Source organism: Duganella hordei, from assembly GCF_040369125.1.
Taxonomy (GTDB): domain Bacteria; phylum Pseudomonadota; class Gammaproteobacteria; order Burkholderiales; family Burkholderiaceae_D; genus Rugamonas; species Rugamonas hordei.
In genome coordinates this window covers 112,491-227,833 of the sequence record NZ_BPWI01000010.1, presented here as the reverse complement: position 1 = coordinate 227,833, position 115,343 = coordinate 112,491, and the positions used below count along the sequence as shown (strand labels likewise).

The following is a 115,343-nucleotide window of genomic DNA, read 5'->3' as shown; positions in this document are numbered from 1 at the left end:
TTCTTCGCCGAGCATTACGTGCTGTGCCTGGGTGGCCTGGCGCTGCTGTCCGTGCCGCCGATGCTGGCCTTGCTGTTGGCGGGCAAACCGGCGCTGAACGGTTTCGACGCCCCCACCCGCGAGATCAATCCGCAGGTGGCCGGCCTGCTGGAAGGCGAGCAGCTGGTGCCGCCGCCGGCCTTGCCGCCGCTCGTGTTCAGCACCGCCGAGGTACAACTGGCGCGGCCCATGCTGGTCTCGGCCAGCCGCGACTGGGCCTTGCTCGATAGCGCGTATGCGCAGCGCCTGCTGATGGCGTTCCGCATCATGAAGGAGAAATACGGCTACGACATGGCGCTGCTGGAAGGCTACCGCAGCCCCGAGCGCCAGGACACGCTGGCCGCGATGGGCGGCAGTGTCACCAACGCCGCGGCCTTCCAGAGCTGGCACCAATACGGCCTGGCCGCCGACTGCGCCTTCCTGCGCGACGGCAGGCTGGTGATTTCTGAGCGCGACCCATGGGCCATGCGCGGCTACCAGCTGTACGGCGAAGTGGCCGAGTCGTTGGGCCTGACCTGGGGCGGCCGCTGGAAGATGATGGATTTCGGGCACACGGAACTGCGCCAGCCCGGCGTGATGAAAAAATAGGAGAGCAGCATGGCAGGACCAGTCATCGTATTAGGCGACAAAACATCCCACAACGGCACCGTGGTCGAGGCATCGCAGATGAGCGACAGCGGCGGCAAGGGCATCGCCCGCGTGGGCGACAAGATCACCTGCCCGCGCCACGGCAACGGCACCATCAGCAGCGGCGATCCGAGCATGCTGGTCGACGGCAAGCCGGTCGCGCGCCACGGCGACAAGACCTCCTGCGGCGCGACGCTGATCGCCGCCCAGCAAGCGACACTGGACCAGGTGTAAGCGATGACCGTGTTGCGCAACCTCGCCCTGACCGGCGTCGCCTTCGGCGGCAGCTGGAGCGGCGCGATCTGGTACTGGCGCGAGACCAACCGCATGCCGGCCACCAGCGAACTGGCGCTCTACATGCTGGTCTTGCCGCTGGCGTTGCTGGCCGCGTGGTGGCTGGGCCGCAAGGCCTGGGCCCGCGTCAGCATGCCCGCTGCGGCTGGATCGGCTGCGGCCGCAGGCGCGGCATCGGCTTCGGCCGCGTCGGACACGCCCGCCCCGCCGCCGCTGGCACCCGCGCTATCCATCGCCGCGACCGCGCTGCGCGCACCGCATGGCGATTCGGTCGACGAACTGCGCGCCGCGCTGGCCGGCAACCGCGCCAGGCCCGGGTTGGATCGCGAACTGTATGACGACGACGGCTACCCGATCATGAGCGCGCGTCTGCCAAATGCCGACGACGCCGCGCTGCGCGACGAATTGAACGAATGGCGCAACTTGCACCGGCTGGGCGATCCGCGCTTCGATGCAGGCCAATGGCGCGCGCTGGCCGCCGCCAGCGCAGTGGTAGGCGAACTGGCCGCGCAAGCTTGCGGTCACCAGTTGCTGGCGCCATGGCAGGACCAACAGCAGAAGCGCCAGCAAGGATTGCTGCCGCCCGACGCGGTACCGGCAGCCGCTCCGCCCGTCCTTCAGTTGTTGACAATGTGGCCGCTCGAATGGAAGCCGGAGCAGCGCCACCTCGCGCAGCAATGGCTGCGTTACCTGACGACGCAGGCTGGCTGGCCGCAACAGCTGCTGGCGCCGGAAGCCCAGGACAGCGACGACGCCGGCCAGGTGCTGGCAGCCCTGCTGGCACGCTGCGGCGATGCCCGCCATCCCTGCCTGGCGATCGTCATCGCCGCCGGTTCGCACCTGAGCGAGGACGGCGTCAACCGCCTGTCGAGCCAGAACGCGCTGTTCACGTCGGCCCACCCGCAGGGCCTGATCCCCGGCGAAGGCGCGGCAGGCTTGCTGCTGGCCGACGCGGCGTCCACCCCGATCGACGGCGGCACCGGCGGCAACGTCGGCGGCAGCCTGCTGCAGGCGGTCGGCACCAGCCGCCGCAGCGCTTCCGCCGACGACGTCAAACGCGACACCGACACCAGCCTGGCCGACATCACCGCGCAAGTGCTGCACGACAGCCAGGCCGACGCGGCCACCGTCGCACTGGTCGCCGCCGATACCGGCCACCGCACCAGCCGCGTGACGGAATTGATGCAGGTCGTGACCACGGCCACGCCGCAGCTCGATCCCGGCGCCGACGTCATCGGCATCGGCGCCAATTGCGGCAGCTGCGGCGCCGTCACCTGGCTGACCGCGCTGGCCGTGGCCGACGCCGAGGTGCGCGACCGCGCCGCGCCCGTCCTCTGCATCAGCAACGAAGATCCCTATCGCCGCTACGCCGCGCTGTTGCGCCCAGCGTTGGCGGCGTGACCACTCACAGCAACCGAGTCCTATCATGATGCAAAAATTCTGGCTATTCCTGACCCAACGCCGCACGCTGACCATCATCGGCTGGCTGGCCTTTGCCGCGCTGCTGTTCATCGCCGCCGCGCTGCTGCAATGGCCCACCGCCCTGCCGTGGATCGTGCTGGCCGTGGCGTTGGCCTTCGGCGCCGCAGTCTGGTACTGGCGGCGTCGCAAGAGCGAGCGCGCCGCCGGCAAGCTGGGCGACATGCTGGAGCAGCAGGCGGCCAAACCCACCAAGGCCGATCCGGCGCAACGCCAGGAAACCGAAGCGCTGCGCACCCGTATGCTCGATGCGATCGGCACCATCAAGAACTCCAAGCTGGGCCAGACCTCCGGCAACGCCGCGCTGTACGAGCTGCCCTGGTACATGGTGATCGGCAATCCCGCCGCCGGCAAGAGCACGGCCATCGCCAGCTCCGGCCTGCAGTTCCCCTTCGCCGACAGCAAAATCGTCCAGGGCGTGGGCGGCACCCGCAACTGCGACTGGTTCTTCACCACCGACGGCATCCTGCTCGACACGGCGGGCCGCTACTCGGTGGTCGACGAAGACCGCGGCGAGTGGTTCGGCTTCCTCGACCTGCTGAAAAAATATCGCAAGAAGGCGCCGATCAACGGCATCATCATCGCCGTCAGCGTGGCCGAGCTGACGCGCAACCGTCCGGAATTCGCCATCAATCTGGCCAAGAACCTGCGCCAGCGCGTGCAGGAACTGACCGAGCGGCTGGCGGTGCATGCGCCGGTGTATGTGGTGTTCACCAAGGCCGACCTGATCACAGGCTTCAACGAATTCTTCCAGGACAGCGAGCGCGGTGAACGCGACAAAGTATGGGGCGCCACCCTGTCCTACAGCCGCAACACCAGCAGCGAGCAGGTGTTGGACCAATTCGACGCCCGCTTCGAGGAATTGTACGAAGGCCTGAAAGACCAGAGCGCCGCCAACATGGCCTTGCAGTGGCGCGAACGCATGCCGCCCGGCGTGTTCACCTTCCCGCTGGAGTTCAATTCGATCAAGGCGCCGCTGCGCACCTTCATCGCCACGCTGTTCGAGGAAAACCCGTTCCAGTTCAAGCCCGTGTTCCGCGGCTTCTACTTCACCAGCGCATTGCAGGAAGGCGAGTCGGTGTCCGCCTCGTCGCAGCGCGTGGCGCAGCGCTTCGACCTTCAACTGAAGCCGGCCGACCAGGAAGCGACGCACCAGCAGCAAGGCTACTTCCTGCTCAACCTGTTCCGCCGCGTGATCTTCGCCGACAAGGACCTGGTGGCGCAATACGCCAGCCCGGCCAAGATCCGTGTGCGCTACGCCGCCTTCTTCGGCGCCACCGCGCTGGCCGGCTTGGCGCTGGCCGGCTGGAGCTGGTCGTACATGAACAACCGCCAGCTGGTGGCCAACGTGCAGGCGGACCTGGACCAGGCCATCAAGGTGCAGGAAAAATCCATGGACCTGCAATCGCGCTTCACCGCGCTGGAGATCCTGCAGGACCGCATCGAACAGCTGGACAAGCATGAGGAAAGCCGGCCGCTGTCGCTCAGCCTGGGCCTGTACCAGGGCACGCTGCTCGACCGCAAGCTGCGCGAGGAATACTTCAACGGCGTGCGCGAGGTCATGCTCAAGCCGGTCGGCCAGTCGCTCGAAGCCTTCCTCGCGGAAGTCAACAGCGGCGCGGCCCAGCTGCAGCCGATGAACAAGCCAGTGACGGTGGCCGGCAGCTCCGGCAATTCGGCGCCGCCCAACGCCACCCAGGCCGAGGCGGCCGCCGCCATCAACAGCGGCGCGCAGCAGTTCAAGGACGCCTCCCCGGCCAACGCGGAAGACGCCTACAATGCGCTGAAGACCTACCTGATGCTGGGCGATAAATCGCGCGCCGAAGCCGGCCACCTGAACGACCAGCTGACGCGTTTCTGGCGCGTGTGGCTGGACACCAATCGCGGCAGCATGTCGCGCGAGCAGATGATACGCAGCGCCGAGCGCATGATCTCGTTCTATCTGTCGCAAATCAACGATACGTCGTGGCCGAAGATCGACACCCGCCTGGCGCTGGTCGACCAGACCCGCGACAACCTGCGCCGCGTGGTGCGCGGCATGCCGGCGCGCGAACGCGTCTACGCCGACGTCAAGGCCCGCGCCGCCACCCGCTTCCCGGCGGTGACGGTGGCCTCCATCGTCGGCGAGCAGGACAAGGAACTGGTCCTCGGCAGCTACGCCGTGCCGGGCAGCTTTACCCGCCAGGCCTGGCAGGGCTTCGTGCAGGACGCCTTCCGCGAAGCGGCCAACCGCGAACTGCAAAGCGCCGACTGGGTGCTGAAAACCTCGTCCCGCGACGACCTGACGCTCGAAGGCAGCCCGGAACAAATCCAGAAATCGCTGGTGGAACTGTACAAGAACGACTACGCACGGGAATGGCAGAAATTCGTCCAGGGCGTCACGATCAAGGACCTGAACAACTTCGACCAGGCCGCCGGCGCCATGAATCGCCTGGGCGATCCGCAAACCTCGCCCATGAACAAGCTGATGAACACCGTCTACGAGCAGACCTCGTGGGACAACCCGTCGCTGCTGGACGCAGGCCTGCAACGCGCGCAACGCGGCGTGGCCGGCTGGTTCAAGGAGACCATCCTGCGCCAGAAGCCGTCGCAGCTCAACGTCAACCTCAACAACACCGGCAACGTGCAGAACGCCGCCCTGCCGCTCGGTCCCGTGGGCCGCGAGTTCTCCGGCGTGGCGCGCATGGTGGTGGCCAAGGACAAGGATGCGTCGCTGATGCGCGGCTACATGGAGCAGTTGTCCAAGCTGCGCGGGCGCTTCAACCAGATCAAGAACCAGGGCGACCCCGGACCAGGCGCCAAGCAGCTGATGCAGCAGACGCTGGACGGCAGCGGCTCGGAACTGGCCGACGCCCTCAAATACGTCGACGAGCAGATGCTGACCGGGATGACCGATGCGCAGAAAACCGCGATCCGTCCGCTGCTGGTGCGTCCGCTGATGCAGACCTTTGCCGTCATCGTACAGCCCACCGAGGCCGAGATCAACAAGGTGTGGGCGGCGCAGGTCGTGCAGCCGTTCCGCCAGACGCTGGCGCTCAAGTACCCGTTCGCGACCGAATCGCGCGCCGAAGCGAGCAACGCCGAAATCGCCGTGGTGTTCGGGCCGGACGGCGCCATCGCCAAGTTTTTCAACACCACCATCGGGCCGCTGGTGGTACGGCGCGGCGACACGCTCAGCGCCAAGACCTGGGCCAACATGGGCATCAACCTTGCGCCGCCGGTGGTGGCCAGCTTCCCCGGCTGGATAGCGCCGCTGGCCGCCAACGGCGTCGCCAACGCGGCCGCATCGAGCGGCGGCGAAGCGCAGACCAACTTCGACCTGCAGGCGCTGGGCGGCGTCAGCGCCACCGAGTTCACCATCGAGATCGACGGCCAGGCGCTGCGCTGGCGCGGCCAGCCGCAGCCTTGGGTGCACATGGTCTGGCCGAATCCGCAGGGCGTGCCGGGCGCGCGCGTCACCGCCATCACGCCGGAAGGCCGCAGCGTGGTGCTGTTTAACGAGACCGGACATTTCGGCCTGAAGAAAATGGTCGATGCCGCCAAGCGCAAGCGCAAGGACAACGGCGTATTCGAACTGACCTGGGACAATGCCGGCGTGGCCGTCACCGCCAACCTGAAAATCGTCGGCACAGCGCCGGCGCCGGCGGCACCGGCTGCGGTGCCGCAGTCGGCGGGCTTCAAGCGCCTGCGCCTGCCGGACACGCTGACCGCCGCCGCACCGGTGGCGCCACTGGCTCCGCCGGCTCCATCGGCGCCGTCGCCGGCCACGCCGGTGCCAGCACCCGCATCTGCCCCAGTCCCGGCGCCGGCCACCGCGCCGGCGCCAACGCCGGTCGGCGTGATCCGCACCGCGGGAGCACAGCCATGAGCCGCGGCGCCACCACCGCCAACATCGGCTACTTCGGCAAGGTGCCCGGACGCGGCGACTTCGTCAAAGGCGGCGACAGCCCGGCTTTGATCAAGGTGCTGGACGACTGGCTGGCCCAGGCCATGGACCTGATGAGCGCAGACGCGCGCTGGAAACTCAACTACGACGCCGTCGCGCCGCTGCACTTCGCCTTCGTCGGCCCGCGCCGGCGCCACGCGATCGCCGGCCACATCGTCGCCAGCAGCGACCAGTCGCAGCGCCGCTTCCCCTTCCTGATGACCAGCAGCGTCGAGGTGGCGGATCCCGCCGCTTTCGTCGCGACTTCGCCGCTGGTGTTCAACCGGCTGTGGACGCGGCTGGCGGCGCTGAGCAGCGGCGTGGTCAACGCCGGCGACCCCACCGTGCCGCTGCAGCTGGCGGCCAGCGAGGCGGTCGAGCTGGATCTGCGCGGCGCCGCCTACCAGGCCAGCTTCGACGACTTCCTCGAACTGCAGACCGTGGGCGCACTCGATATGCTGCTGGCGGAAGCGGGCTTTCGCGGTTCGGCGCGCCAGGTGCTGCTGGCCCTGGGCATGCTGCTGCAGCCGGTGCTGGCCAGCGGCTCCAGCCGCCTGGACAAAACCCTGCTGCTGCCGCTGCCGAGGGATCCGATGTACCGCAACCTGGTGGCGGCGTTCTGGATGCATCTGATCACGCCGTTCCTGGCGCGCGCCGATTTCGAACTGGCGCTGTTCCTCACCCGCCTGCGCGAGCAGCAGGTGCTGCTGGTCGGCTTCAGCGGCGCGTCGCCGCAAACGCTGCACGGCATCATGGACCCGCAGGCCGCGCGCGAGCGGCAGATCGCCTTCGAGGAACTGGAATGGGTCGAGGAGCAGGCCGACAGCGACTACGGCGTCAAGAAGCTCTCCACCTATCTGTCGCAACCTTCCCTGTCACTCAAGTCCGCGCTGGAATCCGTCAGCGCGGCGTTTATCGGAACCTGAATCATGCGCACTCTCCTTTTCAGCATGCTGCTGTTGTCCACCGGCGCCGCGTTCGCGCAGGCCGCCGCGCCGCAGCCTGGCCAGGTGCTGGCCAGCGGCACCTTGCCCGATGAAGCCAGCAAGGCGGCGGTGCTGGCCAAACTGCGCGAGGTGTACGGCGCCGACAAGGTGGTCGACCAGATCTCCATCGACAAGGTCTCCACGCCCGCCAACTGGAACAACTACGTGCAAAAGCTGATCACCGCCGACCTGAAACAGATCGGCCGCGGCCAGTTGAAGATCGACGGCAGCACCGTCAGCCTGCGCGGCGAAGTGGGCAACGAGGCCGTCCGCCAGCGCATCGCCAGCAATATCGCCACCAGTCTGAATCCGACCTATACCGTCAACAACGGCCTGCGCGTATCGGCGGCCGACCAGGGCGTGCTCGATAGCGCACTGGCCAACCGCATCGTCGAATTCGAAAGCGGCAAGGCGGAGCTGACGCCAGCCGGCCGCGCCATCCTCGACGAGATGGTGGCCGCGCTGCGCAAGCTCAAGGACCGCAAGGTCGAGATCATCGGCCACACCGACAGCGCCGGCCTGCGCGCCACCAACCAGGGCCTGAGCCAGGCGCGCGCCGAGGCGGTGAAGGCTTACCTGTCGGGCCACGGCATCAATGGCGACCTGCTGACCGCCAGCGGTCAGGGACCGGACCGTCCCGTCGCCAGCAACGACACCACCGAAGGCCGCGCGCGCAACCGCCGCATTGAATTCCGCATGGCGCAATAAACCCAAGAGGACACGATGTATTCCGCACAAGAGCTGCTGCAACCTATCAACGACACCCATCCGGCCGGCGCCGACCTGACGTTTTCCCCGGAACTGGACGCCATCGCGCAGGCGCGAAAATTCGACGATCCGTCGCTGGACCAGGGCGAATGGGTCACCGAACTGAAAGAGGCCGACTGGCCGCTGGTGGTCGACCGCTGCGCCCACTTGCTTAAAAATACCAGCAAGGACCTGCGGCTGGCCGTCTGGCTGACCGAGGCCGGCGCGCGCGTCCACCAGCTGCGCGGACTGGGCGAAGGCTATCTGCTGCTGGCCGGCCTATGCGATCAATACTGGGACCAGGGCTTGTATCCGGAAGCCGAGAATGGCGACAACGACCAGCGCGTCGGCAACCTTGGCTGGATACTAGCCCGCACGCCGGCGCTGGTACGCGAGATCGGCCTGACCGAAAACGGCGACTATTCCACCCTCGATTTCGAGCAGGCCCGCAGGCGCGCGGCCAGCAACGACGAGGCGCTGCAAAACCGCGCGCCCAAGCTGGCAGATATTGAAGCGGCCAGGCGCAACAACTCGGCCCAATTTTCCGCCAGCTTCCGCGCCGACGCGCACTTCTGCGTCGAGGCGCTGGAGCAGCTGGAACGTGTGGCCGATGCAAAACTCGGCAACGACAGCCCGGGGTTTTCCTCCGCCCGCGACGCGGTGAAGGCGATGCTGCATGCGATACCGGCACCGGCCAATGCGGTATCCGGGAATGGCACGCAGCCTGCCGCGCCGGGCGGTCCAGTGGTTTTGCCCGGCATGCCGATGCCGGAATCAGGCAACGAATACGTCCAGGCGCCAACCGCACCCGGCGTCATCGCCAACCGCGCGCAGGCTGTGGCTTTGCTGCGCGCCGTGGCGGAGTTCTTCCGCCGCACCGAGCCGCATAGCCCCTCGTCCTACTACGCCGACAAGGCGGCGGCGGCCGGCGAGCAGGACCTGCACACCTGGCTGCGCACTGTGGTGAAGGACCAGGCGTCGCTGGCCCACATTGAAGAGCTGCTGGGCGTCCAGCCGCCGAACTGAAAAAATCCGGGGCCGCCTTAACGGCCCCGGCACGGTCATTCGCCGACCAGCTGCACCGCATCGACCTTTTTGTAGCCGCGCTGGATATTGTTGGCGATGGTGATCTTGACGCCTTTGACCTTGTAAGCGGTCTTGTCGAAGGTCCGCACGAACCAGGTGCGGTTGCCGCGCCGGTCCTGCTTCACGTCGCTGATGCCGGACCATACGGTGTTCCACTTGCCGTCCGTGTCCTGCAGCTCCACCTTGTTGATCGCCTCCACGCCGTCGCCGCCCGGGACGATGACGCGGACTTCGGTCGCGTTGACCGGCTTGGCGTAGCCCAGCTCCAGCCAGTCGAAGCCCTTGTCCTGGTTGTTGTTGCTCCAATCGTTGTCATCCGATGGACCGGCGGCGTTCTTTGCCATATTGACCGGCGAAGGCTCCCTGCCATTGTCGTCGCCGAAGGTCGAACTGGCCTTTGCCGTCGCGGCCCACTGCCCCTTCGGATCGTTCAGGTACTTGTCCTCCATGGTGCCGTAGTCCAGCAAGGCCTGTTTCCTGGCCAGTTCTTCCTGCTCTGCGGTCGGAGCCGCGGCTGCCGGCGCCGCTGCTGCAGGCGCTGGCGCGGGGGCTGCCGCCGGCGCCGGCGCGGCGGCCGGTGCCTCCTCCTGCTTGTCCTTCTTCTGGCACGCCGTCAGTATCAGCGTGGACATCAATACTGCGATGGTAACTTGGCGTTTCATGGCAATTCTCCTTATTTGACTGTGTATTTGAATTGACCCTGCTTGTTGGCGCTGACCTTGATCTTCGCGATCGCGGCGCCTTCCGCCATACGAGCCAGCACCGATTCCGCGATCTCAGGCAGCAGCGTGCCATTGAGGATGTTGTCCACATTGCGCGCGCCGGAGTCGACCTCCGTGCAGCGCGCCAGCACCGCCTCCACCAGCGCCTCGTCGTAGCTGAACTCCGCCTTGTGGTTGGCGGCGATGCGGCGCTCGATCCTGCCCAGTTTGAGCTTGATGATATCGACCAGCACATCGTCCGCGATCGGATAGTATGGAATCACCTTCAGGCGCCCCAGGAACGCGGGCTTGAACTGCTTCATCAGCTGCGGACGTATCAGCTGCTCCAGCTCCTCGACCGACGGCAGTTCCTCTTGCGGCTTGTTCAGGCAAGCCTGCATCATCGCCGCCGACGCCACGTTCGACGTCAGGATGATGATAGTGTTCTTGAAGTCGATCTCGCGGCCTTCGGCATCGTCCAGCACACCCTTGTCGAACACCTGGAAGAACAGCTCCAGCACATCCGGGTGAGCCTTTTCCACTTCGTCCAGCAACACCACGCTGTAGGGATTGCGGCGCACGGCCTCGGTCAGCACACCGCCCTCGCCGTAACCCACATAGCCGGGCGGCGAACCTTTCAGGCCGGAGACGCTGTGCGCTTCCTGGTATTCGCTCATGTTGATGGTGATGAGCTTGCGCTCGCCGCCGTACAGCACATCGGCCAGCGCCAGCGCGGTTTCCGTCTTGCCGATGCCGGACGGGCCGACAAACAGAAACACGCCCTTCGGCTTGTTCGGATCGTCCAGATTGGCGCGCGAGGTGCGCACCCGCTGCGCCACCGCCTCGATCGCATGCGGCTGGCCCAGCACGCGCTGTTCCAGCATTTCCTTCAGGCGCAGCACGGTCTTGATCTCGTCCTTGACCATTTTTCCGAGCGGGATGCCGGTCCAGCCGGCGACGATTTCCGCCACCACGTGACCGTCGACCTGCACCGGCACCATCGGCGTTTCGCCTTGCAGTTCGCGCAGTTCCGCCACCATCGCCTGGATATCGCGCCCCTGGCCGCCACTATCGCCCGCCTGCGCGGACGCCTCGACGCGCGCGGCGATGATCTTAGCGCTCTGCGCCTTTTCCTTTTCCCAGCGTTCGGACAAGGTCTTGTGCTGCGCATCGGCTGCGGCGCGGGTCTCCCGCAGCTCCTGCAGGCGCGCCTTCTGTGCGGCGCCACCTTCGGCCTGCTCGCGTTCCAGCGAGCTGGCCTCGACGTCGATGCGCTCGATCTGCCGCGCCAGTTGTTCGATGCGGGCCGGTGTCGCGTTCTGGCCCAGCGCCACCTTGGCGCAGGCGGTGTCTAATACGCTGATGGCCTTGTCCGGCAGCTGGCGGCCCATGATGTAGCGATGCGACAGCCGCACCGCCTCGGTGATCGCCTCGTCGTACACGCGCACGCCGAAGTGCTTCTCCATCAGCGGCGCCATGCCGCGCAACATGGCGCAGGCCAGTTCCTCGCTCGGCTCCTCCACCTTGACCACCTGGAAGCGCCGCGCCAGCGCGGCATCTTTCTCGAAATACTTCTTGTACTCGCCCCAGGTGGTGGCGGCGATGGTGCGCAGTTCGCCCCGCGCCAGCGCAGGCTTGAGCAGGTTGGCCGCGTCGTTCTGGCCGGCCTGTCCGCCGGCGCCGATCATCGTATGCGCCTCGTCGATGAACAGGATGATGGCGTGCGGGCTTTTCTTCACTTCGTCGATGACGTTCTTCAGACGGTTCTCGAACTCGCCCTTGACGCTGGCGCCGGCCTGCAGCAGGCCCATGTCCAGCGTGTGGATCTCCACGCCTTTCAGCACGTCCGGCACGTCGTCCTGCGCGATGCGCAGCGCCAGTCCTTCCACCACGGCGGTCTTGCCGACGCCGGCCTCGCCGGTCAGGATGGGATTGTTCTGCCGGCGGCGCATCAGGATGTCGATGGCCTGGCGGATTTCTTGGTCGCGACCGATCACCGGATCGACCTTGCCTTCGCGCGCGCGCTGCGTCAGATTGGTGGTGAACTGGTCCAGCGCCGGCGTCTTGCCTGGTGCGCGCGCGGCCAGTTCGCCGACCGGATCGCCGCCCTCGTGCGGCTGCGATGCGGACGATGCCAGCGGTGTTTCGTCGGAACCGGCGGTGATCTTGTCGAGATTGTGCTTGATCTGTTCCACGTCGAAGCGGCTAAACAGCCTGGAACTGCGCGCCGCCAGCTGCGCCAGTTCCGGCTCGGTCAGCATCGCCTGCAGCAGGTGGCCGCTGCGGATACGCGCCTGCGGGTTGTCCTGCAAATCCAGCGACGCGATCAGCCACGCGTTCTCGAACAGCTTGGGCAGGCGCGGCGAAAACACCGGCGTGCGCGCGTTGCCGGTCTTGAAGCGTCCGACCTCCGCCCGCAAGTCCGCTTCCAGCTGGCCGATGCTGATGTCGCTGTGGCGGGCGATCAGCGCCACGTCGCTGGCCGGCTGCTCCAGCAGCGCCAGGAACAGATGCTCGATATCGACCTCGTAATGGCCCAGCGACATGCACAGGCTGGCCGCGCGCGTGGCGGCGGTGCGGCTGGTATCGTTGAGTTTTCCGATCAGCGTTTTCAGGTTGGTGCTCATGTTGTTATCCTTTTTATGATGTCATTGCGTGTATTTCGTAGCGCACGTCGCTGCGGTCGTGCTGCTGCGCCTCCGTGACCAGGAAGCTGTCCCAGCCCAGGCGTCCACCGCTGCCCTGCTCGTCCAGGCGCGCACCTTCGACGTCTTCGGCGCGCAGCACCAGCTGCACCTCGTATTCCAGCGTCAGGCCGGTGAACATGGTCAGCATGCTCTCCAGCGCAAGCGCCGCCTTGGCGCCGGGCAGGAAGGATTCGTAGCCTTCCCGGTCCAGCGGACCGATCACCAGGCGCAGACGCAGGTCGCGCTGCCACACGCGCTCGCCCGCCATCGCGCCACCGCCCAGCACGGCGTTGGCCATGCCCAGCGTGGTCTGCTGGCTGCCCGGCACGTCGTACCAGCAGCCGATGAATTGTTCGGCGCGCACCGGCTGACGGAAGTACTCCGACAGCACGCGCGCGATCTGCACCGCCGACGCCGGACGCTGGCGCATCGCCGTGGCGAAATAAGCCACCGACTCATCGAGCACGCCGTCGCCGTCGTCCGACAGCCGCTGCCGCAGCGACGGCTGGTGCATGCCGGCCAAGGACAGCAGCAGCGGCAGGAAGCCGTCCTTGCCGTCGATCTGGTACTTCAGTTCCAGCCGGTACTTGCGCCACGCTTCATAGAACAGCGCCAGCGCGCGGCTGGAAAAGGTGTCGAGAAAGGCGCGCGGGCCGTCGTCCTTCTGGTACAGCGCATGCGCGGCGATCCGTTCGGTGTAGTGCGCCGGCAGCGTGCCGCTGGTGCCCAGGAAGCCCATGAAGGCCGGGGTGATGCGGATGTAGCGCAGCTGCGCCGACTGCAGCGCCGCGCCCAGGCTGGACGCATCGATCGGCAGGTCGCGCGGTTCCGGCTGCAGCGACTCCAGCTGGCTGGCCGGAAAGCTGAGCGAGGTCGAATTCTGGAAGCGCAGGAAGTTCGCCACCGCGCCCTCCTGCGGCGCGCCATTCCGCTTGAGCCATAGCTCCAGCAGGCGCACCGCCTGGAAGTATTCGAACCGCTGCGGCTGCGCGAACAGCCGCTCGATTACAGCAGGCTCAAATCGCCGCTTCGTGGCAGGCATCGCAGCAGTTCCTCTCCATTTTTATCCGACTTGATGACCAGCTGCGCGAAACTGTTGGCGTGCACGTACAGGCCGAGGAAGCGCTCGACAATCTGCGCGAACGCGTGGATGCCGCTGCCGACAAAGGCTTCCTCGTCCACCGTCAGCGTGACTTCGATGCCGCGCACCAGGCAGGCGAACGGGTTCCCCGGCAGCCAGGTATTGGCCGCCTTGTGCGAGACGGCGACGATGCCGCCGATCTGCCGCTGCGACGACGGTGAGCGCGGCAGGTCGTACAGCGTCAGCATCTCGCGGAAGGCGTCCAGGCCGCCGCCGGTCAGCGACAGGTGGTTCAGCGACAAATGGGAGATCAGGCGCCAGTGCGCGCCGCGTCCGCGTTCGAAGCGGTACGACGGCGTCGGCTTGCGCAGGAAGCTGATTGCGCGCACGCTCGATCCGCCTTCCAGGAACAGGTCGCCGCCGCGCATGCCATAGCTCAGCGAAGCCGGCAAGTCGCGGTTGGTGCAGCTCAGCTCCAGGCTCAGGGTGTCGGTTTCCACCTCGGCCGGATCGAAGTCGATGTCGACGATGGAGATCTGCGTTTCGTAGCCGGGGCTCTTGCCGGCGATGTCCTCGTCGCGCCGGGCCACCCAGTAGTGGCCGTTCTTTTCCGGCGTCTGCCCGTGGCGCAGCGAATAGAACGGCCGGAACTCCTGCACCGACTCGCCCTGCGGCGTCTGCCGCACCAGCTTGACCGACTCGATGGCCTGCACCTCATAGGCGAAGGCGCGGCGCGCATCGGCCAGCACCGGGTAGCTGGCCGACGCATGCGTCAGCCGTATCGGTTCGCCGCGCTGGCGGAACAGGTTGACCACCGGCGTGCAGCCCAGCAGCACGTTGTTAGTCGACAGCGTCGACAGCATGCGCGCCAGGTTGGAGTCGGTGCGCATGCCCGACAGCGCCAGGTGCAGCGTGACCGACTTGCAGCCGGCCGGCAGCACGCCGGCGATCGCGTGCAGGTCGATGTCGAAGAAGTTGAATTTTTCGGGGAAGCAGAAATACTCGGTCAGCAGCCGGTAGGCGGTATGCGAACGCGCGGAAAAATCGATCAGCGATTCGTCCTCGCTGAAGCCGGCCGGCGACACCGGCACCTTGTGCAGCGGCGTCCAGCGGCCATTGCCGTCCGCTTCGGCGTAGGCCGCCACCGCGCGGGTGAACAGCGCGTCGCGCAGCGCGGCGCAGAACGACGGCTCGCCGTCGATGAACACGCGCAGCCGGCCCAGGCCCAGTTGCGCCAGCGTGACCTGCTCGGCGGTGCTGGACAAGGTCAGGCTGATGCTGGAGGTGGCCTGCTGCGGCGGCCGCAGCGCTTCCGGCGCGGCGATGATGGCGGCGAAGTGGGCGGCCGTCAGCGCCAGCGGCGCCACGGTGACCGGATATGCGGTGCGGAAGGTGCAGGTGGCGCCGCGCACGGGCCGCGTGGTCAGCTGCGTGCCGCGCGGGATCTCGCTGGCGGTGGTCAGCTGCGCGGCGGCGCCGCTGAAGTCCATGCGCGCGATCGAGCACGAGGGAAACGGCCGCAGGTAATGCGGATACAGCACCTCGAACAGTGCTTCGGTAAATTCAGGGTAGTCGTCGTCGAGCCGCTTGGCGATGCGCGAATTGAGCAGCGCGAACGATTCGATCATGCGTTCGATGTGCGGGTCCTCGCACACCTCGCCGGCGATCAGCAGACGGCCGGCGATCTTCGGGTAGCGTTCGGAGAATTCGCGCGAATAGCGGCGCAGGAATCCCAGCTCCCGTTCGTAATACGGTAATAATTGTTCCAATCTCAGGCTCCCAGCGGTGTCGGGCTCACGCGGCGCGCTTTGCTGATGGTGTAATGCAGGCTTGAGGGCTGCAGGACGGCGTCGAAGTTAACAGGTTCGTGCGCGCTGTGGACCACCAGCAGCGCGGTAATGGAGAAATTCAGCCGGTTGACGGCGTCCGCCCGCAACTCCAGCGACGCCTGCACATTGCGCAGGCGCGGCTCGTGGCGGGCGATCGCCCTTTCCAGGCTGCGGCAGATGAAAGCGCGATCGTCCGTGCTCGACAGCGACAGGCCGGCAAAATCGTTCAGGCCGTAGGTCGCGATCGAGCGGCCGCATTCGGGAAAGCGTTTAAGGAGATCCTCCGGGATGACGGCCCGGGTGTTCAGCAGCGCTTCGAGATCGCGCGCCACCGAATCCTTGAGGTCCTCGATCGACTGTCGCGGCACGGTGCCGCTGGCGTTGCCGTTGAGCGGCGCGTCCATCAGGCGATCGAACAAACCCGGAGTAAATCCTTTCATTCCAGCTTAAGCAGTCTTGTTGGCCGACAGGTCCCAACCGCCGGAGGTGTTACCACCGGAGCCGCCGCCGACTTTTTGCTGGGTGTACTTCCACTTGACCTTGGAGTACTTCAGCGCCAGGTCTTCGGTCAGGATATTGCCTGGTGCGACAGCAGGCGATACGCTGGAGATCAGCACATTTTCCAGTTCGATCTCGAAGTACTTGACGCGGTCGCCCTGGCCGTCGGCGCGCAGGAATTCCAGCTTTGCCTTTGCCAGGGTTTTACCCGACGAGCAGTTTTGCAGCAGCAGCGGCGTGGCCAGGTCGGCCAGCTTGCTGATGACGATGTCCTTGTGCTCGGTGCGCTCGGCGGTGTGGCCGCCGCCGGTGGAGGCCGTAGCCGATTTCGGTTGCAGCACTTCCCACTGGACCGATTGGCACTCGATCCAATCCTTGTGGGTGGTGTCGGCCGATTCGCCTTTGATCCCGTCGATTTGCAGGTAAACGTCGATAGCCATAGTAATCCTTTCAATGAGTTGATGTTATTGCGAGATGCAATGACTTAGTTTTTGGTCGATGCCGGGAGCTCCGCGACCAAACGGAGGGAAACAGACAATTCGTCGAGCTGGAAGTGCGGGCGCAGGAACGACACGGCGCGGTACACGCCCGGACGTCCCGGCACTTCCGACACCTGCACCGAGGCTTCGCGCAGCGGGAACTGGGCCTTCTGTTCCTGGCTGGCGTTATCGTCCAGCAGCACGTACTGGGTCAGCCAGCGGTTGAGGAAGTCCTCGACGTTGGATGCGGCGGCAAAGCTGCCGATTTTGTCGCGCATCATGGCCTTCATGTAGTGGGCGATGCGCGATACCGCGAAGATGTATTGCAGCTGCGCCGACAGCACCGCATTGGCGTTGGCGGCGTCGCTGGAGTATTTCTTGGCCTTCTGCGCCGACTGCGCGCCGAAGAAGGCGGCGTAGTCGGTGTTCTTGCAGTGGACCAGCGAGATGAAACCGAGGTCGCTCAATTCCTTCTCGCGGCGGTCGGTGATGGCGATCTCGGTCGGGCACTTGAGCGCCACTTCGCCTTCGTCGGTCTTGAAGGTGTGGGTCGGCAGGTCTTCCACCAGGCCGCCGCCTTCGACGCCGCGGATCGCCGCGCACCAGCCGAAGTCCTCGAAGGCCGCGGTCAGCTTGGTGCCGAAGGCGTAGGCGGCGTTACACCACAGGTATTTCTGGTGGTCGGTGCCGTCGACGTCCTCGACGAAGTTGAAGCCTTCGACGGTGGCGCCGTCGGCCGGATTGAACGGCAGGCGGCCCAGGAAGCGCGGCAGCGTCAGGCCGACGTAGCGCGAGTCCTCGGATTCGCGGAACGACTTCCACTTCGCGTATTCGACGGTGTCGAACACCTTCGACAGGTCGCGCGGCTTGCCCAGCTCACTGTAGCTCTCCAGCCCGAACAACTCGGGCGAGGCGGCGGAAATGAACGGCGCGTGCGCGGCGGCGGCCACGTGCGACATCTGCTCGACGAAGTACATGTCTTCCGGCTGGCGGGTGATCTCGAAATCGCCGATCAGGGCGCCGAACGGCGCGCCGCCGAAGGTGCCGAATTCCTCCTCGTAGACCTTGCGGAACATGGTGCTCTGGTCGAATTCCAGCGCGCTCTGGAAGTCCTTGACCAGCTCCTTCTTGGTCGCGTTGAGCATCTTGATCTTCAGGTTCTGGCCGGTGGCGGTGTGCTTGACCAGGTAGTTCAAGCCGGTCCAGCTGCTTTCCAGCTTCTGGAATTCCGGCGCGTGCATCACGGCCGACAGCTGCGCCGAGATCAGGCGGTCCAGCTCCGCCACGCGGGCGTCGATGGTGGCGGCCAGGTTGTCGGACACCACGACGGTGCCGTCCATCACCTGGCTGACCAGTTCCGAGATCAGGTCCTTGGCGCGCGCGTGCTCGACGCTGGACTTGGCGACCTTGCTCTGCTCGACGATCTGGTCCAGCAGCGCCATTTCCGTGGTGGCGGGCGCGCCGCCCGGGGTCAGTTGTGCGGACATGTCAGTCCTCCTTCTTGTCGGTTTGCTGGCCCAGCAGGGCCAGCTTCTCGGTGCTGTGCAGGACGTCGTTGAGGATGTCTTCCAGCTTGTCGTTGCCGGCCAGCTTGTTGCGCAGGTCCGCCAGCTTGGTGCGCGCCTCCAGCAGCTTGCGCAGCGGGTCCACCTGCTGCACCACCGACTCCGGACGGAAGTCGTCCATCGATTTGAATTTGAGGTCGACGGCGAACTCGCCGCCTTCGCCGCTCAGCTCATTCTTGACGCGGTAGGCCGCGCGCGGCTCCACGCCCTTCAGCACTTCGTCGAAGTTGTCGCGGTCGATGTTGACGAACTTGCGCTCCTTCAGCCGCTTCTGCTCGACTTCCGAATTGCCGCCGAAATCGCCGACCACGCCCATCACGAACGGCAGCTCCTTGTTCTCGATGGCGTCGCCGATTTCAACGTCGTAGGTCATTTGCACCCGTGGCGGGCGGATTTTTTGCAGCTTCTTCTGCACACTTACGCTTTTGGACATGAGATTCCCCTCTTCGATTATTTCAAGGCGCCGAACGGATCGGCGCTGGCCTCGTCTTGCTGCTTGGCGCGGCCTTTCTTGGCGGCCGCCTTGCCGCGCGCCGGCGCGGCGGCCTGTTGCACAGGAGCCGGCGCCGGCGGCACCAGCACGTTCTCGCCCAGGCTCTCGCGCAGCAGCTTGGCCAGGTCCTGCGATTCGGTGCGGATCGAGCCGGACAGGTTGTTCTGGCGGCTCAGGTCGGACAGCGAACGCGTCGACAGGCGCAGCCCGCTGATGGCGATGATGCTATTGGCCAGCGTGTCGTTGGGGTCGCGCACCAGCACTTCCTGGGCGTTGATGATGGCGTCGCCGTACTGGCCGGCCTCGTAGCGGGTCTGCGCGATGCTCAGCCAAGGCGATTTATCGGCCGGATAGGCGACCGCCGCTTGTTTCCATAGGGTAACGGCCTGCTCCTTCTGGCCCGCGCTGGAGGCGGCGCCGGCTTGTGCCAGCATCGATTGAAGCGCCGGCTTGGCCGCCGCCTGCGGCGCCACCGGGGCGGTGGTACAGGCGCTCAGCGCCGCCACGCAGACGACGGCGCCAGCCAGCTGGCCGATGCGGCGGAGGGTATGTTGGGTTGTCATGCTAGCCTCAAATTCGATATCAAAAAACAATATTTAATTAACAATTTCTGCAACTGGCGCCACGTTATCAGAAATTTATTATTGACCGCGTTCAATTGAATTCAACCGTGCGCACGGTACAAACACAGCCGTGCGCCTCTTTAAAAAAAGAAATGTTATTGTTCTGCTACTTTACAAATAACAAATATGTAACAGACCGAAAAAAAGGACGCGCCATAGCATGAGCAGCAAAATTCTCTGGGGCGAGGGACTGTTCCTTCGGCCCCAACACTTCCAGCAGCAGGACCGCTACCACGAGCAGCGGCTGCTGCAGAGCGTGCAAGCGCTGCATCCCTACGCCTGGGGCGTCAACCAGCTGCAGATCGACCGCGACGCGCTGGCCAACAACAGCCTGCGCCTGCTGGAACTGTCGCTGCGCTTCCAGGATGGCGAGTTCTACGACGCGCCCGGCGCCGACGACCTGCCCGACGCGGTCGACCTGGGCCAGCTGCAGCAGTCGCAGCAGACCATCACCTATTACGCCGCCCTGCCCGCCTTCAAGTCCTTTGGCGGCAATTTCGGCGACGGCAGCGAGCGTGCGGCCGGCACCGGCGCCAGCGCGGTGCGCTACCAGCAGCACAACGCCGACACGCCGGACCTGTACACGCACGCCGCGCCGGCCCAGCTGAGCTATCTGAAGAAGACGCTGCGCCTGGTGTCGGAGTTCGAGCCGCGCGACTCGTACACCCACTTCCCGCTGCTGCGCCTGCGCCGCGCGGCCACCGGCGGCTTCGAGCTGGACGCGGCGTTCGTGCCGCCCAGCCTGACCATCCGCAGCGCGCCGCTGCTGTTCCTGCAGCTGCGCCGCCTGCTCGACGCGCTGCAGGCCAAGGTCAGCGCGCTGTACGGCCACCACCGCGAGCCGAGCAAGCACGTGATCGAGTTCCGCTCCGGCGACATGTCCTCGTTCTGGCTGCTGCACACGGCCAGTTCCGCCTTCGCCTCGCTGACCCACTACTTCCAGCACCCGGCGCTGCATCCGGAGCGGCTGTACGAGCAGTTGCTCAGCCTGGCCGGCGCGCTGATGACCTTTTCCAAAAGCTGGACCCTGGCCGACCTGCCGGCCTACCAGCACGCCGACGCCGGCCCCGCCTTCGCCACGCTGCACCAGATCATCCGCGAGCTGCTCGACACCGTGATCTCGTCGCGCTACTTCGCCATCGCGCTGCGCGAGGTCAAGCCTTCGTACCACCACGGCATGCTGGACTCGGGCAAGATCGACGACAAGACCACCTTCTACATCGCCGTCTCGGCCGCCATGCCGGCCAGCGAACTGGTGGACGTGGTGCCGCTGCGCTTCAAGGTCGGCGCGCCGGACGACGTCGACAAGTTCGTGCTGTCGGCCATGCCCGGCGTGCGGCTGCAGCACGCGCCGCAGGTGCCGGCCGCGGTGCCGGTGCGCCCCGACGCCTGCTACTTCGCCATCGAGGCCAAGGGCCAGATGTACGAGCGCATGCTGCAGGCCCAGTCGATTTCCATCTACGTCCCCGGCGGCATGAACGACCTGAAGCTGGACCTGGTCGCCGTCACATCCTGAACCGAGGTTAGTCACCATGAATACCGCCACCGCACCTTCCCTGATGGGCGCCGCGCCGCCGTCCGCCGCCGGCCATACGGCGCCGCAAACCCTGCTCGACCTGATGTATGACGGCTTCTACGCGCTGTTCATGCTCAAGAACGGCAACGGCCCGCAGCAGAACGCCGAGTTCGCGCAGAAGATGACGCAGTTCCTCGACGACTTCGGCCGCGGCGCGCGCAAGCACGGCGCCTCGCCGGACGACGTCGACGCCGCCAAGTACGCGTTCTGCGCGGCGGTCGACGAAATCATCCTGCGCTCGACCTTCTCGATCCGCGACGCCTGGGAACGGCGCCCGTTGCAACTGGCGCTGTTCGGCGAGCAGCTGGCCGGCGAAAACTTCTTCCACCGGCTCGAAGCGCTGCGCGCGCGCGGCAGCGCCCACCTGCAGGCGCTGGAGGTCTACCATATGTGCCTGCTGCTGGGCTTCCAGGGCCGCTACATCCTCGAAGGCTCGGAAAAGCTGAACTACCTGACGGCGCGCCTGGGCGAGGAAATCGCCCACATGAAGGGCAAGCGCGGCGGCTTCGCGCCGCATGCGGAGCGGCCCGACCAGATCGTCCACAAGCTGCGCAGCGACCTGCCGCTGTGGGTACTGTGCTCGGTGTTCGGCCTGATCTGCGTGCTCGGCTACATCGGCCTGCGCACCTCGCTGGACCACGGCACCGAACAGCGCGTGGCCGCCTATAACGACATCGTCAAGCTGGCCCCGCGCCAGGCCAACCTGACCATCACGCTGCCGTAATGGACATCGCCTCGCTGATACCGTCGGCGCTGGGCCTGTTCGGCACCGGCTTGAGCCAGCACGCGCGCCTGCTGACGCTGGCCAGCGCGCAGGACTCGTCGCTGCCGCAGGCGCTGGTGGCCGAGCGCTTCGCCGGACGCGAAGGGATCAATGAGCTGTATGCGTTCGAAGTCGATGCGCTCAGCACCTCCACCGACCTCGATCTGCAGCAGTTCATCGGCGAAGAGCTGACCGTCACGCTGCTGCAGGCCGACGGCAGCCGGCGCGCGTGGCACGGCATCTGCACCGAAGCCGCCTGGCTGGGCGCGGACGGTGGTACGGCGCGCTACCGCCTGCTGCTGGAGCCGGCGCTGGCGCTGCTGCGGCTGCGCCGCGACAGCTATATTTTCCAGGACAAGAACGCGCAGGACATCGTCACCGAACTGCTGGCCGACTATCCGCAACTACGCTTTGAATTCGACGTCACGCAAACGCTGGCGCCGCGCGCGGTGTGCACCCAGTACCGCGAAAGCGACCTGGAATTCTTCCAGCGCCTGCTGGCCTCCGAAGGCCTGAGCTGGCGCTTCGAGCACGACCAGGCCGAGGCGGATGGGCAAAGCGCGGACGGCCAGGCCAGACACCGGCTGGTGATCTTCGACAGCAAGGCCGAGGCACCCGACATGCCTGGGGACGCCGAGATCCGCTTCCACGGCGTGCGCGCCACCGACAGCGCCGACGCCATCGACCGCTTTGCCGCGCGCCGCCAGGTGCGGGCCAACGCGGTCGGTATCAGCAGCTGGGACCCGGCGCAGCTGCTGGCGCCCGGCGCGGAACAGCAGTCGTCATTGGACGCGGGCGAACTGCCGTCGCTGCCCGTGTACGACGGCGGCGGCGAGCGCGTCGCCAGCGCCAGCGGCGAGCCGGATCAGTACAGCCAGCTGATGCTGCAGGCGCTGGAACTCGACAACAAGGTGTTCGAGGGCGAAGGCGCGGTGCGCCAGCTGGCGGCCGGCCACGCCTTCGCGCTGACCCAGCACGAGCGCTACGCCGACGACAACCGCTTCACCGTGCTGTGGGTGCGGCACGAGGCGCGCAATAATTTTCAATCCGAAGTGCGCAAGGCGCCGGGCGCCGACGCCATCGAGGCCGGCACCTACCGCAACAGCTTCGGCTGCGTGCGCGCCAGCGTCGCCGTCGTCCCGCGCGCGATCGCCGCGCCGCAGGCGGCCACCGCGCTGGGGCCGCAGACCGCCATCGTGGTCGGCGCCGCCGACGCGGTGGCCACCACCACGCGCGACCACCAGGTGCGCATCCAGTTCGCCTGGCAGCGCGGCCAGGGCGCCAACGCCGGCGGCATCGGGCACGACACCGACGCCAAGGGTAGCGCGCCCGGCGACGACAGCAGCGGCACCTGGGTGCGCGTGGCCGAAGCGCTGGCCGGCCCGAACTGGGGTTCGCAATTCACGCCGCGCATCGGCACCGAAGTGCTGGTCGACTTCATCGACAACGACATGGACCGGCCGCTGGTGGTGGCGCAGCTGTACACCGGCTCGGACCAGCCGCCGTATGCGGCCGGCGAGGATTCGGGCGCCAACCATGCGGGCACGCTGTCCGGCATCCACAGCCACAATTTCGACGGCGGCGGCTACAACCAGTGGCAGCTGGACGACACGCCGGGCCAGGTGCGCACGCGGCTGGCCACCAGCAGCGCGGCCACGCAGCTGAATCTGGGCTACCTGGTGGCGCAGTCGGCCGGCAGCGCGCAGCGCGGCGCCTATCGCGGCGCCGGCTTCGAGCTGCGCACCGACGCCTGGGCCGTGCTGCGCGGCGGCGAAGGCGTGCTGCTGACCACCAGCGCGCGCGTCGCGCAAGGCAGCGGCGTGGCATCGACGCAGATGGACGCGGCGGAAGCGGTCAAGTCGCTGCAAGCGGCGCAGGAACTGGGCAAGGTGCTGGGCGACGCGGCCAGGCAGCAGGCCGCGCTCACCAGCGCCGATGCGGCCAAGGCGCAGCAGGAGCTGTTGTCGCGCATCGATCCCACGGACAAGGGCAAGCATGACGGCGCCTTCAACGGCCAGCAGGCCAGCAAGGCGCCCGGCGGCGCGCGTGAGCTCGACGCGGCGCAGCCGGTGGAAAAGTTCGCCGACCCGCTGGTGCTGATGGACGCTCCGGCCAGCATCAACTGGGCCACGCCGGCATCGACCGTGCTGTTCGCCGGCGAACAGCTGCACTGGACCACGCAGGGCGATATGCATATGACGGCGGCGTACACACTGTCGTCGGTGGCGGCCAACGCGGCCGGCTACTTCAGCCACGCCGGCGGCATCCAGGCCATCGCCGCCAACGGCCCGGTGTCGCTGCAGGCGCATACCGACCAGCTGGAGATTTTGGCGGACAAGTCGATCAAGGTAATTTCGGTCAACGATGTTATCGAGATCAAGGCCAATCAAAAGATCGTGCTGCAGGCCGGGCAATCGTCGATCACGCTCGAGGGCGGAGATATCACGTTTGCTTGCCCGGGTAATTTCACTGTAAAGGGTGGGCAGCATATTTTTGATGGCGGTAGTAGCTCCTCAACGGAACTCGGCGGTCTGCCGGATACAGTCGGCACTATTGTCCCTATCGGAAAAACATTGCTGACAAATTTCGACGAACAGATAGTCTACAAAGACATACATGGAGTACCTATCTCCAAATTGCCTTTTGTTGTCGCAAACAAGGACAACGAGCAGCAAAAGCTCATCGACACCACCCCTATCGAGGGTCCACTCCAACGACTGAGCACAAAAAAAGCCGAGCCGCTGGAATACGCTTTGCGCTATGCAGTGTTTAAGTTCAAGTAGAAATCTGATTAATCATGACCAACACAGCAGCCGACAACGGAGTTTCTCTGGAAGTTTTGGGACAGTGCACGACCAACACTACGCAGGGATCGCAACATGATGCCAAGGTCGAGTATCGGCACCTATGGTCCTTTGCACAGCAAGCAGCGCTGATCGCAGTGAGCGATAAAAGCCTGAGCGACGGTTGCTACAGGTTGATACAAGACCCGGAACGGCGAGCGAAACGCATAGCGGCAAACTATGCGGATCTCTATTTTAAGAGTGCCGAAAAATCCAAAGGTCAGCTTCAATTTTACTGGCCGGCGTTAGCCGCATTTGTAGTCAAGGATATCGTGGAGGCGTATCGTTTTTCGCGTGAAGAAGTACTGCAGCGTGAATGGAACAGTGCCGCGAGCATTGCACGCAACAATGTGGGAGCGGACATTGGTAGTTTAGCCATGAGCGGCGACTCCCCATACCAGCACGTCTTGCGTACTTACGCAGCGCTAGCGAAAGGAAATCTATGGCTTTTCATGGATATCCATCCTTGGCTATGGTTTTTCCTGGAATACGGCATCAATGCTGACGGCTCGCTGAACAAGAAACGAATTGAAGCGTGCCAAGCCGAAAGGGACTGGGATACCTTCCAGATCGCCTCTAAAGAAGCCGTCGAAGAATTGCCATTCGGGCCGCATTGGCTTGATCGCCTAAAGCAACGCCTATCTGATGATCCTGTATTCAAAGCGGCAGAGAAATACTTCGACTCAGCACCAGTATGGAGTAGTGGCGAAGGCTACGGTCAACAGGTGGCTGCGGAATTTTCCGCCCACCGGTACTGTCGTACTCATGTTAAAGAGTACGACAACGGCTACCGTACGCCACCGTCCAAATACTGGGGGAAATTTCAAGAAGCGTATTACATCATGGAGGCGGAGCACACTGAGCTCAAACGCGTTGCCGAAGATCGTGCAGCACTGGCGGCACTTACCAAATGTCGCCATTTCGCCGGCACCGCTGCGGTGAGCCGCGCGTATGAGCTTATGGTAAAGGGCCACGCGTCCGGCGATAGGGAAGAAAAAAAATCTTTTCAAAAATTGGAACTTGTCGCCATTGCGGAGCAAGAACAGATTAATGTTCTCCAACCTTTGATTTACAACGACGCTTTTTTAACGGCCACAATGGATATGAATCACCGTTTTAGCCGAATGACGGGCGGATGGCTGTCACCGCAGTTCAAGGTGATATACAGCTTTGCACCCGCCAATAAGGATCCCAGCCTCGAAGCGGTTTTCGATGCTCCGACAGGGTTGTGCGACCGGTTCAAGAGCAAAGTGAAAAGCCTGCCGAACCAGAAAGATCGCATGGAATTTGTGGGGCAAATTGCACGTAACTTCAACCGCTTGATGGATGAAAGACGGAGCTACATGGACGGTGAGTTGCGGAAAATCCAAGGGTGGCTCGACGCATGAATAATTTGATCAAGCTCGGCTTAGCTGCAACGGCGTTGGTAGCAACCGCAGTCGTACTGTTTTTTTTATTCAGAGATAAAGACATGACAGCAATTAAATTCGAGCTCAAAACTAACATTGTGGAGACGGCGCGCAAATCCGGCGTCCCTAAGTACAGCACAGCCAACGTGGACGGCTATATTTCTTATAGCGTCAACGACATTCCGGCTGATGTTCCAGCGCGCTATGTCCGCGATGGATATGAAGTCAGCTTTTCGCCGCTGTTTGCATTAACGATGTATGCCGATGAAAAGAATCAAAACAATCTGGGTGTAGAAAACGTCACTTTGCAATTTTCGACCAAGCCCTTTGCTTCCCACGAAGCGGGGAAGCAGTTTGCGGAAGGTGTTATCGCAGAGATGAATAAAAAGAAGTGGGTACGTTACATCGATGAATTTTGCCCCGCAGTGAGCGGACGCTCGTCTTTCATGAATGCAGAAGGCAAGCTTGAGCAAATTGGCACTTGCCCTCTCGATCCGGCTTACACGCTAACCCGCGAGGAATGGATACACATGATGCGCATTGAGCAGTCCTATCAGTGGTTAGGAGACGGAGTGCTGGCTACCTTCAAGATCGCCTACAGCGAAGACAGCCGCGGCATCACCTACAACTTCTTTATGGAGTTTGATGATCTGCCAGTCAAGAAGCGAAAAATCGAACAACGCCTTCAGGCCAGTCTCAAGGAGGAAGACCAAAAGGGGTGGAAAAGCACGGAGAAACATCAAAAATACCTAGCCTCGCGACATGAACTCATTCAGCTATTGGAAGCCAATGCTGTCCGACGCGGAGACCACCTCGTCAACCGATGAATACTTTGCATGAACACAATCGACAGCTACCCCTGCCGCCGAATATGAAAGATGTGATGACGCCAAGGGTCAAATAAGTGGGCCATTCCTCTTAGAATGACACTCTGACCGGAAGCAAAGGACCTAAAGCAGTGGTCGGTACAGTTTCGGAACAATTTGGTGAAAAAATCCCCGGACAATATTTGCCAGGTGGCGCAACGCAAGCGTTCTTCTTTTTGGAAAAGGACTTCAAGGAACTGCTGAACAAAGTCGGCCACGATTTCGCGAACGGCGCCAAAACCAGCAAACTGCTCGACTCTGCGACAGGACTCGAATTTACTTTTCATAGTACCGGAGATAGTTTTTCTCTTGATACGACATGGCGTTTGCTGTGGCGAGATGACCGCTATATCAACGGTACGGTACCCGAAGAAGAAGCCCATTATCGCTTCACCAAACCCGATCAGGTGCAGCCTCCGGCCCCCGCCATCTGGGCGCCGAAAGAAACCGTGTGGGCGGAGAGCGGAAATACAGTTCCATTCACCGGAAAATGGCTGGTCGAATCTGATCTGTACGCAAGCGTCATGCTGCAAAAAGGTGAGAAGCTGCCGCTGTACCAAGGCCGCGAAGTACGCTGGGTGCTTGCTGAAAGCTGAGACGTGCGGCAAGGACAATCCGAGTGCTGGCCTTGATCTGACGTATTTATTCTTGATACACGCGCCATGAGATTAACTGAATTGTCCCCAGTGCGCAGGCAACAGGTGTCGATGCTTTACCACTATGCCTCGTTGGACTACCTCAAAGGTTTGCAGCAACGGCTGCATGCGCTGATGGCGTTCATCGATCCAACCTTGGATTTGACCAAGCTGCAGCAGCGGGCCAACAATGGCTGGTCGTTCCTGGCCGATTTTGAGCTGTCGGCAGCCACCCACATCGCGAAGCGCGCGTTCGAGGTGTATTCGATTACCGGTGCTAACCAATGCGGTCGCGCTTTGGCCGAGATATCGCTGGACTGGATGACGCCTGATGAGCAGAGCGACTTCGAGACACGCTTTGAGCAAATATCGCTGTATGCGATGAACATTGACGACACCATGGACCGTTCCGGTCAAACTACACGCTGGGATGACTTCAGCCTGGCGCTTCGGCGACATGAGGACCCGGAAGCCCTGGCACAAGTGCCGGCATTGCGCTTGCGTCCCGACGTCACTGGCCGGACCGGCATGGTGCCCGTGCGTACAGGGGTATATCTGCCGATCGACGATCCACATGGCACGCCGCAATTCTGCTGGACCGGCAGTCCCGCCGGCGAGCTGCTGGAATGCAGCACCTTCAATGACCTGGGATTGGAAGCAGTGGCGGCAGTTGGCCGCGCTGATCTTTGGGTCAACGACGACAGCATGCACGCGTTCGTGCAAGCGCATCTGAACGATCCGCGTCTGACCTGTGATCCGTTATTCAGTCGCAGCACCGCCAAACCCAAATTGGCACCCAGCCTGGTCGCCCGCAATGCCTTTACCAACCGTCCATGCGATTGGATATATGTCGAGCAAATTCGGTCAAGAGTGATCATTCGAACTAAAGGAGGCTCGTCGTGAAGCTGATACCGCAGGAGATCTTTCTGCTGGAGCGCTACACCTCTGTCGCCTACTTCAGCGAATTACGCGACACCTGGGCCGAGATGATTATTCATCTTGAGAAGTGTATGGAAGATTTCGTACGCAATCTGCCCTCAGGTTTCTTCCGGTGGCGGCCGCCAGACAGGCCCGACATCGTATGGCGCGAACATGTCGTTCCAAACTTCCACGACACACTAAAATCCTTGAACGAAGGATGCTCAGCGCTGCAGTCAGGCGATCTCGCCGGACTGGGACATGCGCACGGCCCGTTGAATGATTTGAAGGGGCAAAGCGATTATTGGTCAGGATGGATGATACGAGATGACGAAAATCTCTACGGTGCGCTATTAAACAAGGCGGTGCTTATGGCGAGGAACATTGTTGCGACAAAAGAAGCCTACTGGAGTCCGCTGAAACTCTCCCTTGACTACGATGAAAGCTCTCGCGGCCCGCTGAATGCGCCAATGCATTGGCCGGATTACAAGCTATCGCCAACGGTGACTGTTTTATCTGGTACATCCGTGCTCGAATCAGGAATCTACATTCCAGATATTGAGGACAGCTGTGCCCAGTTCCTTTGGACTGAACCTATTTACGCCGAGCGCCCGTGCAAATGGATAATGGTTGAAAAAATCATCGCCTAAAAAAATGGCACGCCGCAGCGTGCCATAGGCCATCCGCGAACCGAACTTAAACGGCCGACAAATCCAGCTCCACGCCGGTGGCAGCCTTGATCTGGTCCTTGGTCACGCCGGGCGCCAGTTCAGTGACCTTCAGGCCGGCCGGGGTCACCTCCATCACGCCCAGGTCGGTGATGACCAGGTCCACCACGCCGACGCCGGTCAGCGGCAGGTCGCATTTCTTCAGCAGCTTGTGCGAGGTCGAGCCGTCCTTGGCGGTGGCCACGTGCTCCATCAGCACCACCACTTTCTTGACGCCTGCCACCAGGTCCATCGCGCCGCCCATGCCCTTGACCATTTTGCCCGGGATCATCCAGTTGGCCAGGTCGCCCTGCTCCGACACCTGCATCGCGCCCAGGATCGCCAGGTTGATCTTGCCGCCGCGGATCATGCCGAACGAGTCGGCCGAGCTGAAGTAGGCCGCGCCCGGCAGCGCCGTCACGGTCTGCTTGCCGGCGTTGATCAGGTCGGCGTCGATTTCATCTTCGGTCGGGAACGGGCCGATGCCCAGCAAGCCGTTTTCCGATTGCAGGAACACTTCCATGCCTTCCGGAACGTAGTTCGCCACCAGGGTCGGCAAGCCGATGCCGAGGTTGACGTAGTAACCGTCCTGCAATTCCTTCGCCGCGCGCGCGGCCATTTCGTCACGAGTCCATGCCATAGTAATCTCCGATGTTCTTAGTTGGCGCGCACGGTGCGCTGCTCGATGCGTTTTTCCGGCGTGGCGTTGACCACGATGCGGTGTACGAAGATGCTCGGCAGGTGCACGGCGTCCGGATCGATCTCGCCGATTTCCACCAGCTGTTCGACTTCGACGATGGTGATCTTGCCGGCCATCGCCGCGTTCGGGTTGAAGTTGCGCGCGGTCTTGCGGAACACCAGGTTGCCGGCCTTGTCGGCCTTCCACGCCTTGACCAGCGCCACGTCGGCCACCAGGCTGCGTTCCATCACGTATTGCTCGCCGTCGAATTCGCGGATTTCCTTGCCCTCGGCGACGATGGTGCCGACGCCGGTCTTGGTGAAGAAGGCGGGAATGCCGGCGCCGCCGGCGCGCAGCTTCTCGGCCAGGGTGCCCTGCGGCGTGAATTCAAGTTCCAGTTCGCCGGCCAGGTACTGGCGCGCGAACTCCTTGTTTTCGCCCACGTAGGAAGCGATCATCTTCTTGATCTGGCGGGTCTCCAGCAACTGGCCCAGGCCGAAGCCGTCGACGCCGGCGTTGTTGGAGATCGCGGTCAGGCCGGTCACGCCGGAGTCGCGCAGCGCGGCGATCAAGGCCTCGGGAATGCCGCACAGGCCGAAGCCGCCGACGGCAATGGTTTGCCCATTTTGTACGACACCGGCCAAGGCGGCTGTGGCGTCCGGATAGATTTTATTCATGGTGTCCCTTATCTTATGTTGCAATAGTCGTTGCTAACGTTGTTAAATGCGCTAGCTACGAGGCGTCTCAGCATAGAATACGCACATCAAAAGCACAATACCGTAGAACTACCTGCCGTTGGAACACATGAGCGCACAGCCTGTCATCGATTACCAATCCATTTTCCTGCACGCGCCGGTCGGCATGTGCATCTCGGAAAATCGCGTCATCCAGTCGAGCAACGAGGCCTTGGCCGCGATGTTCGGCTACACCCGCGCCCAGCTGGACGGCTTGTCGTTCCGCGTGCTGTATCCCACCCTGGACGAGTTCCTGCGCACCGGCGACCGCATCATCCCCATCATGAACGCCAAGGGCCGCTATTCGGACGAACGCATCATGCGCCGCGCGAACGGCGAGCTGTTCTGGTGCCACGTCACCGGCCATTCGATGAAGGCCTCGGAACCGCTCGGCCCCGGCATCTGGACCTTCGAGGACGTCAGCGAAAAGCGTCCGGTGACGGCGGAACTGACGCCGCGCGAGCGGGAAATCGCCGCGCTGCTGGTCGAAGGCAAGACCAGCAAGACCATCGCCCGCCAGATCGACCTCAGCCCGCGCACGGTGGAAATGCACCGCGCCAAGCTGATGCGAAAATTCTCGGCCGCCACCTCGTCGGAACTGGTCCACAAGCTGGTCGGCCTGCATCTGTAACTACATGGCGGTCATGCCGTCGTCCGCGGAGATGATGGCGCCGTTGATGAAGTTGGAATCCTCTCCGGCCAGCAGCAGCAGCAGGCCGTCCAGGTCTTCCGGCTTGCCCGGACGCTTGCGCGGCAACATCTCGATCAGCTTCTGGCCCTGCTCGCTGGCGAAATAATCCTCGTTGATCTCGGTGGAGATATAGCCGGGGCAGATGGCGTTGGTGTTGATGCCGTACTTGCCCCATTCCACCGCCATGGCCTTGGTCATCTGCACCACGCCGGCCTTGCTCATGCAATACACGCCGATCTGCGGCAGCACGCGCAAGCCCGCCACCGAGGCGATGTTGATGATGCGGTGCTTCTTGGTCGGGTCGCCCTTGGCGCGCGCGATCATGCGCTTGGCGGTCTCCTGGGCCACGAAAAAGCCGCCGCGCAGGTTGGTGTCCATCACGAAGGAATAATCTTCCGGCGTCACGTCGACCAGCCGCTGCGTGGTCGACACGCCCGAGTTGTTGACCAGGATGTCGATCGGCCCGGCCTCGGTCTCGGCGTGGGCGATGGCGGACTTGATGCTGGCGTAGTCGGTCACGTCCAGGCTGACCACGTGGGCCGCCCCGCCGTCGGCCTCGATTTCCGCGCGCAGTTCCTTCAGCCGCTCGGTGCGGCGCGACGCCAGCACCACCTGGGCGCCAGCCTGGGCCAGCACTTTGGCAAACCGGGCTCCGAGACCGCTGGAGGCGCCGGTGATCAGCGCAATTTTTCCCTCAAAGTTGACTTCTATGCCCACGAGCTACTCCTAGTGTTGATATTAAGTGATGAATTCCCGACAGCGTGGCTGTCGAATCGTTATGATTACACAAATCGCCAGTATTAGATTGCAGTGTCTAATAATGTCCCTCAAAATGGCGCCCACATTGCATTCTGGACGAAAAAGAAGCACACTCGTGCTTAAATTTTCCCATCCTTGTTAAACACTATAAGAACAGACCATGACACAGCCACAAAATCTAGTAGAACAGTACGGCCCACGCGACGCGATGGAGTATGACGTCGTGATCGTCGGCGGCGGGCCTGCGGGCTTGTCGGCAGCGATCAAGATCAAGCAGCTGGCCGCTGAAAAAGGCCAGGAAGTGTCGGTCGTCGTGCTGGAAAAAGGCGGCGAACTGGGCGCGCACATCCTGTCCGGCGCCGTGATGGATCCTAAGGCGCTGACCGAGCTGATCCCCGACTGGAAGGAAAAAGGCGCGCCGCTCAACACCGAGGTGAGCGAAGACCGCGTGCTGTTCCTGACCGAAACCAAGTCCTACAAGACCCCGAACTTCATGCTGCCGGCCTGCTTCGAGAACCATGGCAACTATGTGATCTCGCTGGGCAACGTGGTGCGCTGGCTGGGCCAGCAGGCCGAGGCGCTGGGCGTGGAAATCTTCCCCGGCTTCGCCGCCGCCGAGATCCTGTACAACGACGACGGTTCGGTCAAGGGCGTCGCCACCGGCAACATGGGCGTCAAGCGCGACGGCGAAGCCGGTCCGGACTTCCAGCTGGGCATGGAATTGCACGGCAAATACACGCTGTTCGCCGAAGGCGCGCGCGGCCACCTGGGCAAGCAGCTGATGGCCAAGTACGACCTGAACAAGGGCAAGGACCCGCAATCGTACGGCATCGGCATCAAGGAACTGTGGGAAATCGACCCGGCCAAGCACCAGCCCGGCCTGGTGATCCACACCACCGGCTGGCCGCTGGACAGCAAGACCTACGGCGGCTCCTTCCTGTACCACCTGGAAAACAACCAGGTCATGGTGGGCTACGTGGTCGGCCTGAACTACGAGAATCCTTATCTGTCGCCGTACGAGGAATTCCAGCGCTACAAGACCCATCCGGCCATCAAATCGTTCTTCGAAGGCGGCAAGCGCATCTCCTACGGCGCCCGCGCGATCACCGCAGGGGGCCTGCAATCGTTGCCGAAGCTGGTCTTCCCGGGCGGCGCGCTGATCGGCTGCGACGCCGGCTTCCTCAACATGAGCCGCATCAAGGGCAGCCACGCCGCGATCAAGTCCGGCATGCTGGCCGCCGAGTCGGTGTTCGAGGCGCTGGGCGCGGGCCGCCAGGGCGACGAGCTGGCCACCTACCCTGTCGCCTTCGAGAAATCGTGGCTGCACGAGGAACTGCATGTGGCGCGCAACGTCAAGCCGTGGCTGAACAAGGGCCTGTACCTGGGTTCGCTGATGACCGGCATCGACCAGCTGGTCTTCCGCGGCAAGGCGCCATGGACGCTGCACCACAGCCACGCCGACCACGAATGCCTGAAGCCGGCCTCGCAGTTCGCGCCGATCAGCTATCCCAAGCCGGACGGCAAGCTGACCTTCGACCGCCTGTCGTCGGTGTTCATCTCCAACACCAACCACGCGGAAGACCAGCCGGTCCACCTGACGCTGAAGAACCCGAGCGTGCCGGTCGACGTCAACCTGGCCCAGTACGCCGGTCCGGAGGCGCGCTACTGCCCTGCCGGCGTGTACGAGTTCGTCAAGACCGACGACGGCGCCGACCGCCTGCAGATCAACGCGCAAAACTGCGTGCACTGCAAAACCTGCGATATCAAGGACCCGACCCAGAACATCGTCTGGATCACGCCGGAAGGCGGCGGCGGCCCTAACTATCCGAACATGTAGGTCAAAAAATCAACAAAAAAGCAACAACGTCGAAACAGCACGCCCGTCATGGGCGTGCTGTTTTTTTATGCCAGGAAGGATTTGTTGCACCGGAATGGCAACCGGACCATAATCGATCGGGTGGAAAACGGCTAAAACAGTAGCTTAACCGGCTCTCTGTTACAAAATATTTTATAAATTTCCATAAAGCATTTAATGTCCTTCCAGATACGGTCGTCTTGTACTTGGGAGAGCACAAAAGATTCGTTGCTCCGAACTGAATCCACCTACCAGGAGTTATTTCATGCTGAGCCTTCACACTAATTCTGCGGCCTTATCCGCACAGAACTCGATCTCCCGCACCCAGATGGCGCTGTCGACTTCGCAGACCCGCCTGAGCACCGGCTTCCGTGTCAATTCGGCCATGGACGACGCTGCAGGCCTGCAAATCGCAACCCGTCTGAAATACCAGACCAGCGGCATGACCGTTGCGATGCGTAACACCCAGAACTCGATCTCGATGATGCAGACCGCCGAAGGCGCGCTGGACGAGACCACCAACATCCTGATCCGCATGAAGGATCTGGCGACCCAATCGGCTGACGGTTCCTCGACCGACTCCGACCGTACCGCGATGCAGTCCGAATTCGATGCGCTGGGCAAGGAATTGACCAACATCATCGGCAACACCGCATTCGGCGGCACCTCGCTGCTGGGCACCAAGGCCGACGCCAAGTTCAACGCCGCCGTCAGCTTCCAGATCGGTACCTCGTCGGGCGAAAAAATGAACGTCGACGTGACCGCCAACCTGACCGCGATGCAAACCGCGCTGACCAGCGCCACGGCCAACTTCGCCTCGACCGGCGTCGACCCAGCCGCCACCGGCGCTGAAATCGCCACCGCCGGCGCCGCCAACACCGCGATCGACACGCTGGCCACCGCCATCGATTCCGTCTCGACCGTCCGCTCGGCCCTGGGTGCTGTCTCGAACCGCCTGGACCATGTCTACAACAACCTGGCCAACGTTTCGACCAACACCAAAGCCGCACAAGGCCGTATCATGGATACCGACTTCGCTGCTGAATCGTCGAACATGACCTCCAGCCAGATGCTGCTGCAAGCTGGTACCGCCATGCTGAAGCAGTCGAACAGCACGTCGTCCCTGGTTATGTCCTTGCTGCAGTAATCGTAGCGCTTCCCGGTTCGCTCGCGGACCGGGACAACAAGGAGCCAACCGGATTTTCGGTTGGCTTTTTTTTAAGCCGTATTTTTGAGAGTCAGCCTGATGGCTTTAGACCGCATCGGACCTACTTCACGCCCCGTGGGCATCCCGGACCGGCAGCCGACGCAGCCAGGCCCGGTTGCGCGCGCGCCGGGCGAAGTGCCGGTCGATGCGGATTACCCGGTCGGCCCGGTGGCGCCGAACGGCCCGGGCGCGGTCGGCGTGCTGCTGGACGGCCCCGACGGCCTGCCGATGCCGCAGGCCGGACTGGAAGCGCTGGCCGCCGCGCTGGCCGACGTGCCGAACGCCGCCGACCCGGCCGCGATGCGGCCCAATCAAGTCTTTTTATCGCGCCAGCTGGTCTGGCAGCCGCCCGACACCGCGATGATGGCGGCCTCGTGGCAGGTGATGGTGCGCACCTACGGCGAGCAGCGCGCCGCGTGGCTGGAGCAGGCCAGCGGCCAGCACGTGCCGTCCAGCCTGTTCATGGCCGACCATACGCCGGCGGCGATGCAGGGCCGCCCCGGCCTGCCGCTGGTGACGGAAATGGAACCGTGGCGCTTCGCCGTCTACGCCTGGGGCGCCGAGCGGCTGGTGCTGAAAGTGATCGTCAAGGACGACGACGAGCCGGAGCGCGGCAACCGCCGCAAGCGCTCGCGGGTGGCCTTGCGGCTGGAACTGATGCTGCCGGGCGTGGGCCGGGTGGTGATCCAGATCGAACCGGCCAGCGGCAACGGCGTGGTGCTGGAAGTGGGCGCGGCGCAGACCTCGGCCATGCAGCACATGCGCGAGATGCTGCCGCAACTGGCGTCGACGGTGAGCCGGTCGGGCCTGACGATACTGCGCTGCCGGCTGCGGCGCGAACTGCCGCCGGCCACCGGCGAGCACTCCTACCCCACCCGCATGCACACGGCCGCGCTGACGCAGGCCATCTTCAAGGCGATGGCCGAGCTGGCCGTACTGCTGTCGCAGCCGATGCCGCCCGACGACCTGTTCTCCGAAACCGCCTAATCCGGGGTCAGATCCGACATTCGGACACGAGCTCTGCCGTAGCAGCCGCTACGGCAGAGCTCGTGTCCGAATGTCGGATCTGACCCCGGGTTTAGCCGACGGTGCCGATGATGCTGACTTCGCGGTTCTCCGGAATCTCGTTGTAGGACAGCACGTGCAGGCCGGGCGCGAACAGGCGCGCGTAGCGGGCCAGCAGCGGACGGATCTGCGGCAGCACCAGCAGCAGCGGCGGCGTCGCCTGCTGCTTCATCTGCTCGCGCGCCACCGGCATGTTGACCTGCAGCTGCGCCAGCAGGTGCGGATCGATCGGATAGTTGTCCAGCACCACCTTGCCGCTCTGGCGCGCCTGGTTCAACGAACCCAGCAGCATGTTCTCGAGGTCGCCGCCCAGGTTGAAGGCCTGCATCTCGGTCTTCTGCCCGAACAGGCCGGTGACGATCTGGCGCCGCAGCGCGCAGCGCACCTCGGCCGCCAGCAAGATCGGATCCTTGGTGGTCTCCGAACTGTCGACCAGCGTGGTGGCGATCGGCACAATATCCTTCAGCGACACGTTCTCGGCCAGCAGCACGCGGAACACGCGCAGCATCTGCGTGTGCGTCAGCGCCTTGTCCAGCGAGCCGGCCAGCTTGGGCGACAGCGCCGTCAGCCGGTCCATCAGCGCCGACACGTCCTCGTGGCGGAACAGCTCCGGCAGGTACTCGCGGATCAGCTTGGAGACGTGGGTGGCGATCGCGCTCGGCGCCTCCACCACCTGGTAGCCCAGTCCCAGCGCATTGGCCTTCTCGCTGGTCTCGATCCACGTCACCGGCATGCCGTAGGCCGGCTCGATGCCGGGGATGCCGTCGATCTGGCCGTAGATGTTGGGCGACGGGATCGCCATCAGGCGGTCGGCAAACACCTCCGCCTGCGCCACCACGCTGCCCGACAGCATCACCGAGTACTGCGACGGCTTCAAGCCCAGGTCGTCGCGCACGATGATGGGCGGCAGCAGCAGCCCCATCGCCTCGGACAGGCTCTGGCGCACGCCGCGCACGCGCTTGGTCAGCGGCTCGCCGTGCGCCTTGTCGATCAGGCCGACCAGCTTGTAGCCCAGCGCCACCTGCAGCTGCTGCACCGCCGGCAGGCTGTGCCAGTCCAGCTCGGGCGCCCGCTCCTCGCGCAGCGCCGCCTCGATCGCGTCGAGATTGGTGGTGTCGGGCGCCTTGACCCGCTGCAGCAGCCGGTAGCCGACATAGGCCAGCACCAGCGCGAACGGACCGAACATCTGCCATGGCATGCCCGGCACCAGCGCCAGGATCATCATCATGCCGGCCGCGCTCAGCATCACCTGCGGCGAGGCCAGCACCTGGCCGCCGACCTGCTGCTCGAAGTCGCCGGAGTCGGAAATACGGGTCACCAGGATCGCGGCGGCGGCCGACAGCAGCAGCGCCGGGATCTGCGCCACCAGGCCGTCGCCGATGGTCAGCAGCGCGTACTGGCGGAAGGCGTCGCCGAAGGACATGTCCTGCATCAGCGCGCCGATCGCCACGCCGCCGACCATGTTGATGATCAGGATCAGGATCGAGGCGACCGCGTCGCCGCGCACGAACTTGGAGGCGCCGTCCATGGCGCCGTAGAAGTCGGCCTCCGCCGCCACGTCCTGGCGGCGCGCCTGCGCCTTTTCTTGATTGATCAGGCCGGCATTGAGGTCGGCGTCGATCGCCATCTGCTTGCCCGGCAAGGCGTCCAGCGTGAAGCGGGCCGACACTTCGGATATCCGCTCGGCGCCCTTGGTCACCACCATGAAGTTGATGATCATCAGGATCACGAACACGACGATACCGACCACGTAGTTGCCGCCGATGACGACCTTGCCGAAGGCCTCGATCACCTGGCCGGCCGCGGCCGTGCCTTCATGGCCGTGCAGCAGCACCACCCGGGTCGACGCCACGTTCAGCGTCAGCCGCATCATCGTGGTGGCCAGGATCACGGTCGGGAACACCGAGAAGTCCAGCGGCCGGCGCGCCGACACCGAGACCAGGATCACGATCAGCGCCAGCACGATGTTGAACGTGAACATCACGTCCAGCAGCACCGGCGGCAAAGGCAGGATGATCATCGCCAGGATCACCAGCAGGAATGCCGGCGTGGCGAACTTGTGGCGGCGCGCTTCCGCTACCAGCCTGTTCAGAAAATTCATGACTCCTTGACCTCGCTCATGGATGTGGGTACGACAACTTCTTTCGGATACGCCGGCTCGGCGCTACGCCGTCCGGTACGGAATGCCTTCAATTGCAGCACATAGTTCAACACCTGCGACACGGCCTGGTACAGCTGCACCGGGATCTGCTGGTTGACCTGGCTGGTGTTGTAGATGGCGCGCGCCAGCGGCGCCAGCGGCATCACCTCGACCTTGAACTCCACCGCCAGCTGGCGGATGTACAGCGCCATCTCGTCCACGCCCTTGGCGATCACATACGGCGCTTCGGCACGATCCTGGTCATACTTGAGGGCCACCGCGTAATGTTCCGGGTTGACGATGACCACGTCGGCCGTCGGCACCGTCTTGCGCGCGCTGCGCCGCGCCATCGCCCGCTGCAGCTGGCGGATGCGGTTCTTCACTTCCGGCCGGCCCTCGGTCGACTTGTGCTCTTCCTTCTGGTCCTGCTTGGACATGCGCTGGTTCTTGGCGAAGAAATACGCCTGCGCCGGCACGTCGATCAAGGCGAATATGATAAACACCGCGATCAGCGACATCAAGCCGTCAAGCATCAGGTTGGAGCCCGACATCATCGCCTGCCCCATCGGCATGTGCTGCAGCTGGGTGTAATCCTTTACGGTCGAGCGCGCCACGTGGACCAGCACGGCGATCAGCACGCCGGCCTTGCCGACCGACACCAGGAACTCGAACGCGTGCTTGGCGCCGAACAGCCGCCCCAGGTTGGCTGCCGGGCTGAGCCGCTCCATCTTGAGCTCCCAGTGCTTGGTGCTGATGACCCAGCCGCCCGGCACCATCGCGCCCAGCACGATGAACAGCGGCACCACGAACAGCGGCAGCACCATCTTGATCAGCAGCCACATCGAGCTGCTGAACACGGTAGACATCGCGTTGTCGATGGCGCCGGTGGCGCCCAGCGGCGCGAAGCTCTGGTGGAAGATCTCGTGGAACTCGGCCATGTAGTCCGGCAGCAGGTAGACGAACAGCTTGAGGCTGACCAGGATGCCGATCGCCGTCGACAGGTCGCGCGAACGCACCACCTGCCCTTCCTGGCGCGACTTCTTCAGCTTCTGCTGTGAAGCCTTTTCTGTCTTGTCGCCGGTCTCGCTGTCAGCCATGGGCGGCCGCCTGCATCTGCTGGCGTATCAGCTCCAGCACCATATTGGTCATGCGCACATAATGCTCGGGGATGAAGCGCACCACCTGCGCCAGCATCATCAGGCCGAAGATGGTGATCACCGAAAAGCCCAGCGCGAACAGGTTCAGGCTGGGCGCGACGCGGTTGAGGAAGCCAAAGCCCAGCTGCACCACCAGGGTCGAGAACACGATGGGGATGGCCAGCAGCATCGCGGCCGAGAAGATCCAGGCCACGTTGTAGGCGATCGCCTGCAGCAGCAGCGGGCTGTAGCCGTGGCCCAGCGGCCAGGCCTTGAAGCTCTGGCCGATGACGTTGGCGATCACCAGGTGGCCGTCGATGGCGAAGAACACGATGATCGACAGCACCGACAGCAGCGCCGACACCACGTCCGACGACTGGCCGTTCATCGGGTCGTTCATCACCGCCATCGAAAAGCCCATCTGCGACGACACCAGGAAGCCGAGCACGCCGATCACCGACATGGCGAAGTGGAACGCCAGCCCCAGCACGAAGCCGATCAGCGCCTGCTCGATCGAGGCCACCACGCCGTGCATGGAAAACGGATTGATCGGCGCGCCGGTGGTGGTCAGCGGCAGCATCAGCACCGCCAGCACCAGCGCGATCAGGATGCGCACCGTCACCGGCGTGACCGCCTCGCCCAGCACCGGGGCGCCGATGAACATCGCCAGGATGCGGCAGAACGGCCACCAGATCGCGGTGAGCAGCGGCAGCAACTGGGCCAGGATCGGTTCCATGAAAAGCCAGCTAGCCGACCAGCGTGGCCGCGCGGTTGAAAATGGAGACGCAGAAATCCATCAGGTAGGTCGCCATCCAGCGCCCCATCAGGATAATCGCCAGCAGGGTCACCAGCAGCCTCGGTAGAAAGCTCAGCGTCTGCTCGTTGATCTGCGTGGCGGCCTGCACCAGCGCCACCACCAGGCCGGTGATCAGGCCGGGCACGACCAGGATCACCACCAGCAGCATGACGATGTGCAGCGATTCGACCACCAGGTCGACGGCCACTTCGGGTGTCAGCATGCGCTACTCCTTTCAGTACGCCTGCACGCTGGTGACCAGCGTGTTGACGGTCAGGGTCCAGCCGTCCACCAGCACGAACAGCAGCAGCTTGAACGGCAGCGAGATGACCAGCGGCGACAGCATCATCATGCCCATCGCCATCAGCACCGACGAGACCACCAGGTCGATCACCAGGAAGGGAATGAACAGCATGCAGCCGATCTGGAACGCGGTCTTCAGCTCGGACAGCACGAACGCCGCCAGCTTGACGGTGAACGCGTGCTGCGACGGTTCGGTGATCTTGTCCTCGCCGGCCAGGTGGGCGATCTGCTGCAGCGCGGCCTTGCTGGTTTGCGCCAGCATGAAGCGCGACACCGGCTTCTCGGCGATCTGCAGCGCCACCTCGAGGCCGATCTTGTCCTGGTCGTAGGGCACGAAGGCTTCGGACCAGATCTGGTCGCCGATCGGGCGCATCACCAGCAAGGTCAGGATCAGCGCGACCCCGGTGATGATGCGGTTGGGCAGGCCCTGCTGCAGACCCAGCGCCTGGCGCAGCAGCGACAGCACGATGACGAAGCGGGTAAAGCTGGTCATCATCATGACCATCACCGGGAGCAAGCCCAGCAAGGTCATGATGATCAGGATCTGGGTCTTGACCGTCAGTTCGGTTTTGGCGCCGGGCACCACGTTGGCCAGCAGGTCGACCGCGTGGGCCGGCATACAGGCGCAGGCCAGCATCATCAGCACTGCAGCGGCGCAGGCGCCCGGCAGCAGGCGCCGGCCCGGCGGCGCGTTCACACTCCAGGTCATGGAGTCATCATGTCGAGATTCAGGCCGTCCAGGTCGATCACTTTGAGGCCATAATTTTCGCCCGCCACCACCACCTCGGCGCGGCCGATGGCGGTGCCGTTGACCTTGATGACCAGCGGTTCGCCGGCCAGCACGTCGAGCTCGACCACGCTGTCCGGGCCGATCGCCATCAGGTCCTGCAGCGAGATGCGCGCCGAGCCCACTTCCAAGGTCAGCGTCACCGGGATCTTGCGCATCATGGCCGGCAGGTCGCGCCGCGGCGGCGTGGCCGGCAGGTCGGTCAGCTCGGTGCTGACCTGGTCGATGATCATCTCTTCGGACAGGTCTTCCAGCAGGGCGTCGCTTGGGTTGGCTACGTTCATGTTCATCATGTTATTCGGCGTCTTCAAAAGAGGTTAAACACAGTTTGCCTTTGTGCTCGGTGACCGCGGCCGTAAACAGGCGGGAATCTTCGAGCAGGACGTCCGCGCGGTTCAAGCTGATCGGGATGACGTCGCCGACCTGCAAGTCGTACAGGCTGCCGAGCAGCACTTCCTTGCTGGCCAGGCGGCCCACCAGGCCGACCTGCAGCCGCTGCGCCAGCGGACTGGCGACCTTGGCTTTCTTGCCGCCGTCGCGGTCGCGCAACAGGCCGCGCAGCACGCTGGACATCAGCGTCTTGTCGAGCGCGAACCAGAACTGGCCGGTGGCGTGGCTGGCGACGTCGGCCACCGTGACGGCGATCACCCAGCTGCCCTTGGGCGGCTGGGCGCCGGGCGCCGGCTTGAATTCGCTGTCGGCGGCGTCGGCCTGGGCCTCGTCGCCCTGGGCGGCCGGCTTGTCGATGGCGGGAAGGTTGAGTTCGATCCGGCCGGCCAGCGTGGCGGCCAACTGTTGCCCCAGCACCACAGCGAGGCGCTCCTCGGTGGCCGTCACGCGCACGGTGCTCTCGTCGGTGGCGGCGCTGTCGGCCTTGCCGCTGCCATAACGGAAGTTGAGTACGCTGAGCAACACCTTGCGCTCGAGCGAAAAGGCGATCTGCCCCGCCGGCGCGGCAAAGCTGAGCCAGCGGCTGCGCACTTCGTCGCCCTCGAGCCGGGTGAAGGCGACGTCGTCGACCTCGAAGCCGCCCCAGTAGCGGCGGTTCATATTCAGCCGCATGGCCTGGGCCAGGTCGTCGCGCAGTTGCGCCGCAAAGATATGCAGCAGATGTACGGGCCGCCCCAGCAGGCATGGATCCAGAACTTGATGTTGCGCTGTCTGTTTTGTGGTTGTCATGTTTGGGCCATGTCGAATTTCTTTGCTACGCCTCCATCATCGCACTATCCAGCTAAAAACTGGTTACTTCCAGTGCATTATTCGGGAATATTTCCAATCGTAACGTAAGCGCGACGTTGGCGGTAGCGCAGGATACACACAGGATACATCAAAATTCACATTATTTCCATTTAACAATATTTGATCAAGTAGTGCCCGAGGGCAAATAAACCTTTACAAGAAAATTGCTAGCCGGTAAGCTATTCGCAGTGTCTGAGGTCTGACGCTGCTCCGCAACATACATGAATAATTGGCGCTTAGTGAATGTTTTATAACGATATTTGCCTTAGAAAAACAGTGCCGCAGGGCAAGCGCCCAGTGTTCATTTTCCAGCAACCTGCCGTCGCCTCCCCTGTTTTCAGCACCCCGCCGCCCGGCCGCCGCATTACATCGCCGCGTCCGGTTTTGACCGACAGCCATACACTATCTTTCTTACAAGACTGTGACATGCAAACCGCATGTGTAGCACGATAACCATAAGCCGCCATCGGATATGCATCAGAGAGCTTGCTGCTTTCCGGCAATCTCGATATGGTAGACATGTGGGACTAACGTTGCAAAAACGGGAGAAATCAAGATGAGTAACGGAATCTCGAATCTGATCCAGGCCGACCTGGCCGCGCTGACCAATGCCGCGAGCAACCTCGCCAGCAATACCGTCGCGCCGGCCGCCCAGTTCGCCGGCCACGGCGACACCCAGCCGGCCTTCTCCTTCGCCCAATCGATGAAGGACGCCGTCAGCAAGGTCAACGAGGCCGACGCCTCGGCGGCGCAAAAAATGTCCGACGTCGATTCCGGCGCCAGCGACGACCTGGTCGGCGCCATGCTGTCCAGCCAGGAAGCGGGCCTGTCCTTCTCGATGTTGATGCAAGTGCGCAACAAAGTGATGGGCGCCATGGACGAGCTCATCAAACTGCCGCTGTAACGGCGCACCCAGTTCAACGCGAAAGCCAACAACGTGATCAATCCCTTCAAGTCCGCCCTCGAGCGCTGGCGCGCGAGCCCCGCCGCCGTATCGCTGCCGCCCAACCTGCTGAAGAACCTGTATCCGGTGATGCTGCTGGCGATCGGCGTGACGGCGATGGTGCTGATGTACCTGTGGAGCGACCAGTCCGGCTACAAGCCGGTGTTCGGCGCGCGCGAGAAAGTCTCCGCCTCGGACATGATGACCGTGCTCGATTCCGACCACATCCCCTACCGCCTGCATCCGGAAAGCGGCCAGGTGCTGGTGCCGTCGTCGATGCTGGGCAAGGTGCGCATGCTGCTGGCCGCCAAGGGCGTGACCGCGCAACTGCCGGCCGGCCTGGAACTGATGGACAAGAACGACCCGCTGGGCGTGTCGCAGTTCGTGCAGGACGTGCGCTTCCGCCGCGGCCTCGAAGGCGAGCTGGCGCAATCGATCATGACCCTGGACGCGATCGCCCACGCGCGCGTGCACCTGTCGATCGCCAAGTCGACCTCCTTCGTGTCGTCCGACGGCGAGAAGTCGTCGGCCTCGGTGGTGGTGGCGCTCAAGCCCGGCCACACCATGTCGCCGGAGGCGATCGCCGCCGTCGTCAACATGGTGGCCGGCAGCGTCGCCAGCCTGAGCCCGCAGCGCGTCAGCCTGGTCGACCAGACCGGCAACCTGCTGTCCTCGCACGTCGACCTGACCGACGGCTTCGACGCCGGCAGCGCCAGCAACGAGAACGGCAAGCGCATCCAGGACGAGGTCAAGGCCAATGTGCGCAACCTGCTGGGCCCGGTCATCGGCGAAGACAACTTCCGCATGAGCGTGATGGCCGCCGTCGACAACGACCGGATCGAGGAGACGGTGGAGAAATACGGCGCCGATCCGAAAGTCACCAGCGAGGCGATGCGCGAGGAACAGGACCGCAACCGCGTGGCCATGGGCGTGCCGGGCACCCTGTCGAACCGGCCGCCGCCGGCCGACGCCAACCCGGCCAACGCCGCCAAGCCAGCCGCCGCCAACGACCCGAACAACCCGGCCGACGGCACCGCCCGCAAGAACGCCACCACCCGCCAGTACGCCTACGACCGCAGCATCACCCAGACCAAGCGCAGCCGCGGCCGGCTGGAAAAGCTCAGCGTGGCCGTGGTGCTGGCGCAGGCCGCCTCGCCCACGCCGAAGACCGGCTGGAGCGCCAACGAAATCGCCAACATCGACAAGATCCTGCGCAACGGCCTGGGCATCAACGCCGAGCGCGGCGACCAGCTGGTGGTGTCGGCGATGAACTTCCCGCCCAAGGCCGCCGTGGCGCCATGGTGGCAGGAACGCGACAACGTGGTCGACATCAGCTCCTACGTGATGTACGCGGTCGGCATCATCCTCGGTTATTTGTTGCTGCTGCGTCCGCTGATGCGCCTGGTCACCGTGCGCTTCGCGCCGGATCCGCGCGAGCTGCAGCGCATCGCCGGCGAGCGCCGCGCCGCCGAGCAGGCCGCCGTGGCCGCCGCCAGGGAAGCGAAGGAAGCGGCCGCCAAGGAAGCCGCAGCAGCCGCGCCGGCCATCGGCGCGCCGGGCACGCCGGGCGCCCCCGCGCTGCCGGGCGCCGCCGGCCAGCCGGGCATGCCGGTGGTGCCGCTGCTGGAAAACTACGATCTGCCTCCGCCGGGCTCGGCGGTCGACGTCATGGTCGACCACCTGAAAGTGCTGGCCGAAAAAGAACCGGAACGTGTCGCCGAAGTCGTCAAACAATGGATGCAGAAAAATGGCCGAACTCAACAATAACCCGCAGGACGCCGACGAAGACTACGCCGGCGCCGTCCGCAACGCCCAGCTGTCGCCGGTGGAGCAGGCGGCCATCGTTCTGCTGAGCATAGGCGAGGAGCCGGCCGCGGCCGTGCTGCGCTGCCTGACGCGCGAAGAGCTGCTGGAGGTGACGCAGGTGATGTCGCGCATGAGCGGCATCAAGGTCGAGTCGGTCAAGACGGCGATGCAGACCTTCTTCGACGACTACCGCCAGCAGTCCGGCGTGCACGGCGCCTCGCGCAGCTACCTGAAGCGCTCGCTGGACCTGGCGCTGGGCGGCGACCTGGCCAACACCGTGTTGAACAACATCTACGGCGACGAGCTGCGGCCCAAGATGGCGCGCCTGCAGTGGGCCTCGCCGAAGTGGCTGGCCGAATACATCTCCAACGAGCACGTGCAGATGCAGGCGGTGTTCCTGGCCTTCCTGCCGCCGGCGCTGGCCGGCCAGATCATCGACGCGCTGCCGCAGGAGGGCCGCGACCTGGTGCTGCTGAATCTGGCGCGCCTGGACGAGATCGACCGCGACCTGCTGCAGGAGCTCGACGAGCTGGTGGTGCGCTGCCTGTCCTCCTTCGATTCGCAGAGCACCAGCGTCGAGGGCATACGCCAGGCGGCCGAGATCCTCAACCGCCTGCCGGGCAACCGCGCGCAGATGGTCGAGCTGCTGCGCGCCCACGACCCGGAAGTGGTGGCGCAGATCGAGCTGTCGATGTACGACTTCTTCATCCTCGGCAACCAGTCCGAGGTGGCGATCACCCGCATCATCGAGGAAGTGCCGCTGGAGCAATGGGCGATCGCGCTCAAGGGCGCCGAAGTGTCGATCCGCGACGCCATCCTCAAGACCATGCCGAAACGCCAGGCCCAGGCCTTCGAGGACATGATGCGGCGCGCCGGCCCGATGCCGATGTCGCGCATCGAGCAGACCCGCCAGGAAATCATGGCCACCGTCAAGGCGCTGGCCGACGTCGGCGAAATCGAGATCCAGCTGTTCGCCGAACAGGTGGTCGAATGAAGCAATTCCGCGCCTACCGCTTCCCGCCGCTGGCCCAGTTCACCAACCTCGCGCACCAGCGCGCGGTGGCGCAGAGCCACAGCCAGAACGGCGACGGCGGCGCCCAGTGGGCGGCCTCGGTCAGCGAAGGCTTCGAACAGGGCCAGCGCGACGGCTACGAGATCGGTCTGGCCCGCGGCCAGGAAGACGGCTTCGAGGCCGGCCGCGCCTCCGGCCAGGAACAGGGCCGCGAGGAAGGCCGCCACGAAACGCTGGTGGCCTACGACCAGATGGCGCGCCCGGTGGACGCCATGCTCAAGAGCCTGAAGAAGCTGCGCTCGGACTACCGCGCCGCCCAGCGCAAGGAAGTGGTCGACCTGGTGGCCAAGGTGGCGCGCCAGGTGATCCGCGCCGAACTGGCGCTGCAGCCGGTGCAGCTGATGGCCCTGGTCGAGGAAACGCTGGCGTCGATGCCGCCTACCCGCGAGGAAATCGACGTGTTCCTGAACCCGGAAGAACTCAAACGCATCGCCGAGCTGGACCCGAAACGTTCCAAGCGCTGGAACCTGATCCCGGACGCCCGCCTGGACGCCGGCGAATGCCGCATCAAGGCTGGCGACAATGAAGTCGATGCCGGATGTCATCAACGTCTTGCGGCTGTCATGGAACAGGTCGATAATCAACTTCAAGCTGCCGACGGCGGCGACGAACCGGAGAGCGAAGAGTGATCGCTGACGCCTTACGCAATCTCGAGCTGGGTTCAGTTCCCATGGCGACCCCGACGGGCCGCCTGGTGGGCGCGTCCGGTTTGCTGCTTGAGGCGGTCGGTTGCCCGTTGCACACGGGCCAGCGTTGCCAGATAGAGACAGTCGGCGGCGAATGGCTGGACGCCCAGGTGGTCGGTTTCCGCGACAAGCTGTCGTTTTTGATGCCGTTCAAGAAGGCCATCGGCCTGACCACCGGCGCCCGCGTGCTGCCCTCCCCTGAAAAAGTCAGCCTGCAGATCGGTTCCGGCTGGCTCGGCCGCATGGTCAACGGCCTGGGCGAGCCGATCGACGGCCTCGGCAAGCTGTCCGGCGACTTCCCGCTCGAACCGCTGCCGCCGCGCATCCATCCGCTGAAGAAAAAGCCGGTCACCGAGGCGCTCGACGTCGGCGTGCGCGCCATCAACGCCATGCTGACCCTGGGCAAGGGCCAGCGCGTCGGCCTGATGGCCGGCTCCGGCGTCGGCAAATCCGTGCTGCTGGGCCTGATGACCCGCCAGACCGTGGCCGACGTGGTCGTGGTCGGCCTGATCGGCGAGCGCTCGCGCGAGGTGCGCGAATTCGTCGACATGTCGCTGGGCAAGGAAGGCTTGTCCAAGGCCGTGCTGGTGATCGCGCCGGCCGACGAAAGCCCGCTGATGCGCATCATGGCCACCGAACTGTGCCACTCGATCGCCGCCCACTACCGCGACCAGGGCAAGAACGTGCTGCTGCTGGTCGACTCGCTGACCCGCTACGCGATGGCGCTGCGCGAGGTGGCGCTGGCGCTGGGCGAGCCGCCGGCCACCAAGGGCTACCCGCCGTCGGTGTTCACGGCGCTGCCGCAGCTGGTCGAATCGGCCGGCAACGGCGAAAACCAGACCGGCAGCATGAGCGCGATCTACACCGTGCTGGCCGAGGGCGACGACCAGCAGGATCCGGTGGTCGACACCGCCCGCGCCGTGCTCGACGGCCACATCGTCATGACGCGCGAGCTGGCCGAGCGGGGCCACTACCCGGCGATCGACATCGCCGCCTCGATCAGCCGCTGCATGAGCCAGGTCATCACGCACGAACACCTGATGGCGGCGCGCGCCCTGAAGGCCAGCATGGCCCGCCACGACCGCGTGCGCGACCTGATACCGCTGGGCGCCTATGTGCCCGGCGCCGACCCGGTTACCGACAAGGCGGTGCTGCTGCACCCGAAAGTCGAGGACTTCCTGTGCCAGGGCACCAAAGAAGAGGCGCCCTTCGCACCGTGCATCAACCAACTTGAAAAGCTGATGACATGAGCCACCACAACATCCGTAACCTGACCACCCTGGTGGCCCTGCGCAACACCGAAGTGGAGCGCCTGCAGACGGAACTGGCGGAAAAGGAAAGCCTGCGTGAACGGTATCAAAAGAACCTCGAGCGCCTGACCGGGCTCTACACCAACAGCGGCCCCAGCGGCAATCTGCATCCCGCGCTGGCCGGCAACTGCGGCGACTTCAAGCAGGCCGTGATGCAGATGGCCGACAACCACCGCCTCGACCTGCACATGCACGAGGCCGACATGGCGGTGTCGCAGCAGGCGCTCAACACCGCCTGGGCCAAGCGCGAAGTGCTGGGCAAGGTGCTCAGCAAGCAGCAAAAAGTCGTGTTGCAGCAACAAAACACGCAGGAACGCAAGCAACATGATGAGTTGGCAACACAGCTATGGATGCGCGGCCAGAAGTGATAATCGCCGCCGCGAAAAAATAGTCAGGAATATTTTCATAGGGAAACGATTAAGGTCGCCTTATATCAGGGTACACTCAATCATCCTTCCAGGAGCACGATCATGGCAGTCATCAGCAGTCCTACCTACGACCCGACCACCACCGCCACCAACCTGGCCAACGCCTACGTCGCGCCATCGAAGGCGATCCTGGACCTGCAGTCGAACAAGGCCAAGGCCACCGACAGCGGGCTGACCACGCTCAACTCGGCGCTGACCGCCTTCCAGTCGGCCATGCGCGGCCTGGCCACCGGCACCAGCACCGTCAGCGCCAACTCGGCCACCTTCAGCAACACCGCGGTCGCCAACGCCACCGCCAATTCGAACGCCGTGGCCGGCACCTACTCGTTCTACGTCGAGCAGCTGGCCACCGCCGGCCAGGTGTCGTACAACGTGGCCGACAGCGCCGCCACCAACGCCGGCGCCATGAACGTGGTGCTGGCCGACGGCTCGACCTTCCAGGTCGACCTGGCCAACGCCGACAGCAATATGGACGGCCAGCTGTCCGCCAAGGAAATCGCCGCCGCCGTCAACATCGCCGCCAACAACAATTCGCGCGTGACCGCCTCGGTGATGACCGTCAACGGCACCTCCAAGCTGGTGCTGTCGTCGACCCAGACCGGCGCCGCCAACGCGGTGGCCTCGATCGACGTGTCCGGCCTCAACGATCCCGGCCTGCAGGCCAGCCTGTCGGCGCAGTCGACCCTGACCGCCGCCAACGACGCCATCGTGTGGGTCGGCGGCCAGGCCGGCACCAAGGTGCAGCAGGCCTCGAACACCTACAGCGTGGTCGACGACGTCAAGTTCACCGTCACCTCGGCGCAGGCCGTCGGCGCGGCGCCGGTCACGCTGACCGTGGCGCCGGACACCACCGGCACCGTGGCCAATGTGCAGAAATTCGTCGACGCCTACAACGCGCTGCTGACCTCGATCAAGACGCTGACCGCGGCGGGCGACCACACGGTGGTGCAGTCGAGCGACGCCAACGCCACGCCATCGCCGACCGCGGCCGACGCCGCCTTCTACAACGACGCCGGCGTGACCAACCTGCGCGACCGCCTGAGCAGCGCGCTGCGCGCGGTCACCGGCGGCAAGTCGCTGATCAGCTTTGGCATCTCGGCCGGCCGCGACGGCACGCTGACGGTCGATGCGGGCCGCCTGAACAAGGCCGTGGCCGCCAATCCCGGCTCGCTGGACACGCTGTTCGGCCGCGCCGGCACCGGCGTGCAGAGCGGCGTGATGGGCGCGATGGACAAGATCGTCAGCGGCTGGACCAGCGCCGGCACCGGCCTGATCGCGACCCGCCAGCTGACCAACAGCAAGCAGCAGAGCGACATCACGCTGCGCCAGGCCAACGTGCAGAGCCAGTTCGACAACGCCTACAAACGCTACCTGGCGCAATTCACCGCGCTGCAGCAGCTGCAGTCGTCGATGACCAGCACCTCGAACATGTTTACGGCGATGTTCTCGTCGTCCAGCAGCAGTTAACACAGTCAGTCAATCCATTACGGTGAACACCATGTTGAATCACGAAGCCTATAGCAGTTACCACTCGACCAACCTGGATGCCCAGGTGGCGCGCGCCTCGCCGATCGAACTGGTGCTGGTCCTGACCGACGGCCTGCTGGAAGAACTGGCGCGCGCGCGCGGCCACATCGTCGGCAAGCGCTACGAGCTCAAGGCCAACAGCCTTAACAAGTGCACCGACATCATCAATGGCCTGGCCAGCTCGCTGGACTTCGACAACGGCGGCGAAGTGGTGGAAAACCTGGGCCGCCTGTACGACTACTGCGCCGGCCGGCTGTACACGGCCGGGGTCAGCCTCGACCCGACCATCATCGACGAAGTGACGACCTTGTTGACCACGATTAAAAAAGGCTGGCTTGGGGTTCAGGCCAAAAATGGATAGACAGCGCACCCTGTTGCAGATGGCAAAAAAAATGAACGCCGCCATCGCTTCCGAGGATTGGAAGACGCTGGCGGCGCTTAACACGTTAATGGCCGCCACGCTGCCGCAAATGGCGGCGCAGGGTAAATGGAGTCCCGCCGAGATCGCCGCGCTGGCGGCCTTGCGCCAGCGGCACGAGGAAGCAACGCGCGTTTGCAACGAAGCCACCGAGGACCTGGGGCGCCGATTGCAAGAAATGCAAACCAACAAAGAGGGCTGGCTGGCCTATGCCCTCGACAGCGAACAAGCAGAAACCGGAATCCAAGCATGATGACACTCCCTAGCGCCTCGGCCTCGGCAAACGCCGCGAAAGCCGCCTCCTCCGCTCCGGTGGCCGCCAACAACGGTCCAGCCGACAGCGCGCCGGCGCCCGCCGCCAACGCCCGTGCCAACGACAAGCCGTCAACCGCGCAGAACAGCGACAGCAGGACCGCCGCCAAGCCGCAACAACCGCAACAACAGCCGCGCGCGCAAGCGGGCCAGCCGCCGCGTACGCAGGCCGGCCAGGGCGCGCAGGCCAGCCAGGACAGCCGCGACAGCAACACCGCCGCCGACGAAGCGCCGGCCACTGTGACGGTACCGCTGTTTGCCCAACTGCTGGACCTGGCCGACCTGGCCGGCGCCAGCACCGCCGCGCCCGCGCCCGCAGCCACCGACAGCGACAGCACCGACACCAAGGCCGACAGCGGCGCCGGCACCGCCACCGCCGACGTGCTGCCCGCCATGTTTGGCGCCCTGCTGGCCACCGCCGCACCGATCGCCACCGCGCTGGTCAATGCCGGCGCCAGCGCCGACACCGACGCGCCGCGTACCGAGGCCATCAGCGCCACGTCGACGCTGAGCAATGCCGCCACCCGCTTGAACCTGTCGGCCGCCAGCGTGGCCGTCAACGCCGCGCCGCAGCCTCAGGCCGCCGCGCTCCAGAACGCCGACGCCGCCGCCGCGGCCGCCACCGCCGCATCGGCCGCCGCACAGACCGCCGCGCAAACACCGGCGCCGGCGACCGCCGCTCCGGCCAGCACGCCGCAAAGCATCTACACCATGGCCAACAACGCCGCCCTGGGCGCCTTGGCGCAGCAGAGCCAGGCCGATGCGCCGGCCGCCGCCAGCAGTGGCAGCAACAACAGCAACACCCTCGCCGCCGACGGCGCCGCCCCTGCCCCCGCGCCGGTCCAGACCGCGCCGGCTCCCGTGCTGACGGCCGCCTCCGGCGCCGCCTGCGCGCCGGCCGCGCCGCGCGTCGCGCAGCGCAGCGCCGATGCAGCCCCCGCCAGCGACACCGCCACCACCACGGCAGCGGGCGTTGCCGCCGTCAAGGACGACAGCGGCGCCAGCCGCGCCGCCGCGCCGGCGCCTGCCGCCACCGGCAACAACGTCGGCTTCAGCCAGAACGCGCCGGCCGCCACGCCGGCCGCCGCCATCGTCAAGCTGGCCGGCTCGCCAGAACAGTGGCAGCAGCCGCTGCGCGAAGCGCTGGGCGACCGCCTGCAAGTGCAGCTGCAGCGCAACAACGATCACGCCGTCATCCGCCTGGAACCGCCCAATATGGGCAGCATCGAGATCTCGATCCGCCAGTCCGGCGGTACGCTGCAGGTGAATTTGTCGGCCAATCACAGCGAGGTGGTGCGTCAGCTCAACACCATCGGCGACAGCGTGCGCCAGGACCTGTCGACCACCCGCCAGTTTGGCGACGTCGCGGTGACGGTCAGCTCGTCGCGCGCCCAGGCGCAGGCCGACGGCGGTGGCCGCAACCAGCAGCAGCGCGACCAGGACGAAGGCCGCACGCCGGGCCGCGCCCTGTCCGATGACGGCGCCACGTCCACCTTTGCCATGACATCCGAGCGGGAGTAATCAGTAGATGAAGAACATGAAAATGATCATAGCGCTGGTGCTGGTCGCCGTGGTTGGCGCGGCGGTGGCCGGCGGCGCAGTCTGGTACATGGCGAAGGGCAATGACGACACGGCGGCGGCGCCAAGCAAGGATGTCAAGAAGACGGCCAAGAAGGAAGAGAAAAAGGAAAGAAAATCGGACGGCGAGCCGCCCAAGTACCTGACGGTGGACAAGGTGGTCATCATGCTCAAGCGCCAGCCCGGCGACACGGTGACGCATTACATGTCGGCCGACCTGGTGGTGACCACCGACGCCAAGCGCGAGAAGGAAACCAAGGAAAACCTGCCGCTGCTGCGCAGCGTGGCGGTGCGGACGCTGTCCAACCTGCCGATGGCCACCGCGCAGCTGATGACGATCGACCAGTTCGCCGCCCAGCTGAACAAGGCGTTCGACGACGCCTACGAGCATGAGGGCCGGGAAAAACCGTTTTCGGAAGTCATGATCGGCAAGCTGATCGTTGAGTAGATTGCAGCACATATGAGCACGACGGAAGCGACCAGTGGAGCGGCAATGGCATATATAGAGCAATACGCGGACGCTTATGCCGAAAGCTACGGCGAGAACGGCCACGCGCCGGTCGCGCACAGCGTGGCCGACGAGCAAAAGCACCTGCTCGCCTATGCGCCGCTGGTCAAGCGCATCGTGCGCCAGCTCAATTCGCAGATCGCCGGCGCCATCGACCGCGACGACATGGAGCAGATCGGCCTGATGGGTTTGCTTGAAGCGCTGCGCCGCTACGGCGAGCCGGACGGCGCCTTCGGCAGCTACGCCAGCCTGCGCGTGCGCGGCGCCATCCTCGACGAACTGCGGCGCCAGGACTGGCGCCCGCGCGCGGTGCGCCAGCAAAGCCACAAGCTGCGCGACGCCGTGCGCGCGCTGACCCGCAACCTGGGCCACGAGCCCAGCGAGCAGGAAATCATGAGCGGCCTGAACCTGACGGCGGAAGCCTACCAGGCTTACCAGATGGACGAGAACGCCGAACTGATCGCCAGCTTCGACGAAGTGCTGCAGGAAAGCGTCAGCAACGAGAGCGCGCCCAGCCCGGAAGACCAGCTGGTGGTGCGGCGCAGCCTGGAACAGGCGCTGCGCGGGCTCGACGAGCGCGAGCAGCGGGTGGTGCAAATGTATTACGAGTTCGAGCTCAGCTACAAGGAAATCGCCGCCGTGCTGGACCTGACCGACGCCCGCGTCTGTCAGCTCAACAAGGCGGCGCTGGGCAAGATGAGAGCAGTACTGCAGAGCGCCTGATCCAGAACGGGCGGCAGGGCAAGATTAGAAAAATGACGCGGAAAGGCGAATCATCATGCAGCAAATAGTCGGCATTATCATAGTTTTAGGCAGCGTCTTCGGCGGCTTCTTCATGATGGGCGGCGCCTTCCATCAAATCTGGCAGCCGATCGAGCTGATCGTGATCGCCGGCTCCGGCCTCGGCGCGCTGGTGATCGGCAACCCGCCGCACGTGCTGAAGGAAATGTTCACGCAGATCAAGAAGATCGTGTTCCGCAAGAAATACGACTCGGAATTCCAGCGCCAGTTGCTGCTGCTGATGTACGAACTGCTGCAGCTGGCCGCCGGCGGCCTGAAGGCGCTCGACGCCCACGTCGAGGCGCCCAAGGACAGCCAGCTGTTCCAGCGCTATCCGCGCGTGCTGGAAGAGCCGAAACTGCTGGCCTTCATCGTCGACAACTTCCGCCTGATGGCGATGGGCAAGATCAACGCGCACGAGCTCGAAGGCGTGCTGGAGCAGGAACTGGAAGCCATCCACGAGGAACTGACGCAGCCGGCCAAGTCGCTCAACAAGATCGGCGAGGCGATGCCGGGCTTCGGTATTCTGGCCGCGGTGCTGGGCATCGTCATCACCATGGGCACGGTCAACGAAGGCGCCACCTCGGGCGAGATCGCCGAACACGTCGGCGCGGCCATGGTCGGTACCTTCATCGGCATCTTCTTCTGCTACGGCGTGCTCGATCCGATTTCCAACATGATGAAGCAGCTGGTCAACCAGGAAGCGTCGAACAAGGAATGCGTCAAGGTGGTGCTGGTGACCCATGTGGCCGGCAAGCCGCCGCTGCTGGCGATCGACGCCGGCCGCCGCCTGGTGCCGCTCAACATCAAGCCTAGCTTCGCCCAGCTGGAACGCTGGATCAACGACCTCGAGGGCCGCGACAGCGCACCGAGCGAAGACAGCTCACGCAGAGGAGGCCGCGGTGCTAAAGTCGCATGACAAGGGCCATGAGCAGACCATCGTCAAGCGCGGCGGCGGCAAGCACGCCCATGACGAGCACGGCGGCGCGTGGAAAGTCGCGTTCGCCGACTTTTGCCTGGCGCTGAGCTGCCTGTTCCTGGTGCTGTGGCTGATGGCGGCACGTAATACCGAGTCGCTGGAGCAGATCCTGACCGAGTCCGACGGCGCCAAGACCGACCAGGGCAAGGGCGTCATGCCCGAGCAGGTCGGCGGCCCGCGCGGCAGCCTGATCGACCGCTTCCCGATGCCGCACACCGGCAGCACCGAGGATCCGGGCGACGCCAAGGCCCGGGGCGAGGCCAACACCCGCCAGACCGGCGAGGATGCCGCCGTGATCGAGCCGGCCAAGGTCAAGTACGACAGTCCGAGCGACCTGGCCGCGCTGTCCAAGGCGCTGACCAGGATGAGCACAGAGGCCGGCCTGACCAGCAACCTCGAATCCATCATCACGCCCTACGGCTTGCGCGTGATGCTGCACGACACCGACCGCCAGGGCATGTTCGTGCGCGGCTCCGCCGTGCCGACCGACAAGTTCCGCATGCTGCTGCGCAAGATGGGCCCGCTGTTCCGGCAGATGGAAAACCAGATGCTGATCGTCGGCCACACCGATTCGCTGCAGTACGCCGACCGCAGCTACGCCGCCTTCTCGAACTGGACGCTGTCGGCCAACCGCGCGATGTCGGCCCGCTCGCAGCTGCTGGCCGGCACCATGAACCCGGAATCGGTGCTGCAGGTGGTGGGCATGGCCGACCGCGCGCCGCTCGACACCAAGCGCGCCGACGCCGGCGTCAACCGCCGCATCGAACTGCTGATCCTGACCACCGCGCAAGCGAAGTCGATCGCCACCATGTTCGGCATGCCGGAGAACTCCAACGCGCTGACCCAGGATGTCGACACGGCGCTGCCGGACGCCACGCTGCTGCAGAAGCTGCGCAGCAAGCTCGGCGGCGACAGCCCGTTGCGCGATCCGCGCCACAAAAAATAAAGTACGACGTATGGAAACCAAGCCAACCAGAGGCACACGTATGAGAATTTCGACAGGAAGTCCGGACGGCGTGGCCGTCCAGCGCGTGGCCGAATCCGCCGCGCCGGATGCGGCCGAGGCCGTCGCGCCGCCGGCGGTGCAGGCGCCGCTGCAATCGGCGGTGATGCAGCCGGCGCTGCAGGCGATGCGCGAGATGCCGGAAATCGACCAGGAAAAGGTCGACATGCTGCGCGACGCGCTGGCCAAGGGCGAGCTGCCGTTCGACCCGGCCAAGCTGGCCGGCCTGATCCAGCGCTTCCACGGGAGCGAGAAGTGACGCAAGAAGCAACACCGGGCGGCAAGGCAGCCAGCGCCGCCGTCAGCACTCCGGGCGCCGCCCCGGCCACCCGGCAGGAAGCGATGAAGCAGCTGCTGGGCGGAATCGCGGAGGATTTGACCGGTTACCAGCAGCTGAGCGCCCTGCTCGAGCAGCAATTCGACGCCGCGCTGCGCCACCAGGGCCCGCGCCTGACCGAGGTGGCCGAGGCCATTTCGGCGCTGGTGGACGCGATGCAACAGCGCCGCCAGCAGAGAGTGGCGCTGGTACAACGTTTATTAGGGCCAACAGCGACCATGATGCAGGCTTTTGCCTTGCTGAAAAATGCGGCACGCGAGAGAATGGAAGCTGACTGGAAAACACTGGAACAGATGGTTATCGAATGCAAGCGTCTGGGCAAGCGCAATAGCGACTTGCTGGTGGAACAGTACAGCATCATGCAGCGCGTGCTGCATGGCGAGGAGCAGATTTATGCGCCAGCTTGACCGGATGCAGCCTACCGCACCGACCGCCGCAACCGTATCGAACGTCAGCCCCAGCCGCCCCGCCGCGGCAGCCGGCGGCTTTGCCGCGTCCGGCGCCTTCGCCTCCACCTTCAAGCAGGTCCAGCATGACGTGGCCGCCTTCATCAGCAACGGCGGCGGCGGTTTTTCCAGCAGCGCCGCCGACGCAGGTGCTGCAAGTCCGGCCATGGCCCTGCAGACGATGGCGCTGCGCCACCAGGGCGCCGGCGCCATCGATGCCGGCTCCAGTGCCGGCGCCGACGCCGAGCTGCAACAGCAATTCCTGGCCTCGATCAAGCCGTGGGCGGAGGAAACCGCCGGCAAGCTGGGCGTATCGCCCGACATCGTCGCCGCCCACGCGGCGCTGGAATCGGGCTGGGGCCGCAACCCGCTGCGCAAGGCCGGCATGGACACCAACAACCTGTTCGGCCTGAAGGCCGGCGGCAGCTGGCAGGGCGACGTGGCCGCCGTCACCACCTCCGAATACGAACAGGGCGCGATGCTGAAGAAGACCGAGCGCTTCCGCAGCTATCCGGACGCCGCCAGCGCCTTCCGCGACTACGCCGACATGTTGACCAGCAATCCGCGCTACCAGGCCGCGCTCAACACCGGCAGCGACGCGCGCGCCTTCGCCAGCGGCCTGGCCCAGGGCGGCTACGCCACCGACCCGGCCTACGCGGACAAACTGAGCAAGCTGGCCGCGCAGCTGCAGCGCGGCGTCCACCGCGTCACTCCGTCGGGGGATTAGTGGAAACGGGCATATCGACAGGCTCCACTGTTGCCGCGCCCGTCACCCGGGCACGGATCACGGCGCCGTTGGCATTCTTCACCCGCACCATGCTGCCCTTGGCCCCGCCGTCCAGCGCCTCCCCGGCCATGCTGACCTCGATCTGCTCGCGGCGCGCGACGATGCGCACCGCGTCGCCGCGCTTGACCAGCGTCGGCGACGACAGCAGCGCCATGCGCAGCACCTCGCCGGCGCGCAGCGTGCGCCGCCCGCTCATGCCCACCACCTGCTCCGGATCGGCCACGCTGTCGGCGATGCCGGAGATGTCGTGGCGCTCCAGCAACACGTCCTCGTCGGTCAAAACTTTCCCAGCAGGCACATCGCTTGCAACTACGGCAATGCGCGCCGAGATCTGCGCGCGCACCACGAATTCATATCGCCAGCCGTCCTGGCCGGCGCAGACGGCGGCAAAACGCATGCGGCTGGGCAGCCGCGTATCGACCGCCTCGACTGACGCCGCCTGCCGGCAAGCGGCCAGCGGCCTGCTTCCGCGCACCACGCTGAGTTCAAATTTCGGTTCCACCAGGCCGCTGCTGTCGGCCCAGCGGGCGATGTGCTCGCGCGCCGCGGTCTCCACCAGCGCCGGCACCTGTTCGGCGGCGGTCGGTCCGGGCGCGCAAACGGCGTCAGAAAATATGCCACAAAACAGCATGATCGCGCCAAGACCGGTTACAATACTTTTGTTGAACATGAGCAATACCTCTACTATGATGTGCGTGCTTACACGGCCGCCATTCTACATGGGAGTCAGCGGTTTTTTCACTCATGCAATACGGTTTGTCACCTCAGGGGAAGAACATGGGCATTAACTTCAAAGATGCGGTAGGCATGCATGCCGACGCGCTGCATTTGCGCGCCGAGCGCACGCGCATCCTGGCCGCCAACATCGCCAACGAAAACACCCCGGGCTTCCAGGCGCGCGACATGGACTTCGCGGCCACGCTGGCCAACACCCAATCCGAGGCCAACGGCGATATCGGCGGCGACGAGGACAGCGCGATGATGTACCGCGTGCCCTTCCACCCCACCCGCGACGGCAACACCGTCGAGATCGGCGTCGAACAGGCGGCGTTCTCGCAGAACGCTTCCGATTTCCAGACCAGCCTGACCTTCATCAATATGAGCCTCAAGGGCCTGGCCAAAGCCATCAATGGACAATAACGGTCAATAAGGAGCGCTGACATGTCGTTCAAGAATATTTCCGAGATCGCCGGATCGGCCATGGCGGCGCAGTCCGTGCGTCTCAACACCATCGCCAGCAACCTGGCCAACGCCGATTCCGTGGCCGGCAACGAGGCCGACACCTACCGCGCGCGCAAGCCGGTGTTCTCCGCCGTGATGGCCGACAGCATCGACGGCATGGGCGCCGCCGGCGGCAAGGTGCAGGTGCTGGACGTGGTCGAATCGAGCGAGCCGCTGCGCAAGGTGTACGAGCCGGGCCACCCGATGGCCAACGCCGACGGCATGGTGTTCTATCCCAACGTCAACCAGGTGGCCGAGATGACCGACATGATGTCGGCCTCGCGCGCGTTTGAAACCAATGTCGAAGTCCTCGGCCGCATCCGCACGATGCAGCAGTCCCTCTTAAAACTCGGTGAAGGTTAAGCCATGACAGTCAGCCTCCTCAACAACAACAGCGGCAACAACACGGGCACGACCGGCAGCAACATCACCGGCAACACCGCCAGCCAGACCTCGGACATGTTCACCAAGCTGCTGGTGGCGCAGATCAAGAACCAGGATCCGCTGTCGCCGACCGATCCGTCCCAGTTCGTGCAGCAGCTGACCCAGCTGTCGCAGACCGAGTCGCTGCAGAACATGTCGACGCTGACCAGCGCGAACAACAGCGTGCTGCAGAGCATGCAGGTGCTGGCGCTGGGCGCGCAGGTCGGCTCCGACGTCATGGCCGAATCGGGTTCGGTCACGCTGGACGGCCACACCAAGGTCAGCGGCCAGATGACCTTGGCCGCCACCAGCACCACCACCACGCTGGTGCTGACCGGCACCGACGGCACCAAGCACAACGTCAGCCTCGGCGTGCAGGCGGCCGGCACCGTGCCGTTCGCCATCGACCCGACCGCGCTGGGCCTGCCGGCCGGCACCTACACGATGACGGTACAAACCAGCACCAAGGAAGTGCCGCCGGTCGACGTGATGGGCCGCCTGAACAGCGTGCGCCTGTCGTCCGCCGGCAGCGTCGTGCTCAACGTCGGCAACGTCGGCGAAGTCGCGCCGACCGCCATCACTGCTTTCAACGGTAAATCCACCGCTTCTGCCACCCAATCTAGTCTCTAAGGAAGGTATCCATCATGAGTTTCGATATCGCATTGTCTGGCATCCAGGCCATCAACGAAGCGCTGGACGTCACCAGCAACAACATAGCCAACGCCGGCACCTACGGCTACAAATCGTCGCGCGCGAACTTCTCGTCGCTGGTGGCGGGCGACCAGCCGACCGGCGTCAACATCGGTTCGCACACGCAGAACATCGGCCTGTCGGGCGGCCTGCTGAACACCGGCCGCTCGCTGGACGCGGCCATCAACGGCGCCGGCTTCTTCATGGTCAAGGACGGCAGCAACAACATCAACTATACCCGCGTGGGTATTTTCGACACCTCCAAGGACGGCTTCCTGGTCGACGCCTCGGGCCGCCGCGTGCAAGGTGCGGTCATCACGCCGCCTAGCACCCAGCCGGGCGCCCAGGGCGACATCGCCATTCCGACCGGCCAGATCCCGGCCGTGGTCAGCGACAAGGTCAACTACATCGGCAATCTGTCGGCCGACTGGCCGGTCACCGCCTTCCCCGCCCTCGCCTCGATCACCCCGACCACCCCGCCCGACCCATCGACATTCAGCATGTCCAAGGCCACAGTGGTCTACGATACGCTGGGCGGCCAGCACACACTGACTCAGTACTTCGGCGCCACCGCGTCCGGTAGCGTGTCGGTCAACTACGTCCTCGACGGCAATGGCGTGGCCACCGGCGCTCCGCTGACATTCAGCACCAGCGGTACCAGCAGCGGCCAGTTGCTCACGCCCGACCCCAACGATCCAACCATCAATGGCACGGTGCAGCTCGACCTTACCAGTCTCGACACCACCACCGATCCGACGCTGTGGCCGGGGTTCAAGAGTGGCGCCAAGATGGCCGACACCATCAACATCAACTACACCGGCACCACCTACTTCGCCGGCGAGGCGACCACCTCGACTAACAACGCCAATGGCTATGCCTCGGGCACCTTCGCCGGCGTCGATCTGGCGACCGACGGCTCGGTGATCGCCAAGTACAGCAACGGCCAGAAGCAGGCGGTCGGCAAGCTGATGCTCGCCACCTTCCCCGACGAAGGCGCGCTGACGTCGATCGACAACACCAGCTGGGCGCAGTCGCTGGGCTCGGGCACGCCGCTGGTCAACTTCGCCGGCGTCGGCATGACCGGCACGCTGAACACCAGCTCGCTGGAGCAGTCGAACGTCGACATCACGTCCGAACTGGTCGGCCTGATGACGTCGCAGCGCAACTACCAGGCCAACTCCAAGGTCATCCAGACCGAGAGCACCATGATGCAATCGCTGATGCAAGCCATCTAAGGACGCACTGACCCATGGATGCGCTGATCTACACCGCCATGAGCGGGGCCGAACGGGCCCTGCGTGGCCAGCAGGTACACGCCAACAACCTGGCGAACATGGACACCGGCGGCTTCCGCGCCAATATGGAGCTGTCGGCGGCGCAAACCGTCAACGGCTACGGTTACGACGACCGCCATATGTCGCAGCTGCAGGCCAACTCGGTATCGACCCGCCAGGGCACGGTCAAGGCCACCGGGCGCGACCTCGACGTCGCCATTTCCGGCGACGGCTTCCTGGCCGTGCAGGGACCGACCGGCGAGGCCTACACCCGCGCCGGCGCGATGACCTTGGACCAGACCGGCACGCTGCGCATCGGCAGCAACGTGGTGCTGGGCGAAGGCGGCCCGATCACCCTGCCCGAGTACACCAAGATCGCCATCGGCACCGACGGCACGGTGTCGATCCAGAGCCCCGGCACGACCACCATGCAGACCATCGACAAGCTCAAGCTGGTCAAGGCCGAGGCGTCGGAGCTGACCAAGAACGAGGCGGGCCTGCTGGTGGCGCGCAGCGGCCAGCCGCTGGCCACCGACGCCACCGTGCTGGTCAAGCCCGGCCACCTGGAAGGCAGCAACGTGTCGGCGGTGGAGGAAATGGTCGCCACCATGAGTTTGAACCGCACGTTTGAAATCCAGATGAAATTGTTCAAGGCCAGCGATTCGATGGCCGAAACCGGAAATCGCCTGATCGGCGGCTAAGCCGGTCCACGTTACACCTCAAGGAGAGATACTATGAATCCAGCAATGTGGATCAGCAAGACCGGCGTGCAGGCGCAGGACGAAAAACTGCAAGCCATCGCCAACAACCTGGCCAACGCCAACACCGTCGGCTTCAAGCGCGACCGCGTGGTGTTCGAAGACCTGTTCTACTCGGTGGAACAGCAGCCGGGCACGCAGCGCGCCGACAACAACACGCTGGCGCCGTCCGGCGTGCAGCTGGGTAACGGCGTGCACATGGTCGGCACGCAAAAGGTGTTCACCACTGGCAGCCTGCAAACGACCGGCAACTCGCTCGACGTCGCCATCATGGGTAACGGCTTCCTGTCGGTGCGCCAGCCCAACGGCGAAACCGCCTACACCCGCGCCGGCCAGCTGCAGGTCGATGCCAACGGCATCCTGGTCAACGCCCACGGCCTGCCGCTGATCCCGCAGATCACCGTGCCGACCAACGCCACCTCGCTGACCATCGGCGAAGACGGCACCGTCTCGGCCACCTTGGCCGGCAACACCACCGCCAGCCAGCTGGGCCAGCTGACCCTGACCAGCTTCATCAACCCGACCGGCCTGCTGGCCCTGGGCGAGAACCTGTTCGCCGAAACGCCGTCGAGCGGCACGCCGACCGAAGGCAAGCCGGGCGACGCCCAGTGGGGCAAGCTCAAGCAAGGCGCGCTGGAAGGCTCCAACGTCCAGGTGGTCGAGGAAATGGTCGACATGATCGCCGCCCAGCGCACCTACGAAATGAACACCAAGGTGCTGTCGGCCGCCGACAATATGCTGCAATACCTGTCGCAGGCCGCCCGCTGATGAAACCCGCACTGCCCGCCTCGGCCGTCCTGGCCTTGCTGCTGGCCGGCTGTGCCAGCCTGGCGCCGCCGCCGGTGCGGCCCGGTCCGTCGGCCGAGCCGCCGGCCGTGTCGCGCAGCATCGGCGCCAAGGGTACTTCCGGCGGCGTCTTCAGCACCGATCTGGGCCTGTCGCTGACCTCGGACAGCCGCGCCTTCCGCGTCGGCGACGTGGTCACCGTGACCTTGCAGGAAACCACGCAGGCCAGCAAGAAGGCCGGCACCAGCTATTCCAAGAATTCGGCCGACACCATCAACGCCCCCAATATCCTGGGCAAGACCTTCCCCAAGGGCGGCCTCGGCCTGGGCGCGTCCAATTCCTTCGCCGGCGACGCCACCAGCACCCAGCAGAACACATTAACCGGCGCCATCACCGTCATCGTGCAGGAAGTGCTGCCGAACGGGCTGCTGCGCGTGTCCGGCGAAAAAACGCTGACCCTGAACCAGGGCGAGGAATTCGTCCGCCTGCGCGGCTTCCTGCGCCCGGCCGACATCGACGCCGACAACCAGGTGTCGTCGCTGCGCATCGCCAACGCCAGCATCGCCTACTCGGCGCAGGGCACCCTGGCCGACACGCAGTCGGCGGGCTGGCTGTCGCGCTTTTTCAATGGCCCGTGGAATCCGTTTTAAGCAGTCTTTGATTGGGTGAACTCATGAATTTCCGCAAGCTGTCCCGCGCCCTTGCCCTGCCACTCGCCCTCTGCCTCGGCTTCGCGGCCGTGCCGGCCCGGGCCGCGCAGGTGCTGCGCAACCTGGTCGCCGTCGAAGGCATGCGCGACAACCCGCTGGTCGGCTACGGCCTGGTGGTCGGCCTCAACGGCAGCGGCGACTCGACCCAGGTCAAGTTCGCCAGCCAGTCGGTGATCAATATGCTCAAGCAGTTCGGCGTCAAGGTGCCGGACGGCACCGACGCCAAATCCAAGAACGTCGCCACCGTCATGGTGTCGGCGGTGTTCCCGCCCGGCTACCGCAAGGGCCAGAACATCGACGTCGTGGTGTCGTCGATGGGCGACGCCAAGAGCCTGCGCGGCGGCGCCCTGCTGCTGACCCCGCTGCGCGCGGCCGACAATGAAGTCTACGCGCTGGCCCAGGGCAATGTCGTCGTCGGCGGCTTCAGCGCTTCGGGCAAGAGCGGCTCCTCGGTCACCGTCAACACCCCGACCTCCGGCCGCATTCCGAGCGGCGCCGCGATCGAGCGCGAAATCGGCACCGATTTCTCGACCAAGCCGACGGTGCGCCTGTCGCTGCGCCATCCGCATTTCCAGACCGCCATCAACATCGTCGACACCATCAACAAGCGCTTCGGCGACATCGCCAGCACCAGCGACGCCACCAGCATCGACGTGGTGGCCCCGGCCAACCCGACCCAGCGCGTGGCCTTCATGGCCAAGCTGGAGGCGTTGTCGATCGAGGTCGGCGACGATTCGCCGAAGGTGGTGTTCAATTCGCGCACCGGCACCGTGGTCATCGCCGACGGCCTGCGCGTGCGCGCCGCCGCCGTCACCCATGGCTCGCTGAAGGTGGTGATCTCGGAATCGACCAAGGTCAGCCAGCCGAACGCCTTCGCCCAGGGCAACACCGTGGCCACGCCGCAATCGCAGGTCAGCGTCGACCAGGGCTCGGGCCAGATGTTCAAGTGGCCGGCCGGCGCCAAGCTGCAATCGATTATCGACGTCATCAACAGCCTCGGCGCCTCGCCGGACGACATCATGGCGATCCTGCAGGCGCTCGACCAGGCCGGCGCCATCGAAGGCGAACTGGTCGTCATTTAAGGAATCCCTATGAGCCTGGTACCCTCCCAATTCGATGCCAGCACCATGCGCGTAGGCGTGGCCGACCAGCTGAATGAAACCCACGTCGCGCCGGTGGCCGCCGCCGGCAGCGACGACAGCGTCGACCCGGCCTACCGCGCCAAGGCCACCCAGGCGGCGATCAAGTTCGAGAGCTTCTTCATCGGCCACATGCTGCACCAGATGCGCTCCGGCACCCGCGAGCTGGCCGCCGAGGACAGCGTGTTCAAGGACAAGATCAACGAGGATATGCTGGACATGGCCGACAACCTGGTGGCCGACCAGCTGGCCGGCCAGCGCGCCTTCGGCGTGGCCGACGCCATCCTGCGCCAGCTGTTGCCGCCGGCCAGCACGCCGCAGCCGCTGAACACCGCGCTGCCGGGCCGCGACAGCGCGGCGAATGTTGCTGAATCGCAAAAAATTGGCGCCACGCTTAATCCTGCGCGGTAAGCGGTCGCCCTTTACGAGTAATGGAGCAGTGGAGGCGGTGGAAGTCACTTGATCACTGCAAGCTACTGCTCCTGCGGCCTTCACCAGGAAAGACCCTTGCAATATGAGCATCTCTTACAACGCACTGTCCGGCGCCCTGGCCGCCCAGGCTGCCCTGAACACGGTCAGCCAGAACATCGCCAACTCGCAGACCAAAGGCTACACCCGTCAGGGCGTGCTGCTGCAGACCAACGCCGGCGATGGCTCCGCCATGAGCCCCGGCAATGGCGTGGCGGTCGGCTCGCTGCTGCGTTTCAGCGATTCTTACAAGACCCAGCAACTGTGGCGCGCCAATTCCGACCTGGGATCGCGCACTCAGGTGCAGCCCTACCTGACCCAGATGGAAAAAGTCATGAGCGATGACAAATCCAGCCTGAGTTATGGTATCGACAATTTCTTCAAGGCGCTCAACGCCGCCGGCGTCGACCCGACCTCGACCCCGCTGCGCCAGCAGGTGATCACCGCCGCCGACTCGATGTCGCAGCAGTTCAACAGCATTTACAACGTCACCGCCAACCAGCTGATTTCGGTCCAGCAGCAGCGCTCGGCCATCCTGCCCGGCCTGAACGAATCGATCGCCGGCATCGCCGCGCTCAACCAGCAGATCATCGCCACCGGCGCCAACGGCACCAACACCTCGGCGCTGATCGACAAGCGCGAGCAACTGATCGACAGCGTCGCTTCGCAGGTGGCGGTGGAAGTGATCAACAATCCGGACGGCACCGCCAGCGTCTCGATGAAGAGCGGCCAGCCGCTGGTGGTCAGCAACCTGTCGGCGACGATGGGGTTCGACACCACCTCCGGCATTCAGCAGCTGACGCTGAAGTTCGCCAACACCACCTTCCGCCTGGACGACACCAAGGTCGGCGGCCAACTGGGCGGCCTGGCCGACTACCAGGAAAACACGCTGAAACCGCTGCAGAAGTCGATCTCCGAGATCGCCGAGCAGATGTCGAACAAGGTCAACACCCAGCTGGCGGCCGGCTTCAACAATGCCGGCACCGCCGGCGGTCCGCTGCTGACGTTCAATCCGACCAGCGCCACCGGCCTGCTGCAGGTGACCGCCGGCTACACCACCGCCGATCTGGCGTTCTCCAGCGACGGCACGCCCGGCGACAGTGGCAACCTGCAAAAACTGGTCGACATCAAGGGCCAGCCGATCACGCTGACCACGCTGGGCAGCGTGCTGCTGGGCGACGCCGACACCCAGATCGTCGGCAAGCTGGGCATCGACAGCCAGCAGAACCAGGCGCTGTTGAACACCGCCACCACCATCCGCCAGCAATCGGAAGACGACTGGAAATCGACCAGCGCCGTCAACACCGACGAGGAGGCGATCAACCTGGTGGAATTCCAGAATATGTACCAGGCCAACATGAAGGTGATCGCCGTCGCCAACACCTTGTTTGACGCCACCTTGCAAATGTTCGGTTAAGGAGAGCCTGTATGCGCATCGCCACCAGTCAGTTCCAGGCCACCATGAACCGCGGCCTGCAGGATAACCAGAGCCATCTGGCCCAGATCACCGCACAAATGGCGTCCGGCAACAAGATCCAGCTGCCGTCGGACGACCCGGTCACCAACGTGCGCCTGTCGCGCCTGACGCGCGAGGAAGCCATCGTCGGCCAGTACCGCGACAATATCGCGGCGGTCAAGATCCGCCTGGACAAGAACGAGACCTTCCTCTCCAGTATCACCAACGACATCACCGAAAGCCACGACCAGCTGGTCTGGGCCTCGGACGGCGGCAACTCCGACGCCGACCTCGGCTCCATGGTCAACACCATGTCCTCGCTGCGCGACAGTATTTTCTACAGCGCCAATGAAAAGGACCAGGAAGGCCGCTATGTGTTCTCCGGCACGCTGACCAACACGCCCTCCATCACCTACGATGCGACGCAGCCGGTCGGTTCGCGCTACACTTTCACCGGCAACACCAACCAGCAAAAAGTGGTGGTCGGCAACGGCATCTCGCAGACGGCCAACGTCAACCTGTCCGGCCTGGAAGCGCTGCTGAACCAGATGGACACCACCGTCGCCGAACTGAGCGCGCCCGGCGTGTCGCCCAGCACGCCGTCGCTGCAAGCCGCGTTGAAGGCCAATATGGACGGCGCCGAGGCGGCGCTGGACCAGGTGTCGGGCAAGATCGCCGACTTGGGCGGCGCGCAAAACATCATGAGCACGCTCGACGGCAACCACGCCAACGTCAGCCTGTCGAACCAGAACGCGTTGCTGGACCTGGGGCAACTCGACTACGGCGACGCCGCGACCCAGCTGAACGGTTACAATCTGGCCCTGCAATCGTCGTACAAGGCGTATTCCAAGATCAGCAACCTGTCGCTGTTCAATATTCTGTAAATAAAGACTGAACTGTCATGCAAATCTCGCCCAATTCCACTCCCACTGTCATTGTTCCTGGCAGCGCCAGCAATGCCAGCGCGGTGGACGGCACCGCGCTGGGGCTGAATGGCGAGAACGCGGCCACGGCCTTGCCGGTCACGCCAACGCCGACCTCGGCGGCGCCGCTGCGGCGCGGGCTGAACAATTGGGACCAGCCGCTGCAGGGCGACATTTCCGGCGCCCAGCAGGCGCTGGACTTCCTTGAACAAAGCGCGGCCCAGCTGCGCAACCTGAAGGCCGACCTCAGCGCCCGCCTGGCCAACCGCCAGCGCAGCGACGGCACGCTGGACGCGCGCGTGCGCCAGTTCAGCAATACCTGGCGCAACCGCAGCCAGGCGTCCGGCGGCACGCTCGATGCCCGCCTCAAATTCAGCAACAAGAGCACGACCACCCGCTTTACCGTGCGCGGCATGTCGCTGGCCAACCTGCGCAACGGCGGCCGCGAAGTGCTGGCGATCTCCATCGGCGGCGGCCAAAACCTGCGTTCGGTGGTGCTGGAGCCGGGCCTGAGCGACCAAGAAATCGCCCAGCGCTTCGACGACGCGCTGGCGCCGACCGGCGTGCGCGCAGACCTCAACGACGACGGCCAGCTGGAATTCAGCACGCCGGAATCGTCCTGGGGCAATGTGCGCGACACCATCGCCGTGCAGGGCGGCGGCACCCGCTTCCCCACCGGCCAGATGAACCGCGTCAAGGCCGAGGCCGAAGCGCCGGCGGTCGATCCGGACAGCTGGCAGACCTCGGACGTCGATTCCATCCGCACCACGCTGCAGCAGGTGGTGCAGGCGCTGGCCCAGGTGGAGCAGGCGATCGCCTCGGTGCACACGGCGCTCAACCAGGTCAGCGAACGGGTGCAGAGCGCGGCGCCGAACGACAGCACCGCCGGCATGGACCAGGTGGCGCAGAATTTCGTCTCGACCGCCAAACAGCCCGGCTACCAGTCGCTGCTGTCGATCACGTCGGCGCTGGCGGGCATCAGCCGCGAGCGCGTGATTTCACTGCTGAGCTTGCGCTAAGCCGGCATCACCTCAAGACATCACCTCAGGCCGGGCTTGGGCGGATTGGCCAGCGCCTGCCGCGCCAGCTCGCCGAACTGCGCCGCCGGCAACGCTCCCGAATACAGATAGCCCTGCGCATAATCGCAGCCGGCCAGCGCCAGCAAGGCGCTCTGCGCCGACGTCTCGACGCCCTCCGCCACCACCTTCAGCCCCAGCTTGTGCGCCATCACGATCAGCGCCTCGCACATCGCCAGGTCGCCGCTGTCGCTGGCCACGTGCGCGATGAAGCTCTGGTCCAGCTTGAGCAGGTCGATGCCGACCCGCTTCAGGTGCGACAGCGAGGCGTAGCCGGTGCCGAAATTATCCAGCGCCACCTGCAAGCCCATCTCGCGCAGCGCCGCCAGGCGTTCCGCCACTTGCGGCGTGCTGTCCATCAGCACGCCTTCGGCGATCTCGATGACGATGCTGCGCGGCGCCAGTCCCAGCCCGGTCGCGTAGGCCAGCCAGGCCGCATACAGCGCGGCGTCGCCGCGGAACTGCGCCGGCGACTGGTTGATGCTGATCTGGAAGCCGGCGCCCAGCTCGTCCTGCCAGCGGCGCGCCTGTTGCGCGGCCTGGCGGAATACCCAGTCGCCGATCTCCATCATCATGCCGCTCGATTCGGCGGCCGGCAGGAACTCGGCCGGCGCCAGCAGGCCGCGCTGCGGATGGCGCCAGCGCAGCAGCGCCTCGGCGCGCTCGACGCGGCCGTCCAGCAGGTTGAGGATGGGCTGGTAATGCAGCTCGAACTGCTGCGAGGACAGCGCCGAGCGCAAGTCCAGCGCCAGTTGCTGGCGCGCGTGGGCCGCCAGCTGCAAATCCTCGGTGAAGTAGCTGTAGCGGTTGCGGCCGGCCTGCTTGGCCGCGTACATGGCCTGGTCGGCCTGGCGCAGCAACTCTTCCGGTGCATCCGCGTCGTCCGGGAACAGCGCGATGCCTATGCTGGCCGAGATCGACGGACTGGCCGCGCCCAGCTTGAACGGCCGGTTCAGCAGCGCCAGCATGGCCTCGGCGATGCGGTCGATGCCGGCCATGCGGTCGAGGCCGGGCAGGATCACCGTGAACTCGTCGCCGCCCAGCCGCGCCACCGTGTCCGAGGTGCGCACGCTGGCGCCGATGCGCCGCGCCGCCTCCACCAGCAGCACGTCGCCCTGGTCGTGGCCCAGCGTGTCGTTGACCTGCTTGAAGCCATCCAGGTCGACAAACAGCAGCGCCAGCTGCAGCCCGTCGCGGCGCGCCTTCTTGACCTCCTGCGCCAGCCGGTCGAGAAACATGTGGCGGTTGGGCAGCGTCGTCAGCGTATCGAAATTGGCCCGTTGCCAGACCAGCTCGCTCGAGGCGCGATCCGCCGTGATATCGGTCACCAGCGCCAGCGCGCCCAGGTAGGTGCCGTCGGCGTCGAAGATGGGATTGGTGGCCAGCGTGGCCCACAGCTCGCTGCCGTCCTTGCGCAGGAACTTGAATTCGTGGCGTTCGGAAACGCCGAGCTGGCGCCGCGCGATGTTGCGCTCGAGCAGGGCCCGGCCCTCGTCGTCCATGAAGGCCACCAGCGGCTGCTCCAGCATATCTTCGATGGCGTAGCCCAGCATCTGCGCCATCTTCGGGTTGACAAAGCTGGTGCGGGCGGCGCCGTCGATTTCCCAGATGCCCTCCTCGGCGCTGTGGACGATGCGGCGGAAGCGCTCCTCGCTGCGCTCCAGCGCGGCCAGCTTGCCTTCGGCCAGCTCCAGCACCACGCGGATCGCCTGGCCGCTGCTGTCGGCGCTGGCGCGCAGCGTGACCGGAAAGCCCTGCTGGTTGCGCGCGCGCACCATTTGCAGGTCGCAATGTTCGGGCAGTTTGCTGTTGAGCGCGCGCCGCAGGAACTCGTCGAAATCCTGGTGGAAACGCGTGGCGATGAACTCGCGGAACGGCACGCGGTCAGGATTGCTGCGCGGCAGGCCCAGCACATCGGCGCCGACCACGTTCATCTGCAGGATGGTGGTGTCGAAGCCGAGCACGAAATAGCCGACCGGCGCCAGCAGGTAGATATCGTTGAAGCACTCTTGCTCGACGGCGGGATCGGCCGCAGCCGACTCCGCATAGGCGGCCACCGCGGCGGCTTCGCCCATGATAGCCATGTCGTTGAGCATGCCGAGCCGGGCCTCGGAAACCGGCTGCCGCCGACCGTGCGATTCGCTCGTGGATAGTGGTGTCAGCTTCTCCATGGCGCCCCTTTGCGTAGGGGTCCAGACTAGCATCTAAGCGCTACGCTGTCGAGCAAAGCAGCGCCAGGATCGGCTGCGTCAGCGGTGCGCGCGGTTCAGGCGTTGTTCCGCGCGCCGTTGCAGCGCTTCAAACAGCAGGCTGAGCACCCAGTAGATCAGCGCGGCGGCCACGTACAGCGGCAACGGCCGGAACGTGGTGGCGATCACTTCCTTGGTCGACAGCATCAGTTCCGTCATCGTGATGACCGACACCAGCGAGGTGTCCTTGATCAGGCTGATCAGCGTGTTGCTCATGGCCGGCACCGCGATGCGCAGCGCCTGCGGCAGCACGACGAAGTACAGCGTCGACCAGTAGCCCAGGCCCAGGCTGTAGCTGGCGGCCCACTGCCCCTTGCTGACCGCGCCGATGGCGCCGCGCAGGCTTTCCGACAAGAACGCGCCGGCATTCAGGCTCAGCGCCAGGATGCCCGCCGTCACCGGCGTGAATTCGACGCCGACGCTGGGCAGGCCGTAATAGATGACGAACATCTGCACCAGCAGCGGCGTGCCGCGCATCAGGCTGACATACACGCTGGCCGGCCAGCGCAGCAAGCGGTACGGCAGGATGCGCATCACCGCCACCGGGAAGCCGATCAGCAGCCCGCCCAGCATCGAGGCCAGCGCGAAGATCACCGTATAGCCGGCGCCGCGCAGCATGACCGGCGCCGCTTCGCGCAGCAACTCCATCAAATCCCGCACATCCATGCTTACGGCGCCTTGCTGACGTCGATGCCGAACCACTTCAGCGAGACCGCCTTCAGGCTGCCGTCGGCGGAAATGTCGGCCAGCGCCTTGTTCAGCGCCTCCTTGAATTGCGGATTGCCCTTCTGGAACGGAATGCCCATGCGCTCGACCGCGCCCACCTGCGCGCCGGCCCTGATCGGCAGCCTGGAGATCTTCAGTAAATATGCCGACATCAGGCTGTCGTTGAGCGCCGCGTCCAGGCGGCCGCTGGCCAGGTCGGACATGGTGTCCGGCGCCGCCGCGTAGCTGCGCACATCGATGCCCGGCACCGCCTTGGCTTGCTGTTCATACACGCTGCCCTGCCCCACGCCCAGCTTCTTGCCCTTCAGGTCGGCCAGCGTCTTGTAGGCGGCCTTCTCGTCCTTGCGCACGATCAGCTGCGGCATCGAGTAGATATACGGCACCGAGAAGTCGAACGCTTGCTCGCGCTTGGGATTGATGCCGACCTGCGAAATGATCACGTCGTATTTATTGGCCGACAGCCCGGCCAGGATGCTGGCCCACTCGCTGCTGACGAACTCCACTTTCAGGCCCAGCTTCGCACCCAGCAGGCGCGCCACGTCGACGTCGTAGCCGGCCAGTTCGCCGGTTTTCTGGTCCTTGTAATTGAACGGCGGATAAGTGCCCTCCATCGCCACCTTGAGCGTGCCGCGCGCCTTGACGGTGGCCAGCAGGTCGGCGGCGGAAGCAGGCAGCGCCGCAAGGGACAAGGCCAAGGTCAGCAGGGCACCCTGCGCCAGCTTGAAAGTGAAATCGCGTTTTTGCATGGAATTCCTTTATTGTCAGGCGCTACCAGGCGCCCATGCGTCGACGCAGGCCGAAATTATGGCCCGCGACCAGGATGGAACTGGCGATCAGGCCGCTCAGTCCTATCATCAACTGTATCAGTTTATCGTCCGGCAGTACCCACAGCCTGCCGGCCGGCGCCTCGTCCACGCGCGCGGCCGCCATGATCAGGGGCGCCACCCATTCCGCCTCCGGCGTAACATCCAATATCAGGGCGCCGTCCTGCGTGGTCTGCATGTAGATCTCGCCGCCTTCGGCCAAGGTGAAGCAGACCCCGTAGCCGGTCTCGTTCTTGCCGATGTGCTCCTGCAGGCTGAGGTTGTGCTCGGCTATCCACAGCTCCACGTCGGCCGGCGTTTCCAGCCCGCTCCACGGCACCGGCCGGAAACGGGGGGGATCGCGCAGTTGCTCACGCAGTTGCTCATTGTCGTCTTGCATACCATTCCTGTTCGCTTGCCAAGCCGCCAGTTTACTCGATGGGAGGAAAGTCATGAAATATAAGTACCCGTACGGCCCCGGACGCCGCGAATACGTCTCGGAATTCACCCGCTTCATGGACGGCTATCTGCACCAGCATCCCGAAGTCCAGCAAGACCAGACCCTGGGCTGGCGCATCTGGTGGGAACGGCCGGTCGATCCGAAAAGCATAGACCGCGAGGCCCAGGCCAACTTGAAGCCGACCGTCTATCACTCATATTTCTACGAGTAGGGTTCAGCCCTTCCAAGTGCGCTTGAGGCCGGTATCCGCATGGATCCAGCCGCCGCGCGGGCCGGCGCGGTAGTAGAAGCCGACCCCGCCCTGGCGGAAACTCTTGACCAGGCCGCCCAGCACCTCGGCGTTCAGGTTGGCCAGGCGGATGTCGGCCGCGCGCCCTTCGATATGCAGCGACTGGCGCGCCGCCGGCACGCCCGCTTCGCGCAGCTTCTGGTTGGAGGCCGCCGTGCGGTAGCCCGACAGGATCTCCAAAGGCGTGTCGATGCCGTAGCGCGCCACAAAAGCCTGCGTGCCCCACAACGTTTCAAACAGCTTGGGATCGATGCGCGCGGTTTCCTTGCCGTTGACGTCGCGCAGCAAGTGGCACAAGTCCTGGTAGGCCGATTCGATGATCTCGCCGTCCCGCCAGTACAGCAGCTTGGCGCGCTCGCCGCTGGCCGGGCGGATCACGTCGATGGTGCGCGGCTTGAGCCAGAACTCCAGGTCCAGCGCCTGGGCGTCGAAAATATCCGGCGGCGGTTCCATCTCGCCGCTGCCGCTGGGCGCCGACTGCGCCGACGCGCGGCCCATGCCGGCGGCCGGCCTGGCCTGCGCCACAGCGGGCGGCGGCGCCGCTACCGGTGCATGTCCGGCCGGCTTGGCGGCTGCGCTGGTCGCCGCATGCCGCACGCTGCTGCCGGACGCGCATCCTATCAGCGGCACCGCCAGGAAACTTGCCGCCGTCACACCCAAACCCTGCTGTAAAAACTCTCTGCGCGATGCCATAGACTACCCGTGAAAAACGATATGGATACTATAGCGTATGCAGAGGGAAAAAGAAAAACGGCAAAGCCCCGGTTTCGATCAGCGCAGGGCGAAAACCAGCAGTTTTTCCGGCACCACCTCGCCGCTGGCCAGCGTTCGCGGCGGCACCACCATGGTGACCCAGCCCGATGCCTCGTCCCCCTCGCGCACCAGCTCCACTTTCAGCTGCCGGTCCAGCGCGACGTAGGTATTGCTTCCGGTGGCGACGATCTTGTGCGGCTGGTCGTCGTCCACGTAGGCGTACATGCCGGTGCCGCGGCTGACGATCGACAGCGTCATGCCGTTGGAGAGCGTGTAGCCGCCCTTGATATCCTGGTAATTGTCGGGCCACATCTTGCGGTAGTTCACAGGCAGTTCGATCCGCCCTTCGCTGGCCTTGATCGGCACCACCGTTTCCTGTTCGGTTTGCTGCGCCTGCGTCGGCGGCGACCAGGCCAGCACGCCCAGCACGACGGCTAAGTTCACAATTTTCATGATGCACCTCCCTTGGACTGGAGCTTCCATTTAAGCAGCCCCGCCACGAAGTACAAATGCAATCTGTCTATCGGCTGGCCCGCCGCATCCAAAATAAAAATGATGCAAATTTTGATGCGATGCAAAATAACCGTATCGGATTTGAAAACGTTTGCAAGTTATACGTTTAAACCATGACCATCATTCCAACAATAAATTTTCAATATATGCTGCGACGCAGTATATTTAATACGTACCAGCAATATTTTTGAACTTAACTTACTGGAGTCCACCATGTTTGCCAAAATCCGCACCGCCGCCATTGCTTCCACCCTGTTGCTGTCGGCCTTTGCCGCCAACGCCGCCGAATCGACCGCCCGCCTGGAATCGGCCGACTGCTCCACCCCATCCTATCGCGCCGCATGGCAAGACGACGACCTGCAAGGCGTCGTCCGCCTGGCCGTGCTGGTCGGCGCCGATGGATCGGTACAAGAAGCCAAGGTCGTCGAGTCGAGCGGCTACCGCGCGCTGGACAAGGCATCGCTGCGCGCCGGCACCACCTGCAAGTTCGAGCCAGCGTCCAAAGATAGCGCTAACGCCGCCGTCTGGGCTGTCGTGCAATACAAATGGGTCCTGAACTGATGTGGAATTACGCGGCTGCCTGGCGCTCCGGTGCCAGCAGCTGCGCATGCGGTTCGTCCAGCAGATAGCCCTGCGCCAGCAGCGGCACGCCGGCCGATTCGCCCAATTGACGCAGCACCGTCAGCGCCTGCGGCGTTTCCAGCCGTTTGAACACCACCTTGACGCCAGCCTCCGCGCTGCGTTTCAACAAGTCCAGCACATCGCGCCCATCCTGCAGGTCGCGCACATCGAGCTTGAACACGTCCGGACGCAAGCGCTCCAGCAGATGCAGGGCTTCGCGCGCCCCTTGCACGTTGACGGCGAAACGGAAGCCGTTGCGGCGGTAGTTATCGGACACATAATTCAGCAGCCAGCCTTGCTGCGGCGAAGCCGCCGGCAGTTGCAGCACTACCCGTTCCAACGGCAGTTCCAGCGCGTCGAGGATGCGGCGGAACGCATGGCCGTGATTGCTGCTGACCGCGCTCAGCAGGCGGTCGTGCACGTTCAGGAACAAATCCTCGCTCCCCTCGCCCGCCTGGCGGAAGAAATTAATCGCATGCAGCATGCGGCACAGCCGGTCGAGCTCGATCGATTCGTCGTCGCTGGCAGCGTGGTCCAGCAGCTTCCACAGCGACAGGCCCTGGTCCTGCGCCGACACGCTGCGCGCCAGGCCTTCGTACGCCTGCACCGCACCGTTGTCCAGTTGCCGGATAGGCTGGAACGCGCTGCTCATGGTGCAATTGAAAAAACGTCCCTGCGCCTTGCCCTCGTGATCGAGCCAGATGCTGGAAGCGGCGCCGGTCGCGCCGCGCGCTTCGGATAAGCGCTCCAGGTATTTTTGCAGGATGGGGAAAGTCATGAAGCTCCTCGGTTGTTGCAAGCAATACCGACAGCGTAGGCCCGCGCGCGCAAAAGCTGAACGAATGCTTTCAGCTATGGATATGCCAAAACATTCGTTCCGTCCGCCTGGCGCGGCCGTTATCGTGGGACATCGACACTACCGCGACACTAAGCGCTTCCATACCATGTGCCAATTACTCGCCATGAGCAGCAGCAAACCCGCCGCCGTGGATTTCTCCTTCGCCGGCTTCGCGCTGCGCGGCAACGAGCACCGCGACGGCTGGGGCATCGCGCTGCACACCGCCGGCGGCTGCCGCCTGTACACCGATTCGCTGGCCTCGATCGATTCGCCGCTGGCCGAGCAGATCAGGAACAATCCGATCAAGGCCAGGAACGTCGTCGCCCATATCCGCAAGGCCACGCAGGGCCGCATCTCGCTGGAGAACAGCCACCCGTTCACGCGCGAGCTGTGGGGCCAGACCTGGTCCTTCGCCCACAACGGCGACCTGAAACTGTTCGATCCGAATCCCAGCCTGTACTCGCCATGGGGCGACACCGACAGCGAGCGCGCCTTCTGCCATCTGCTGTCCGGCCTGGCGCTGCGCTTTGACGCGCAGCCGCCGCGCCATGTCCTGTATGCCGCGCTGGAGACGCTAGCCGGTGAAATCGCCGCGCACGGCACCTTCAATTTCATCCTGTCGAACGGCGAGCTGCTGTTCGCCCATTGCAGCACCGACCTGCATTACGTGGTGAGGGAGTATCCGTTTTCAGTGGCGCAGCTGGTCGATTGCGACCTGAACATCGACTTCAGCAAGCACAATCATCTGGACGACCGCATCGCCGTCATCGCCACGCAGCCGCTGACCTCCAACGAAGCGTGGACCAGGCTCGCACCGGGCGAGCTGAAGCTGTTTGTCGGCGGCGAAGAAGTCGGCGCCGCACCGGCGCGGCGGGCTGACTGGCAACTGGAGGTTTGCTACTAGACAGTGCTCAGTCGTGCGGGTCGGAAGGTTCCGAGAAGGTGATGACTTTACCGTTCAACGTAAACTGGTAGCGTACTGCATCCCCATTCGGCATCTCCTTCGAGGTCAGGCGGGCTTTCTGGCCATTGATCTGGAAGGCTAGCGGCAATGTTTCTTTCTTGTCGAACGTGGCCGCAATCACCGGCACGGAGTACGGTGCCGGGACGTTCTTGTCCTCGGCCGTCTCCATCACCGTTTTCATCATACTGGTCCATCGCTTGCCATCCACGGGTTCGGCCTCGTAGACATACGGCAGACCTTTGATGTTTTTCATATATTGAACAAACCTCGTATCGCTGGCGTATTTTTGCAGCACGACTTTCATATCAACCGCAGTCGGCTTGCTCACCTTGATGCAGCAAACCACGATCAGCTCGGCGCTGTCGTTCTGCAGCCCGGTAAATACCGTCGCCTCCGTCAGAGGGCGGTTCGTGAACACATAATTGGGACGTGCCAACACCTTCATTTGCGCAGTGACAACGGGCTGATTCTCCCACAGGCCCACGACCGCGGTACTGTCGGCCTCGCTGCAGCCCAAGAGGCAGGAAAGACAAAGAAAGGGGAACGTTTTATTCAAAATATAGCGCTCGGACATAGCTCTGCTTACGGTCAATGACCGAAAAATTCACCAAGCAAAGCGTCGACGGCGTTGTGATAGCTGCCCTTGGTGCTCATCGCGCCTTCGTTGTCGAACTTTGGCACGTCCCAGTCGCGGTTGAATTTGAAGACCTTGATGTCGACGCGGGCCTTGGCCATATTGGTGTCCACGCCGCCGCTGGCGCGCGCCGCCTGCACCGCGTACAGCTGGCCGCCCTGCTGGTAGAACGCGATCGACTGGATGTTAGCGTCCGCCGTTTCATAGCTGCGCAGGTTGTAGCCCAGGCCTTTTTGCCCGGGCACGGTGGCCTGCAGCCACGGTTCGCCGGCCTTGCGCGGTAACACATACACGGTAAAGGTATCGAACGCACTCGCGTCAGGGCTGCCGACATGCGCCTTGATGATGCGCAGGGTCATGTCGCCCGTCTTCAAATCGGTGGCGCCCTCGGCCAGTTTGAGCTGGGCGCCAGCCGGCACCGGAATGAGTGCGGCGGCGGATGCAGTGCCGGTCATTGCAATGACGACCGCAAAACTCCTTAAGATGCTCCTCATTTTTTCTCGGACAGGTATTTTTTCACCGACTTAATATCTGCGGCACTACCGGCCTGCGTGATGGCGGCGGCCAGTTCGGTTTCAGCCTTGATCTCGAAGTGTCCCTTCGGAATCGAAAACAAGGCAAGCTTACGCCCAGCTGCCATGCTATCAAAAATGCCGATATAGTAAATCACGTCGTTTTTCTGCTGTCGGCCTGAGGCCAAAAAGGCTTTGCAACCAGCGTTGGCAGCAAATTGATTACTGTCATAAGTCTTTATGCCTTGGCCGGCATCCAGCGCAAAAGTACAGACAGGCGCGTTCTTTACCTTGAATACCGCAAATGCACTTGTCTCATCAGCGATCAAATCCCGCTCCAGCAACTCGGCGGCAGGCACGCCTGCTTTGAAGTACGCCGCTTTGGCGAGTTTGATTCCCTCCGCAGCCTTGCGTACCGGCGCGGCCTTCCTGTGCGATGCCTCGGCCGGAGCCGTTGCATCATTCAGCTTCTCGTCAGCCACGTACGCTCCGCTGCTGTTCTGGTAAGCAAAGAAAAACTTCTGATAGCTATCTTCACGCGTTTCCCGGTCTGTGTAGGTTAGCACCAGATATTTTTTTCCGCCGAGCTCAAACGCTGCCGCATCATTGACGCCGGTACATTGCGGATACTGATCACCTTCCTCTGCGCTAAGTATTTCGATAAATTTCGGCTCTTGGGCCTGTAAGAGGCCGCAGCTCGGTGCATTTGCCCCCTTGGCAAAATACGTGACGACGGCGACGTCATCCAGCGGCATGATCGCCTTGTTCCTGCTATCGTAGGCATCCCAGCTCCTCTGTTTCATGAACGCTGCCACATCGGGAGCGGCGTACGCCGCCTGCATCAGACCCAGCGCTGCACCGGCGATTATCACACTCAGTTTTTTCATTTGCTTCGTTCCGTTGCTAATTTAATCATGTCTTCTTTTTTCTTAAATCCAAATCGCGGCTTTTTAATCGGCGTGGTTTCATTCAATTCCAGGAACCTTTTGTAGCCGGCCTTAGCATGATCAGCATTCTTGGTCAGTCCCTCCTTCGAGGATTTATCATCCGACCACAATCCCCAAGCGAAGGCCACATCCCGCTTATCGTAAATCGCACTCTTGTCGAATGCCAGATAATCTGTGGAACGGTTTGCCTCAACCTTGCACGACGGGGCCAGCAACGCCTTATGCGCCCGCTTGAAAACCGCCAGTCTGTCATCGAAGCCATTGAACGCGCCGTTGATCGCCGATGAGATGTACAGCAGGTCGTTTTTGTCCGCATACGGATTCAGGTCACTCGCCGTGCCATTATTCCAGTACCAGCCAGCCGAATCGGTTGCGGGATCAACTTCTTCCAGTTTTGACTTGTTCTCATCCAGATAATTCTTGCCGACGTAGTCACCGTATTTTTGATAGTTCTTCTTGTAAGTCAACTGTATCAGTCCCCGCCCCTTGTAGCCATCGTAGACGTCGGCTTCCTTGACGCCTTTGGCCAATACCTCCGCCGTATAACGCAAGCTTCCCGACTCATGACCTATCTGCGCGAGAGCATGACTCTTGCGCAGGCAGGAATCAATGGCATACGCCTTGAACATGGTATTCAATGGCGAAAGGAATTTCTCCAGAGCGTCTTTTTTACGACTAGAGAAAACCGCCACCAACTGATCTATCGTCAGATCCTTGCCGCAGGCGCAATCTCCCGGCAACAGAATATGTTCGGGCTGGGCCGCGTCGTTCTTACTCTTGGAATGATCGACACCTTGATCGTTCTTTTTGCCTGAAGCCGGCGGTGGCGCTTTCTTCTCCGGCGGCTTAGCGCCAGGCGGAGGCGATTTTGGATGAAGATCCGTCCCGCTGGGCAGCTTGGCGCTGTTCAACCGTAGCAGCATAAGCGGTCTCTTGCTGTCCACCACAATATGCCCAGCCGCCTGCAACACGTTGTCACCTATGCGCTGCGCAAGCAATTCCAACTTGGCGCCTACACGCACAGGAAAACTGACCTCGTTATCGCGTTCAGTGACTTTGCCTGCGGCTAATATTTTTTTATCGTGCTGGATCTGATACTTCACCCCTACAGGAGGACGATCGACCATGTTAACCAGTCGCAGCGTAAAGTCCATCGTATCGCCCGGCACCTTGATGCGATCGCCGACCGCCAGTGTATCCGGGCTTTTGATTTGCGGATTCAGCGCCAGTATTTCCTTGACGGTTGTATGATGACTGCGGGCGATACGCCATAAACTGTCGTGCGGCTGCACCTCCACTTCATTCACCGAAGTCATAACCATCTCCTTTGGGCGTCGGCAAGGATGAGTCCTCCGGTGCGACTACCTGCCAGCTGGCGTCACCAACTATGACATGCAGATCTTCCGCCTGCTGCGTGAACCAGCGCGTCGACATGCCCTGCGGATCCAGCTGACCAGAGGCGATCTGCACCGAATTATTCTTCTGCCAAACTTGATAAGGTAATCCCGCCAGGCCGGGCCAGCGACCAAGCAGCGCGCTGGCATTAATCTGCTGGCTGTAGACCGGCACCGCGGTTTGATCAATTAACGTCTGACTCTTCGGCAGCGCAGGCAAGGCCATACTGCTTTGCATAGGCCCAGTCAACTCCTTCATGCTGGCCTTGAACGCCATCGTGCCTGGGCCGTGGATCATGATGTTGCCGCCTTCGAGCTTCAGATAAGCGCCCTGCGCGGTCAGCATCACGTGCTCCTTGGCCGCCACGCTGACGCTCTTGCTCACGCTGGCCACGGTGATGGCCTTGTCGGCGGTCAGCGTTGTAGGGCCCGCCTGGCTTTGCGCGCTGACCTTGCCGCTGGCCGCGTGCAGCCTGATGCCGGTTTCCTGGTTCGGCTTGGCCGCGCCCGTCGCCTTGCCGTAGCTGAACAGGCTGATGCCGTTGCGCACCGTGTGCAGACTGTTGCCCTGGCTGGCGAAATTGATGTCCTGCCCGCCGGTCAGGCTGGTGCTGGCGCCGGCCGCGACGACGGCGCTGGCCGGCGTGACCGCGGCGATGCCGGACGGCGTAGACAATTGCAGATGAGCGGCGCTGTACGCGCTGGCCTGGCCGGCTCCTCCGGTGGAGGCGCCCGAGCCGGCAACCTGCTGCGTGGCGCCGACGACCTCGGCGCTGAGCGCCATGTCCGCCAGCGCAGGCAGCTTGTCAGGCGCCGGTTCGGCCGCGCCGCTGCCGTCCTTCAGGCCGGCGTTCTGCTTTTGCGCCAGGTCCGCCAGAGTGGTTTGCAACTGGCTGGCCTGCCCGATCTGCGCCTCGGCTTCGCGCGAGTCCAGATGGCCGCCGGCGCCGCCATTGCGCGCATCGGCCGACAGCAGCATGCCGCGGCCGGCACGCAGCGCGGCCGCATGTTCAGTCTTCAGCTCGGCGCCAAAGCCGGCGGTAGCCAAGCGCTGGTTGTCGGTCTGGTGCCGCAGATGGCCGAGGTTCAGTTCGTCCGTGCCCGTATGCGGGCCGGCGTGCCGCTGCAGCGCCATGCGCGCTTCGCCGGGACTGTCGTCGAACACCATCTGGCTGTAGCCGCCGCTGCCGCTCTGGCTGGCCGCCATCACTTGCGACTTGATCCCCGACAGCACCGCCGCATGCGCATGCGCGCCGGCCTCGCCCGGGAACCAGGCCGGCGCGTTGCCGGTCGCCGCGCCGGCGCCTTGCGACAGCTGGTTGTGCTGGGCGTCGCCCTGCCCCTTGCCGTTGTAGACGCTGGCGACAACCACCGGCCGGTCGATATTGCCGTCGATGAAGTCGATCAGCACTTCGGTGCCCACGCGCGGCACCGCCACCGAGCCCCAGTTGGCGCCCGCCACCGGCGCCAGCGGCGTCGCGATGCGGACCCAGGTGCCGGCGCCGTCGTCGCCGGGCGCGCCGGTGTGGCTGCCGGATTCCGGATGATTCAGGCGGCTGTGGCTCTGCTCGCCACGCTGCCAGTGGAACTGCACCTTGATACGATGGTCGCGGTCGGTATGCACCACCGCTCCCGCCGGCCCGACGACGATGGCGGTCTGCTGGCCGCTGACGGTCGGCTTAGGATGCAGCAATACGCCGTGGCCGTCGACCTCGCTGCGGCGGTAAGGCACGCTGCTGCGGATCGCCTCGACGCGGTTGCGGTACAGCGGACGTTCGGCGATCGCGTCGCCCACCGCGTGCAGGCTGGCGCCCTGGTCCTCCGCGATGGCTTGTTCGAGCGCGCTCGTGCCCAGCGCGGAGACGACCTGCTGTTTGACGCCGGAGCTCAGGTTGTTGTGGGCCAGGTGCACCACCCGCAGCGCGGCGAAGGTGCGCGCGCCGTCGTCGCCGGCCTGGTCCAGCACCGCCTGTCCCTGCAAGGTGAAGGTGGTGCCGGGCGCCAGCGTGCGCACGGTGCCGGCGCCGACATGCACTTCGCGGCCCACCTCCATCGCCTGCAATTGCTGGTCGACGATGCGCTGTCCCTGTTCGCGCGACGCATAGGCGTAGGCGCCGGGCGCGTCGCGGCTGCCCAGGCCGGAATTGCCGCCGGTACTGGCCGCGCTGACCGCGCGGGTGCCGTTGCTGCGGTAGTCCCAGCTGGCGATCTCCAGCGCGTCGGGTATCCAGCGCAGTTCGGTGCGCCAGCGGTCCATGCTGTCCTCCTGCATGACCGCGCCCGGCTGCGTAAAGCGTATCGCCGGCTGCGCATTGGGCTGGAAGCTGCCGTTGTGATCGGCGATGACCATCGTATGGCTGCCCAGCGATGGGCTGCCTGCGTCGCCCTGATGTTCGAAGTAATAGAACAGGCCTTCTTCCAGCATCAGCCGCTCGGCAAACGCCTGGTTCGATTCCTGGTACTGGCAGGTCAGCGAGCGGCGCGGATAAACGGCCGGATCCAGCACATCGAAGCGCCACGCCGGCGCCAGCTTGCCCAGCCCCTGCCAGCCGCCGAACAGCGCGTCGAGTATCTCCAGCACGGTCTTGTCCTGGAACACGCGGCTGTCGCGGCCGATGGCGGTGAAGGCATACCAGGGGCCGATGGTCAGGCTGTAGCGCGCCAGCCCGCCGTCCGCCCCCAGGCATTCGGCGGCGGTGACGTGGCCGTGAAACGGGCGCCAGCTGTCCAGGCCAGCCGTCAGCAATTCCACAAGCACCGGCTGGCCGATCAGCGACTTCAGCGGGATCGCGGCATCGGCCGACACGGCGGTCAGCTGCAGCACATAGCACTCGCCGACGGCCTCCTCGGCGCGCAGGCACTCGGCCGCCAGCCGGTCCGGGCCAAGCGGCGTGCTGAGCCGAAGCAAACGGCTGTCTTGGGTAAAGCTGTCGAACAGGGCTGACATGAAGGTAACTCGCGTGGCGATGTCGAAACACTAAAATTAGTATTTTGCAACGCGAATTAGACCCGATAATTATTTTTAGAGCAAGAGTGATTCAATTGAATCGGGCTCGGCCGCCAGGACGGCGGCCTCGGGAAAACAGAGGGAGATCAGACTGAATTACAGTTGCAGAAGCGCTTGCGCTTGGTGCCGTCCGGCGCCTCGGCGCTGGCGTCGAGCTGCTTCCAGTAGAACACGGTTTCCACGCCATACGGCGAACGGACCTTGCCCGCGTCGACATAGCCGCGCCGGGCGAAGAAGTCCTGCCCCGTCGCCGTGCTGTGCAGCTGCAGCGCCTTCACGCCCCAGCTGCAGGCCTGCTCCTCCACACGCGCCAGCAGCGCCTTGCCGACGCCCTGGCCGCGCGCCTCCGGCAGCAGGTAGCACAGGGCCAGCTTGCCGGCCCCCGTCAGCAGCGCGACGCCGACAACCGCGCCTTCGCTGACCGCGACCAGCGAAAAATTGGTTGGCGAACCGAACCAGTTGGCCACCATCTGCGGTGTCTTGTTGCCCAGCCACGCGTCCAGGATGGCGGGATCGTTCTTATGATCCTGCACACAACATTCCGAGATCGACCGACGCAAAACAGTGCATGCCGCGTCCGCATCGGCCGCAACGGCGGTACGAATTTCCAGACTCCGAATTTCAAGACCCATGTACGCTCACAAATATTCCCGATAGCAAAAATGAAGCGCTTATCTACGCCTTCTTCAGTGCCTGAAACCGACTATACACCAAGCTGCGAAAGTCGTTGCGGGCGCGCCCGCTTGACCGTCACAGCCTGAGCTAAGCCTAGAGGCCGGCCCTGCTTTTGCCCACGAATGTTTTCAAAAATCGTTATGCGGTTTCCACTGAAACCCGGTGTGAACCATACCTTCTAAGCATATTACGAAAAATTCGTATCTTTTCCGGCCGAAATTTTACACCATGGGTGACTGTTATTACGAAAGCTCATTATGCCCAACAAAAATCCTGCCCGCCGCCTGATCGTGTCGTCCTTCCTGGCCGCCTCCGCCGTCATGCTGGGTCTGCCGTTGCAGGCCAACGCCGCGGAAACGGTGCTGCTGAACGCCTCCTACGACGTCGCGCGCGAACTGTTCAAGGATATCAACCCGGTCTTCGTGGCGGACTGGAAGAAGAACACCGGCGAGACCATCAACGTCAACCAGTCGCACGGCGGCTCGTCCAAGCAGGCCCGCTCGGTGGCCGACGGCATGGAGGCGGCGGTCGTCACGATGAACCAGGCCAACGACATCGACATGCTGGCCGACAAGGGCCTGGTCGCGCAGGATTGGACCAAGAAATTCCCGCACAACGCCGCGCCGTTCTACTCGACCATGGTGTTCCTGGTCCGCAAGGGCAACCCGCAGCAGGTCAAGGATTGGGCCGACCTGGCCAAGCCCGGCGTGAAAGTCATCATCCCGAATCCTAAAACGGCAGGCAACGGCCGCTACACCTATCTGGCGGCCTGGGGCTCGGTGCTGAAAAAAGGCGGCACCGAAGCGCAGGCGCGCGACCTGGTGAGCAAGATCTTCAAGAACGTGCCGGTGCTGGACGCCGGCGGCCGCGGCGCCACCACCACCTTCACCCAGCGTGAGATCGGCGACGTGCTGGTGACCTTCGAGAACGAGGTGAACCTGGTGCGTGCCGAGTTCGGCAACAACTTCGAGGTGGTCTACCCGTCGATTTCCATCCTGGCTGAATCGCCGGTGGCGGTGGTCGACAAGGTGGTCGACCGCAAGAACATCCGCAAGCAGGCCACCGGCTACCTGAACTTCCTGTACACCGAGCAGGCGCAGGACATCATCGCCAAGCATTACTTCCGTCCGCGCTCGGAAGCCGCGTTCAAGAAGTACAACGCCAACTTCCGCCAGATCAGCCTGTTCACCGTGGATGACGTCTTCGGCGGCTGGAAAGCGGCGCAGAAGAAGCACTTCGACGACGGCGGCGAATTCGACAAGATTTACCAAAACAAATAAGGATAGTCGTATCGATTCGTTTGCAAGCGGCCGGAATGCCCTTAATCTGGAAGCGCAGGATCAACCAGCGCAGTATCAACAGACAAGGAAGCACGATGGCCATCTCTGAAATTAATGTACGTAACCAGTTCCGGGGCAAAATCAAGGAAATCATCTTTGGACCGGTCGTCTCGGAAGTCGATGTGGAAACCCAGCACGGCATCGTCACCTCGGTGATCACCTCGCGCTCGATCCACGATCTGGACTTAAAGGTGGGCAGCGAAGTGATCGCCCTGGTGAAGTCCACAGAAGTTTCCATAGCGAAAATAAGCAGCTAAAACTGCCGCCGCAGTCGCCAAAAAGCCCTGAACGCTCCCGTTTCGGGGCTTTTTGCATTCCTGGGTACAAAAATAGTGGAATCCGTAGGTTACATACAATAGACGAGAAACCACTTTAATGTTATCTTCTATCCTTAGGAAATATTGCCGCATAGCTAGACTAGTTTTGCGCAGCGTCAATTCTTGACGCCCGATAACTCCTCTTTCCCAAGAATACCCAAAATGCTCAAGAAAATTGTCGCCGTATTGCTGAGTTCGTTTACCGTGGCGGCGCTCGCGGTACCACTCGGTTCGCAGTCGGTGCTGGTGGTCGAAGACGACACCGGCAAAGTGCTGCTCGAAAAAAATTCCAACGTCCAGGTGCCGATCGCCTCGCTGACCAAGCTGATGACCGCGATGGTGGTGCTGGACTCCAAGCCGGACATGGACGCGCCCATCAGCATCGACAAGACCGACGTCGACATGCTCAAGCACAGCACCTCGCGCGTGCCGGTCGGCGCAGAGATCGCCCGCCGCGACGTGCTGCAACTGGCGCTGATGTCGTCGGATAATCGCGCCGCCGCCTCGCTGGCCCGTACCTATCCGGGCGGCCCGGCCGCGTTCAAGCTGGCGGTCAACGCCAAGATCAAGGCGCTGGGCCTGACCCAGACCGTGATCGAGGAGCCGACCGGCCTGTCGCCGAACAACCGTTCGACCGCGACCGACCTGGTCAAGATGGCCACCGCCGCTTCCGCCTATCCGGACATCCGCCGCATCACCACCGACACCAAGGACATCATCAACATCAAGGGTCGCAAGGTGGAGTATCACAACACCAACCGCCTGGTTGGCGCCAAGGGTTGGGATGTCGGCCTGTCCAAGACCGGCTACACCGAGGAAGCCGGCCGTTGCCTGATCATGCGCTTCAAATCGGCCGGCAAGAACGCCACGCTGGTGCTGTTGAACGCCAAGGCCAACTCGGCCCGTCTGATGGACGCGTTCAATATCCGCCGCTTTGTCGCGGGTCCGGAGGGCGAACCGAAAGTCATGACGGTCTCGGCCACGCGCCACAAGAAGCACGCCAAAGCCGCCCGGCATACCCGCCGCGCGGCCTGAACGCACGGACCACGCTCAGAACCCGGTCAGGCCTCCGGTACACATCAGCGTCTCGCCGCTGATGTAGTCGGATTCGGGAATGCACAACAGGTACACGGCGCCGGCCGCCTCGTCCGGCGTACCGCCGCGTCCCAGCGGAATGCTGCGCTCCAGTACATCCAGCATGTCCGCGTTGATGCCGACCTTGATGTCGCGGCCGTCGATATTGGCGGTGGCGGCGTCGGCGGTGCTTGACGTCAGGCGCGTCTTGATGAAGCCGAAGGCCACGCAGTTGACCGTCACGTTCATCCGTCCCCATTCCTTGGCCAGCGTCTGCGTCATGCCGACGATGCCGGCCTTGGCCGCCGCATAGTTGGCCTGGCCCGGATTGCCGAACAGGCCGGCCACCGACGAGATATTCACCACCTTGCGCACCACGCGCCGGCCGGCCTCGGCCTCGGCCTTGCTGTAGGCGCGGATCACCGGCTGCGCCGCGCGTAGCAGGCGGAACGGCGCCGTCAGGTGCACGTCCAGCATCGCCTGCCACTGCTCGTCGCTCATCTTCTGGATCACGTTGTCCCAGGTGTAGCCGGCGTTGTTGATGATGATGTCGAGTCCGTTGAACTGGCTGACGGCGGTGCCGATGAAGCGCTCGGCAAAGTCGGCCGCCATCACGCTGCCGACGCAGGCGACCGCCTGGCCGCCCGCCGCGCGGATCGCCTCGACGGTCTCCTGCGCCGGCGCCTCGTCCAGATCGTTGACGACGATGCGCGCACCTTCGCCTGCCAGTTTGAGGGCGATCGCGCGGCCGATGCCGCGCCCCGATCCGGTGACCAGGGCTACCTTGCCGTCGAGTTTCAATGTCATGCTGTGTTCTCCTGTAGTGTAGTTATGTTTAATTCCCCAGCAGCCCGCGCAAGCCGCTGGCGCGCTGGGTGCGTTGTGCGATGGCGTCGAGCAGCACCTGGCCGTTCGGCGTGAGCAATGTGAAGTAGTCGCGCGCGCGCGTGATGCCGGTGTAAATCAGCTCCCGCGCCAGCATGCCGCCACTGTCTTTCGGCAGCACCAGCACAGTGTGCTGGAACTCCGAGCCCTGCGATTTGTGTACCGTCATGGCGAATGCGGTCTCGACGTTCCTGAGCCGCGTGGCCAGCACGCTGCGCACGTTTTCCCCTTCCGAGAAATAGACGCGCAACGCGCCGGGGCGTGCCGGATCCGGCAAGGTCAGGCCGATGTCGCCGTTGAAGACGCCGGTGCCGTAGTCGTTGCGGGTGACCATGACCGGCCGTCCGACATACCATTCGCCGCTGCGGCGCAGCAGGCCGGCCGATTGCAGCCTGTGCTCGATCACGTCGTTCAAGCCGGCCACGCCCCACTCGCCTTCGCGCACGGCGCACAGGATGCGGAAGGTTTCAAAACTCGTCAGCACCGACTTGACCCAGGCCAGATGGGCGACGTCGTCGCCTTCCGGGCCGCCGGCCTTGATCATTTTCAAATAAGCCTGGTAGCCGCCGGCGGCGCCGGCACGGCCCGCCAGCGCCAGTTGCAGCAGGTCGGACGGCAGCGCCGGATCGATCCAGGCCACCTTGCCGTCCTCGCTGTTGCGCAGCACGTCGACCGATGCGGCGGCGTCGCCGGCGTTGACGGCCAGCGCCAACTGGCCGATCGGTCCACCGAAGCGGCGGCTCTCGCGCAGCATCACGGTCTGCTGGGCGATCGCGCCGCCGTTGCCGGCGTAGCTGTCCGGTATCTGCTGGCCGGTGCACGACTGCACATAGGCCAGGGTTTCCGCGTCGTAGGCGCCGGCTTCGGCGTTGTGGCACAGATCGCCCAGCACGGCGCCCGCTTCCACCGACGCCAGCTGGTCCTTGTCGCCGAGCAGGATCAGCGTGGCCGACGTGGGCAAGGCCGCCAGCAGCGCGGACATCATCTCCAGGTGGATCATCGACGCCTCGTCGACAATCAGCACGTCGACGTCGAGCTGGTTGCCGGCGTGGTGCTGGAAGGCGCGTGTGTCCGGCCGCGCGCCGAGCAGGCTGTGCAAGGTGCGGGCGGCGCCCATGCGGCTGGCCAGTTCGCGCAGCGGCAGCGTCGAGCCGACTTTTTCAGCCAGGTCGTCCAGCGCGGAATCGATCGATTGCTTCAGGCGCGCGGCGGCCTTGCCGGTCGGCGCGGCCAGCGCCACGCGCAGGCCTGACTGGCGTTCGCCGGCCGTGGCGAACAGCAATGCCAGCAAGCGGGCGACGGTATAGGTCTTGCCGGTGCCGGGGCCGCCGGTGATGATGCCCAGCTTGCCGCGCATGGCGACCGCGCAGGCGATCTTCTGCCAGTCGGTGGCGCCGCCGCGCGGAGCGTGCGGGAACAGGATGTCCAGCCAGCGGCGCATGTCGGCCACGTCGGGCAATGTACTGGACGCGGCCGTGCGGCCGAGTACCGCGCCGGCGACCAGCGTTTCGTCGCGCCAGTAGCGGCGCAGGTACAACCGTTCACCGTCGAGCACCAGAGGCTGCTGAAAATCCAGGTCGCCCACCGGCCACACCTGATCGCAGCCGGCCAGCAGCGCGCGCCAGGCGGCGGCATTCTTGGGCCAGGCGCCGGCGGTGTCGCGCAAGGCGCGCCACTCGTCGCTGGTCCAGCCCAGCTGGGCGGAGGGATCGGCGGCCAGTTCGTCCAGCATCAGGCAGCTGTGGCCGCGCCCTTCGAGTTCCGACAGCAGCACGCAGGCCGCCATCAACTGCGGCGGAGAACTGGTGCCGACGCTGGCGATGAAGCGCGCAAACGCTCCGCTCAAGCGGCGCAGCTGGCCGTTCTCGGTATAGGTGTCGACTTGCGCAAGCAACGCTGCGGAGGTATCAATGCTCATGTGCCGCCTCGTGCTTCGCACCGGTATCGTCCAGCAAACGGTCCAGTCCATCCAATAATTCGGGATCGGGTTCGATCAGGTAGCAGCCTCGCGTCTGCGTGTTCGCAATGCCGCGCAAGAACAGGAAGATCGCCCCGCCCAAGTGCTCGGTGGGATCGTAGCTGTCGCCCAGACGGCTTTGCAGCAGCCGGTGCAGCGCCAGCATGTAGATCGCGCCCTGAATGTCGTAGCGGTGCTCGGCCATGGCCGCCACCAGTGCCGGCTGGTGATAGGCCGCGTCGCCGGCACCCAGCGCGTTGGATTTGTAGTCCAGCACCCAGAACCGGCCCTCGTGCTCGAACACCAGGTCGGCAAAGCCTTTCAGCATGCCGTGCAGCTGGCGCTCGGGCAGCGCGGGCCGAGCCACGCCGCCCAGCAGATGCGTCGCGCACAGTCCGTCCAGCGCGCCGGTGCTCAGGCGCTCGCTGGGGAACCAGAATTCCATCTCCGGCAGTGGCGATTCGATGGCGCTCAGCGGCGCATCCAGGTACGGCAAGGTGGTGCCGGCGATCTCGCGCAGCCAGGTCAGCGTGTCGTCGAGGCGATTGCCCCAGCCGGCGCGCTCGACCCGCCGCGTCAGGCGCGATTCGAACGTTTCGTGGTTGACGATGGCGAAGCCCTCCTGCCCCATCCACTCCAATTGCTCGTGCAGGAAGTTACCCGGCACCGAACCGCGCGGGAAGCGATGCCACGGTGCGTCTTCCACGCGGCCCGCCAGCGTCATGGCCGGCAGGTCGGCGCCCTCCAGCAGGTTTTCCTGCAGGCCGTCGCGCGGCACCGGCGCCTGCGGCGCATCCACGGCGGTGCCGATGGTGCCGGTCGGTCCGGTGCGGCGCGCCAGCGAGCTGAAACTGCCCACCGACCAATCGCGCTCGAAGCGTCCGGTGTACTGCTGCGGGTCCAGCAACGGCGGGCGTTCCTCGATGCGGCTCAGGCGCGTGAACTGCGACATCGCCATGTCCAGCGTTTCGATGCTGATGCCGTCGCAGCCTTTGCAGGCATGGCCCCAGCGCTCCATCATCAGGTCTGACGGCAGCGCCTCGCCGCCGGTCAGCAGGTAGCCCAGCGCCGATTCGTGCAGCGTGTTGTCACCCGCCTTGCGCGCGGCCAGCGCGGTCACGCCCAGCCAGAGGAAATGGCGGGCGCGGGTCAGCGCCACGTACAGCAGCCGCAAATCCTCCTGCAGGCGCGCGCGTTCGACCAGCTCCATCGCCGTATCGGTCAACGCCATGTCGATCTGCCGCACCCCGTCTTCGTCGCTGAATTCGAAGAAGCTGCGGTTGCGGCGCTCGACCTTGCGCGCAGTAACCGCAAACGGCAGGTACACCAGCGGATATTCCAGGCCCTTCGACTTGTGTACGGTGACGACCTTGACCAGCTCCGCGTCGCTTTCCAGGCGCAGCACGCGCTCGTCGCCGCCGCCCTCGCCACCTTCGATCTGCTCGGCCAGCCAGCGTATCAGCGCCTGTTCGCCATCGAGCTGGCGGCTGGCCGACTGCAGCAGCTCGGCCAGGTGCAGCAGGTTGGTCAGGCGGCGCTCGCCGCCCGGTTGCTGCAGCAAGGCGGCCGGCAATTTCAGCTCGTGGATGAAGCGGCGCAGCATCGCCAGCACGCCCTGCCGCTGCCAGACGATATGCAGCGCCTTCAACTGCTCGACGCGCGCTTCCCACGCCAGTTCATCCGACGACAGCAACGCCAGCTCCGCCAGCGGCAGGCCGGTGGTGCGGGTCGCGAAGGCGGCACGCGCCAGAGCGCCGTCCAGCGGGCTGGCGACGGCGGACAGCCAGCGCAGCACATCGGCAGCTTCCTCGCTGTCGGTCACCGAATCCTTGTCCGACAGATAGACGCTGGGAACGCCGCGCCGCTGCAGCGCGCGACGGATGGCCGACGCCTCCTTGCGGTCGCGTACCAGCACGGCGATATCGGCCGGCTGCAGGCGCACAAATCCTTTGGGGCCATCGAAACCGGCGCGTTCGTCGTTGAGCTGCGCGACGATCTGCTCGGCGCAGTGCCACGCGAAGAATTCGCGATAGCCGTCCGCCTTCAAATCCTGCGTCGCGCTGCAAGCAATGACCAGCGCCGGCACGTCGCCGTCGGCGTTGACCATTCGTTCATCGCGGCCCTTGGCGCCGACCGCTTCGAACGGCAGCGGATTGTCGCGCGTGCCGGGATCGCGGAAGCGGAACGCGCCGCGTCCAAAGCCGCCTTCCGCCGGCTGGCCTTCGGCATGCATGAACAGATGATTGACCGCCTCCACCACCGGCTTGGTGGAACGGTAGTTGGTGCCCAGCTGGTAATGGCGGCCGGCCGTGGCGCGGCGGGCGGACAGGTAGCTGTGGATGTCGGCGCCACGGAAGCCGTAGATCGATTGCTTCGGATCGCCGATCAGGAACAGGCCTGTTTCGGCGTCGTCGTCGGCCACGCGGTACAGCAGGTTGAAGATCTGGTACTGGTTCGGCGCCGTATCCTGGAATTCGTCGACCATCGCCACGGGATACTGGTCGGTGATGCGCTTGCGCAGGGCGGCGGCGTTCTCGCCTTGCAGCGCGGCGTTCAGGCGGTCCAGCATGTCGGCGAAACCGAACTGGCGGCCGCGTTTCTTCAGCTCGTCCATCCGCCTGGCGACGGCGGCGGCGGCGTGGCGGTACAGCGCGTGCGACAGCGGTTCGATGTCGTCCAGCGCTCTTTTCAGCGGCTCGATCGCGTCGAAGTCGTCGGGAATGACGGCGGTGTAGCCTTTCAAAAAGGCGTCTTCAAGGCCGTACGGCGTCAGGCGTTTCCAGGCGGTGTCCGAAATGTCGGGCATGACCATGGCGGCATCCCCGGCCCACGCGCGCAAGCCGTTGAACCAGCTGGCCAGCGACTCGGCGCGCATCTTGTTCCCATTGAAGCATTTGGGCGAGAGCACGCGTTCCGTGGCGATCCATTGTTCCATGCGGTTGGCGCGCTCCACCCAGCCGGCCTTCAGGCCAGCCAACTGCGCCTGCTGCTCGCGCTGCACGGCCGCGATCAGCCCGGCCAGGGTGTCGGTGCTGGCCTCGCCGATGATGTCGGCGCGTTTGACCAACTCGCGTATCGATTTCTTCAACGCGCCGACGTCGCCCCAGCATGACAGCAGCGCATCCAGCGCGACGGCGTCGAGCGGATAGACCTGCTGGCGCCAGTAGTCGTGCGCGGCGTCTTCGAACAGGGCCTGCTCGTCGCTGACCAGTTCTTCGTCGAACAGGCTGCCGCTGTCGAAGGCGTGCTCGCGCAACATGCGCTGGCACCATGCGTCGATGGTGAAGATGGCCGCTTCGTCCATCGTTTCCGCCGCCAGCATCAGGCGGTGCGCGGCCTGCTGCTGCTCGGCGTGGCTTGGGTAAGATTCGAGGATGGCGTCCAGATAGCTGTCATGCCCGCCGCCGAGGCCCATCGCCGCGTAGCCGCGGAAGTAGGCCGCAGCTTCCACCAGCCGCTCGCGGACGCGGTTCGACAGCTCGCGCGTGGCGGCGCGGGTGAAGGTCATCACCAGGATATCGGCCGGCAGCAAGGGCCGGCGGAAGCCGTTCTCTCCGCCGTGACCCAGCACCAGCCGCACGTACAGCGCGGCGATGGTCCAGGTCTTGCCGGTGCCGGCGCTGGCCTCGATCAGGCGCGAGCCGTGCAGCGGGAAGGTCAGCGGATCGAGCTGGTTGGCGGTGATACTGATGCTGCTCATGCTGCGTCCTCGCCGGCTATCGCGGCTATCGTAATCTGTTGTTCCAGCCAGTCGGCCAGCGGGCCATACAGCGCTTGCGAGACATCGGCGAAATCCGGTTCGGCGCTGAGCGCGGCGAAATCCGGCCACAGGCGCGCCAGGCACAGGTCATCGTTTTCGCCGGAGATCTCGAAGCCGCCGTCATACACCGCGCGCGGATCGCCGCCCTGCGCCAGCGACAGCGCGGTCTTGCAGGCGGTCGGCAACGGCCGGTTCATGCCGTCGCGCCACAGGCACACCAGCTCGCGCAGGGCTTCCTGCGCCTCTGCCTGCGGCAGCGGCTTCATGGTGACGATGGCGTCGCGCGCCACCAGGTAGCCGCTGACCGGCAGGCCGGCCGCCGCCACGGCCAGCTGGCGCAGCCACATCGCGATCAGCTTGTCGCCGCGCGGCTTGCCCTGCTTGTCGGTGACCTTGGACGACATCTGCGTCAGCCACACCGTCTCGCTGCCGTTGCTGCGCAACTGGTCGATCCAGTCGTCCAGCGGCACGCCGGCCAGCATCAGGTTCAGCGCCACCTTGGGCGCCGGCAGCGGATAGTGCTGGCGCAGGATCAGCCACGCGCTGCGCACCGGCGCCAGCGCTTCCACCAGTTGATGCCGGTATTGCTGGCCGATCAGGCCTATCGGCAGCACGCCCTTGCGCACCAGTTCTTCCGCGCGTTCGGTCAGCTTGTCGTAGACCTGCCCGATGTCCTCATCCTCCGCGTCGCCGCCCAGCATCTCGTCTTCCAGCTGATAGCGTTCCAGCCCGGTGAGGGAAAACGGCTCTTCGTCCTCGCCCACCATCGCCGCGTCGCCGAACATCACGCCCAGGCGCTGGCGGAAGAAGAAGCGCGCCGGCTGGCGCATGAAATTGGTCAGCGTCGACAGCTTGAGGCGGTACTTGTCATCGATTTCGTAGGGCGGCAGCTCGGCGTTCGCGCCGTCGGCAATCTCGTCGCCATGGGCCTCGCGCCATTCGCGCGCATAGGTCAGCAGGCCGCCGGCCTCGAAATAACGCCGGCTGAACGGCTGCAAAGCGTGTTCCGTGGTGCGTGCGTGCGGGTCCAGCTGCCATCCGTTGACCAGGTAATCGCGCAGTTGCGACACCAGCACCGACGGCGGCTGTTCGCTGTTGTCGCGGACATTGCGGCCGACCCAGCTGATATACAGCTTGTCGCGCGCGGCCAGCAGCGCCTCCAGCATCAGGTAGCGGTCGTCGTCGCGGCGCGAGCGGTCGCCGGGGCGGGCCATGCCCGGCTGCGACAGCAGGTCGAAGTCGGCCTTCGGCGCACGGCGCGGGAAGTCGCCGTCGTTCATGCCCAGCAGGCAGACCACGCGGAACGGCACCGCGCGCATCGGCATCAGCGTGCAGAAGGTGACGCCGCCGGAAACGAACTGGTGGTTCAGCGTCGGTTCGTCCAGCAGGCCAAGCCACGCCTCGCGCAGCACGGCCAGCGGCACCGCTTCGTCGTAGGCCGCGCCTTCGCAGGTTTCCAGCCAGTTGTTGAGCGCATCGTCCAGCTGCGCCAGCGTCAGGCGGTCGCCCTCCTCGCCGGCCTTGAAGAAAGCCGCCAGCAGCGCGCGGGCCTGCACGCCCCACTCGGCCGGCGAGCGCGATTGCGCCAGCACCTCGCGCCAGTGCAGCAGCGCTTCGACCAGTTGCGCCAGCGATCCCGCCAGCGCGGCATCCAGCCCGCCCACTTCGGAAAACGGTTCGATGCCGGCGAAGGCCTCGCCGTCGCCGCTGGCGTAGCCGAGCAACATGCGGCGCACGCCGAACAGCCACGAATTCTGCACGCCGGCCGCGCCCAGGCCCAAACCGGCGCGGTGCTCGGGATCGAGCCCCCAGCGCACGCCGGCGCCTTCGATCCACAAACCCAGCGTCGGCAGATCGTCCTGGCTCAGGCCGAAACGCGCGGCCAGCGCCGGCACGTCCAGCAGGTCGCGCACTTCGCTCTGGCGGCAGCGCTGCTGCGGCAACCGCAGCAGCCATTCCAGCGCCACCAGCAGCGGATTGACGCTGCGGTCGTTGACGTCGCCGATCTCAAACGGAATGTAGCGCGGATCGCTGCGGCGATACTGCGCGAACACCGCGTGGATCGCGGCCGAGAAGGTGTCGATATCCGGCACCATCACCACCACGTCGCGCGGACGCAGCTTGCCGTCGTCGGCGAACATCTTCAACAGCCGGTCATGCAGCACTTCGACTTCACGCTGCACGCTGTGGGTGATGTGGAATTCGATCGAACGGTCGTCGTCCGGCGGAGGGACCTGCGGGTGTTCGGACAGCGGCAGCAGGTCGCGTATGGCCGCCTGCACCTGCGACAGCAGCGTATCGCCCTCGCCTTCGCTGAACAGGTCGATGCGCAGGGGCGCGACGTCATCGCTTTCGGCGGCTGCTACGGCCGAGGCTTCGTCGAACTCGTCCAGCATGCGGATGAAGTCGCGGCCCTGCCGCCCCCAGCTGGCCAGCAGCGGATGGCTGTGCGCATGCAGTTCCTCCAGCGGAATCGCGCCCAGGTCCTGGCCGTTGCGCAGCTGCTGGCGGCGATGCGCGGAACGCAGCAGGTCGCGGCCTTCGATGATGTCGCCCCAGTAGAACTGGCAAGGGTTCGGCACCGCCAGCACCACCTGCGTGTAGCGCGCCAGCGAGGCCAGCGCCTGCAAGCTCTGGTACGGCAACGCCGACACGCCAAAGATGACGATGCGGCGCGGCAGCCGGCCGAGCGGCGCTTCGCCGGCCGCGCTGGCGCGCACGAATTCGGTGTGGACGGTGGCCCGGCCCAGATCCCGCTCGTGCGGCTCGACGTCGGCGATGACGGAGCGCCACAACTGGCCTTGCCAGCGCTGGTCTTCCGGCAGCGGCACGGCTTCGCCGCGTGCGTTGCGCATCTGATCGCGACCATGCGCCCAATCGTCGAGCCAGTCGGCGCGGTAGACCTGGTATTGGTCGAACAAGTCGGCCAGGCGCTCGGCCAGCTGCAGCCGGCGCTCCGCCTCGCCGTCGGCCAGGAAATGGCGCAGCGGCGTGAACACGGGATCGGCCAGCAAGGTGGGCAACAGGCGCATCAGGCGCCACGTCAGCGGGCCTTTGTCGAAGGCGGAACGGACCGGCACGCGGTCGCGTCCCAGCATGCCGCGATAGGTTTCCCACAGAAAGCGTGCAGGCAGCGCCACACGGGTGGCCGCGCAGACCCGCATTTCCTCGGCCAGCGCGATCTTCAGCCATTCGGCCACGCCGTTCGACTGCACCAGGAAGATGTCCGATTCCAGCGCCCCGAGCGGATGGTTGCGCAGCCACTGGAACACGGCGGCGCGCAACTGCTCCATTTGATTACCGTGCAAAATCAGCAGGCCGGGGGTGATGCTCGAATGCATAGGGCTCTTCGTGAGGATAGTGCCCGTATTATCGCTCTAGCCGGGGTCGTATGCCAGCAGTTCCTGAGCGATATGATCGTTCAGCACAGCAAGCATGGCGTGCATCTGCCGTACCAGCTCGCCGGCGTTGGTGCTATCAGGGTCCTTGCGCACCTGTTCCAGCGCCAGGCACAGGTTCCCGAAGCGCATGGCCCCCACGGCGCGGGCGGCCGATTTGGTGCGGTGGCCCAGTTCCGACAACTGCGCCAGGTCGCCCTGCGCCAGCGCCGCGTCGATCTCCACCAGGGCATCCCTGGCCGATTCCAGGAACAGCAGCGCGTACTTGCGCATCTTGTCGGTCTTGCCGCCAAAGGTCTGGGCCAGCATCGCGACGTCGAACAGTTCGGCGTCGTCGGGCGCCGTCGCGGGCACCGTCGCAGGCGCTGCGATGGGCACCGGCGCGGGCGCCGTGCCGCTCGTCATCGTTTGCAGCGGCGGCTGCATGTTCGCGAACATCGCGGTCGCGGCGGCGGTCGGAGCGCCATCGGCCATCGTGAAATAGGACGGCGGCGGTGGCGCCAGCGGCCGCACCGGGGCGGCGGCGCGCGCCCGCTGGCTCATCCACTTCGACAGCATGTTGAACAGCTGCTTGGGCGCGATCGGCTTGGTGACAAATTCGTCCATGCCCGCCTCCAGGCAGCGCTCCTGGTCGTCGCGGCCGGCGTTGGCGGTCATCGCGATGATCAGCGTGGCCGACAGCTTGGGATGCGAGCGGATCAGGCGCGTGGTCTCGTAGCCGTCCATCACCGGCATCTGCACGTCCATCAGCACGCAATCGAAACGCTCCTTGAGCAGAAGATCGATCGCCTCCTTGCCGTTGTTGGCCACGCAGACGGTGGCGCCGGCGTCCTCCAGCAGCTCCTGGCCGACCTGCTGGCTGAAGATATTGTCCTCCACCAGCAGGATGGACGCGCCGCGTATGGTGTCCAGCACATCGGGCTGCACCGAATCGTCGCTGGCGCGCAGCAAGCTGACGCCCTTGGCCAGGCGCGCGGTGAACCAGAAGGTGCTGCCGGAGCCCGGCTCGCTGTCGACGCCGACGCCGCCGCCCATCAGCTCCACCAGCTGCTTGCTGATGACCAGTCCCAGTCCCGTGCCGCCGTAGCGGCGCGTGGTCGAGGTGTCCGCCTGGTGGAAGGACTGGAACAGCTGCTGCACCTGTTCCGGCGTCATGCCGATGCCGCGGTCCTCCACTTCGAAGCGCACCAGCGTGTGGCTGTCGCGGTCTTCCAGCGGCCGCGCGCGGATGTACACCTTGCCCTGCTCCGAAAACTTGATGGCGTTGCTGGTAAAGTTCAGCAGCACCTGCTCCAGCCGCAACGGATCGCCGCGCAGCGGCTGCGACAAGCCGGCTCCCACCTCGAACACCAGTTCCAGCCCCTTGGCCGACGCGCTCTCGCCCAGCTGGCTGGAGATGTTGGCCAGCAGCGCATCGAGCGTAAAGTCCAGCACCTCCAGCTCCATCTTGCCCGCCTCGATCTTGGAGAAGTCCAGGATGTCGTTGATGATGCCCAGCAGGTGCTGGCCCGAGTGATAAATCTTCTGCAGGTAGTCGCGCTGCTTGGGATGGGTGACCGATTTCAGCGCCAGGTGCGCCATGCCGATGATGCTGTTCATCGGCGTGCGGATTTCATGGCTCATGTTGGACAGGAAATCGCTCTTGGCCTGGTTCGCCGTATCCGCCTCTTCCTTCAGCCGGTGCAGCTCGGTGACGTCGGTCGACAGCCCGATCACCGCCGTCACGGTGCGGCCGATTTCCACCGGCACCTTGACGGTCCATTGATGCTGCACCACGCCGTCGCGGCCGACGTGCTGCGCCTCGCCGGAGCGCTTGACGTTGTCGGCGAACGCCGGCTGTTCCAGCGCCCACTCGGCGTCGGCAGCGGCGGTCGGCATCAGCTCGCGATCGAGCCGGCCCACGATGTCGTGCACCGGCTTGCCCATCGCATCGGCCAGCTTGGCGTTGACGTAGATGTAGCGCCGGTTGTGGTCCTTCATGTAGACGTGGGCGTCGACGTTGTTCAACACCGTGTCAAGCAGCACGCCCTGCTTCAGCGCGCGCCGGCGCGACGCGTACAGCACGAAGAAGTAGCTGTACAACAGCAGCGTGCCGGCAAAGCCGGTGCCGCCGGCGATCCACGGAAAGTAGAAATCGAAACCGCTCAGCAGCTCGTTCTTGCGCACCTGGAAATGCGCCTTCCACAGGCTGCCGTTGAAATCGATGGGCAGCACGGATTCAAAATAATCGCCGCGCTGCGCTTGCGGCGCGCGCGGCGCCGTCATCGAGCCGTCGTCGTTGAACAGCAGACGGTCGGTCTTCTCGATCACCAGGCGGCGCTGTTCGACATCGGTGCTGCCGTCCGCGTACAGGACCAGGTGCACCTGGCGCACCGTCATCTCGTCGATCGCCCCCTGCACCAGCTTGGACACGCTGAAGCCGATGCCGACCGATCCCAGGTACGCGGCGCGGCGCGCGGCGACATCGTCGAGCGACATGTTGCGGCGGTAGACCGGCAGCCGTATCGCCAGGCCGATGTGCGGCGTCGGGCCGTTGACCACGATGGGCAGCCCCGACGCGCCAACCTGGCCGCTGTCGCGCGATGCCGCCAGGGCCTTGTCCTGCGCCGGATTGAACGCCAGGTCGGCGCCCATTTTTTCCCGCTGCATCGAGGCCGGCTCCAGATAGGTCAGCACCGCGTAATGGGGGCGGCGTCCGGCCGGCTTGATGTCGAAGCCGGGAAAGCCGTCGGCGCGCACGCCGGCGACAAAGGCGTCGCGCTGGGCGTCGGTGACCAGCGGCGCCCAGGTCACCGCCTCGATCGCCGGAAAATACCGTGGGATATCAAGGTTGGCCACATACTGATGAAATTGCTGGCGACTCAGGCTGTCGGTGGTCTGAAACAGCGACACCAGCCCGCGCGTCAGGTCCGAATAGGACTTGATGCGGGCCGAGATGCCGTACTGCGCGCTGCGCGCCAGGTTCTCGAAACGCTGGGCGGCGGCGGCATCCACGATGCGCGACGCGGCGCCGGCCAGCACCGCGCCGACCGCCAGGGCCAGCGCGATGCCGGCCGTCCAGAACAGCAGGCGCGAACCGGCGACCTTCTTGGGCTTGTTACCCGTTTTCAGCATGCGCCGCCACCGGTGGGATTTTGGGATAATTTTGCATCACAGCAGCATACTATTAATGCCGCGCGGGAACCAGTGCAAGAATTGGTTAGAATTCAGAGCGATAAATCGTCACTATTGAAGGGAACCTTATGCGCTAAGGCGCGCTCTAAATGATGAGTCTGTTGTTCAGGAGTTCATCATGCGCGCTATTCCCATAATAATTTTCCTGGGAACTCTCAGTGCCCTGCCGCATGCTAGCCATGCCGGCATTGCCGACCATCAGGAGTTCGAGGCCGTGCTGGTGGCGCCATTCCGGGCGGACGCCGCCGGCGGTCGCACGCTGCGGCTGCACTTTTCCGCACCGGGAGCGCAGCAGACGCGCACGCTGCGCTGGCGACTGGAACTGCTGGCGCCGGACGGCCGCCGCATACGCTTGTGGCACAAGCAACAATCGTTGACCGATACACCAGTCGACGTGGCGATACCGTGGCGCCCCCAGCCCGGCCTGCGCAGCGGCATCTACCGGTTGCGGCTGCGGGCGCGCGTCGACAACGAGCCCGACATCGAGCAAAGCTGGGAGGCCGCGGTGGGCCGGGCCGCGGTCAGACCTGCCACTTCCCTGGCGCCATCGCTGGCCGCGGCCGCGCCGGACGCCCTGCCCTACGCCGTCCACCTCGGCAACCTGCACAGCCAGACCAACCACAGCGACGGCGGCGGCGCGCTGGACCATTGCGACGGTGCGCAGCCGCCGCAAAGCGCCGCGCTCGGCCCGTCGGACGCCTACGACTACGCGCAGCGGCATGGCCTGCGGTTCCTGATGACGTCCGAGCACAATCATATGTACGACGGCTCGGACGGCACCAACGCCGGCGCCGACCGGGCCGCCGCGCTGGCCCTGTACCGCAGCGGCCTGCAGAAGGCGGCGGACTGGAACCGGGAGCACCCGGATTTCCTCGCCATCTACGGCCAGGAATGGGGCGTCATCAACCATGGCGGCCACCTCAACATACTGAACAGCAACGAACTGCTGGGCTGGGAGCGCAATGCCCAGGGCGAGTTGCTGGCAGACGCCGAAACGCCGAAAGGCGACTACGCCGGCCTGTACAGCCTGATGCGCGCGCGCGGCTGGGCGGGCCAGTTCAACCATCCGCAAAACGACCAGTTCGCCGTCGACGGCAAGCCGCTGGCGTGGACGGCGGACGGCGACGAGGTCATGCTGCTGTGCGAAGTGATGAACAGCAGCGCCTTTTCCACCCGTGAAGACGAGGGCGAGCCCCATTTGAGCAACTACGAAGCCGCCTGCAACAAGCTGCTCGAGGCCGGCTATCACCTGGCCTTCAGCAGCAACCAGGACAACCATTGCGCCAACTGGGGCGCGGCGTACGGCAACCGGACGGGCGTGCTGCTGGAGCGCGGCGTGGCGCTGGACAACGACAGCCTGCTGGCCGCGCTGCGCGCGCGTCGCGTATTCGCCACGATGGACAAGCATGCCCAACTGCTGTTGACCGGCAACGGCCATCCGATGGGCGAGCGCTTCCGCAATCGCGGCAAACTGACGCTGCAAGTCCGCTACACCAGCGGCAACGGCCACAATCCCGCCGCGATCGCGCTGTTCCAGGGCGTGCCCGGACGCAACGGCACGGTGACCAAACTGGGCGCAAAAACCAGGACCGTCGTCACGCCGGCGGCCGGCGAACATTTTTACTACGCACGGGTGACACAGGATGATGGCAAAATACTGTGGAGTGCGCCAATATGGGTCAGCCAAGCCGGTCGCTGAGCCCAGCAATCGTGCGCTACGGAAAATTTAATTGCAGTAGTCTTCCTTTGACGAAAAAAATCTGACGCGCCGATTGTCAAATTGATAAAATGGGATAATTACTACCAGCAACTTTGTAACTACCCTCCACTACCTCAACCGTCCAGCCCGCCGTGCCGATCCCTAAAGTCCTCCTCGTCAATGACGATCCGGCCAGCCTGTATGCGCTGGAGAGCCTGCTGGCCGACGCCGTCGACCAGCATCAGTATCAATTGATCACCGCAGCTTCCGGCAAGGAAGCGCTGCGCCAGGTGCTGCTGCACGAATTCGCCGTGATTTTGCTCGACGTCAGCATGCCCGGCATGGACGGTTTCGAGACCGCCGAGGCGATCCACTCCCATCCGCGTTCGGCGGGCGTGCCCATCATCTTCATCACCGCGCACTACGCCGACGAAATCAACCGCCTGAAGGCTTACCAGAAAGGCGCGGCCGACTACCTGTTCACGCCGGTGATCCCGCAAATCCTGCAGGCCAAGGTGGCGGTGTTCGTCGAGATGACGAAGAAGAATATCCAGCTGCGCAAAAACCGCGACCAGTTGGCCAAGCTGAACCAGGATCTGCGGGTGCAGCGCCTGCAGGACCTGGAGCGCATCAACGCCGAGCTGGAACAGGAAATCAAGGAACGCAAACTGGCCGAGCAGCGTGCCCACGAGCTGTCGATCCGCGACGCGCTGACCAACCTGGTCAACCGCCGCGCGCTGATCCAGCAGCTCGAGCACGCCGTGGCGACGTCCGACCGCAGCGGCGATGGGTTCGCGCTGCTGTTCCTCGATCTCGACAAATTCAAGCAGATCAACGACACCTTCGGCCATGAAGCGGGCGACGAGCTGCTGCGCCAGGTCGCGGCGCGGCTGACGGCGGCGGTGCGCGTGGCCGACGTGGTGGCGCGGCTGGGCGGCGACGAGTTCGTGGTGCTGATCGAAGGCCGCGCGGCGACGGGCAATGCGGCGCGCGTGGCGCAGAAAATCGCGATGGCCTGCGCGCTGCCGTTCGACATCGGCAGCCAGCGCCTGAAGACGGCGGCCAGCATCGGCATCGCGATCTATCCGCAAGACGGTGCCGACGCCCAGACGCTGATGAAGAACGCCGATACGGCCATGTACCACGCCAAGCGGCATGGCGCCGGGCCGGTGCAATTCTTCCACGAGGCGCTCAACGAACGTGAGCGCGAACGCGAACGATGGACGCTGGAGCTGCGCAAGGCGCTGGCGGCCGACCAGCTGGAACTGCGCTACCAGCCGCAGATCGACATCAAGGCCGGCCGCACGACCGGCGCCGAGGCGCTGCTCTACTGGCACCATCCCGACCGCGGCTTGCTGGAAGCCAGCCAGTTCCTGCCGCAGGTGCAGGAACGGGGACTGCTGGAGCGTATCGATACCTGGGTCGTGACGCAGGCCGGCGCGCAGGCGGCGCTGTGGCAGGCCTCGGCCGGCGCCCTGCCCGGCGGCGAGCCGCTGTGCATCTGGATTCCGCTGGCCGCGCCGCAGCTGAACGCCGAACTGCTGCAAGTGCTGTTGCCGGCGCTGCGCAAGCACCAACTTGCGCCGGGCAGCATCGGCCTGGAACTGAACGAAAAACTGCTGCTCGGCGCGGCCGAACCGCTGGCGGAACTGCTGCAACAGCTGCACACGGCCGGCGTGCGCACCGCGCTCGACGACTTCGGCAGCGCGCGCTCCTCGCTGGCCGCCTGCAAGCGCTGGCAACTCGACACGCTGAAGATAGACCGCGCGTTTGTCCACGCCATCGGCAACAACGATGGCGGCACCGACATCGTCGCCGCCGTCATCCACCTGGCCCGCGCGCTGTCGATGCGGGTGGTGGCGCTGGGCGTGGACGACAGCCGTCAACTGGAAGTACTACAATCACTCGGCTGCGACAGCTGCCAGGGCGATTTATTCAGCCCGCCGCTTGCGGCTGCGGGTTTGCTGGAACATGCCGACGCCGCACAGCCGGATGGCACACCGATCACCACCACCACCGTTCCCTCCTAATTAACGAGGACTAGCCGATGAATAATATGACCGACATGGGCGAGCAGCTGGACGCCAAGCTCTTACTGTCCACCCTGATGGCGTTGAAAAAAGGCGACTTCACCGCCCGCATGCCGTCCGACTGGACCGGCATGGCCGGCAAGATCGCCGACACGCTGAACGAAATCATCGAAACCAAGGAAAAAATGGTGCGGGTGGTGACGGACGTGAGCCGCGTGGTGGGCCGCGAAGGCCGCCTGACGCAGCGCGCGCAGGTGCCCAATATGTCCGGCGGCTGGGCCGCTATCGTCAGCGCCGTCAACGCGCTGATCGACGACCTGGTGCGGCCGACCACCGAAATGGCGCGCGTCATCGGCGCCGTGGCGAAAGGCGACCTGTCGCAGACCATGGCGCTGGAGGTTGACGGCGTGCCGCTGAAGGGCCAGTACCTGCGCGCGGCCACCACCGCCAACACCATGGTGGAGCAGTTGTCCTCCTTCTCGTCGGAGGTGACGCGGGTGGCGCGCGAGGTGGGTACCGAGGGCAAGCTGGGCGGCCAGGCGCAGGTGAAGGGCGTGGCCGGCACGTGGAAGGACTTGACCGACTCGGTCAACTCGATGGCGGGTAACCTGACGTCGCAGGTGCGTAACATCGCCGAGGTGACCACCGCCGTGGCCAACGGCGACTTGTCGAAAAAGATCACGGTGGACGTGCGCGGCGAGATCCTGCAGCTGAAGGACACCATCAACGTGATGGTGGACCAGCTGCGCTCCTTCGCGTCGGAGGTGACGCGGGTGGCGCGGGAGGTGGGCACCGAGGGCAAGCTGGGCGGACAGGCCTACGTGCCGGGCGTCGGCGGCACATGGAAGGACTTGACCGACAACGTCAACTTCATGGCCTCCAACCTGACGGGCCAGGTGCGTAACATCGCGGCGGTGACCACCGCCGTGGCGAATGGCGACTTGTCCAAGAAAATCACGGTGGACGTCAAGGGCGAGATTCTCGAACTGAAAAACACCATCAACGTGATGGTGGACCAGCTGTCCTCCTTCGCATCCGAGGTGACGCGGGTGGCGCGGGAGGTCGGCACCGAGGGCAAGCTGGGCGGCCAGGCGCAGGTGAAAGGCGTGGCCGGCACGTGGAAGGACTTGACCGACTCGGTGAACTCGATGGCGGGTAACTTGACGGGTCAGGTGCGTAACATCGCGGACGTGACCACCGCCGTGGCCAACGGCGACTTGTCGAAGAAGATCACGGTGGACGTCAAGGGCGAGATTCTCGAACTGAAAAACACCATCAACGTGATGGTCGACCAATTGAACTCCTTCGCTTCGGAAGTGACGCGCGTGGCGCGCGAGGTGGGCACCGAGGGCAAGCTGGGCGGCCAGGCCAACGTGCCCGGCGTGGCCGGCACATGGAAGGACTTGACCGACGGCGTAAACTCGATGGCGGGTAACCTGACCGGTCAGGTGCGCAACATCGCCGACGTGACCACCGCCGTGGCCAACGGCGACCTGTCGAAAAAGATCACGGTGGACGTCAAGGGCGAGATTCTCGAACTGAAAAACACGATTAACGTGATGGTGGACCAATTGTCCTCCTTCGCGTCGGAAGTGACGCGGGTGGCGCGCGAGGTGGGCACCGAGGGCAAGCTGGGTGGACAGGCCTACGTGCCGGGCGTCGGCGGCACATGGAAGGACTTGACCGACAACGTCAACTTCATGGCCTCCAACCTGACGGGCCAGGTGCGTAACATCGCGGCGGTGACCACCGCCGTGGCGCGCGGCGACTTGTCGAAGAAAATCACGGTGGACGTCAAGGGCGAGATCCTGGAGCTGAAAGACACCATCAACGTGATGGTGGACCAATTGTCCTCCTTCGCGTCCGAGGTGACGCGGGTGGCGCGCGAAGTGGGTACCGAGGGCAAGCTGGGCGGCCAGGCCAACGTGTCCGGCGTGGCCGGCACGTGGAAGGACTTGACCGAGAACGTCAACCAGCTGGCGGCAAACCTGACCAACCAGGTGCGCGCGATCGCCGAGGTGGCGACCGCCGTGACGCGCGGCGACTTGTCCCGTTCCATCCAGGTGGAGGCGCGCGGCGAGGTGTCCTACCTGAAGGACAACATCAACGAGATGATCCGCAACCTGAAGGACACCACGTTGAAGAACGCGCAGCAGGACTGGCTGAAGACCAACCTGGCGCGCTTCACCCGGCTGCTGCAGGGCCAGCGCGACTTGCAGGCCGTGACCAAGCTGATTCTGTCCGAGCTGGCGCCGCTGGTGTCGGCGCACCACGGCGTGTTCTACATGATGGACTCGCAGGAGTCCGACGCCCGCCTGCGCATGATCGCCAGCTACGGCTACCGTTCCAGCCGCAAGCTGCCGACCTCCTTCCTGCCGGGCGAAGGCCTGGTCGGACAGTGCGCGGTGGAGAAGGTGCGCATCTGGCTGACCGACGTGCCGCGCGATTACATCGTCGTCTCGTCGGGACTGGGCGCGGCGCCGCCGACCAACATCGTCGTGCTGCCTATCCTGTTCGAGCAGCAGGTCAAGGCGGTGATCGAGATCGCCTCGCTGGACCGCTTCACCGAGACCCACCTGTCCTTCCTCGACCAGCTGATGGAATCGATCGGCGTGGTGCTCAACACCATCGAGGCCAACAGCCGCACCGAGTCGCTGCTGACGCAGTCGCAGTCGCTGGCGCAGGAACTGCAGCAGACCAACCAGGAGCTGGCGGAAAAAGCCCGCCTGCTGTCCGAGCAGAACATCGAGGTGGAACGCAAGAACCGCGAGGTGGAGCAGGCCAAGCTGGCGCTGGAGGAAAAAGCCACCCAGCTGGCGCTGTCGTCGAAATACAAATCCGAGTTCCTGGCCAATATGTCGCACGAGCTGCGCACGCCTTTGAATTCGCTGCTGATCCTGGCGCAGCAGCTGGGCGACAACCCGGACGGCAACCTGTCGGGCAAGCAGGTGGAGTTCGCGAAAACCATCCACGGCTCCGGCTCAGACTTGCTGACGCTGATTAACGACATCCTGGACCTGTCGAAGATCGAATCCGGTACCGTGACGCTGGACGTCTCCGAGTACCGCTTCCAGAATCTGCGCAACTACGTCGACCGCACCTTCCGCCACATGGCCGAGGCCAAGCACCTGGGCTTCTCCGTCGAGCTGAAGGAAAACCTGCCGACGGCGATGATGACCGACACCACGCGCCTGCAGCAGGTGCTGAAAAACCTGCTGTCGAACGCGTTCAAGTTCACCACCCACGGCCAGGTCTCGCTGGTGATCGGCATGGTCAGCAGCGGCTTCTCCAGCGACCACCCGAACCTGCTGCATGCGGACGCGGTGCTGGCCTTCGCCGTGTGCGACACCGGGGTCGGCATCGCCGCCGACAAGCTGCAGCTGATCTTCGAAGCGTTCCAGCAGGCCGACGGCTCCACCGCCCGCAAGTACGGCGGCACCGGCCTGGGCCTGTCGATCTCGCGCGAACTGGCACGCCTGCTGGGCGGCGAAATCCGCGTCGAATCGGTGGTCGGCAACGGCTCGACGTTCACGCTGTTCCTGCCGTACAACCGCGCCGGCTTCATCAACTACGACATGGGCCGCCAGCCGCAGGTGCGCCTGCCGATGCCGGCGCCGCAGGTGGTGTACTCGCCGCCGCACTACGAACTGGCGGCGGCCGGGCATGACGGCGGCAACATCAACGCCCTGTCGGAGCTCGACGCCGACATGGAGGAATACGGCGGCAGCGACGACCGCGGCCTGGTGGCGCCGGGCGATCCGTCGGTGCTGATCATCGAGGACGACGAGCGCTTCTCCAAGATCGTGCTGGACTACGCGCGCGAGAAGAACTTCAAGGGCATCGTCACCATGCAGGGCGATTCGGCCCTGAGCCTGGCGCGCGACTACCTGCCGTCGGCCATCCTGCTCGACCTGGACCTGCCGGACATCGACGGCTTCACCGTCCTCGATCGGCTCAAGCGCGATCCGAGCACCCGCCACATTCCGGTGCACGTGATGTCCAGCCTGCGCGAGCGCGAGCGCGCGCTGCGCCTGGGCGCGATCTCCTACCTGAACAAGCCGATCAGCAAGGCGGTGCTGCTGGAGGAATTCACCCGCATCCAGAAGTTCCTGCTGGGCGGCAAACGCAGCCTGCTGGTGGTGGACGACGAACCGATGCAACGCGACTCCATCGTCGCCCTGATCGGCGACGCCGACCTGCACATCGTCGCCGTCGACACCGGCCAGGCGGCGCTGGACGCGTTGCGCGAGGCGCGCTTCGACTGCATGGTGCTGGACCTGACGCTGCCCGACATCAGCGGCTTCGACCTGCTCGACATCATCGGCAAGGATGAATCGCTGCGCGACCTGCCCATCGTGATCAACACGGCCAAGGAGCTCAATCGCAAGGAAGTGGCAAAGCTCAAGCGCTACGCCAAGACCATCGTCATCAAGGATGCGCGTTCGCCCGAGCGCCTGCTGGACGAGACGGCGCTGTTCCTGCACCGCTCGCAGGCCAGCCTGCCGGAGGCGCAGCGCAAGATGCTGGAGGAAATCCACGCGGCCGACGGCGGCCTGGCGGGACGCAAGGTGCTGATCGTCGACGATGACCTGCGCAACATCTTCGCGCTGTCCTCGCTGCTGGAGCGCCAGCAGATGCAGGTGTCGTTCGCCGAGAACGGCCGCGACGGCATCGAGGTACTGGAACGGGATCCGACCATCGAGATCGTCCTGATGGACATCATGATGCCGGAGATGGACGGCTACGACACCATGCGAGCGATCCGGCGCATACCGAAATTCAAGTCGCTGCCGATCATCACGCTGACGGCGAAGGCGATGAAGGGCGACCGCGATAAATGTATCGCGGCCGGCGCCTCCGACTACATCACCAAGCCGGTGGACGTGGCGCAGCTGCTGTCGCTGATGCGGGTCTGGCTGCACTGATGGCGGGTATGACTTCGCTGTTGGCCTCGTTGAAGGCGGTGCTGCGGCCGCCGCCCGAGGCGCGCCGCCACTCGCCGTCGTCGGTGGAGGAACTGGAACTTGAGCTGCTGCTCGAAGCCATGTTCCAGTGCCACGGCTACGACTATCGCGGCTACCAGCGCGACGTCGTGCGCCGCCAGGTGCAAGCGACCATGAAGCAGCTTGAAACGCCGACCATCTCGGCGCTGCAGGATCGCGTGCTGCACGATCCGCAAGCCTGCGGCGCCCTGCTGCGCCAGCTGTACGTGGAACCGGCGCTGATGTTCGACGACGCCGCCGAAGTGGCGCTGCTGCGCATGTCGCTCGGTGCGAGCCTGCACGGCACCCCGCTGCCCAGAGTGTGGCTGGCCGATTGCGCCGGCGCCCAGCAGGCCTGGACCCTGGCCATCCTGCTGGAGCAGGAACAGCTGGGCGAGCGCACCGAAATCTACGCCACCGTCTCCAGCGACGTGTTGCTGGCGGAGGCGCTCGACGCCAGCCTGCCGATGAACCGCCTGGGCGAGCTGCAGGAAAATTACGCGCGCAGCGGCGGCGTGGGCTCGCTGCTGGATTACCTGGAGGTCAGCGACGACCACGCGCGCGCGGTGCTGCTGCCGCGGCTGCGCAGCCGCATCACCTGGGCCCAGTACAACCTGGTGACGGACGCCTCGTTCAATGAATTCCAGATGATCATGGCCCGCCGCGCCCTGCCCGACTTCGGCCCGGCACTGCGCCAGCGCGCGCTGCGGCTGTTCGACGACAGCCTGGCGCAATCCGGCCTGCTGGTACTGGACCGGCCGCTGGAGGTGGGCAATCCGCTGACAGGCCGCTACAAGCCGGTGTTCCCGAGCCAGCCCTGGTACAAGCGCGTGGCTTGATACCCGGCTTGATACTTAATATGGCGTGGTGGCGCTGGGGCGCTCGGCGACGCGGTCGCGCCAGGCCTGCAAATGCTCCATGCCTTCGGCGCCGGGACGGAATTTCATCAGGCCGCGCGCAAACTCCAGCGCGCAGAACGCCGTGATATCGGCGATCGTGAAGCGCTGCCCGGCGACGAAGGGCTGCGTTGCCAGCGTGCGGTCCAGCCAGCGCGCGGTCTCGCGCATCTTCTCGCCTTGCGACGCGCCGAAGTCGGCAAACTGCGGTTGTTCCAGCATCGCCAGGCCCGGATGCGTGTGGCGCACGCAGTTGGCGATACCGAGGAACAGGTGCAGCTCGACGCGGCGATCGGTCATCTCGATGAAGGCGCGCTCGTCGAATCCGTCGCCCATCAGGTTGGGCTCGGGAGCATAGCCTTCCAGCCAGGTGCAGATGGCGCGCGTTTCGCACAGGATGCGGCCATCGTCCAGCTCCAGCGCCGGCACGCGGCCGAAGGGATTCTTTTCAAGGTACTCGGCGCTGCGGTTCTGCCCCGCGGCGAGATCGACCGTCACGTGCTCGATACCGGTCAGGCCTTTCTCGGCCATGAACATGACCACCCGGCGCGGGTTGGGTGTGCGTGGCGAAGTATAGAATTTCATTTCAGTCTCCTGTCTCTTGTTAGCCGCATCATAGCCGCATCATAGCTGATACGCGGTACATCGCTGTTACAGAGTGATACAAGATTGACATCGCGTGCCGTTACCTTTAGATTGCTACGCTGGCTCACGAGGCCACTAACATAAAAAGGACTAGACATGCAACGCAGCTTGATTTCGCTCGCCGTGATGGCGCTCATCGGCGTTTCCGCCGGCCTGACTTCCCCGATGGTTGCAGCCGCCCCCGCCACCAAGGCGGCCCAGGTGACTACCCAGTTACCTACCAATGCGGTGCCGACGCACTACGCCGTATCGCTGGTGCCGGACGCCGCCAACAGCACCTTCAGCGCCAGCGTGACGATCGCGCTCGAAATCAAGCAAGCCACCAATACCCTGACGCTGAACGCGGCCGACCTCAGGTTCAGCGCCGCCGCCATCAGCGCCGGCCCCGGCAAGCCGGCAGTGGCCGCCAGCGACATCGGCGTCGACAACGACAAGCAGACCGCCACCTTCAAGTTCGCCCAGCCGCTGGCCAAGGGCAGCTACCAGCTCAAGCTGGACTACACCGGCGTGATCGGCACCCAGGCCGCCGGCCTGTTCTCGCTGGACTACCAGAACGGCGGCGCAAAGAAGCGCGCGCTGTACACGCAGTTTGAAAACTCCGAGGCGCGCCGCGTGATCCCGTCGTGGGACGAGCCGAACTACAAGGCCACCTTCGCGCTGGAGGCCACCGTGCCGGCCGGCCAGATGGCCGTCTCGAACATGCCGGTCGCCTCGACCAGCAAGCTGGCCGACGGGCGCGAACTGGTGCGCTTCGCCACTTCGCCGAAGATGTCGACCTACCTGCTGTTCTTCGGCTTGGGCGAATTCGAACGCGCCAGCGCGGTCGAAAGCGGTGTCGAACTGGGCGTCGTGACGCAGAAAGGCTCGCTGGGCCAGGCCCAGTTCGCGCTCGATTCGTCGGTCGCCGTGCTGAAGGAATACAACGACTACTTCGGCGTCAAGTATCCGCTGCCGAAGCTGGACAACATCGCCGCGCCCGGCCGCAGCCAGTTCTTCGGCGCGATGGAAAACTGGGGCGCGATCTTCACCTTCGAATACGCGATGCTGCTCGATCCGCGCGTGGCCACGCAGTCGGACAAGGAAACCTCGTTCCTGGTGGCCGCGCACGAAATGGCGCACCAGTGGTTCGGCGACCTGGTGACGATGAACTGGTGGGACGACCTGTGGCTGAACGAAGGCTTCGCCTCGTGGATGGAGTCGCGCACCACCACCCGCCTGCATCCTGAATGGAAGTGGGAGCTGAAGGCCGTCGGCACGCGCGAACAGGCGATGGAGCGCGACGCGCTGGCCACCACCCATCCCGTGGTGCAGCACATCGCCACCGTCGAACAGGCCAGCCAGGCCTTCGACAGCATCACCTATCAAAAAGGCGAGTCGGTGATCCGCATGCTGGAAAACTACGTCGGCGACGAAGCCTGGCGTGCCGGCGTGCGCAGCTACATCGCCAAGCACGCCTATGGCAACACCAGGTCCGACGACCTGTGGGTTGAAGTCGAAAAGGCCGCGCGCAAGCCGGTCACCGCCATCGCCCACGACTTCACGCTGCAGCCGGGCGTGCCGCTGATCCGCGTATCGGAGGCGGTCTGCAAGAACGGCAAGACCACCATCGCGCTGACGCAGGGCGAATTCAGCAAGGACCAGGAAAACAAGAAGCCGCTGAGCTGGCGCGTGCCGGTGATCGCCCAGACCATAGGCGGCACCACGGTACGCACCGTCGTCAACGGCGGCAAGGCCAGCATGACGCTGCCGGGTTGCGGCGCGGTGCTGGTCAACGCCGGCCAGAGCGGCTACTACCGCACGCTGTACGCGCCTAAGGCCTTCGCGGCGCTGGCCGGCAGCTTTGCCGGCATGAGCACCATCGACCAACTGGGCCTGCTGTCCGACACCTGGTCGCTGGGCATGGCGGGCCTGATGCCGGCTTCCGGCTTCATGGACCTGGCCAACACCGCGCCGGTCGACGCGGCGCCGCAGGTCTGGCAGAAGATCGCCGGCGTGTTGGCCAGCCTGCACGCCAGCTACGAAGGCAAGCCCGAACAGCGCGCCGCGCTGGACAAGTTCGCCCGCGCGCGCCTGGCGCCGGTGCTGGCCCGCATCGGCTGGACCGCAGCCAAGGATGAAGCGGCGCCGGTCGCCAACTTGCGCGAGACGCTGGTGTCGGCACTGGGCATGGTCGGCGACGAAGGCGTCGTGGCCGAAGCGCGCCGCCGCTACGCCGCCTCGGCCACCGACGCAGCCGCCATGCCGGCCGCGCTGCGCCGCCCTATCCTGGCGGTGATCGCGGCCAACGCCGACGCCGCGGCCTGGGACCAGTTGCACGCCGCCGCCCAGGAAGAGAAATCGACGATGATCAAAAGCGAGCTGTATGACCTGCTGGGCACCGCCAAGGACAAGGCGCTGGCGCAGCGCGCGCTGGAACTGGCGCTGACCGACGAAGGCGGCGCCACCACCGGCGCGTCGATCATCGGCCGCGTCTCCGGCCAGCATCCGGACCTGGCCTTCGATTTCGCGCTGGCCCACCGCGAGCAGGTCGAGAAGAAAATCGACGCCACCTCGCGCAGCCGCTACTTCCCCGGCCTGGGTGGCCGCTCGGCCGATCCGGCGATGATCGACAAGCTGCGCGCCTACGCCAAGGAGCATCTGCCTGCCGACGCCCAGGGCGACACCAAAACCGCGATCGCCTCGATCCAGTACCGCGTGAAAGTGCGCACCACACGCCTGCCGGAAATCGACGCCTGGCTGGCCAAGCACGGCTGATCGTTAAAAGAAGAGCAAAAAAAACCAGCGTCATCGTGAGATGATGCTGGTTCGAAAACGCTCGAAAGCGTGGGGATGTTCTGCGGTCCGGCGGCGATGGTGCCGCCTGGACGAATTCTGTGCCGGGCTTGAACGAGTCCGGCAACCGGGCGCGAGGCTGAACCACGCGCTACAGGTGTTACTGTGCCAGCTATCGTCGGCCACAGGCTTAGGACTTCATTAAGGTTGGAATTCTGGAAGGATGGTGCCGGTGTTTCAGGCCACCGGCGAGCCTGCTGAGTCATGCTTTGTGAAATCCCGTGCCTGCTTGGGCACGGCGACCAGCTGGAGCACGCTGGGACCAGCGACACGCATCATAATCGGGCTATATGACGGCCAAATGACCACGGGTACAGGACGCATGAACATAAAAATCTCCCTGCAAGTAATGTTGCTGTGCAGCTTGCTGGCCGCGTGCAGCCAGCTGCCGGCGCCGCCCCCGTCCGCCCCCGCGCCAGTCCCCAGTCAGCCCGCCGCAACGGCACCGGCGCCGGCCGCCGTTGCCAAGCCGGCCGGGGCCAGCGTCAAGCCCCCTACGGCAGCTGCGACCGCGACCGCTCCCCTGCTGCATATCGACCCGGCGCAATCGCTGATCGCCGTCACCGTGCGGCGCGGCGGCATGCTGGCGCGGCTGGGCCACGATCACCTGGTGGCCGCCCGCACCGTCAGCGGCACGGTCGCGCCGGCGCAAAACCGCGCCGACTTCCAGTTCCGCCTGGACCAGCTGACGGTGGACGAAGCCCCGCTGCGCACCGCCGCCGGCCTGGAAAAACAGCCGTCGGCCGACGCCATCGAAGGCACCCGCACCAATATGCTGACCAAGGTGCTGGACGCGGGACGCTATCCGCTGGTCGCGGTGCACGCCGAGCGCGGCGCGCCCGGCCAGCCGCTGCAGACCACGATCACGCTGCACGGCGTCAGCCGCACGCTGGCGATCCCGGTCGACATCCGCGTCAATGCCGGGGTCATGACCGTCACCGGCGCCGTCAACCTGAAGCAAAGCGACTTCGGCATCGTGCCGTTCTCGCTGATGGGCGGCGCGCTGGCCGTGCAAGACCAGCTGGAACTCAAGTTCACGCTGGTCGCGCGATAAACAAAAAAAAAAGCCCGCAGCACAAAAAGGCGCGGGCCAAAGGTTTTTCAAATCGGGAGAGACTTGAAAGAGCAAAGCCAGTTTCGCAGTGCAGCATTACGCCCTGATGACATACGCGCCCATGTACGAACTTTTTTTGCTTTTTTTCAGCGACTGACGATCAGCTTCAGTCCCAGCCCGACAAATATGGTGCCCGCCACGCGGTCCATCCACGCGCCCGCGCCGGGATGGCGGTTGATCCAGGCGCCGACGGCGCCCGAGAAATAACCCAGCAAACCGAACAGCACCACGCCCTGGGCCGTGAACAACAGGCCCAGTTGCGCGGTCTGCCAGCTGGCGTCGCCCCGCTCGGCCACCACGAACTGCGGCAGGAACGACAAGAAGAACAGCACCACCTTGGGATTGACGGCGTTGGCGAACAAGCCCTTGCCAAACAACCTGCCCAGGCTCTCGTCCGGCAGGCCGGCACCCTCGACGCGCGCGCCGCCGCGGCTGCGCAAGGCGCCTATGCCCAGCCAGATCAGGTAGGCGCCGCCGACCAGCTTGAGCGCGCCGAACGCCAGCGGCGAGGCCTTGATCAACGCACTCACGCCCAGCGTCGCCAGCAGCGTATGGCTCAGGCAACCGAGCGCGCAGCCCAGGCCGAAAGCCATGCCCTGGCGGCGGCCGCGCGACATGCCGACGCTGAGCACCATCAGGTTGTCCGGCCCCGGCGACAGCGTGATCAGCAGCGCGGCGCTGAGGAAACCAATAAATTGTTCTGGGGAAATGAGCATGGTCGCTATCCTGTGGCGCAAAGCCGCCATCTTACCTGACGCGCGACAGCGCTTGAAGCAGGCCCGACAGTCAATTTTTGTCTAAAACAATAAGTTCTCGTTTAAAATACAAAAAACAACTTTTTCCAGACCCGCGGCCCTCGGAAACCAATGACTAAAGCGAGCGAGATGTCCTGCGGCCTGCCACGCGGCTTACTATTCTTGCTGCTGGCCGTGCTGATGTGGTGGCAGGCGCCGGCTCAGGCCCAGCCGCAAGCCGCTCCCATCCCCCTGAACAGCGCCAGCGTCGACCTGGCCGTGCAAGGCAAGCTGTTCCACGACGACGACGGCCAGGCCTTCCCCGTCACGGCCGGCGGTCTGCCGGCCATGCTGGCGCAGCTGAAGCCGGCCGCCAAGGTCGACCTGCTCGGCGGCAGCTACTGGCTGTATGCCGAGCTGCGCAACGACAGCCGCCAGGCGGCCTGGGTCATCGATCCCAACGACACGCTGATCGACATGGTCGATATCCAGGTCTACGGCGCCGACGGCAGCACCCGCCAGATGCTGACCGGCTATCGCCAGCCGCATCCCTACCTGCTGCATTACGGCAGGGACGTCGAGCTGCAGCCGGGCCAGCGCTACCAGGTGCTGATACGCTTTTCCAGCCCCTACTATGCCCGCACGCCGGTCATGTCGGTGCTGCCGCGCGGCGCCTACCAGCAACTGGTGGCGCGCGAAAACGTGCTGATCATCGGCTCCATCGGCGCGCTGCTGGCGCTGACCGTGTTCAACTTCTTCATCTACTCGATCACCCGCGACCGCTCGTCGCTGTACTACTCGCTGTACGTGCTGTGCTACGCCGTCGCCTGGGGCATGACCTTCCACATGTCGGCCGACCTGTTCGGCTGGCACAACCTGCACTGGCACTACGTGCCGTTCTTCCTGCTGCCGGTGCTCAGCACGCTGTTCTACACCACCTTCCTGCGCCTGAAGGAGCACGCGCCGCGGCTGTACGCGTTCAGCCGCGTCAACATCGTGCTGCCGCTGCTGACGCTGCCGAGCTGCTTCT

General features: G+C 64.7%; 101 protein-coding genes (2 of these 101 cut by a window edge). 61 read left to right on the top strand and 40 right to left on the bottom strand.

What is annotated here, in order from left to right; genetic code table 11:
* The 7 genes in view from ABWW33_RS22485 to tssA are tightly spaced (at most 28 nt apart) and all read left to right on the top strand, a layout consistent with a single transcriptional unit that may run on beyond the window.
* On the top strand, positions 1-627 hold the 3' portion of the coding sequence (locus ABWW33_RS22485) for a M15 family metallopeptidase (RefSeq protein ID WP_353403820.1). The gene continues 213 nt to the left of window position 1, outside the view; the window shows 627 of its 840 coding nt (coding positions 214-840); its start codon lies beyond the left edge, outside the window; the stop codon is at positions 625-627.
* A 9-nt stretch (positions 628-636) separates the two neighbouring features.
* Positions 637-900, top strand: coding sequence for a PAAR domain-containing protein (locus ABWW33_RS22480; RefSeq protein WP_176651174.1), 264 nt, complete (start codon positions 637-639; stop codon positions 898-900).
* Between the two features lie 3 nt (positions 901-903).
* Positions 904-2,361, top strand: a complete 1,458-nt coding sequence (locus ABWW33_RS22475) for a hypothetical protein (protein ID WP_353403819.1) — start codon at positions 904-906, stop codon at positions 2,359-2,361.
* A 28-nt stretch (positions 2,362-2,389) separates the two neighbouring features.
* Positions 2,390-6,307, top strand: coding sequence for a type VI secretion system membrane subunit TssM (tssM, locus tag ABWW33_RS22470; protein ID WP_353403825.1), 3,918 nt, complete (start codon positions 2,390-2,392; stop codon positions 6,305-6,307).
* Complete coding sequence (tagF, locus tag ABWW33_RS22465) at positions 6,304-7,290, top strand: type VI secretion system-associated protein TagF (protein ID WP_353403818.1); 987 nt, start codon at positions 6,304-6,306, stop codon at positions 7,288-7,290. Before tssM ends, tagF begins: the two co-directional genes overlap by 4 nt.
* Positions 7,291-7,293: 3 nt before the next feature.
* Positions 7,294-8,058, top strand: coding sequence for an OmpA family protein (locus ABWW33_RS22460; protein WP_176651177.1), 765 nt, complete (start codon positions 7,294-7,296; stop codon positions 8,056-8,058).
* A gap of 15 nt (positions 8,059-8,073) precedes the next feature.
* On the top strand, positions 8,074-9,123 hold the full coding sequence (gene tssA, locus ABWW33_RS22455; protein ID WP_353403817.1) for a type VI secretion system protein TssA: 1,050 nt from the start codon (positions 8,074-8,076) through the stop codon (positions 9,121-9,123).
* 35 nt (positions 9,124-9,158) lie between these two features.
* On the opposite strand, the gene ABWW33_RS22450 is transcribed toward tssA, so the two are convergent.
* Genes ABWW33_RS22450 through ABWW33_RS22410 form a run of 9 tightly spaced genes read right to left on the bottom strand, consistent with a single transcriptional unit; the run spans position 9,159 to position 19,079 of the window.
* A complete protein-coding gene (locus tag ABWW33_RS22450) occupies positions 9,159-9,845 on the bottom strand; it encodes a hypothetical protein (RefSeq protein ID WP_353403816.1) in 687 nt (228 codons plus the stop codon).
* An 11-nt stretch (positions 9,846-9,856) separates the two neighbouring features.
* Positions 9,857-12,511, bottom strand: coding sequence for a type VI secretion system ATPase TssH (tssH, locus tag ABWW33_RS22445; protein WP_353403815.1), 2,655 nt, complete (start codon positions 12,509-12,511; stop codon positions 9,857-9,859).
* 13 nt (positions 12,512-12,524) lie between these two features.
* Positions 12,525-13,613 (bottom strand): type VI secretion system baseplate subunit TssG, encoded by a 1,089-nt coding sequence (gene tssG, locus ABWW33_RS22440; protein ID WP_353403814.1) that lies wholly within the window; start codon positions 13,611-13,613, stop codon positions 12,525-12,527.
* Positions 13,577-15,421, bottom strand: a complete 1,845-nt coding sequence (tssF, locus tag ABWW33_RS22435; protein ID WP_353403813.1) for a type VI secretion system baseplate subunit TssF — start codon at positions 15,419-15,421, stop codon at positions 13,577-13,579. Before tssF ends, tssG begins: the two co-directional genes overlap by 37 nt.
* 2 nt (positions 15,422-15,423) lie before the next feature.
* Entirely contained in the window at positions 15,424-15,921 is a 498-nt protein-coding gene (gene tssE / locus ABWW33_RS22430; RefSeq protein WP_176651183.1) for a type VI secretion system baseplate subunit TssE, read from the bottom strand.
* A gap of 6 nt (positions 15,922-15,927) precedes the next feature.
* On the bottom strand, positions 15,928-16,419 hold the full coding sequence (locus tag ABWW33_RS22425) for an Hcp family type VI secretion system effector (protein ID WP_176651184.1): 492 nt from the start codon (positions 16,417-16,419) through the stop codon (positions 15,928-15,930).
* A gap of 44 nt (positions 16,420-16,463) precedes the next feature.
* A complete protein-coding gene (tssC, locus tag ABWW33_RS22420) occupies positions 16,464-17,945 on the bottom strand; it encodes a type VI secretion system contractile sheath large subunit (protein ID WP_176651185.1) in 1,482 nt (493 codons plus the stop codon).
* Position 17,946: 1 nt separating this feature from the next.
* Positions 17,947-18,456, bottom strand: coding sequence for a type VI secretion system contractile sheath small subunit (gene tssB / locus ABWW33_RS22415; RefSeq protein ID WP_176651186.1), 510 nt, complete (start codon positions 18,454-18,456; stop codon positions 17,947-17,949).
* Positions 18,457-18,473: 17 nt separating this feature from the next.
* Positions 18,474-19,079: a tetratricopeptide repeat protein gene (locus tag ABWW33_RS22410; protein WP_353403812.1), complete on the bottom strand. Its 606-nt coding sequence runs from the start codon at positions 19,077-19,079 to the stop codon at positions 18,474-18,476.
* A 220-nt stretch (positions 19,080-19,299) separates the two neighbouring features.
* Between ABWW33_RS22410 and tssK the strand changes: the two genes are divergently transcribed.
* From tssK to ABWW33_RS22370, 8 genes are all read left to right on the top strand, one after another.
* Positions 19,300-20,655: a type VI secretion system baseplate subunit TssK gene (gene tssK, locus ABWW33_RS22405; protein ID WP_353403811.1), complete on the top strand. Its 1,356-nt coding sequence runs from the start codon at positions 19,300-19,302 to the stop codon at positions 20,653-20,655.
* A gap of 16 nt (positions 20,656-20,671) precedes the next feature.
* Complete coding sequence (gene icmH, locus ABWW33_RS22400; protein WP_176651188.1) at positions 20,672-21,439, top strand: type IVB secretion system protein IcmH/DotU; 768 nt, start codon at positions 20,672-20,674, stop codon at positions 21,437-21,439.
* Positions 21,439-24,261, top strand: a complete 2,823-nt coding sequence (locus ABWW33_RS22395; RefSeq protein WP_353403810.1) for a type VI secretion system Vgr family protein — start codon at positions 21,439-21,441, stop codon at positions 24,259-24,261. Before icmH ends, ABWW33_RS22395 begins: the two co-directional genes overlap by 1 nt.
* A 14-nt stretch (positions 24,262-24,275) precedes the next feature.
* Complete coding sequence (locus ABWW33_RS22390; protein WP_353403809.1) at positions 24,276-25,709, top strand: DUF2515 family protein; 1,434 nt, start codon at positions 24,276-24,278, stop codon at positions 25,707-25,709.
* On the top strand, positions 25,706-26,557 hold the full coding sequence (locus ABWW33_RS22385) for a hypothetical protein (protein WP_353403808.1): 852 nt from the start codon (positions 25,706-25,708) through the stop codon (positions 26,555-26,557). The genes ABWW33_RS22390 and ABWW33_RS22385 overlap by 4 nt, the downstream gene beginning before the upstream one ends.
* A gap of 131 nt (positions 26,558-26,688) precedes the next feature.
* Entirely contained in the window at positions 26,689-27,192 is a 504-nt protein-coding gene (locus tag ABWW33_RS22380) for an Imm72 family immunity protein (protein ID WP_353403807.1), read from the top strand.
* Between the two features lie 66 nt (positions 27,193-27,258).
* Entirely contained in the window at positions 27,259-28,134 is an 876-nt protein-coding gene (locus ABWW33_RS22375) for a hypothetical protein (protein ID WP_353403806.1), read from the top strand.
* Entirely contained in the window at positions 28,131-28,799 is a 669-nt protein-coding gene (locus ABWW33_RS22370) for a hypothetical protein (RefSeq protein ID WP_353403805.1), read from the top strand. The genes ABWW33_RS22375 and ABWW33_RS22370 overlap by 4 nt, the downstream gene beginning before the upstream one ends.
* Positions 28,800-28,845: 46 nt before the next feature.
* Here the strand turns inward: ABWW33_RS22370 and ABWW33_RS22365 are convergent, their stop codons facing one another.
* Both ABWW33_RS22365 and ABWW33_RS22360 read right to left on the bottom strand, forming a co-directional pair.
* Positions 28,846-29,496: a CoA transferase subunit B gene (locus tag ABWW33_RS22365; RefSeq protein ID WP_176651194.1), complete on the bottom strand. Its 651-nt coding sequence runs from the start codon at positions 29,494-29,496 to the stop codon at positions 28,846-28,848.
* Positions 29,497-29,513: 17 nt separating this feature from the next.
* The gene (locus ABWW33_RS22360; RefSeq protein WP_176651195.1) at positions 29,514-30,212 is read right to left on the bottom strand and encodes a CoA transferase subunit A; all 699 of its coding nucleotides are present in this window, start codon (positions 30,210-30,212) and stop codon (positions 29,514-29,516) included.
* A 127-nt stretch (positions 30,213-30,339) separates the two neighbouring features.
* Here ABWW33_RS22360 and ABWW33_RS22355 point away from each other — a divergent pair, with 127 nt between their 5' ends.
* Positions 30,340-30,900, top strand: coding sequence for a LuxR C-terminal-related transcriptional regulator (locus ABWW33_RS22355; RefSeq protein WP_353403804.1), 561 nt, complete (start codon positions 30,340-30,342; stop codon positions 30,898-30,900).
* Here ABWW33_RS22355 and ABWW33_RS22350 read toward each other — a convergent pair whose 3' ends face one another.
* Positions 30,901-31,677, bottom strand: coding sequence for an SDR family oxidoreductase (locus ABWW33_RS22350; RefSeq protein WP_176651197.1), 777 nt, complete (start codon positions 31,675-31,677; stop codon positions 30,901-30,903).
* Positions 31,678-31,879: 202 nt separating this feature from the next.
* Here ABWW33_RS22350 and ABWW33_RS22345 point away from each other — a divergent pair, with 202 nt between their 5' ends.
* From ABWW33_RS22345 to ABWW33_RS22335, 3 genes are all read left to right on the top strand, one after another.
* Entirely contained in the window at positions 31,880-33,556 is a 1,677-nt protein-coding gene (locus ABWW33_RS22345) for an electron transfer flavoprotein-ubiquinone oxidoreductase (protein WP_353403803.1), read from the top strand.
* A gap of 283 nt (positions 33,557-33,839) precedes the next feature.
* Positions 33,840-34,721, top strand: a complete 882-nt coding sequence (locus ABWW33_RS22340) for a flagellin N-terminal helical domain-containing protein (protein WP_353403802.1) — start codon at positions 33,840-33,842, stop codon at positions 34,719-34,721.
* A 99-nt stretch (positions 34,722-34,820) separates the two neighbouring features.
* Complete coding sequence (locus ABWW33_RS22335) at positions 34,821-35,768, top strand: hypothetical protein (RefSeq protein WP_176651200.1); 948 nt, start codon at positions 34,821-34,823, stop codon at positions 35,766-35,768.
* Positions 35,769-35,859: 91 nt separating this feature from the next.
* Here ABWW33_RS22335 and ABWW33_RS22330 read toward each other — a convergent pair whose 3' ends face one another.
* Genes ABWW33_RS22330 through ABWW33_RS22300 form a run of 7 tightly spaced genes read right to left on the bottom strand, consistent with a single transcriptional unit; the run spans position 35,860 to position 42,187 of the window.
* Positions 35,860-37,947, bottom strand: a complete 2,088-nt coding sequence (locus ABWW33_RS22330; protein WP_353403801.1) for a flagellar biosynthesis protein FlhA — start codon at positions 37,945-37,947, stop codon at positions 35,860-35,862.
* On the bottom strand, positions 37,944-39,083 hold the full coding sequence (locus ABWW33_RS22325) for an EscU/YscU/HrcU family type III secretion system export apparatus switch protein (RefSeq protein WP_353403800.1): 1,140 nt from the start codon (positions 39,081-39,083) through the stop codon (positions 37,944-37,946). The genes ABWW33_RS22330 and ABWW33_RS22325 overlap by 4 nt, the downstream gene beginning before the upstream one ends.
* Positions 39,076-39,858: a flagellar biosynthetic protein FliR gene (locus ABWW33_RS22320; protein ID WP_176651303.1), complete on the bottom strand. Its 783-nt coding sequence runs from the start codon at positions 39,856-39,858 to the stop codon at positions 39,076-39,078. Before ABWW33_RS22320 ends, ABWW33_RS22325 begins: the two co-directional genes overlap by 8 nt.
* A gap of 10 nt (positions 39,859-39,868) precedes the next feature.
* A complete protein-coding gene (fliQ, locus tag ABWW33_RS22315; protein WP_176651304.1) occupies positions 39,869-40,141 on the bottom strand; it encodes a flagellar biosynthesis protein FliQ in 273 nt (90 codons plus the stop codon).
* A 12-nt stretch (positions 40,142-40,153) separates the two neighbouring features.
* Positions 40,154-40,930, bottom strand: a complete 777-nt coding sequence (fliP, locus tag ABWW33_RS22310) for a flagellar type III secretion system pore protein FliP (RefSeq protein WP_176651305.1) — start codon at positions 40,928-40,930, stop codon at positions 40,154-40,156.
* Positions 40,927-41,298, bottom strand: a complete 372-nt coding sequence (locus ABWW33_RS22305; RefSeq protein WP_218087782.1) for a FliM/FliN family flagellar motor switch protein — start codon at positions 41,296-41,298, stop codon at positions 40,927-40,929. Before ABWW33_RS22305 ends, fliP begins: the two co-directional genes overlap by 4 nt.
* Before the next feature lie 4 nt (positions 41,299-41,302).
* Positions 41,303-42,187, bottom strand: coding sequence for a FliM/FliN family flagellar motor switch protein (locus ABWW33_RS22300; RefSeq protein WP_176651307.1), 885 nt, complete (start codon positions 42,185-42,187; stop codon positions 41,303-41,305).
* A 616-nt stretch (positions 42,188-42,803) separates the two neighbouring features.
* On the opposite strand from ABWW33_RS22300, the gene fliE reads away from it, so the two are divergent.
* The 17 genes from fliE (at position 42,804) to ABWW33_RS22215 (ending at position 57,107) form a co-directional block, all read left to right on the top strand.
* Positions 42,804-43,151 (top strand): flagellar hook-basal body complex protein FliE, encoded by a 348-nt coding sequence (fliE, locus tag ABWW33_RS22295; protein WP_176651308.1) that lies wholly within the window; start codon positions 42,804-42,806, stop codon positions 43,149-43,151.
* Positions 43,152-43,184: 33 nt separating this feature from the next.
* Positions 43,185-44,957 carry a flagellar basal-body MS-ring/collar protein FliF gene (gene fliF, locus ABWW33_RS22290; protein ID WP_176651309.1) on the top strand — a complete coding sequence of 591 codons (1,773 nt, stop codon included), beginning with the start codon at positions 43,185-43,187 and terminating at the stop codon, positions 44,955-44,957.
* On the top strand, positions 44,938-45,990 hold the full coding sequence (locus ABWW33_RS22285) for a flagellar motor switch protein FliG (RefSeq protein ID WP_176651310.1): 1,053 nt from the start codon (positions 44,938-44,940) through the stop codon (positions 45,988-45,990). The genes fliF and ABWW33_RS22285 overlap by 20 nt, the downstream gene beginning before the upstream one ends.
* A complete protein-coding gene (gene fliH / locus ABWW33_RS22280) occupies positions 45,987-46,697 on the top strand; it encodes a flagellar assembly protein FliH (protein ID WP_176651311.1) in 711 nt (236 codons plus the stop codon). The genes ABWW33_RS22285 and fliH overlap by 4 nt, the downstream gene beginning before the upstream one ends.
* Complete coding sequence (gene fliI / locus ABWW33_RS22275; protein ID WP_176651312.1) at positions 46,694-48,004, top strand: flagellar protein export ATPase FliI; 1,311 nt, start codon at positions 46,694-46,696, stop codon at positions 48,002-48,004. The genes fliH and fliI overlap by 4 nt, the downstream gene beginning before the upstream one ends.
* The gene (gene fliJ / locus ABWW33_RS22270) at positions 48,001-48,432 is read left to right on the top strand and encodes a flagellar export protein FliJ (protein WP_176651313.1); all 432 of its coding nucleotides are present in this window, start codon (positions 48,001-48,003) and stop codon (positions 48,430-48,432) included. The genes fliI and fliJ overlap by 4 nt, the downstream gene beginning before the upstream one ends.
* 102 nt (positions 48,433-48,534) lie before the next feature.
* Positions 48,535-49,959 carry a flagellar filament capping protein FliD gene (gene fliD, locus ABWW33_RS22265; protein WP_353403799.1) on the top strand — a complete coding sequence of 475 codons (1,425 nt, stop codon included), beginning with the start codon at positions 48,535-48,537 and terminating at the stop codon, positions 49,957-49,959.
* Positions 49,960-49,990: 31 nt separating this feature from the next.
* Positions 49,991-50,380 (top strand): flagellar export chaperone FliS, encoded by a 390-nt coding sequence (gene fliS / locus ABWW33_RS22260; protein WP_176651315.1) that lies wholly within the window; start codon positions 49,991-49,993, stop codon positions 50,378-50,380.
* 31 nt (positions 50,381-50,411) lie between these two features.
* Positions 50,412-50,690 (top strand): hypothetical protein, encoded by a 279-nt coding sequence (locus ABWW33_RS22255; RefSeq protein WP_353403798.1) that lies wholly within the window; start codon positions 50,412-50,414, stop codon positions 50,688-50,690.
* Positions 50,687-52,270 carry a flagellar hook-length control protein FliK gene (locus ABWW33_RS22250; protein WP_353403797.1) on the top strand — a complete coding sequence of 528 codons (1,584 nt, stop codon included), beginning with the start codon at positions 50,687-50,689 and terminating at the stop codon, positions 52,268-52,270. Before ABWW33_RS22255 ends, ABWW33_RS22250 begins: the two co-directional genes overlap by 4 nt.
* Before the next feature lie 16 nt (positions 52,271-52,286).
* Positions 52,287-52,775: a flagellar basal body-associated FliL family protein gene (locus tag ABWW33_RS22245; RefSeq protein ID WP_353403796.1), complete on the top strand. Its 489-nt coding sequence runs from the start codon at positions 52,287-52,289 to the stop codon at positions 52,773-52,775.
* A gap of 45 nt (positions 52,776-52,820) precedes the next feature.
* The gene (locus ABWW33_RS22240; RefSeq protein WP_176651319.1) at positions 52,821-53,558 is read left to right on the top strand and encodes a FliA/WhiG family RNA polymerase sigma factor; all 738 of its coding nucleotides are present in this window, start codon (positions 52,821-52,823) and stop codon (positions 53,556-53,558) included.
* A gap of 55 nt (positions 53,559-53,613) precedes the next feature.
* Positions 53,614-54,534 (top strand): flagellar motor stator protein MotA, encoded by a 921-nt coding sequence (gene motA / locus ABWW33_RS22235; RefSeq protein WP_176651320.1) that lies wholly within the window; start codon positions 53,614-53,616, stop codon positions 54,532-54,534.
* Entirely contained in the window at positions 54,518-55,540 is a 1,023-nt protein-coding gene (locus ABWW33_RS22230; RefSeq protein WP_176651321.1) for a flagellar motor protein MotB, read from the top strand. Before motA ends, ABWW33_RS22230 begins: the two co-directional genes overlap by 17 nt.
* A gap of 40 nt (positions 55,541-55,580) precedes the next feature.
* On the top strand, positions 55,581-55,856 hold the full coding sequence (flgM, locus tag ABWW33_RS22225; RefSeq protein WP_176651322.1) for a flagellar biosynthesis anti-sigma factor FlgM: 276 nt from the start codon (positions 55,581-55,583) through the stop codon (positions 55,854-55,856).
* Positions 55,853-56,341, top strand: a complete 489-nt coding sequence (gene flgN / locus ABWW33_RS22220; RefSeq protein WP_353403795.1) for a flagellar export chaperone FlgN — start codon at positions 55,853-55,855, stop codon at positions 56,339-56,341. The genes flgM and flgN overlap by 4 nt, the downstream gene beginning before the upstream one ends.
* Positions 56,328-57,107 (top strand): glycoside hydrolase family 73 protein, encoded by a 780-nt coding sequence (locus tag ABWW33_RS22215; protein ID WP_353403794.1) that lies wholly within the window; start codon positions 56,328-56,330, stop codon positions 57,105-57,107. The genes flgN and ABWW33_RS22215 overlap by 14 nt, the downstream gene beginning before the upstream one ends.
* Here the strand turns inward: ABWW33_RS22215 and flgA are convergent.
* Complete coding sequence (gene flgA, locus ABWW33_RS22210; RefSeq protein ID WP_353403793.1) at positions 57,088-57,798, bottom strand: flagellar basal body P-ring formation chaperone FlgA; 711 nt, start codon at positions 57,796-57,798, stop codon at positions 57,088-57,090. The two genes, ABWW33_RS22215 and flgA, sit on opposite strands and share 20 nt — an antisense overlap.
* Before the next feature lie 146 nt (positions 57,799-57,944).
* On the opposite strand from flgA, the gene flgB reads away from it, so the two are divergent.
* From flgB to ABWW33_RS22150, 12 genes are all read left to right on the top strand, one after another.
* Positions 57,945-58,307: a flagellar basal body rod protein FlgB gene (gene flgB, locus ABWW33_RS22205; RefSeq protein ID WP_176651325.1), complete on the top strand. Its 363-nt coding sequence runs from the start codon at positions 57,945-57,947 to the stop codon at positions 58,305-58,307.
* A gap of 21 nt (positions 58,308-58,328) precedes the next feature.
* Entirely contained in the window at positions 58,329-58,751 is a 423-nt protein-coding gene (gene flgC, locus ABWW33_RS22200) for a flagellar basal body rod protein FlgC (RefSeq protein ID WP_176651326.1), read from the top strand.
* 3 nt (positions 58,752-58,754) lie between these two features.
* On the top strand, positions 58,755-59,441 hold the full coding sequence (locus ABWW33_RS22195) for a flagellar hook capping FlgD N-terminal domain-containing protein (RefSeq protein ID WP_176651327.1): 687 nt from the start codon (positions 58,755-58,757) through the stop codon (positions 59,439-59,441).
* Positions 59,442-59,455: 14 nt separating this feature from the next.
* Complete coding sequence (locus tag ABWW33_RS22190; RefSeq protein ID WP_353403792.1) at positions 59,456-60,736, top strand: flagellar hook protein FlgE; 1,281 nt, start codon at positions 59,456-59,458, stop codon at positions 60,734-60,736.
* A 14-nt stretch (positions 60,737-60,750) separates the two neighbouring features.
* Positions 60,751-61,476, top strand: coding sequence for a flagellar basal-body rod protein FlgF (locus ABWW33_RS22185; protein WP_176651329.1), 726 nt, complete (start codon positions 60,751-60,753; stop codon positions 61,474-61,476).
* Between the two features lie 33 nt (positions 61,477-61,509).
* Positions 61,510-62,301, top strand: a complete 792-nt coding sequence (gene flgG / locus ABWW33_RS22180; protein ID WP_176651330.1) for a flagellar basal-body rod protein FlgG — start codon at positions 61,510-61,512, stop codon at positions 62,299-62,301.
* Entirely contained in the window at positions 62,301-62,969 is a 669-nt protein-coding gene (gene flgH / locus ABWW33_RS22175) for a flagellar basal body L-ring protein FlgH (RefSeq protein WP_176651331.1), read from the top strand. Before flgG ends, flgH begins: the two co-directional genes overlap by 1 nt.
* 23 nt (positions 62,970-62,992) lie before the next feature.
* On the top strand, positions 62,993-64,111 hold the full coding sequence (locus ABWW33_RS22170; RefSeq protein WP_176651332.1) for a flagellar basal body P-ring protein FlgI: 1,119 nt from the start codon (positions 62,993-62,995) through the stop codon (positions 64,109-64,111).
* Positions 64,112-64,120: 9 nt separating this feature from the next.
* On the top strand, positions 64,121-64,579 hold the full coding sequence (locus tag ABWW33_RS22165) for a rod-binding protein (protein ID WP_176651333.1): 459 nt from the start codon (positions 64,121-64,123) through the stop codon (positions 64,577-64,579).
* Between the two features lie 103 nt (positions 64,580-64,682).
* Positions 64,683-66,053 (top strand): flagellar hook-associated protein FlgK, encoded by a 1,371-nt coding sequence (flgK, locus tag ABWW33_RS22160; RefSeq protein ID WP_353403791.1) that lies wholly within the window; start codon positions 64,683-64,685, stop codon positions 66,051-66,053.
* 11 nt (positions 66,054-66,064) lie between these two features.
* On the top strand, positions 66,065-66,976 hold the full coding sequence (gene flgL, locus ABWW33_RS22155) for a flagellar hook-associated protein FlgL (protein ID WP_176651335.1): 912 nt from the start codon (positions 66,065-66,067) through the stop codon (positions 66,974-66,976).
* A 17-nt stretch (positions 66,977-66,993) separates the two neighbouring features.
* Complete coding sequence (locus ABWW33_RS22150) at positions 66,994-68,034, top strand: hypothetical protein (RefSeq protein ID WP_353403790.1); 1,041 nt, start codon at positions 66,994-66,996, stop codon at positions 68,032-68,034.
* Positions 68,035-68,054: 20 nt separating this feature from the next.
* On the opposite strand, the gene ABWW33_RS22145 is transcribed toward ABWW33_RS22150, so the two are convergent.
* The 4 genes from ABWW33_RS22145 to ABWW33_RS22130 form a co-directional block, all read right to left on the bottom strand.
* On the bottom strand, positions 68,055-70,262 hold the full coding sequence (locus ABWW33_RS22145; RefSeq protein WP_176651337.1) for a putative bifunctional diguanylate cyclase/phosphodiesterase: 2,208 nt from the start codon (positions 70,260-70,262) through the stop codon (positions 68,055-68,057).
* A 78-nt stretch (positions 70,263-70,340) separates the two neighbouring features.
* On the bottom strand, positions 70,341-71,006 hold the full coding sequence (locus ABWW33_RS22140) for an amino acid ABC transporter permease (protein ID WP_176651338.1): 666 nt from the start codon (positions 71,004-71,006) through the stop codon (positions 70,341-70,343).
* 2 nt (positions 71,007-71,008) lie between these two features.
* Positions 71,009-71,812: a transporter substrate-binding domain-containing protein gene (locus ABWW33_RS22135; protein WP_353403789.1), complete on the bottom strand. Its 804-nt coding sequence runs from the start codon at positions 71,810-71,812 to the stop codon at positions 71,009-71,011.
* A gap of 22 nt (positions 71,813-71,834) precedes the next feature.
* Entirely contained in the window at positions 71,835-72,269 is a 435-nt protein-coding gene (locus ABWW33_RS22130; protein WP_353403788.1) for a hypothetical protein, read from the bottom strand.
* A 52-nt stretch (positions 72,270-72,321) separates the two neighbouring features.
* Between ABWW33_RS22130 and ABWW33_RS22125 the strand changes: the two genes are divergently transcribed.
* Positions 72,322-72,540 (top strand): DUF3460 family protein, encoded by a 219-nt coding sequence (locus ABWW33_RS22125; protein WP_176651341.1) that lies wholly within the window; start codon positions 72,322-72,324, stop codon positions 72,538-72,540.
* Between the two features lie 3 nt (positions 72,541-72,543).
* Here ABWW33_RS22125 and ABWW33_RS22120 read toward each other — a convergent pair whose 3' ends face one another.
* Together ABWW33_RS22120 and ABWW33_RS22115 are read right to left on the bottom strand one after the other, a co-directional pair.
* A complete protein-coding gene (locus ABWW33_RS22120) occupies positions 72,544-73,272 on the bottom strand; it encodes a YcbK family protein (RefSeq protein ID WP_353403787.1) in 729 nt (242 codons plus the stop codon).
* 117 nt (positions 73,273-73,389) lie between these two features.
* Positions 73,390-73,824, bottom strand: a complete 435-nt coding sequence (locus tag ABWW33_RS22115; protein ID WP_353403786.1) for a hypothetical protein — start codon at positions 73,822-73,824, stop codon at positions 73,390-73,392.
* Positions 73,825-74,097: 273 nt separating this feature from the next.
* On the opposite strand from ABWW33_RS22115, the gene ABWW33_RS22110 reads away from it, so the two are divergent.
* Positions 74,098-74,445, top strand: a complete 348-nt coding sequence (locus ABWW33_RS22110) for an energy transducer TonB (RefSeq protein ID WP_176651343.1) — start codon at positions 74,098-74,100, stop codon at positions 74,443-74,445.
* A 7-nt stretch (positions 74,446-74,452) separates the two neighbouring features.
* Here the strand turns inward: ABWW33_RS22110 and ABWW33_RS22105 are convergent, their stop codons facing one another.
* On the bottom strand, positions 74,453-75,283 hold the full coding sequence (locus ABWW33_RS22105) for an EAL domain-containing protein (RefSeq protein ID WP_353403785.1): 831 nt from the start codon (positions 75,281-75,283) through the stop codon (positions 74,453-74,455).
* 166 nt (positions 75,284-75,449) lie between these two features.
* Here ABWW33_RS22105 and ABWW33_RS22100 point away from each other — a divergent pair, with 166 nt between their 5' ends.
* Positions 75,450-76,247, top strand: coding sequence for a class II glutamine amidotransferase (locus ABWW33_RS22100; RefSeq protein ID WP_353403784.1), 798 nt, complete (start codon positions 75,450-75,452; stop codon positions 76,245-76,247).
* Positions 76,248-76,254: 7 nt separating this feature from the next.
* On the opposite strand, the gene ABWW33_RS22095 is transcribed toward ABWW33_RS22100, so the two are convergent.
* From ABWW33_RS22095 to ABWW33_RS22070, 6 genes are all read right to left on the bottom strand, one after another.
* On the bottom strand, positions 76,255-76,881 hold the full coding sequence (locus tag ABWW33_RS22095) for a hypothetical protein (RefSeq protein WP_353403783.1): 627 nt from the start codon (positions 76,879-76,881) through the stop codon (positions 76,255-76,257).
* A gap of 14 nt (positions 76,882-76,895) precedes the next feature.
* Positions 76,896-77,396 (bottom strand): hypothetical protein, encoded by a 501-nt coding sequence (locus tag ABWW33_RS22090; RefSeq protein ID WP_353403782.1) that lies wholly within the window; start codon positions 77,394-77,396, stop codon positions 76,896-76,898.
* A gap of 35 nt (positions 77,397-77,431) precedes the next feature.
* Positions 77,432-78,340, bottom strand: a complete 909-nt coding sequence (locus ABWW33_RS22085) for a hypothetical protein (protein WP_353403781.1) — start codon at positions 78,338-78,340, stop codon at positions 77,432-77,434.
* Positions 78,337-79,716, bottom strand: coding sequence for a LysM peptidoglycan-binding domain-containing protein (locus ABWW33_RS22080; protein ID WP_353403780.1), 1,380 nt, complete (start codon positions 79,714-79,716; stop codon positions 78,337-78,339). Before ABWW33_RS22080 ends, ABWW33_RS22085 begins: the two co-directional genes overlap by 4 nt.
* Positions 79,700-82,741 carry a type VI secretion system Vgr family protein gene (locus ABWW33_RS22075; protein WP_353403779.1) on the bottom strand — a complete coding sequence of 1,014 codons (3,042 nt, stop codon included), beginning with the start codon at positions 82,739-82,741 and terminating at the stop codon, positions 79,700-79,702. The genes ABWW33_RS22080 and ABWW33_RS22075 overlap by 17 nt, the downstream gene beginning before the upstream one ends.
* 146 nt (positions 82,742-82,887) lie before the next feature.
* Entirely contained in the window at positions 82,888-83,433 is a 546-nt protein-coding gene (locus tag ABWW33_RS22070; protein ID WP_176651350.1) for a GNAT family N-acetyltransferase, read from the bottom strand.
* 300 nt (positions 83,434-83,733) lie between these two features.
* Here ABWW33_RS22070 and ABWW33_RS22065 point away from each other — a divergent pair, with 300 nt between their 5' ends.
* From ABWW33_RS22065 to ABWW33_RS22055, 3 genes are all read left to right on the top strand, one after another.
* On the top strand, positions 83,734-84,756 hold the full coding sequence (locus tag ABWW33_RS22065) for a sulfate ABC transporter substrate-binding protein (protein WP_353403778.1): 1,023 nt from the start codon (positions 83,734-83,736) through the stop codon (positions 84,754-84,756).
* 95 nt (positions 84,757-84,851) lie between these two features.
* Positions 84,852-85,073, top strand: coding sequence for a TOBE domain-containing protein (locus ABWW33_RS22060; protein ID WP_019919846.1), 222 nt, complete (start codon positions 84,852-84,854; stop codon positions 85,071-85,073).
* Positions 85,074-85,295: 222 nt separating this feature from the next.
* Positions 85,296-86,168, top strand: a complete 873-nt coding sequence (locus ABWW33_RS22055; protein ID WP_176651352.1) for a serine hydrolase — start codon at positions 85,296-85,298, stop codon at positions 86,166-86,168.
* Positions 86,169-86,183: 15 nt separating this feature from the next.
* Here the strand turns inward: ABWW33_RS22055 and ABWW33_RS22050 are convergent, their stop codons facing one another.
* From ABWW33_RS22050 to ABWW33_RS22030, 5 genes are read right to left on the bottom strand one after another with little or no spacing between them, the layout of a single operon-like run.
* Positions 86,184-87,014, bottom strand: coding sequence for an SDR family NAD(P)-dependent oxidoreductase (locus ABWW33_RS22050; protein WP_353403777.1), 831 nt, complete (start codon positions 87,012-87,014; stop codon positions 86,184-86,186).
* A gap of 28 nt (positions 87,015-87,042) precedes the next feature.
* On the bottom strand, positions 87,043-89,010 hold the full coding sequence (gene recD, locus ABWW33_RS22045; protein ID WP_353403776.1) for an exodeoxyribonuclease V subunit alpha: 1,968 nt from the start codon (positions 89,008-89,010) through the stop codon (positions 87,043-87,045).
* Positions 89,000-92,749 carry an exodeoxyribonuclease V subunit beta gene (gene recB, locus ABWW33_RS22040; RefSeq protein WP_353403775.1) on the bottom strand — a complete coding sequence of 1,250 codons (3,750 nt, stop codon included), beginning with the start codon at positions 92,747-92,749 and terminating at the stop codon, positions 89,000-89,002. Before recB ends, recD begins: the two co-directional genes overlap by 11 nt.
* Complete coding sequence (gene recC / locus ABWW33_RS22035; RefSeq protein ID WP_353403774.1) at positions 92,746-96,150, bottom strand: exodeoxyribonuclease V subunit gamma; 3,405 nt, start codon at positions 96,148-96,150, stop codon at positions 92,746-92,748. The genes recB and recC overlap by 4 nt, the downstream gene beginning before the upstream one ends.
* 36 nt (positions 96,151-96,186) lie before the next feature.
* Entirely contained in the window at positions 96,187-99,321 is a 3,135-nt protein-coding gene (locus ABWW33_RS22030) for a CHASE domain-containing protein (protein ID WP_353403773.1), read from the bottom strand.
* 178 nt (positions 99,322-99,499) lie between these two features.
* On the opposite strand from ABWW33_RS22030, the gene ABWW33_RS22025 reads away from it, so the two are divergent.
* The 4 genes from ABWW33_RS22025 (at position 99,500) to ABWW33_RS22010 (ending at position 108,931) form a co-directional block, all read left to right on the top strand.
* A complete protein-coding gene (locus ABWW33_RS22025) occupies positions 99,500-101,080 on the top strand; it encodes a CehA/McbA family metallohydrolase (protein WP_353403772.1) in 1,581 nt (526 codons plus the stop codon).
* Between the two features lie 152 nt (positions 101,081-101,232).
* Positions 101,233-103,110, top strand: coding sequence for a putative bifunctional diguanylate cyclase/phosphodiesterase (locus ABWW33_RS22020; protein ID WP_353403771.1), 1,878 nt, complete (start codon positions 101,233-101,235; stop codon positions 103,108-103,110).
* 17 nt (positions 103,111-103,127) lie between these two features.
* A complete protein-coding gene (locus ABWW33_RS22015) occupies positions 103,128-108,035 on the top strand; it encodes a hybrid sensor histidine kinase/response regulator (RefSeq protein ID WP_176651360.1) in 4,908 nt (1,635 codons plus the stop codon).
* Between the two features lie 8 nt (positions 108,036-108,043).
* Positions 108,044-108,931, top strand: coding sequence for a CheR family methyltransferase (locus ABWW33_RS22010; RefSeq protein WP_353403770.1), 888 nt, complete (start codon positions 108,044-108,046; stop codon positions 108,929-108,931).
* 15 nt (positions 108,932-108,946) lie between these two features.
* On the opposite strand, the gene ABWW33_RS22005 is transcribed toward ABWW33_RS22010, so the two are convergent.
* A complete protein-coding gene (locus ABWW33_RS22005) occupies positions 108,947-109,573 on the bottom strand; it encodes a glutathione S-transferase family protein (protein WP_353403769.1) in 627 nt (208 codons plus the stop codon).
* Positions 109,574-109,729: 156 nt separating this feature from the next.
* Here ABWW33_RS22005 and ABWW33_RS22000 point away from each other — a divergent pair, with 156 nt between their 5' ends.
* Both ABWW33_RS22000 and ABWW33_RS21995 read left to right on the top strand, forming a co-directional pair.
* Positions 109,730-112,387: a M1 family metallopeptidase gene (locus ABWW33_RS22000; protein ID WP_353403768.1), complete on the top strand. Its 2,658-nt coding sequence runs from the start codon at positions 109,730-109,732 to the stop codon at positions 112,385-112,387.
* A gap of 400 nt (positions 112,388-112,787) precedes the next feature.
* A complete protein-coding gene (locus tag ABWW33_RS21995) occupies positions 112,788-113,519 on the top strand; it encodes a YceI family protein (protein WP_353403767.1) in 732 nt (243 codons plus the stop codon).
* 146 nt (positions 113,520-113,665) lie between these two features.
* On the opposite strand, the gene ABWW33_RS21990 is transcribed toward ABWW33_RS21995, so the two are convergent.
* Positions 113,666-114,295 (bottom strand): LysE family translocator, encoded by a 630-nt coding sequence (locus tag ABWW33_RS21990; RefSeq protein WP_176651365.1) that lies wholly within the window; start codon positions 114,293-114,295, stop codon positions 113,666-113,668.
* Between the two features lie 150 nt (positions 114,296-114,445).
* Here ABWW33_RS21990 and ABWW33_RS21985 point away from each other — a divergent pair, with 150 nt between their 5' ends.
* Positions 114,446-115,343, top strand: the 5' portion of a protein-coding gene (locus tag ABWW33_RS21985) for a hybrid sensor histidine kinase/response regulator (RefSeq protein WP_353403766.1). 1,979 nt of this gene lie beyond the right edge of the window; only the first 898 of its 2,877 coding nucleotides appear in the window; its start codon is at positions 114,446-114,448; its stop codon lies beyond the right edge, outside the window.

What these genes read in the sequence shown, in the direction of transcription:
- ABWW33_RS22005 (WP_353403769.1), bottom strand. Translation starts at nt 109,573, where the DNA reads ATGAAATTCTATACTTCGCCACGCACACCCAACCCGCGCCGGGTGGTC.
- ABWW33_RS22340 (WP_353403802.1), top strand. Translation starts at nt 33,840, where the DNA reads ATGCTGAGCCTTCACACTAATTCTGCGGCCTTATCCGCACAGAACTCG.
- ABWW33_RS22010 (WP_353403770.1), top strand. Translation starts at nt 108,044, where the DNA reads ATGACTTCGCTGTTGGCCTCGTTGAAGGCGGTGCTGCGGCCGCCGCCC.
- recC (WP_353403774.1), bottom strand. Translation starts at nt 96,150, where the DNA reads ATGCATTCGAGCATCACCCCCGGCCTGCTGATTTTGCACGGTAATCAA.
- ABWW33_RS22410 (WP_353403812.1), bottom strand. Translation starts at nt 19,079, where the DNA reads ATGACAACCCAACATACCCTCCGCCGCATCGGCCAGCTGGCTGGCGCC.
- ABWW33_RS22305 (WP_218087782.1), bottom strand. Translation starts at nt 41,298, where the DNA reads ATGAACATGAACGTAGCCAACCCAAGCGACGCCCTGCTGGAAGACCTG.
- tssH (WP_353403815.1), bottom strand. Translation starts at nt 12,511, where the DNA reads ATGAGCACCAACCTGAAAACGCTGATCGGAAAACTCAACGATACCAGC.
- flgK (WP_353403791.1), top strand. Translation starts at nt 64,683, where the DNA reads ATGAGCATCTCTTACAACGCACTGTCCGGCGCCCTGGCCGCCCAGGCT.
- ABWW33_RS22115 (WP_353403786.1), bottom strand. Translation starts at nt 73,824, where the DNA reads ATGAAAATTGTGAACTTAGCCGTCGTGCTGGGCGTGCTGGCCTGGTCG.
- ABWW33_RS22285 (WP_176651310.1), top strand. Translation starts at nt 44,938, where the DNA reads ATGGCCGAACTCAACAATAACCCGCAGGACGCCGACGAAGACTACGCC.
- ABWW33_RS22360 (WP_176651195.1), bottom strand. Translation starts at nt 30,212, where the DNA reads ATGAATAAAATCTATCCGGACGCCACAGCCGCCTTGGCCGGTGTCGTA.
- flgH (WP_176651331.1), top strand. Translation starts at nt 62,301, where the DNA reads ATGAAACCCGCACTGCCCGCCTCGGCCGTCCTGGCCTTGCTGCTGGCC.
- tssE (WP_176651183.1), bottom strand. Translation starts at nt 15,921, where the DNA reads ATGAAAGGATTTACTCCGGGTTTGTTCGATCGCCTGATGGACGCGCCG.
- ABWW33_RS22050 (WP_353403777.1), bottom strand. Translation starts at nt 87,014, where the DNA reads ATGACATTGAAACTCGACGGCAAGGTAGCCCTGGTCACCGGATCGGGG.
- ABWW33_RS22080 (WP_353403780.1), bottom strand. Translation starts at nt 79,716, where the DNA reads ATGACTTCGGTGAATGAAGTGGAGGTGCAGCCGCACGACAGTTTATGG.
- ABWW33_RS22085 (WP_353403781.1), bottom strand. Translation starts at nt 78,340, where the DNA reads ATGAAAAAACTGAGTGTGATAATCGCCGGTGCAGCGCTGGGTCTGATG.
- ABWW33_RS22320 (WP_176651303.1), bottom strand. Translation starts at nt 39,858, where the DNA reads ATGGAACCGATCCTGGCCCAGTTGCTGCCGCTGCTCACCGCGATCTGG.
- ABWW33_RS22480 (WP_176651174.1), top strand. Translation starts at nt 637, where the DNA reads ATGGCAGGACCAGTCATCGTATTAGGCGACAAAACATCCCACAACGGC.
- ABWW33_RS22365 (WP_176651194.1), bottom strand. Translation starts at nt 29,496, where the DNA reads ATGGCATGGACTCGTGACGAAATGGCCGCGCGCGCGGCGAAGGAATTG.
- ABWW33_RS22055 (WP_176651352.1), top strand. Translation starts at nt 85,296, where the DNA reads ATGCTCAAGAAAATTGTCGCCGTATTGCTGAGTTCGTTTACCGTGGCG.
- ABWW33_RS22425 (WP_176651184.1), bottom strand. Translation starts at nt 16,419, where the DNA reads ATGGCTATCGACGTTTACCTGCAAATCGACGGGATCAAAGGCGAATCG.
- recD (WP_353403776.1), bottom strand. Translation starts at nt 89,010, where the DNA reads ATGAGCATTGATACCTCCGCAGCGTTGCTTGCGCAAGTCGACACCTAT.
- ABWW33_RS22195 (WP_176651327.1), top strand. Translation starts at nt 58,755, where the DNA reads ATGACAGTCAGCCTCCTCAACAACAACAGCGGCAACAACACGGGCACG.
- ABWW33_RS22300 (WP_176651307.1), bottom strand. Translation starts at nt 42,187, where the DNA reads ATGACAACCACAAAACAGACAGCGCAACATCAAGTTCTGGATCCATGC.
- ABWW33_RS22475 (WP_353403819.1), top strand. Translation starts at nt 904, where the DNA reads ATGACCGTGTTGCGCAACCTCGCCCTGACCGGCGTCGCCTTCGGCGGC.
- ABWW33_RS22185 (WP_176651329.1), top strand. Translation starts at nt 60,751, where the DNA reads ATGGATGCGCTGATCTACACCGCCATGAGCGGGGCCGAACGGGCCCTG.
- ABWW33_RS22330 (WP_353403801.1), bottom strand. Translation starts at nt 37,947, where the DNA reads ATGAATTTTCTGAACAGGCTGGTAGCGGAAGCGCGCCGCCACAAGTTC.
- fliE (WP_176651308.1), top strand. Translation starts at nt 42,804, where the DNA reads ATGAGTAACGGAATCTCGAATCTGATCCAGGCCGACCTGGCCGCGCTG.
- recB (WP_353403775.1), bottom strand. Translation starts at nt 92,749, where the DNA reads ATGAGCAGCATCAGTATCACCGCCAACCAGCTCGATCCGCTGACCTTC.
- tssC (WP_176651185.1), bottom strand. Translation starts at nt 17,945, where the DNA reads ATGTCCGCACAACTGACCCCGGGCGGCGCGCCCGCCACCACGGAAATG.
- ABWW33_RS22130 (WP_353403788.1), bottom strand. Translation starts at nt 72,269, where the DNA reads ATGCAAGACGACAATGAGCAACTGCGTGAGCAACTGCGCGATCCCCCC.
- ABWW33_RS22245 (WP_353403796.1), top strand. Translation starts at nt 52,287, where the DNA reads ATGAAAATGATCATAGCGCTGGTGCTGGTCGCCGTGGTTGGCGCGGCG.
- ABWW33_RS22075 (WP_353403779.1), bottom strand. Translation starts at nt 82,741, where the DNA reads ATGTCAGCCCTGTTCGACAGCTTTACCCAAGACAGCCGTTTGCTTCGG.
- ABWW33_RS22070 (WP_176651350.1), bottom strand. Translation starts at nt 83,433, where the DNA reads ATGGGTCTTGAAATTCGGAGTCTGGAAATTCGTACCGCCGTTGCGGCC.
- ABWW33_RS22060 (WP_019919846.1), top strand. Translation starts at nt 84,852, where the DNA reads ATGGCCATCTCTGAAATTAATGTACGTAACCAGTTCCGGGGCAAAATC.
- motA (WP_176651320.1), top strand. Translation starts at nt 53,614, where the DNA reads ATGCAGCAAATAGTCGGCATTATCATAGTTTTAGGCAGCGTCTTCGGC.
- ABWW33_RS22015 (WP_176651360.1), top strand. Translation starts at nt 103,128, where the DNA reads ATGAATAATATGACCGACATGGGCGAGCAGCTGGACGCCAAGCTCTTA.
- ABWW33_RS22250 (WP_353403797.1), top strand. Translation starts at nt 50,687, where the DNA reads ATGATGACACTCCCTAGCGCCTCGGCCTCGGCAAACGCCGCGAAAGCC.
- ABWW33_RS22095 (WP_353403783.1), bottom strand. Translation starts at nt 76,881, where the DNA reads ATGTCCGAGCGCTATATTTTGAATAAAACGTTCCCCTTTCTTTGTCTT.
- ABWW33_RS22065 (WP_353403778.1), top strand. Translation starts at nt 83,734, where the DNA reads ATGCCCAACAAAAATCCTGCCCGCCGCCTGATCGTGTCGTCCTTCCTG.
- ABWW33_RS22100 (WP_353403784.1), top strand. Translation starts at nt 75,450, where the DNA reads ATGTGCCAATTACTCGCCATGAGCAGCAGCAAACCCGCCGCCGTGGAT.
- ABWW33_RS22355 (WP_353403804.1), top strand. Translation starts at nt 30,340, where the DNA reads ATGAGCGCACAGCCTGTCATCGATTACCAATCCATTTTCCTGCACGCG.
- ABWW33_RS22090 (WP_353403782.1), bottom strand. Translation starts at nt 77,396, where the DNA reads ATGACCGGCACTGCATCCGCCGCCGCACTCATTCCGGTGCCGGCTGGC.
- ABWW33_RS22105 (WP_353403785.1), bottom strand. Translation starts at nt 75,283, where the DNA reads ATGACTTTCCCCATCCTGCAAAAATACCTGGAGCGCTTATCCGAAGCG.
- icmH (WP_176651188.1), top strand. Translation starts at nt 20,672, where the DNA reads ATGAATACCGCCACCGCACCTTCCCTGATGGGCGCCGCGCCGCCGTCC.
- ABWW33_RS22395 (WP_353403810.1), top strand. Translation starts at nt 21,439, where the DNA reads ATGGACATCGCCTCGCTGATACCGTCGGCGCTGGGCCTGTTCGGCACC.
- flgC (WP_176651326.1), top strand. Translation starts at nt 58,329, where the DNA reads ATGTCGTTCAAGAATATTTCCGAGATCGCCGGATCGGCCATGGCGGCG.
- ABWW33_RS21995 (WP_353403767.1), top strand. Translation starts at nt 112,788, where the DNA reads ATGAACATAAAAATCTCCCTGCAAGTAATGTTGCTGTGCAGCTTGCTG.
- ABWW33_RS22165 (WP_176651333.1), top strand. Translation starts at nt 64,121, where the DNA reads ATGAGCCTGGTACCCTCCCAATTCGATGCCAGCACCATGCGCGTAGGC.
- tssB (WP_176651186.1), bottom strand. Translation starts at nt 18,456, where the DNA reads ATGTCCAAAAGCGTAAGTGTGCAGAAGAAGCTGCAAAAAATCCGCCCG.
- ABWW33_RS22450 (WP_353403816.1), bottom strand. Translation starts at nt 9,845, where the DNA reads ATGAAACGCCAAGTTACCATCGCAGTATTGATGTCCACGCTGATACTG.
- ABWW33_RS22150 (WP_353403790.1), top strand. Translation starts at nt 66,994, where the DNA reads ATGCAAATCTCGCCCAATTCCACTCCCACTGTCATTGTTCCTGGCAGC.
- tssK (WP_353403811.1), top strand. Translation starts at nt 19,300, where the DNA reads ATGAGCAGCAAAATTCTCTGGGGCGAGGGACTGTTCCTTCGGCCCCAA.
- flgA (WP_353403793.1), bottom strand. Translation starts at nt 57,798, where the DNA reads ATGCTGTTTTGTGGCATATTTTCTGACGCCGTTTGCGCGCCCGGACCG.
- tagF (WP_353403818.1), top strand. Translation starts at nt 6,304, where the DNA reads ATGAGCCGCGGCGCCACCACCGCCAACATCGGCTACTTCGGCAAGGTG.
- ABWW33_RS22390 (WP_353403809.1), top strand. Translation starts at nt 24,276, where the DNA reads ATGACCAACACAGCAGCCGACAACGGAGTTTCTCTGGAAGTTTTGGGA.
- fliD (WP_353403799.1), top strand. Translation starts at nt 48,535, where the DNA reads ATGGCAGTCATCAGCAGTCCTACCTACGACCCGACCACCACCGCCACC.
- ABWW33_RS21990 (WP_176651365.1), bottom strand. Translation starts at nt 114,295, where the DNA reads ATGCTCATTTCCCCAGAACAATTTATTGGTTTCCTCAGCGCCGCGCTG.
- tssG (WP_353403814.1), bottom strand. Translation starts at nt 13,613, where the DNA reads ATGCCTGCCACGAAGCGGCGATTTGAGCCTGCTGTAATCGAGCGGCTG.
- fliQ (WP_176651304.1), bottom strand. Translation starts at nt 40,141, where the DNA reads ATGCTGACACCCGAAGTGGCCGTCGACCTGGTGGTCGAATCGCTGCAC.
- ABWW33_RS22190 (WP_353403792.1), top strand. Translation starts at nt 59,456, where the DNA reads ATGAGTTTCGATATCGCATTGTCTGGCATCCAGGCCATCAACGAAGCG.
- flgB (WP_176651325.1), top strand. Translation starts at nt 57,945, where the DNA reads ATGGGCATTAACTTCAAAGATGCGGTAGGCATGCATGCCGACGCGCTG.
- ABWW33_RS22170 (WP_176651332.1), top strand. Translation starts at nt 62,993, where the DNA reads ATGAATTTCCGCAAGCTGTCCCGCGCCCTTGCCCTGCCACTCGCCCTC.
- fliS (WP_176651315.1), top strand. Translation starts at nt 49,991, where the DNA reads ATGTTGAATCACGAAGCCTATAGCAGTTACCACTCGACCAACCTGGAT.
- ABWW33_RS22215 (WP_353403794.1), top strand. Translation starts at nt 56,328, where the DNA reads ATGCGCCAGCTTGACCGGATGCAGCCTACCGCACCGACCGCCGCAACC.
- ABWW33_RS22000 (WP_353403768.1), top strand. Translation starts at nt 109,730, where the DNA reads ATGCAACGCAGCTTGATTTCGCTCGCCGTGATGGCGCTCATCGGCGTT.
- tssA (WP_353403817.1), top strand. Translation starts at nt 8,074, where the DNA reads ATGTATTCCGCACAAGAGCTGCTGCAACCTATCAACGACACCCATCCG.
- ABWW33_RS22335 (WP_176651200.1), top strand. Translation starts at nt 34,821, where the DNA reads ATGGCTTTAGACCGCATCGGACCTACTTCACGCCCCGTGGGCATCCCG.
- fliP (WP_176651305.1), bottom strand. Translation starts at nt 40,930, where the DNA reads ATGACCTGGAGTGTGAACGCGCCGCCGGGCCGGCGCCTGCTGCCGGGC.
- ABWW33_RS22240 (WP_176651319.1), top strand. Translation starts at nt 52,821, where the DNA reads ATGGCATATATAGAGCAATACGCGGACGCTTATGCCGAAAGCTACGGC.
- flgG (WP_176651330.1), top strand. Translation starts at nt 61,510, where the DNA reads ATGAATCCAGCAATGTGGATCAGCAAGACCGGCGTGCAGGCGCAGGAC.
- ABWW33_RS22025 (WP_353403772.1), top strand. Translation starts at nt 99,500, where the DNA reads ATGCGCGCTATTCCCATAATAATTTTCCTGGGAACTCTCAGTGCCCTG.
- ABWW33_RS22140 (WP_176651338.1), bottom strand. Translation starts at nt 71,006, where the DNA reads ATGGATGTGCGGGATTTGATGGAGTTGCTGCGCGAAGCGGCGCCGGTC.
- ABWW33_RS22125 (WP_176651341.1), top strand. Translation starts at nt 72,322, where the DNA reads ATGAAATATAAGTACCCGTACGGCCCCGGACGCCGCGAATACGTCTCG.
- ABWW33_RS22460 (WP_176651177.1), top strand. Translation starts at nt 7,294, where the DNA reads ATGCGCACTCTCCTTTTCAGCATGCTGCTGTTGTCCACCGGCGCCGCG.
- ABWW33_RS22325 (WP_353403800.1), bottom strand. Translation starts at nt 39,083, where the DNA reads ATGGCTGACAGCGAGACCGGCGACAAGACAGAAAAGGCTTCACAGCAG.
- fliJ (WP_176651313.1), top strand. Translation starts at nt 48,001, where the DNA reads ATGAGCCACCACAACATCCGTAACCTGACCACCCTGGTGGCCCTGCGC.
- ABWW33_RS22385 (WP_353403808.1), top strand. Translation starts at nt 25,706, where the DNA reads ATGAATAATTTGATCAAGCTCGGCTTAGCTGCAACGGCGTTGGTAGCA.
- tssM (WP_353403825.1), top strand. Translation starts at nt 2,390, where the DNA reads ATGCAAAAATTCTGGCTATTCCTGACCCAACGCCGCACGCTGACCATC.
- ABWW33_RS22030 (WP_353403773.1), bottom strand. Translation starts at nt 99,321, where the DNA reads ATGCTGAAAACGGGTAACAAGCCCAAGAAGGTCGCCGGTTCGCGCCTG.
- ABWW33_RS22255 (WP_353403798.1), top strand. Translation starts at nt 50,412, where the DNA reads ATGAACGCCGCCATCGCTTCCGAGGATTGGAAGACGCTGGCGGCGCTT.
- flgM (WP_176651322.1), top strand. Translation starts at nt 55,581, where the DNA reads ATGAGAATTTCGACAGGAAGTCCGGACGGCGTGGCCGTCCAGCGCGTG.
- fliH (WP_176651311.1), top strand. Translation starts at nt 45,987, where the DNA reads ATGAAGCAATTCCGCGCCTACCGCTTCCCGCCGCTGGCCCAGTTCACC.
- ABWW33_RS22345 (WP_353403803.1), top strand. Translation starts at nt 31,880, where the DNA reads ATGACACAGCCACAAAATCTAGTAGAACAGTACGGCCCACGCGACGCG.
- ABWW33_RS22110 (WP_176651343.1), top strand. Translation starts at nt 74,098, where the DNA reads ATGTTTGCCAAAATCCGCACCGCCGCCATTGCTTCCACCCTGTTGCTG.
- ABWW33_RS22145 (WP_176651337.1), bottom strand. Translation starts at nt 70,262, where the DNA reads ATGGAGAAGCTGACACCACTATCCACGAGCGAATCGCACGGTCGGCGG.
- ABWW33_RS22135 (WP_353403789.1), bottom strand. Translation starts at nt 71,812, where the DNA reads ATGCAAAAACGCGATTTCACTTTCAAGCTGGCGCAGGGTGCCCTGCTG.
- ABWW33_RS22375 (WP_353403806.1), top strand. Translation starts at nt 27,259, where the DNA reads ATGAGATTAACTGAATTGTCCCCAGTGCGCAGGCAACAGGTGTCGATG.
- flgL (WP_176651335.1), top strand. Translation starts at nt 66,065, where the DNA reads ATGCGCATCGCCACCAGTCAGTTCCAGGCCACCATGAACCGCGGCCTG.